This is a genomic window from Xanthobacter sp. AM11 (assembly GCF_047444035.1).
Classification (GTDB): Bacteria; Pseudomonadota; Alphaproteobacteria; order Rhizobiales; family Xanthobacteraceae; genus Xanthobacter.
Genome location: NZ_JBLAOA010000001.1, coordinates 501,461 through 611,605 on the forward strand (window position 1 = coordinate 501,461; position 110,145 = coordinate 611,605).

A 110,145-nucleotide genomic window follows, 5' to 3' on the forward strand; every position below is an offset into this window, starting at 1 on the left:
CACCCCCTCGCCCATGAAGGGGGACACCTGCTGGTAGTTCACCGCGAACAGGATGCCGGCCAGAGCCGCCAAAAGGGCCGAAGCCACGAACAGCTGCGGCACCAGGCGGGAAATGTCGATGCCCATGAGCAGGGCCGTCTCGCGGTTTTCCGCCACGGTGCGGATGCGCCGGCCGGCCGCGGTGGCGGAAAGATACCAGGAGAGGAACGCCACCAGGGCCAGGGACAGCACCAGCGAAACCAGCTGGGCGATGCCCACCACCAAGCCGCCGAGCCGCAGGTTCATATCCGGCAGGAGGGCGGGAAAGGCCTGCTGGTCCGAGCCGTACTGGATCAGCGCGAGGTTCTCCATGAGCACCAGGAAGCCGAGGGAGGAGACAAGCGGCACCTCCGGGTCGCCGCCCTGCATGGGCCGGTAGGCGAAGCGTTCCACCAGCAGGGAGATGAAGGCGGCGGCCGCCAGGGCCCCGGCGCTGGCCAGAAGGAAGGGCCAGCCCGCCTTCATCAGCCCGAAGGCCAGCATGCCGCCCACCATGAACAGGCCCGGCAAAGAGAAGTTCAGGAAATTCAGCACGCCGATGGCGAGCGTGAAGGCCACCGCCACCAGCATGTAGATGGCCCCGAGCATCAGGCCGTTGATGATCTGCTGGACGAGCATGGCGACGGAGCACTCTCCCTGGGCGGTCGGGGACACCGGCCCGCCGCCACCCGGCGCCGGGAATAGATAAGATACAAAGCTATTTTGCTTTGACGTTCAAGCTGAAATTTCAGGCGGATTTCAGTGATTGGAGCCCCTGCCGCGAGGTGGCGACCGACCGTACTTTCCTTCTGCTTTCCAAGCGGTTGCCCGGCACCTGCGCGGGCTCCCGCCGGGGCGCTTGGCGCCGGCTTGAGCGCCCGCCTGCCCAACGGGACAGCACGGCTTGGCTCCCGCCACCGGCCTCCGGGACATTACGGAGGCAGGCGGCCCCGTTCTTGCTATGGCCTCAAGGAACCCTGCCGCAACCGCCATTCGATGCCTGGGCCTGTCGCACGTCGGCCATTTTGTCGAAGCCCGGACATCGCCACCGTGAGGTCGAGATGAAGATCGTCGTCGAACGCCTGGTCGTCGAATCCCTCGTCGAAGCCTTCCCGGAACAGGCCCACCTTCTGGCCCAGCCCCGCCTTTCCACCCGCATGGAAGTGGGACTCGACGCCCTGCGGCCCGACGCCCTCGCCCATCTGCACGACCTTGTGCTGAAGTCCGGCGACGCCGCCCTGCGCGGGCAGGAGGAGCAGCTCTCCAACCTGGTGGGAGTGTTCCGCGACGACGGCCGCCGCTTCGCCCCGGAGGAGCTGGAGGACCTGGCCGGCGCCATCGCCCTCTATTTCGTGAAGGTGTGCATCCGCGGCTGGCTGTTCCGCATGAACCCCAACGGCCGGCCCGAGCCGTTCCTCATCACCCGCCTCGACTACACCCCGCCGGGGGAGGAGGAGGCCGGCCGCATCATCGTGGAGCTGAAGGCCAACAACCGCGGCAAGACCCAGGTGGAAAACCTGCTCATCCGCTCCAAGGACCTGCGCGGCCTCACCATCCCCGGCACCCTGGCGGCCAAGGGCTGGCTGATGGAGGATGCGGGGCTGCTGAAATCCTTCGACGACCAGATCAGCCGCTACTTCGACTGGCGCGGCCGCTACGGACACCAATTCTCCGGCAAGGGAACCGGCATCTTCGCCGAAGACCCCACCGCCAACCGCCGCGACACGGACTGGGCGCGCAAGTCCGTCCTCGTGCTCTCCTCCTCCGGCAGCGAGGCGCGCCTCGTCAATGACGAGGAGCTGCTGGGCGAGCGTACCCTGGGGCTGGAGACCTCCGGCTTCTTCCTCGACAAGATCGTGAAGAAGGCGGAGAAGCAGAACCTGTTCCACATGGCGGTGGACGAGGCCCTGCGCGCGGCGAAGGAAAGCGTTCCCAAGGGCGCCTTCACCGAAATGCCGGTGCATCCCCTCATCCTCATGTTCCATCTGGACCTGCACCACCATGTTTGGGTGCATGTGGACGATATCCGGCCCTATCAATACCACCCGGAACTGAAGCAGAAGCTGGTGCTGCCGCCGGAACAGACCGACCTCATCGATATCCTCACCGCCGAGATGAACACGCTGATGGACGACGTGGTGGCCGGCAAGTCCGGCGGCACCACCGTGCTCTGCGCCGGCCCGCCCGGCGTGGGCAAGACCCTGACCGCCGAAGTCTATTCCGAGATCATCCAGCGCCCGCTCTACCGGGTGCATTCCGGCCAGCTCGGGCTCGACGTCGCCCATATGGAGCAGGCGCTGAAGGACGCCCTCACCCGCGCCCAGCGCTGGGGCGCGGTGATGCTGATCGACGAGGCCGACGTCTATATCAAGCGCCGGCAGGACAACCTCACCATGAATGCGGTGGTGGGCGTGTTCCTGCGCGTGCTCGAATATTTCAACGGCCTTCTGTTCCTCACCACCAACCGGGTGGACGACATCGACGAGGCCATCATCTCGCGCTGCATCGCCCTCATCAAATACCATTCTCCCGGCCCGGACGACCGGCGCAAGATCTGGCGCGTGATGGCCGACCAGTTCGGCCTGCCCCTCTCCGACGAGATCATCGACAAGCTGGTGATGATGTTCCCGGAAACCTCCGGCCGCGACATCAAGGGCCTCGCCAAGCTGGTGGCGAAATACTGCTCGCAGAAGAACGAGCCGCCATCCATGGACGCCTTCCGCCGCTGCGCCATCTTCCGGGCGCTGGACGTGCCGCCGGCGGCGTGAACGCCTTTCTTATCCCTTTGCGCGTCCTGACCCGCCCGGTGCCTCGGGCGGGTCCTTTTTTTGCGCCGGCCCGCTGCGCGAGGCGCCGGAAGCCCGGCAGGCTAGAGCACGCGCCGATCAGCTTGCATCGCAAGCGGATCGGATAACGCGTTCTCTTTCCTTAAGTGAGAGGGCGATTCACCGATCAAATTGAGTCAATTTGATCGGATCGCGCTCTAAGGGTTTCCACGAATTGCCCCGGTGCCGGCGGGTCGCTACACCGGCCGGGCAGACGTTGGCGGCGCCATCATGCGAAGCACCTGCGCGGTGGCGCCATCCTCGCCTACGGCCGGCCTGGCAACCAGGCCCGACGCAAAGGACACAAGATGAAAGTCTCCGCGCGCAATGCCTTCACAGGCAAGATCGTAGACATCAAGAAGGGGACCACCACGGCCCATGTGGTCATCGAGGTGAACGGCCTCACCTTCACCGCATCCATCACCAACGAATCGGTGGATGATCTCGGCCTCAAGGTGGGCGGTGCCGCCAGCGCCATCATCAAATCGTCGGACGTGATCGTCGCCGTGGAATGAGGTGAGCCCCCCTCCCACCGGGAGGGGGGTTTTTTCTTCAGTTCCGGCGCGCGCCGGTGTGGACGATGGTGCCCACATGCTCGCCGCGCAGCGCGGCGGTGAGGCGGCCCGGCTGCAGGCCGTTCACCACCTGCACCCGCTCGATGTGGCGCGCGGTGGCCATCACCTCCAGCAAGGCCCGGTCGAAGGGCAGCGCGCCCTCGGTCTGGGCCAGCTCGGCAGCGCTGATCTCGGGGAGGAACTGCGCGTTCTCGCCGCCCTCGCCCTTGGGATCGCAGCTGTAGACCCCGTCCACATCCTCCACGATGGTCAGGCCGGCCGCGCCCAGCGCATCGGCCAGCAGGAAGGCGCCGGTGTCGGCCCGGTGGGACGGGATGCGCGCGCCCGGGAATTCGTGGTGGTGGTAGGGCGGATAGGCACTGCCCACCACCGCGCGGGCCGCGGTGAGGTGAATGGCCAGCTGGCTGGCGATGGTGGGGTGCTCCACATAGGAAACCCCTTCCGGCGCCAGCAGCGAGGCCAGGATGTGGCCATTCTGCCCGGCCTCGCTTGCGGCGAGCGGCGCGAGCGAGCCCACCGGCAGGCCGAGATCAAGGCCGACGCTGAAGACGTGGCGGGCGCGGATGCCGGCTCCGGTGAGGATCAGAAGGCGGTGCTCCGGCAGGATCTTGCGGATCTCCTCCACGATGGGGAGGATCGCCTCCGGCCCCCGGTCCATGATGGAGCGGCCGCCGATCTTCACCACCTGCAGCCAGGGCAGGAGGCGGATCGGCTTGACGCCGGCCACCGGGCGGGTGAGCTGGCCGTCGAGAAGGGTCTGGCTCGCGAGCGGCGAAGCCACGTGCTTGATGGTGCTGGTCTCAGGCATTGCGGTTCTTCTTCAGCTCGCGGTGATGATGGTGCCGACATGCTCGCCGGCAAGGGCGCGGGTCAGATTGCCGGGCACGAGCCCGTTCACCACTTGCACCTCGCGCACATGGCGCGCCTTCTGCAGCAGGTCGAGCATGGGGAATTCGAGGATGGAATCGTGCAGGCCGCGGGCCTTCATCTCCTCCACCGAGATCTTCGCGATGAAGGTGGCGTCCTTGGAGGTCTTCGGATTGGCGGTGTAGAGGCCGTTCTCATCCTTCACGAAGATCATCTGCCTGCAGCCGAACTGCTCGGCCAGCAGGAAGCAGCCGGCATCGGTACGGTAGGGCGGGATGACCCCCTCGGCGGCGGGGCGGGTCCACAGCGAATAGGGCGGCATGCCGGCGAAGATCACCGCATGCACCTCCGCAAGATAGAGCGGCACGGCCGAGAGCCCGGCGCCATCCACCTTGGAAATCCCGTACTTGGACAGGAGCTGGCCCAGCATCTCCGCATTCTGGTCGGCCACCGAGGCGCCGAGCTGCGAGAGCACGCCGGCCGGCAGGTTCAGCTCCGCGGCGATGGAATAAAGATGCCGCGCGCGGGTGCCGGCGCCGGTGCCGATCAAGAGCTTGTGGTCCTTGCGGACGGCGACGATCTCCTCCACCAGCGGGTAGACGGCGGCGCGGCCGCGGTCGATCACGCTCTGGCCGCCGATCTTGATCACCGTCGCGTCGGGCAGGATACGGAAGTCCGCCGCCCCTTCGGCTGCGGCCAGGAGCTGCGGATCGCTCAGCGCCCGCTGCATGAGGAGCGCTTCAAGCTCCGCCGTCGTATTGGCCATGAAGTCGCCTTTCGTCGTTGTCGGTTTCTTTCTTTTACTTTGATCAGCCTGATACCGCCCGCCGGATATCCAGGCAATATGTTGTAATTGCGTATCTTTTACGAGGCTGGGAAGGAACGACACAGAATGCAGGACCCTGCGTCAGCGCCCTGCACGGACTGCGGGTTCATCCGCGCCGGAGCCGACCGCTCAGCCGCAATTCAGGTGCACGGTGCCGAAACCCGAGACGTCATAGCCGCCGAGGTCTGCCGCGCGCGCTGCGAAGGCGGGTGCGCGGCAGAAGGCCACGAGCTTCTGGAACGGCGCATCGAAATAGGACTTGCGCCAGACCAGCAGGTCGAACCGCTCTTCCAGCAGGGGCACGAAGCACAGGTCGTGCAGGCGCGCCGCCGCGGCGATGCCCAGCCCCACGTCCGCCCGGCCGCTGGAGATGGCCAGCGCCAGGTCCGTCTCCGTCCGCTCGATGGTGTTGACTATCGTCAGGTCGGCGCGCGCCATCTTCGCAGCGGCAAGCAGCCGCTCCAGCACCAGTTCGCTGCCCGCCTCCGGCTGGCGCGCCTGGAAGCGCAGGCCCTGCACCTCCTTCAGCCCCTTCGGCGGGTTGGGAAGGCCGGGCCGGTGAATGAGCCCGCGCACCCGGCGCGCCCATTCGATCAGGACCCACGGCTCCCGGCCGAAGCGGCCTTCCACCGCACCCACGTTCCAGCCGTCCAGCTCCGGCACATGCAGCCCCACGGCGATGCATTCGCCCCGCTCGGCGCGCTCCAGCCCATCGAGGGCACCGTCGAAGAAGGCGGCGATGCCGGAGCGCGATTCGCGCAGCGCCCATTCCAGCAGCGGATCATGGCCGCCGGACAGCACCAGCGGCAGGGCGGGATGCTCGCTCGCCACGGGCGCCTCCTCCACCCCCCGCGGTTCCGCCGTTCCGCCCATCCAGCTCTCGATTTCCCTGCGGGGAAACAGAAGCTTGCCGGTGACACGGCGGACCGGAAGACGACCGGAGGCAACAAGGTCATAGACCTTGCGCTCCTTGACGCGCAGCAGCGCCGCCAACTCGCGGGTGGTGAGGAAATCCGCCATGCTCCGATGTGCCGTCACGGGGAACTCCGTAAAAAAAGCCGTCTTTCACATATGTTCGCATGGATACAGTACAGCGCAAAGGGCGGCGGGCGCCCGGCAGCGGCGGAGAGGGGGCGCCAGTCGGGCGCGGGCCTCGTTTTGAGCGCGCCCTTGCATTTGGGTGCGTGTCGCGTCAGCACAGGATGACCTGCCTCCCCCCGGAACGCTCTGCCATGGCCCCTGCACGCATCGGCATCCTCACCATCTCAGACCGCGCCAGCGCGGGCACCTATGAGGACCTCAGCGGTCCGGCCATCGAGGCCTGGCTGAGACATGCCATCACCTCGGCCTGGACCGCCGACTACCGCATCATTCCCGACGGCTTCGAAAGCGTGCGCGACACGCTGGTGACCCTGTGCGACACGGAACAGCTCGACCTCGTGCTGACCACCGGCGGCACCGGCCCTTCCCCCCGCGACCTGACCCCGGAAGCCATGGCGGCGGTGATCGAAAAGCCCTTGCCCGGCTTCGGCGAGCAGATGCGGCGCATCAGCCTCAACGAGGTGCCCACCGCCATCCTGTCGCGGCAGGAAGCCGGCGTGCGCGGGCGCACCCTTGTGGTGAACCTGCCAGGCAAGCCGGCGTCCATCGCCGTATGCCTCGCCGCGGTCTTCCCGGCCGTTCCTTATTGCCTCGACCTCATCGGCGCCGCCCGGATCGAAACCGACCCGGCGGTGGTCACCGCATTCCGCCCCAAGGGCGCCTGAGCCTCACAGCACGACGACGCCGGAGTGCTTGGCCTCGCCCTCGGGCTCCACATGGATGGTGATGACCGTATCGTCCATGTCCTGCTCGAAGGCGTGCTCGATGCGGTCGCAGATGTCGTGGGCGGCCGCCACCGTCATGCTGCCGGGCACCACCAGGTGGAATTCCACGAAGGTCATGCGCCCCGCATGGCGGGTGCGCAGGTCATGCGCCTCCAGCGCGCCGGCCGCATGGATCGACACCAGCTCGCGGATGCGCGCCACCACGTCCGGCGAGGCCGCCTCGTCCATGAGGCCGCTCACGGATTCCTTCATCAGCCCCCAGCCTGTCCACAGAACGTTGAGGGCCACGAGGCCGGCGATCAGCGGGTCCAGCTGGGGCCAGCCGGTGACGGGAACCAGAATGAAGCCCGCCAGCACGCCCACGGAGGTGACCACATCGGTCAGCACATGCTTGCCGTCCGCCACCAGAGCGGGGGAGCGGTAGGCCTTGCCGACCCGCAGCAGCAGCACGCACCACACGGCATTGATCACCGTCGCCGCGCCGTTCAGAAGCATGCCCTTGACCGGCTGGTCCGGCAGTTGGGGATCGAGCAGGCCGCTATAGGCCTCCCTCATGATGGTAAAGGCCGCGACCACCACCAGGACGCCTTCCAGGACCGCCGAGAGATACTCGGCCTTGTGGTGGCCGTACTGGTGGTTGGAATCGGCCGGGCGGGCCGACACGTTCAAAGCGATCAGGGCGGCCGCGGAGGCGGCCACGTTGATGATGCTCTCCAGCGCGTCGGACAACAGGGCGACCGATCCCGTCACCCACCAGGCCAGAGTCTTGAGACCGAGGACGAGCATGCCGATGAGCACGCTCGCCGCCGCCACCCAGAGGGCCTTGCGGCTCATTCCCGCCTCCCCGATTGCCACAGGCTTCGCTACCGGCCGCCCATGTGGTGGCCGACCCCGGCGCCCCGGCGGACAACCCGCGTCCCGCCCGATGAGGCAGGCTCTAGCGGGTCGCAGGATGCAGCGCAACCGCGCAGGACGGGCAGCAGGCCCGCAGCCGCTGCCGGGGCCGCAACGTCTTGCGCCCTACATTTCCATGTGCTGCAGGGCATTCTGCATGGCATCGGGCGCCACGACGATGATACCGCTGAACGGCGAGCTCATCTCCAGGATCAGGAAGATCGCCCCGGCGAGCGAAAGGCAGCACAGGGGGAACACCACCAGCGAGACCGCATTGATGGGTGCGAACAGGCCGAAGCTGACGAAGATGAGGATCAGCCAGACGACGAGCACGACGGTGAAGACCGTCGGGATCTGCGTGGCGCTTTCCGCGATCAGGGTCCAGCGCAGCGTCGTCAGCGACTGGTATCGGCTGATGGCCTCCGCGCGCAGCTCGGTCTGCGCGGGCGTCTGCGGATTGAGCCCGCGCAATTGCCGGCCCACATCCGAAAGCTGCCGGCCCGAGGCGATGCTGTTCACCAGGGGCGCCGCATCGCCGCCCGCCGGCCACGTCTCGGCGATGGCCGAGCGCGTGTAGACCAGGAGGGCCTTGCGGGCCGCGGCAGCGTCCGGCCCATAGTCCCGCAGCACGGAATCCAGCGTCACCAGATAGGTGGCGTATTGCTGCACGTCCTTGCTGGTGGAATCGAAATTCCCCTTCACCGAAGCGGTCATGAGGCCGAGGATCAGCGACGCCATGGCGGCCACCATGCCCACGCCGAGCTTCACCGCCTCCTGGGTTTCTTTGGAAAGGTGGTGCTGCTTGAGCCGGCGCGCGCCCAGCATGGCGCCGATGGCGCCGCCGAACAGGCCGACAAAGACCAGCGTAGAAACCAGCAGCGCCTGCATCCCCCGCGCCCCCCGCCCGATGAAACTCGACCCGCAGTGCCCCCGGCGCATGATCCAGAAGGATTTATCGGCTGCCCGGTGACCCGCCCTCGAACCGCAAAAAAGGATGGGGAGCTTAGAGCGCGATCCGATCAAATTGAATCAATTTGATCGGTGAATCGCCCTCTCACTTAAGGATAGAGACCGCATTATCCGACCAGCTTGCGGTGCAAGCTGGTCGGCGCGTGCTCTAGCCCCGCGCTGCGGTAATGAGCGCGCGCTTGCGGGCAAGGTCCAGATCGCCGGTCCAGAGGTTGGCGCCGATGACGTAAGCGGGCGGCTCGATGAGCCGCAGCGCCGACCCGAGCTCCACCGAGCGGTTGAGGCTGTCGGTCACGTCGGGCTGGTTGGAGGCGCGGAAAATCTTGAAATGGTCGAGCCCCTCGGCCCGCACCACGTTCAGCGCCTTCACCCCGTCGATCTGCCCCTCGGTCCGGGACAGGGCCTCGTAGAAGGCCTGAAACCGGCCGGGATGAAGCGCCAGCACGGCAAGGGCGATGCGCGCGGCCTCCACCGACTGCACATCGCGCCGGGGCATCTGCACCACGGCATAGGCCAGGCGGGGATCACCGAAAAGCAGCTGGCGCATGTCGTCGGCGGAGTGCCGCCAGCCCGGCGCGTTGAAATCCACGAACTCGGTCACCAGCGGCGCCGCCTTCGCGCCCATGATCACCTTGCCGGGCAGGCTGGCCAGAAGCCGGAGGGCGGTCGCATCCACCGGACCGCGATCCACCGGGGCCGCCGGAGCCTCCTGGGCGCGCACGACCGTCGCGGGGAGGAGCACGGCCGCCGCGCCGCCGAGCAGCAGGCGCCGGGACAGGACGGCCCGGCGCTCCCCGCCGGCGGAGCGGCTCCGGGACACCGCCACTATTCGGCGGCCTTTGCCGACGCCTCGGCGGCGAGCTTGGCCTCGGCGTCCTCCTGGGCCTTGAGCACCTCGGGGTGCGGCATGGAGATGATGTTGTAGCCGGAATCCACGAAATGGACCTCGCCCGTCACCCCCGCCGAAAGGCCGGACAGCAGGTAGAGGGCGGAGCCGCCCACCTCCTCGATGGTGACGGTGCGCCGCAGCGGCGCATGGCGCTTCTGGTAGTTGAACATGAGGCGCGCATCGGCGATGCCGGCGCCGGCCAGGGTGCGCACGGGGCCGGCGGACAAGGCGTTCACCCGGATTCCCGCCGGGCCGTAATCGGCCGCCAGATAGCGCACGGAGGCTTCCAGCGCCGCCTTGGCCACGCCCATCACATTGTAATTGGGCATGACGCGGGTGGAGCCGCCATAGGTGAGGGTGATGAGGGAACCGCCGTGGGGCATCAGCGCCGCCGCCCGCTTGGCCACCTCCGTGAAGGAGAAGCAGGAGATGACCATGGTGCGGGAGAAGTTCTCGCGGCTGGTGTCCGCATAGCGCCCCTTCAGCTCCGACTTGTCGGAGAAGGCCACCGCATGCACCAGGAAGTCGATGCTGCCCCAGGCCGCCTGCAGCGCCGCGAACACCGCGTCAACGCTGGCGAGGTCCTCCACGTCGCAGGGCAGCAGGATGGAGGAGCCGAGGCTCTCGGCCAAAGGCTTCACCCGCTTGGCCACCTGGTCGCCCTGATAGGTGAAGGCGAGCTCGGCACCCTGCGCGGCGAGGGTCTTGGCGATCCCCCAGGCGATGGAGTGATCGTTAGCGACCCCCATCACGAGGCCGCGCTTGCCTTTCATCAGGTCCTGCATCATCCACCCTCTCGCGCCTGAAACGCCGATAGCAGACCGTACCCGGCAAAGCCATGGCGCCGGGCTTCACCCTTCATGACAGAACCTGACCGCGCCGGGGCGCAGGCCTCAGGCATCCACATGCTTGATGACGAGGCTTGCGTTGGTGCCGCCGAAACCGAAGCCGTTGGACAGCACATGGCCGAGCGCCACATTGTCCACCCGCTGGCGCACGATGGGCATGTCGGCGAAGGCCGGGTCGATCTCCTCGATGTTGGCGCTCTCGCAGATGAAGCCGTTCTGCATCATCAAGATGGAATAGATGGCCTCGTGCACGCCGGTGGCGCCCTGGGAATGGCCGGTCAGCGACTTGGTGGCGGAAATCGGCGGGCAGGCGCTGCCGAATACGGCGCGGATGGCCTCGATCTCCTTCAGGTCGCCGATGGGCGTGGAGGTAGCGTGGGGGTTGATATAGTCGATGGGCGCCTTGACCGACGAGAGGGCGAGCTTCATCGCCCGCTCCGCGCCCTCCCCGGAAGGCGCCACCATGTCCACCCCGTCGGAGGTGGCGCCGTAGCCGGCGATCTCCGCATAGATGCGGGCGCCGCGGGCCTTGGCGTGCTCCAGTTCCTCCAGCACCAGCACCCCGGCGCCGCCGGAGATGACGAAGCCGTCGCGGTTCCTGTCATAGGCCCGGGAGGCCACCGCCGGGCGGTCGTTGAAATTGGAGGACATGGCGCCCATGCCGTCGAACAGCACGGAAAGGGTCCAGTGCAGGTCCTCGCAGCCGCCGGCGAAGATGATGTCCTGCTTGCCGTACTGGATCAGCTCGTAGGCGTTGCCGATGCAGATGTTGGTGGTGGCGCAGGCGGCCGAGATGGAATAGCTCAGCCCCTTGATCTTGAACCAGGTGGAGAGCGTCGCCGAGGCGGTGGAGCCCATGGCCTTGGGCACCGCGAACGGGCCGACGCGCTTGGGACCCTTGTCGCGGGCGATGTCCGCCGAATCGACGATGGTCTTGGTGGAGCTGCCGCCGGAGCCCATGATCAGGCCGGTGCGCGCGCTGGACACCTCGTGCGGCTCAAGGCCGGCATCGCGGATCGCCTGATCCATGGCCACGTGGTTCCACGCCGTGCCGCCGCCGTGGAAGCGCATGGCGCGCCGGTCCACCACCTCCTCGGCGTTCAGCGTCGGAGCGCCGTGCACCTGGGAGCGGAAGCCGAGCCGGGCGTAATCATCCGCGAAGGAGATTCCGCTCTTGGCCTCGCGCAGGCTGGCAAGCACTTCCTGCGTGGTGTTGCCGATGGACGAGACGATGCCCATCCCGGTGACGACGACGCGCCGCATGTCTAATCCCCATTGGAAAGCACAATCCCCGATCGGATCGTGGCGGGTCCTTGTCAGGCGCCCGCCGGACCCGGCGCAGGCTGTGCCGTCTCGGCCTGGAACAGGCCCACCTTCAGGTCCTTGGCGCGATAGATGACCGTGCCGTCCGCGGCGAGCCACCCGTCGGCGATACCGAGCACGAGCTTGGAGCGCATGACGCGCTTCAGCTCGACCCCATACACCACCTTCTTGACGTCCGGCAGGACCTGGCCGGAAAACTTGAGCTCGCCGAGCCCCAGCGCACGGCCCCGCCCCGGGGAGCCGAGCCAGCCGAGGAAGAAGCCCACCATCTGCCACAGAGCGTCGAGGCCGAGGCAGCCCGGCATCACCGGGTCGCCCTTGAAGTGACAGCCGAAGAACCAGAGGTCCGGGTTCACGTCGAGTTCGGCGCGCACCATGCCCTTGCCGAACTCACCGCCGGTTTCGGAAATCTCGGCGATGCGATCGAACATCAGCATGGGCGGCAGCGGCAATTGCGCGTTTCCGGCCCCGAACAGCTCGCCACGTCCACACGCGAGAAGATCCTCGTACCCGAAGCTGGTCTGCCGGTCCGCCATTCTTGGTTGTGTCGCCATTCTGCCCACGAGGGTCGTTTGCGATGAGCCGGGAGCCGCCGTTCGCAGCCCCGGGCCCGCCCCCGTGACCGGCGGCGGGGCACTCCCTAACATAGGCAAGGGCGCACTCAAAGTCATGAAAGCGTCACGGGGGTAGCAAGATCGGCGATGCCGGCCGGAAACCGCCGGTGCGGGGCCCGCGTTCGCACCCATGCCGGCCGGGCCGGGGCGCGAGGAGAGCAGCATGGCCATTCTGAAGGAGTTCCAGGAGTTCGCGGTCAAGGGCAATGTGGTGGACCTTGCCATCGGCGTCATCATCGGCGCCGCCTTCGGCAACATCGTTGCCTCGCTGGTGGGCGACGTGTTCATGCCGGTCATCGGCGCGATCACCGGCGGGCTCGACTTCTCCAACTATTTCATACCCTTGTCGTCCACCGTCACGGCCGAGAACCTGGCGGACGCGAAAAAGCAGGGCGCGGTTCTGGCCTATGGCGCCTTCATCACCATCGCCATCAATTTCGTCATCGTCGCGGCAGTGCTGTTCCTGGTGGTGCGCGCCATCAACGCCCTGCGCCGCGCCGAGGCGGGCAAGGCGCCGCCGGCCCCCAGCCGCAGCGAGGTGCTGCTGGCGGAGATCCGCGACCTGCTGGCCGGGCGCACCGGCCAGCCCCGCCCCTGATCCCCCCGCCCCGGATCAATCCGCGTCCACGCCCACCGCGTCGGCAACGCTGGCAAAGCCGTCCGCCTTCAGGCGGGCGGCAAGATCCGACTTGATGCGCCCGACAAGGCCCGGGCCGTGGAACACCAAAGCGGAATAAAGCTGCACCAGGCTCGCGCCGGCGCGGATCTTGGCATAGGCGTCGGCGCCGCAGGAGACGCCACCGGCCCCCACCAGCGGCATCCGGGTGCCCACCATGCGCCGCAGCGCCGCCAGCCGCTCGGTGGAGGGGACCATCAGCGGCCGGCCGGAAAGGCCGCCGGCCTCGCCGCGGTGCGGGCTCTTCAGCTCTGCCGGGCGCGCGAGGGTGGTATTCCCCATGATGATGCCGTCCACCCCGCTGCCGATGGCCACCTGCGCCACCGAGGCCAGGGCCGAATCATCCAGGTCGGGGGCCACCTTCACCAGCAGCGGCGGCCGGCTGAGCGGATCGGGAATGGACGCGTTGCGCACATGGAGCACATGGGCGAGCAGCGCCTCCATCTCCGCGCTCGCCTGCAGGGCGCGCAACCCGGGCGTGTTGGGCGAGGAGATGTTGCACACGATGTAATCGGCAAGGCGGCAGGTGGCGGCGACGCCCGCGGCATAGTCCTCCAGCGCGTCCTCGCTCTCCTTGTTCTTCCCCACGTTGGCGCCGACGATGCCGGTCGCCCCCGCCCCCCGGCGCTTGCCGAGACGGTAGACGAACGGGGCGAGGCCCTCGCTGTTGAAGCCGAAGCGGTTGATCACCGCCTCGTCCTCGTCCAGCCGGAACAGGCGGGGCATGGGATTGCCCGGCTGCGGGCGGGGGGTGACGGTACCCGCCTCGACGAAGCCGAAGCCCAGGCGCAGCACCGCGTCCGCCACCTCGCAATGCTTGTCGAAGCCCGCCGCCAGCCCGATGGGGTTGGGAAAGGGAATGCCCCACACCCGCGTGGCGAGCACCGGGTCATCCTCCCCCGCCAGGTCGGGAACCATCCCGCTGCGCATGGCGCGGATGACCAGCGCGTGCGCCCGCTCTGGCGAGACGAAGCGGAAGAGGGGCCGGACGAGGGCGTAGAGGTCCATCCGGTTCACTCGCCGGTGGTGGCGGTGCCGCCATGCGCCTTGGACCAGCTGTGCGGATCGTGCAGGAACGCCTCGATCTGGGCGATCTGCGCCGATTCGAAGCGGTTCATGGACTTCACCGCCGCCAGCACGTCCCACCAGGTGGCGAGGCGGTGCAGGCTGAGGCCGGCCGAATCGAGGACGCCCGAGGCTTCCGAGAAGATGTCGTAATAGAAGAAGACGAAGCAGTGGGAGCACTCGGCGCCGGCATCACGCAGCGCGTTCACGAAGGTGACCTTGCTGCGCCCGTCGGTGGTGAGGTCCTCCACCAGCAGCACGCGCTGGCCGGGGGCCAGATGCCCCTCGATCTGGGCATTGCGGCCGAAGCCCTTGGGCTTCTTGCGCACATATTGCATGGGCAGCATCAGCCGGTCCGCCACCCAGGCCGCGAACGGGATGCCCGCGGTCTCGCCGCCGGCCACCGTGTCGAACTGCTCGTAGCCGATCTCGCGGAAGATGGTGGAGATGCCGAAATCCACCAGCGTCTGGCGCACCCGCGGGAAGGAGATGAGGCGGCGGCAGTCGATATAGACCGGGCTCGCCCACCCGGAGGTGAAGATGAACGGCTCGCCGGAGGAAAAGCGCACGGCCTCCACCTCCAGCAGCATCCGCGCGGTCTGCTCGGCGATGGTGGCCTTGTCCGGAAAAGCAGTGACGTTCGCCATGGGAGATGGGCCTCGGTCGCAGAAGTGTGACGCGCATATATCAGAGCGGTGCCGCAATGCGACACCCCCCGGGGCCGGGGAACCGCCCTCAGGCCACGCGGGCGAGGGTCCGGGCGTGGTCGAGGGCCATTTCCAGCCGGTCATTGCCCCAGAACAGCTCGCCGTCGGCGGTGACGAAGCTCGGCGCGCCGAACACGCCCCGCGCCTTCGCCTCCTCGGTGCGGGCGCGCAGCCGGTCCTTGTTCTGCTGCTGCTCGGCCTCGTCGATCACCGCGTCGCAGAAATGGCCCAGCCCCGCCAGCACCTGCCGGATGGTCTCGCGGTCGGCAATGTCGCGCCCCTGCGCGAACTCGGCGCGAAACAGCGCCCGGGTGAAGGCGGGCCGGCAGGCATCATTGAGCAGGATGGCCACGCGGGCGGCAAGAAGACCGTTGGCGGGGAACGGGTCGGGCCTGGTGATGGCCGGCAGGCGGGTGGCCGCGGCCAGCCGGTCCAGGTCCCGCCACATATGCGCGCCCTTGAGGGGGTAGACGTTGAAGGGTGACGTATCGTAACCCTGTGCCGAGAAGATGGGGCCGAGCAGGAACGGCTTCCATGCCACCTCCACCCCGGCAAGCTCGGCCAAGGCGGCGATGCGGCCGGCGGCGAGATAGGAATAGGGTGAGGCGAACTCGTAATAGAAATCGAGGGTGGCGCTGGCCATGGGCGGGTCCTGCCTGTACATCGCGCCGGGAACTGTGCTTCCGCGCGGGGCTCGCGCGCAAGGTGATGAATCAAGTCTGCGGCCGGATCGGGTGACGCATTGAAGTGGGTGGTGTTCTTCGCGCTGGTGACGGGGGCGGCGGTGGCCATTTTGTTCACCGTCTTCCCGCAATGGGACATAGCCATCTCCGGCCTGTTCTGGGACGCGTCGCGGCGCGGCTTCGCCCTCGGCGCCCAGCCGTGGGCGAAGACGGCCCGCTCCCTCGCCAATTACATCCCCTGGGCCATCGCCGCCCCGGCGTTCGCCGCCATCGTGCTGAAGCTGATGTTCCCGTGGGGGAAAATGTTCATGCCCGCGCGGGCGGCGGTGCTGCTGGCCCTCACCATGGCGCTGGGCCCCGGCCTGCTCGTCAACGGCATCCTGAAGGAGCATTGGGGGCGGCCCCGCCCGGTGCATGTGGATACCTTCGGCGGCAGGGACAATTTCCGCTCCTGGTACCAGACGGACGGCACCTGCCCCGGCAATTGCTCCTTCGTCTCCGGCGAGGGAGCCCTGGGTTTCTGGCTCACTGCTCCTGCCAGCCTCGTGCCCGGCCCGCTGGGCGCGGTGGCCATGGTGGCGGCGGTGACCTTCGCCAGCGTCGCCGGCGGCCTGCGCATCGCCTTCGGCGGCCACTTCTTCACGGATGTGGTGTTCTCCGGCGTGCTGGTGGTGCTCATCGTGGTGTTCGTGCGCCTGTGGCTGTACGACCGCGCCCGGCCGCCCTCCGACGGCGAGGTGGAGCGCGCCATCGGCCGCGCCGGATTTGGCCTTCATGCCCTGGTACGCGGCCTGTGGCAGGCGGCGGCCATGGCGACGGCAACGGCGGGGCACGGCCTCGGACGCCTGATCCGGCGCTACTTGCCACGGCGCCGGGCCGGCCTATAGTCCGCGCCGATTTCTCCCTCGCAACTTCCGAGAAACCTGATGGCGCGTGACGTGAAGAAGGTGGTGCTGGCCTATTCCGGCGGGCTCGACACCTCGGTGATCCTGAAATGGCTCCAGACCACCTACAAGTGCGAGGTGATCACCTTTACCGCCGATCTCGGGCAGGGCGAGGAGCTGGAGCCGGCGCGCAAGAAGGCGCAGCTGCTCGGCATCAAGGACGAGAACATCTTCATCGAGGACGTGCGCGAGGAGTTCGTCGCCGAATATGTGTTCCCCATGTTCCGCGCCAATGCCCTCTATGAGGGGCTCTACCTGCTCGGCACCTCCATTGCCCGCCCGCTGATCGCCAAGAAGCAGATCGAGATCGCGCGGCTGATGGGGGCGGACGCGGTGTCCCACGGCGCCACCGGCAAGGGCAACGACCAGGTGCGCTTCGAGCTGGCCTATTACGCGCTGGAGCCGGACATCACCGTCATCGCCCCCTGGCGCGAGTGGGACCTGACCTCCCGCACCCGCCTGCTGGAGTTCGCGGAAGCCCACCAGATCCCCATCGCCAAGGACAAGCGCGGCGAAGCGCCGTTCTCGGTGGACGCGAACCTTTTGCACTCCTCGTCCGAAGGCAAGGTGCTGGAAGACCCGGCCGAGGACGCGCCGGAATATGTCTACCAGCGCACCATTTCCCCCGAGGCGGCGCCGGACGAGCCCACCCTCATCACCATCGCCTTCGACAAGGGCGACGCGGTGGCCATCAATGGCGAGGCGCTGACCCCCGCCGCCCTGCTCACCCGCCTCAACGAGCTGGGCAAGGCCAACGGCATCGGCCGGCTCGACCTGGTGGAGAACCGCTTCGTGGGCATGAAGAGCCGCGGCGTCTACGAGACCCCCGGCGGCACCATCCTGCTTGCCGCCCATCGCGGCATGGAGAGCATCACGCTCGATCGCGGCGCGGCGCACCTGAAGGACGAACTGATGCCCCGCTATGCGGAGCTCATCTACAACGGCTTCTGGTTCTCCCCCGAGCGGGAGATGCTGCAGGCCGCCATCGATCACTCGCAGGCCTATGTGACCGGCGAGGTGACGGTGAAGCTCTACAAGGGCAACACCACCGTCATCGGCCGCAAGAGTCCCTATTCGCTCTATAATCAGGAGCTTGTGACGTTCGAGGAAGGCGCGGTCGCCTACGACCACCGCGACGCGGCGGGCTTCATCAAGCTCAACGCCTTGCGCCTGCGCACCCTCGGCAGCCGGGCCCGCAAGATCTCCGAGTAGAAGCCGCGCACCCCTCGGGGGCAACGTGCATTTTTGCGCTTTGCCCCCGTCCCCGCCTCAGACACACTGCAGGTGGTCTTGGGGGGAGAACCATGGATCGACGCGACCTTCTGAAGGGCGCCGCCGGACCCACATTGCTCGCGGCCATGGCCGGGCTTCAGGCGCAGGAGGCCGCCGGCGGGGTTCCGCGACGATCGGGGCCGGATCAAGCGCCAGGCCATCCGCTTCCGCATCTATGCCTACAGCCGCACAGCATGGCCCACCGGCGAGAGCACCGAGGTGAAGCTCGGCTCGATGCTCGACGGCAAGCGCGTTGCCGACGGCAAGCTGATGCCCATCCGCCGCCCGCAGGACGGCCCCCTCGACAGCCCCGACCGCTTCAGGCGCCGCTTCGTCGATCCCGGCCCGCGCGCCCTTTCGGCGCAGGCGCGGCGGCGGGCATCTCGGACGATGGCAAGGTACCCTTCGTCGCGCACCACCTTCTATGCCGCCGAGGCGCAATGGCCCGACGCGCCCTTCTGGCGCCGCCGGCAGTTTCGCGACCCGGCGGTGGCGTGAACCTCAGCCGTCGCCCTCCCCGCGCCCCGGCACCAGCACCCGCAAGGCATTGAGGATCACCACCACGTCGATGGCCTCCTGCAGCAGCGCGCCCTCAACCGGCTGCAGATAGCCCAGCGCCGCGGCGATCATGCCCGCCACCGACAGGCCCATGCCCCAGAACACGCTCTGCCGCGTAATGGCGAGGGCCCGCCGGGCAATGGCCATGGCCTCGGCGAGGCGGTCCAGCCGGTCCACCAGCAGCACCACGTCCGCCACCTCCGCCGAGGCCGCGGCGCCGCGCGCGCCCAGCGCCACGCCCACGTCGGCGGCGGCGAGGGCGGGGGCGTCGTTCACCCCGTCGCCCACCATCATTACCGTGCCCCCGGGAGCCGGGCCGTGGGCGGCAAGAAGATGCGCCTGCTGCACCCGCTCCACCTTGCCCGCCGCGGAGAGATCGCCGGCCCAGTCGTCCACCGGGAGCCGGCGGCACAGGGCCTCCACTGCTTCGGAGCGGTCGCCGGAGGCGATGGCCACGTGGGCGACGCCCCCGGCCCGCAGCGCGGCCAGCATCTTGGCGGCGTCCTCGCGCACCCCGTCGGCCAGCACCACTAGGCCGGCGAGGCTGCCGTCCACGGCCACCGCCACCACGGCGCTGGCCGGCTCCAGCCCGTGCCGCAGCGATGCGGGATCGCCGGCGCAGCGGGCCGCGATGTAGCCGGTGCCGCCCACCGCCACCTGATGGCCCGCCACCCGGCCGGAGATGCCCACACCGCCGGTCTCGCTCACCTCGGCCGGCGGGGAAAGGGCGAGGCCCTGCGCCCGCGCCGCCGACACGAGGGCCGCCGCAACCACATGGTTCGACGCCTGGTCGAGGGAGGCGGCAAGGCGCAGCACCATGTCCGCGGTGAAGCCGGGCGCCGCGCGCACCTCCGCAAGGCCCGCCACGCCGTGGGTCAGGGTCCCGGTCTTGTCGATGACCAGGGCGCGGACCTGGGCCAGCTTTTCCAGCGCGCCGCCGCTCTTCACCAGCACGCCGCGCTTTGCCGCCCGCGACAGGCCGGCCATGATGGCCACCGGCACCGCGAGGATGAGCGGGCACGGCGTCGCCACCACCAGCACCGCCAAGGCGCGGCGCGGATCGCCCGCAGCCAGCGCGGCACCGACCGCCAGCGCGAGGGAGAAGGCGAGGAAGCCCAGGGCATAGCGGTCCGCGAGGCGCACCATGGGGGCCCGGCTCGCAGCCGCAGCCTCCACCAGGCGCACGATGGCCGCATAGGTGCTTTCGCCGGCGGGCCGCAGCGCCACCAGATCGAAGGCGGCTCCCGCGTTCACCGCGCCGGAGGGGGCTTCCGCGCCCGCTTCCAGGCGCACGGGGCGGACCTCCCCGGTGAGGGAGGACTGGTCCAGCACCGCCGGCGCCTCCAGCACCCGCCCATCCACGGGCACAGTGTCACCATGCCGCACCAGGATGAGGTCGCCAGGGACGATGGCGTTTATGGGCACCTCGTCGAGCCGCTCGCCGTTCCGGCGCACCGCCGTGCGCGGCGCGCGGGCCGCCAGCGCGCTCATCTCCCGCCGCGCCCGCCCTTCGGCGAAACGCTCCAGCTGCTGCCCGCCCGCATACATCAGGGCAACCACATTCCCCGCCAGGGGCTCGCCGAAGGCCAGCGCCGTGGTCATGGACAAAGCAGCGAGAATATCGAGCCCGAACCGGCCCTGCCGGATGGCGCGGGCCACGTCGAACAGCAAGGCGGCCAGCACCGGCAGCGTGCCGAGGGCGAAGGCCATGTCTCCCGCGGCAGGCACCCCGGCGGCGAGGAGGCCGAGGCCGGCGACAAGAGGCACCACCGCCGCGCCGAGCAGCACGAAACGGCGAGGCCCACCGGCACCGTCACCGCCGGCGGCAGGCTTCGGGGCGGGCATGGCTCGACTCCCGGGGGGGCGCGGCAATACCGTCGCATTGCCTTCGCGTTCAACTGACCTACATATCGTTAGAATAATTCTAATTCGGAGTCATCCCGGATGATGTCCCTGTTTTCCGGCCGCCGCCGCTTCTCGGACCTCTCGGAAAAGGAGATCCTCGCCCTCGCCGTGTCCTCGGAGGAGGACGACGCGCGGATCTATGCGGATTATGCCGAGGCCCTGCGTCCCACCTTCCCCGACACGGCGAAGATCTTCGAGGCCATGTCGGCCCAGGAGACGGGCCACAAGCGCGCCCTCACCGCGGAGTTCGAGCGCCGCTACGGCGCGCATGTGCCGCTCATCCGCCGGGAATCCATCGCCGGCTACTACAATCGCCGGCCGCCCTGGTACGTCACCAATCTCGGCATCGAGCGCATCCGCGAGGAAGTGGGGCGGATGGAGGACGAAAGCGCCAATTTCTACCTCCAGGCGCAGAAGAAGGCGACCGACCCGGGCACCCTCAAGCTGCTGGAAAGCCTCTACCGCACCGAGCTGCAGCATGAGGAGATCGCCAGCAACCTTGCCGAGCGCTACCTGCCGGTGGACAAGAAGAAGGAGGAGGACGACAAGGCCCGGCGCCAGTTCGTGCTCACCTGGGTGCAGCCGGGACTGGCGGGCCTCATGGACGGCTCGGTGTCCACCCTCGCCCCCATCTTCGCCACCGCCTTCGCCACGCAGAATTCCCACACCACGCTCCTGGTCGGCCTCGCGGCGGCGGTGGGCGCGGGCATCTCCATGGGCTTCACCGAGGCGGTGCACGACGACGGTGTCATCTCGGGCCGCGGCTCGCCGCTGAAGCGCGGCATCGCCTCCGGCGTGATGACGGCGGTGGGCGGGCTGGGCCACGCTTTGCCCTATCTCATCCCGGAATTCTGGACCGCCACCGTCATCGCCATCATCGTCGTGTTCGTGGAATTGTGGGCCATCGCCTTCATCCAGAACCACTATATGGAGACGCCGTTCTGGCGCTCGGTGTTCCAGGTGGTGCTGGGCGGCGCGCTGGTGCTTGCCGCGGGCATCTTCATCGGGGGAAGCTGACGGCGGGCGCCGGCACCGCCGGCCCATGACGCGGGGAGCGCCGCATGTATGCCATGGTCCTCAAGCGCCCGGGTGAGCTTCTGGTGGGCGAGGAACGGCCCGACCCCGTGGCCGGTCCCGGCGAGGTGGTGATCAAGGTCACCGCCTGCGGCGTGTGCCGCACCGACCTTCACGTGGTGGACGGGGAACTGCCGCAGACGCGCCTGCCCGTCGTGCCCGGGCACGAGATCGTCGGCCGGGTGGCGGCCCTCGGCGCGGGCGTGTCCCACCTGGCGGTCGGGGAGCGGGTGGGCGTGGGCTGGCTCGGCCATGCCTGCGGCACCTGCCCCTATTGCGCGGCGCACGAGGAGAACCTCTGCGACACGCCGGTGTTCACCGGCTGCACCCGGGACGGCGGCTTCGCCAGCCATGCCGTGGCGGATGCAGCCTTCACCTATCCCCTGGGCGAGGCGGGGGACGACATCGCGCTGGCGCCCCTGCTGTGTGCCGGCCTCATCGGCTGGCGCACCCTGAAGATGGCGGGCGAGGGCCGGCGCATCGGCCTCTACGGCTTCGGCGCGGCGGCCCACATCATCGCCCAGGTGGCCAGATACCAGGGGCGAGAGATCTACGCCTTCACCCGGCCGGGCGATACACAGGCGCAGGATTTCGCCCGCAGCCTCGGCGCCGTCCATGCCGGCCCCTCCGACGCCCCCGCCCCGGTGCCGCTGGACGCGGCGCTCATCTTCGCCCCGGCCGGGGAGCTGGTGCCGCAGGCCCTGCGCGCGGTGCGCAAGGGCGGGCGCGTGGTGTGCGGCGGCATCCACATGAGCGACATTCCCGCCTTCCCCTATCGCTGGCTGTGGGAGGAGCGGAAGATCCTCTCGGTGGCCAACCTTACCCGGGAGGATGCCCGCGAATTCCTCGCCCTCGCCCCCAGGGCCGGCGTCACCACCCATGTGACGCCCTACCCGCTGGCCGATGCCAACCGCGCCCTGGACGACCTGCGCACCGGCCGCCTGAGCGGCGCGGCGGTGCTGGTGCCGTAGGGCGCGATCCGCCCAGGGGGAGCGGCGGGGCAGGCCGCCCCTACCGCTGCATCACATAGCTGCCCGGTGCCGGCTCCAGCACCGGATAGCCCGGCCCGCCGATCTTCGGCAGAGTGGTGCGGCCGGAGGAGCGGGCGGTGAGCCAGGCCTCCCAGGCCGGCCACCATGAGCCGTCGGCCGGCGGGTTCGCCTCCATCCATTCGTCGGGGCCGAGGTGCAGTTCCCCGAGCTTCGTCTCGTGCACCCGGTAATGCCGGTGCTTGTGGCCGGGCTCGCTGACGATGCCCGCATTATGCCCGCCCGAGGCGAGGACGAAGGTGACGTCGGTGTCGGTGAGCTGGTGGATCTTGTAGACCGAGCGCCAGGGCGCCACATGGTCGCGCTCCGTCCCCACCACGAACAGGGGCACCCGCAGGTTGAGCAGCGACACCGGCCGGCCGTCCACGTCATAGCGGCCGGCGGCCAGGTCGTTCTCAAGGAACAGGCGGCGCAGATATTCCGAATGCATCTTGTAGGGCATGCGGGTGGCGTCGGCGTTCCAGGCCATGAGGTCGTTCATGGGCGCGCGCTCGCCCATGAGATATTCCCGCACCATGCGCGACCATACCAGATCGTTGGAGCGCAGCATCTCGAAGGCCCCCGCCATCTGCCCGGCGGAAAGGCAGCCCTGGTCCCACATCATGCTTTCCAGCATGTAGAGCTCGCCGGGGTCGATGAAGAGCTGGAGCTCGCCCGCCTCGGAGAAATCGGTCTGCGCCGCGAACAGGGTGACGGAGGCGAGCCGCTCGTCCCCCGCCCGCGCCATGGCGGCGGCGGCGATGGAAAGCAGCGTGCCCCCCAGGCAATAGCCGGCCGCATGCACCTTGCGCCCCGGCACCACCGCATTCACCGCATCCAGCGCCGCCATGATGCCGAGCTTGCGGTATTCATCGAAGCCGAGGGCGCGGTCCTCGGCCGTCACGTTGCGCCAGGAGATGCAGAAGACCGTGTGGCCCTTCGACACCAGATAGCGCACCAGCGAATTCTGGGGCGACAGATCGAGGATGTAGTATTTCATGATCCAGGCCGGCACGATGAGTATCGGCTCGGCCGCCACATCCTGCGTGGTGGCGCGATACTGGATCAGCTCCATGAGGTGGTTGCGGAAGATCACCTCGCCCGGCGTCACCGCCACGTCGCGGCCGGGCTGGAAGGCCTCCGCGCCCGCCGGCGGCTGGCCGGTGGCCTTGCGGGCCATGTCGTCCAGCGCGTTGCGCCCGCCCTTCACGAAGTTCATGCCGGCGGTTTCCCGCGCCCGGCGGATCACCTCGGGATTGGTGAAGGGCGAATTGGAGGGCGATGCCATGTCCAGCAGCTGGCGCGCGGCGAAGGCCACCACCTTCTCATTGTGCGGCGAGATGCCGGGCACGCCATGGGTGGCGTTGTGCCACCATTGCTGTCCCAGAAGGAAACCCTGGTACCAGAAGCGATAGGGCCAGTCCTGCCAGGCCAGGGCGCTGAAGCGCTCGTCCCCCGGCAGCGGGGTGATGCAGGGCGGGAAGGTGCGGTCCAGCGACGAGGCGATCACATAGGCCCAGAAGCGCGACGCCTTCCGCCCCGCCTTCAGCACCAGTTCCGCCTGCTTGCCCGGGGCGGCGGCCAGATGCATCCACCAGTCGAGATAGGCAAGGGTGAGGGCGGCCGGCGACAGGCCCTGGGTGGTGCGCGCCACCAGCGCGGCGGCGGCCCGGTCCACGGCCCGGAGCGCCTCGGGGCCGGAGCCCTTGTCGAAATCCTCGTCGTCATGGCAGGCCAGGCGCGCAAACAGGTCCGCCATCAGGCGGCCGGCGTTCGGCAGCTGCGACATGCCCACCTGCGGCTGCCATGCCGACGCGGCGGGCGGGGTGGCGGGAGCGGAGCCGGGGGCGCCGGCGGGCGAAACGCGGGATTCGAGGGGCATCGGCCTGTCTCTTCAGCAATCTCGGGTCGGCAACGCACACGGTGCGCCGCCGGAACCGCCCATGGCACGGCGGCACGCGGCACCACAGGGTGGTGGCCCTTTCTCCGGGCGCTTTCAAGGCCGTAGTGGCCCGACCTTTCGAAACGGATAGGGACCACGGCACGGAAGGTGCCGCCGCGCCATGGCCCGCGTCAATCCGCGCGGCCGCCGGATCAGAGAATATCGCGGTACTTGCGCAGGAACGCCCCGGCGCGGCGACGGTACAGCGCGGCATGGGCGCTCGCCGCCCGCTTCTTCAGCCGCTTCTGCTCGCGGGCCATGGCCACCTCCAGGCGCTCCAGCGTGCCCGTGCCGAGGGGCGGAACGGCCGCGCGCAGCATGGGGCGCAGGATTTCCATGTCCTGGTAGGCGCCGAGGAGATCGCGCAGCTTCTGCGCCCGCACCGCCCGCTTGCGGGCCCGGCCGGCGAAGGCCTCGGCGAGAAGGCTCATCTGGTAGCGGTGGATGACCACCTGCTTGCGGCCCTCGTGCATGTCCGGCGGCGCATCCAGCACCGCTTGGCGCCCCTTCCGGTAGGCCCGGGCGATGCCCCGGCCCACGTCGGCGGCCTCCGCCTGCGCCGCCAGCCCCGTCTCCAGCGCCATGCGGGCACGGGCAAGAAAGGCGAGAAGCGCCTCCCGATGGCCCTGCGCGTCCGCATCCTCCGGCGCATCGCTGCCGATGGCGGCGACGGCATCGGCGAAGTCGCAGGCGAGGAGCAGGCCCTCCTCCTCCAGGATCTGGATCGCCTCCCGCGCCGCCGCCCTGTCGCGGGAGCCGGAGAGCTCGCGCGCCACCGCGGCGGTGTCCTGCCGCGCCGCCCGCGCCGCCGCGCCGGGCACGAGGCGCAGCAGGGCGCGATATTGCTTCATGGCCTTGCGGGCATCATGGACCATCTCGACCGCATCGGCATCGCCCGCCGCCTGCTCCACCGCATCGAGGGTGGCCCACAGGGCGCGCGCCAGCGCCTGCCCCGCCGCATCGCGGGCCGGCGGTAGGTCCCCGCCCGCGGGCGGGGCGGAGGAGGAGGCAGCATCCATCTGTTTGCCGGATAATGACATGATCACGGGCAACTCTGCCATGTTCCGGGCGCCCCGTCTCCCCCATGCGCGAGGGCGAGGGCGCTGGCGATGCCGCCGGCCCCGGCGATGGCGACGAGGGCGCGCCCGCCGCCGGCCTGCACCCGGAAGAAGGCGCGCACCGCCAGCACCGCTCCCGACGCGCCGATGGGATGGCCGCGGGCCAGGGCGCCGCCCTGCGCATTCACCCGCCGCGGGTCGAGGCCGAGCCGCCCGATGCCGGCGAGGGCCTGCGCGGCATAGGCCTCCATCAGCTCCACATGCTCGAAATCCTGCGCCGCCAGGGCGAGGCGGGTGCACAGGGCCTGGACCGCCGGCACCGGCGCCAGCGCCGGCATCAGCGGGTCGGCGCCGCGCGCCACGGCGCCCAGCAGCCGCACCGGCGCGTCTTGCGCCGGCCCCAGCAACACCAGCGCCGCCGCATCCGCCTCCACCGCCATGGTGGCGGCGGTGATGCCATGGATGCCGTCTCCCGCCAGCACCGGCAGCCGCGCCAGCAGCCCCGGGACGAGGGCGCGGGCGAAGGGATCGGCGGTAACGCCGGCCACCGGCACCAGCTCCGGCGGCCCGGCGGGACAGGCCAGGGCGCGGCGATGGCTCTCGGCCGCGAACGCCTCCTGCATGGCGCGGGTGAGGCCATCCGCGCCGGCAAGCCGGGCCGCCGCCTCCGCAAGGTCCGGCTCAAGCGCGGGCCAGGGGGTGAAGGCGGGCTGGCGATAGAAGTCCGGCGCCGCGTCCTTCACCCGCGGCCGGTGGGCGCGCAGCGGCGCGCGGCTGAAGCTCTCCACCCCGCCGGCGAGCACGTGGCGCGCCTCCCCTGCGGCGATGCGGGCAGCCCCGAGGCGGATGGCATCGAGCCCGGAGCAGCATTGGGTATCGAGGGTGAGGGCCGGCACCTCCTGCGGCAGGCCCGCCGCCAGCGCCGCCACCCGGGCCACATTGCCCCCGCCGGACAGGGCATTGCCCAATATCACCTCGTCCACCGCCTCCGGTGCGACGCCGGCCGCCGCCAGCACCGGCGCCACCAGCGCAGCCACGAGGGCGAAGGCCTCCACCTCGCGGAAGGCGCCGCCGCGCGGCACCACCGCCGTGCGCCGGGCGGCAAGCAGGCCCACCGCGCTCATGCCAGATCCTCGCCGCCCGACGGGCCCAGCCGCGCCAGCGCGGCGAAATCCGTCTTGCCCGAGGCGGTGAGCGGCCAGGCCGCCACCCGCGCATAGCGGCGCGGCACCTTGAAGGCGGGCAGCAGGGGCTTCAGGAAGGCCATCAGCTCCGCCCGCGTCACCGCCGCGCCGGCCTCAACGGCGAGGAGCGCATGCAGCCGCTCGCCGCGCAGGCCGTCGGCAAGCCCCAGCACCGCCGCCGCCCGCACCGCGGGATGGCGCTCCAGCAGGCGCTCCACCTCCTCGGGGTAGAGATTCTTGCCGCTGGTCACGATCATCCGCTTCGCCCGGCCGACGAGATGGAGGAAGCCGGCGGCGTCGAGAAAGCCCATGTCGCCCACGCTCAGGGCCGCGCCGTGGCGCACCAGGTCGGCGCTCTCGCCGGTGGCATAGCCGGAGAAGACGAAGGGGCTCTCCACGCACACCAGCCCAGTGCGCCCAGGCGGCAGGCGCCGGCCGGCGCGGTCGCGGATGGTGAGGGTGACGCCGGCAAAGGCCCGGCCCACGGAGGCCTCCGGCACATCCTCGTCGGCCCGCGCCACGGTGACGTAGGACAGTTCCGAAGCGCCGTAGAATTCGGCAAAGCGCGCGCCGGGCATGAGGCGATCGAGCCGCGCGCGCTGCCCCACCGGCCATTTGGCACCGGAGGAGAGAACGAGGCGCATCCCCTCAAGGGGCTCGCCCTCCAGCGCGTCCAGCAGCAGGGCAAGCTGGGTCGGCACCCCATAGAGCACGCTGGCGCCATGCCGGCGGGCCAGCTCCGCCACCGCACGGGGACGGAAGCGGCGGCACAGCACCACATGGGCGCCGGCATCGAGGCCGCGGGCCAGGGCATAAAGGAACAGCGAGTGGGTGAGCACGCCGGGCGCCAGCACCACGTCGCCGGGACCGATGCCGAATTCGCGCGCATCGGCATCGAAGCTGGCGGTCCACGACCCGTGGGTGCGGCGATAGCCCTTGGGCAGGCCGGTGGAGCCGGAGGTGAAGCCCACATAAAAGGGCCGGTCGGCGGCCGGCTCCGGCGGCGCCGCCGCCTCGGGCGCGCCCATGGCCGCCGCGAGACGGGACAGGGGCAGGTCCGGCGGCAGGCGGATGGCGGCCGCCGGATCGCCGCTCACCAGGAGGCCCGGCGCCAGCCGCTCCAGCACCGCGGCGCGCAGGGGCGCCGGCCAGGCCGGATCAAGCACCTGCCCTTCCCGCCCGCCGCGGGCGGCGGCGAGGAGCAGCACGCCCAGCACCGCGCCATTGGGCAGGTCCAGCGCGATACCCCCTGCGGGCGCAGCGGCAAGGCGGGCGGCGCAGCGGGCCACAAGGGCATCCAGCACCGCATAGGTGAGGCTCTCGCCCTCGCAGGTCAGCGCCGGGGCGCCGGGGCGCGCGGCCGCATGGCGGGCGAGGTTGCGGGTGATGCTCACGGCCGCGGGCGGACGGCGACGGACCAGTTGCGCAGAACGGTGGTGGCGAGCAGCGCCGCGCCCACCGCCTTGATGAGGTCGCCCGGCAGGAACACCGCCGAACCGATGATCGCCTTCTGCAGGCTGATGCCCGCCACCAGGGCCAGCACCGGCACGCCGAACAGGTAGACCACGCCGATGCCCCCCGCCAAAGCGGCGATGAAGGCCGCCCCGAAGGCCGGCAGCCGCAGGCGCGCCGCCAGCAGGCCGGTGACATAGGCGCCGGGAATGAAGCCGATGAAGAAGCCCGCCGAGGGCGAAGCCAGCACCGCCAGTCCGCCGCGTCCGCCGGAGAGCAGCGGCACGCCCAGCACCACCACCAGGGCGAACAGCGCTGTCGCCGCCGCCCCGCCCCGCGCGCCCAGAAGCAGGCCGGCCAGCATCACCCCGAGGCTCTGGGCGCTCACCGGGACGCCGGCGGCGATGGGCATGTAGAGGGGCGGCACGAAGCCCAGCGCCCCGATGAGCGCGGCAACCAGGGCGATGCGCACGAGGGTGCGGGTGTCGGTCATGGGGCCTCGGCCTTTTCGGATGGAGGATGGGGCGTGGAGAAGCCGCGGGCGTCGAGGGCTTCGGCCACCTGGTCGGCGGTGGCGAGGGCGCCGGTGAAGAAGGCACCCACCAGCGCCAGCCCGGGCCGGCGCGGGCTGCGGGCCCGCCAGGCCTCCTCGCGGCCGCGCCAGCTTTCCAGAAGCACCGGCACGAAGCGCAGCACCAGCGCCACCGCCAGCGAAAGGCGCTGCGGATCGACGCCGAAGCGCGCCAGCGGCCGCAGCGGCACCACCAAGGCGTCCATCATGTCCTGCAGGCGGGTGGTGAGGGTGACGAGATCGGCCAGCAGCACCATCACCGCGATGCGCAGCACGCTGACCGCCGCCACCTCCAGCGAGGCGGCCCACGCCTGCAGCGCAGCGATGAGCACCAGCAGCGGCACGAGGCTCCGCCACTGGCCGATGCGCCGCAGGCCCCGCCGGCCGAACCCGGCATAGGCCATCAGCACCACCGCGAGGGCCATGGCGAGGAGAACCGGGTCCTTTAGCGGCAGGATGAGCAGGGAGAGCACGGCGAGAGCCGCCAGCTTCACCGCGGCGGGGGTGCGGTGGAGCAGGCTGGTGCCGGAAAGGTAGCCGGCGATCATGCGGGCGCGGGCCCCGTGCCGCGGGGCGATCCCGCCGCCCCATGGTCCATCCCGCTGTCTTGGTGCGCGGCGGCACGGGCGCGCGCATCGGCCTCATAGAGCGGAAGGACGGTGGCGGGGGGACCGTCGGCGGCGATGGTGCCGGACTTCAGCCACAGCACCCGGTCGAAGCCGTCGAACAGGTGCAGATCGTGGCTTGCCATCACCACCTGGAGGTCCAGCGCCGCCAGCCGGGCCGCGAAGGCGAGGCGGGTGGCCAGATCGAGGCTGGAGAAGGGTTCGTCGAGCAGCAGGATGCGCGGCCCGGCGGCCAGCGCCGAAAGGATGCAGACGAGCTGCTTCTGCCCCTCGGAGAGATCGGACACCGCCCGCTCGCCCCAGCCGGCGCAGCCGTGGCGGGCCAGCAGGCGCTCGGCCGCCGCATTGGCCTGCGCCTTGGCCATGCCCTGGGAGAGCGGGCCGAACGCCACTTCCTCGCGCACCGTGGGAAAGATGATCTGGTGGTCCACGTTCTGGAACACGAAGCCCACATGGGCCGGCAGGCGGCGGCGATCGGCCCGGGTGTCGAGGCCGGCCACCGTGACCCGTCCCGCATCCGGCAGGATGAGGCCGTTGACGAGGCGCAGCAGCGTGGACTTGCCGGAGCCATTGTCGCCCACAAGCCCGATGCGGCGCTCCGAGAGGGTGAGGGAGAGGCCGGAAAACACCGTGCGCGTCCCCCGCGTCACCTCCACGCCTGCGAACTGCACACCGTCAGGCTGCACGCCATCACGCCGGGCGGGCCCGGCATCGGCGCGCGCACGCGCGGGTGTGGAACGGAAGAAGGTCATCATGCGCCTCGTTGCCCCTTCCGATTAGCCGGTTCGCGCCGGCAGGCAAAGGGCGCAGGCCCGGCGGCGGGCCGGCCCGCACGCCCCTGCCGCCTTGAGCGGGACTGTGGGAGGACGTGACCCCACGGTTCGGAAACCTTCCAATCCCGATTGATTTCCGCCGCGCCACGGCGCATAAATCCCGCCGATCAAAACGATTAAATTCCGGCGCAACGGTCCGCCGGAGGACGGATGAAGCCACGGAGGCGCGTATGTCCGGTCAAGGCGAGCAGCCCGAGAAGCACGGGCTCAAGCTCAGGTCCCAGCTCTGGTTCGACAACCCCGACAATCCCGGAATGACGGCGCTCTATCTTGAGCGCTACCTCAATTTCGGCCTGACGCGGGAAGAGCTGCAGTCCGGCAAGCCCATCATCGGCATCGCCCAGACCGGTTCCGACCTCTCGCCCTGCAACCGCCACCACCTCGACCTCGCCCACCGCGTGCGCGCCGGCATCGAGGCCATGGGCGGCGTGCCGTTCGAATTTCCGGTCCATCCCATCCAGGAGACCGGCAAGCGCCCCACCGCGGCGCTGGACCGCAACCTCGCCTATCTCGGCCTCGTGGAAATCCTCTACGGCTATCCGCTCGACGGCGTGGTTCTGACCACCGGCTGCGACAAGACCACCCCCGCCTGCATCATGGCGGCCGCCACCGTGAACATCCCCGCCATCGTGCTCTCCGGCGGGCCCATGCTGAACGGCTGGTGGAAGGGCGAGCGCACCGGCTCCGGCACGGTGGTGTGGAAGAACCGCGAGCGCTTCGCCGCCGGCGAGATCGGTTATGACGAGTTCATGGACGTGGTGGCCTCCTCGGCCCCCTCGGTGGGCCATTGCAACACCATGGGCACCGCCTCCACCATGAATGCGCTGGCGGAAGCCCTGGGCATGTCCCTGCCCGGCTGCGCCGCCATCCCTGCGCCCTATCGCGAGCGCGGCCAGATCGCCTACGACACCGGAAAGCGCATCGTGGACATGGTGTGGGAGGACCTGAAACCCTCCGACATCCTCACCCGCGAGGCGTTCGAGAACGCCATCCGCGTGAATTCCGCCATCGGCGGCTCCACCAACGCCCCTATCCACTTGAACGCCATCGCCCGCCACGTGGGCGTGCCCCTTTCCGTGGATGACTGGCAGGCCGTGGGCCACAAGATCCCGCTTCTGGTGAACCTCCAGCCCGCCGGCGAATATCTGGGCGAGGAATTCCACCGCGCCGGCGGCGTGCCGGCGGTGGTGGCCGAGCTGATCGAGCAGGGCAAGATCCACGAGGGCGCCCTCACCGTGAACGGCCGCAGCATGGGCGAGAACTGCAAGGGCAAGCTCTCCTGGGACCGCGAGGTCATCAAGGCCTATGACGCACCCATGAAGGAGGATGCCGGCTTCATCGTGCTGCACGGCAACCTGTTCGACAATGCGGTGATGAAGACCTCGGTGATCTCGCAGGAGTTCCGCGCGCGCTTCCTTTCCAACCCCGACGATCCCGAGGCGTTCGAGGGCCGCGCCGTGGTGTTCGAGGGGCCGGAGGACTACCACCACCGCATCGACGACCCCGCCCTCGGCATCGACGAATACACTTTGCTGTTCATCCGCGGCACCGGCCCCTTGGGTTATCCCGGCGGTGCCGAGGTGGTGAACATGCAGCCCCCGGCGGCGCTGATCAAAAAGGGCATCCATGCCCTGCCCTGCATCGGCGACGGGCGGCAGTCCGGCACCTCGGGGTCGCCCTCCATCCTCAACGCCTCGCCGGAAGCGGCGGCGGGCGGCGGGTTGGCCCTGCTGAAGACCGGCGACCGGGTGCGCATCGACCTCAACACATGCACCGCCGACATCCTCATCTCCCCGGAGGAACTCGCCCAGCGCCGCGCCGACCTTCAGGGCCATGGCGGCTTCCCCATGCCGCAGAGCCAGACGCCCTGGCAGGAGATCCAGCGCTCCATGGTGGCCCAGTTCGACGAAGGCATGGTGCTGAAGCCGGCCGTGAAGTACCAGCGCGTCGCCCAGACCATGGGCGTTCCCCGCGACAATCACTGAGACGAGCCCATCATGAACGAAATGGCAGCGCCGGCACCCCCGCTCGGCGCGCCGGTGGAGAGCGGCCCGGCCCGGCGGCCGGCGCCCGTCACGCTGGAAGGGCGCCACGTCCATCTCGTGCCGTTCGATGCCGCGCGCCATGCCGCCAGCCTTTATGCCCTCTCCCACGGGGAGGGGAAGGAAGCGCTCTGGGCCTATCTCTCCCCCGCCCCGTTCCCCGACGCGGCGGCCTTCGCCCGCTATTATGCGGAGGCGGCGGCCAAGGCCGACCCGCTGCTGTTCGCCATCACCGCGGCGGCGGACGGGCGGGCGGTGGGGCACGCCAGCTTCATGCGCATCGAGCCCGGCCACCGGGTGATCGAGGTGGGCAACATCCTCTACACGCCGGCCCTCCAGCGCACGCCGGGGGCCACGGAAGCCATGTATCTCATGGCGCGCCACGTGTTCGAGGATCTGGGCTACCGCCGCTACGAATGGAAATGCAACGCCCTGAACGCCCCCTCCCGCCGTGCGGCGGAGCGGCTCGGCTTCAGCTTCGAGGGCGTGTTCCGCCAGCACATGATCGTGAAGGAGCGCAACCGGGACACCGCCTGGTTCTCCCTGCTCGACCATGAATGGCCGGCGGCCAGGGCCGCGTTCGAGGCGTGGCTCGACCCCGAAAATCTGGACGCCGAAGGCCGCCAGCGCCGCCGGCTGGAGGACATCCGCGCCCAGGTGTGAGCGCGGAACCGCAGGGATTCCCAAACCAAGAGGAAACGCCATGGGTGGACGACTTCAAGGCAAGACCGCGCTGGTGACGGCGGCGGGACAGGGCATCGGCCGGGCCATCGCCGAGGCCTTCGTTCGCGAGGGCGCGCGCGTCATCGCCACCGATCTCGACGCCGGCAAGCTCGCCGGGATCGAGGGCGCGCAGGCGCGGGGGCTGAACGTGCTCGCCACCGATGCGGTCAACGCGCTGGCGGCGGAGGTGGGCCCGGTGGACGTGCTGGCCAATTGCGCCGGCTATGTGCACCAGGGCACCATCTTCGAGACCTCGGAGAAGGACTGGGACTTCTCCTTCGACCTCAATGTGAAGTCCATGCACCGCACCATCTCCGCCTTCCTGCCGGGGATGCTGGAGACGGGGCGCGGCTCCATCATCAACATCGCCTCGGCCGCCTCCTCCATCCGCGGCGTGCCGAACCGCTATGCCTATGGCACCACCAAGGCGGCGGTGATCGGCCTGACCAAGGCGGTGGCGGCGGACTTCATCCTCAAGGGCGTGCGCGCCAACGCCATCTGCCCCGGCACCATCCAGTCGCCCTCGCTTGACGAGCGCATCGCCGCCGTCTCGGCCCAGACCGGCAAGTCGCTGGAGCAGGTGCGCATGGATTTCGTCGGCCGCCAGCCCATGGGGCGCCTGGGCACGCCGGAGGAAATCGCGGCCCTCGCGCTCTATCTCGCCTCCGACGAAAGTGCCTTCACCACCGGCCAGATCCACGTCATCGATGGCGGCTGGGCGCTCTGAGCACCGGGAGACACACGACATGCATATCCTGGTCATCGGCGGCGCCGGAATGGTGGGCCGCAAGCTCATCGAGCGCCTCGCCCGCGACGGCCGCCTCGGCGGCCGGCCCATCACCCGGCTCACCGCCCACGATGTGGTGACGCCCCGGCCGCCGGAAGCGCCCTTTCCCATCGACACCCGCGTGTCCGACCTCTCCCTCCCCGGCGAGGCGGCGGCGCTGGTGACGGACAGGCCCGACGTGATCTTCCACCTGGCCGCCATCGTCTCCGGCGAGGCGGAAGCGGACTTCGAGAAGGGCTACCGCATCAATCTCGACGGCACGCGCCATCTGTTCGATGCGGTGCGCGAGGTGGAGGGCTATGCGCCGCGCCTGGTGTTCACCTCGTCCATCGCCGTGTTCGGCGCGCCGTTCCCGGACGCCATCCCGGACGACTATTTCCACACGCCGCTCACCTCCTACGGCACGCAGAAGGCCATGGGCGAACTGCTGCTGGCGGACTATACGCGGCGCGGCTTCTTCGACGGCATCGGCATTCGCCTGCCCACCATCTGCGTGCGCCCGGGAGCGCCCAACAAGGCGGCGTCCGGCTTCTTCTCCGGCATCATCCGCGAGCCCCTTGCGGGCCAGGAGGCGGTGCTGCCGGTGTCGGAAGATGTGATGCACTGGCACGCCTCGCCCCGCGCGGCGGTGGGCTTCCTCATCCATGCCGCCGGCCTCGATGGCGCGGTGGTGGGGATGCGGCGCAACCTCACCATGCCGGGCCTGGCGGTGACCGTGGGCGAGCAGATCGAGGCCCTGCGCAAGGTGGCGGGCGACAAGGCGGTGGCGCGGATCAAGCGCGTGCCCGACCCGGTGATCGAGAAGATCGTGTCCGGCTGGCCCCGCAGGTTCGATCCGCAATGGGCCACCGCCCTCGGCTTCGTCGCGGAAGGCTCCTTCGAGGAGATCATCCGCATCCATATCGAGGATGAGCTCGGCGGCCGGATCGCCGATTGATCAGCGGCGGGCCGCAGCCGGCCCCGCCCCGGGGAAAGCGCCCGGGGCGGGGCCCCCGGGGCCGGTGAAGTCGTTATCTGCAGCAGGATCGCGGGCGCACCGACCCATCAGGCGGCGGCGCCCGCATCCCTCAGGATGAAGCGCTCCTCCAGCCGGCCGATGGCCGCGGCGAGCTGGGGCAGAAGGGTCCGGTAGCCGGCGCGGCGCGTGTGCGGGTCCGTGCTGCGGGGCAGTTCGGGCAACAGCCAGGTTTCGAGCCGCAGGAAGCCGGTCCAGGGCTGGCGCCGCAGCGCGCGGCCTGCATCGGCGCCCAGCGCCACCACCAGATCGAGCCGCGGCGCGCCGGACAGGCCGAACACGCCCGCCGGCTTGGCCGACAGGCCGTCCGCCGGAATACGCGCGGCATCCAGACACGCGATGAGCGCGCCATCCACCGCGCCGGGCGTGCCGGCGGCGCCGCTGAAGGGTCGCAGATCCTTGTAGGCGTGAAGCGCCAGCGCTTCCGCCAGAAGGCTCACGCCGGCATTGTCGGGGCAGACGAAGAGAACGGTGGGCCGTCCGGTCATCGACTTGCGCTTTCTTTCATGCGTCGCCGACGCAATGCTTCGGGACAAGCCATCGGGCTTCCGTTGCAGGGCGGCGGACCCTACCGCCCCGGGCCGACGCTGGTGTGACAGCCCGCATCACCACCGAAGCGGGAACCTGGTACGGCATTTTCCGCAGATCTGGGCCAGGGAAGACTGCGTTAACCATTCCGCAAATCTAAGCGCCGATGCATCGGATGCTGGCGCGCGTGGTGATTCGACCAATGATTCTTCGCCGCCGGCGCGACGAATCGGAGGTGTGATATGGCAAAGAAGCCCGAAGTGACCAGCGAGGACGCGAGCCGGATCGCGGCGAAGGCCGTGAAGGCTCCCGGCAGCCTCAGCCATGATGAGATTCTCGCGATGGCAAAAGCCATCCTGACGGTGACGCCTGCGGCCAAGGCGCCGGTGACGGCTTCGGGCAAGACGGCTGGCAAAACAACCGGCAAGGCTTCCGCGATCGCGCCGGAGCCCGCCAAATCGGAGCCCGCCCCCGTCCCTCCCAAGGCTGTCGCTCCCAAGGCCACCGCAGCCCGGGGCACCGCCCCGAAGGCGGCGGCTGCAGCCAAGGCGGTGAAGGCCGCGGCCGCGCCGAAGGCGGCGCCGGAGAAGCCCGCTGCCAAGCCCGCTGCCAAGCCCGCAGCCAAGCCCGCAGCCAAGGCGGCTGCGCCCAAGGCCGCTACTTCCAAGGCCACCACGTCCAAGCCTTCCACCGCCAAGGTCACCGCGAAGGCGGACGAGGCCAAGCCCGCTGCCCCGGCCGCTGCGAAGCCGCCGCGTGCCAAGGCTGCGTCGAAGGTCGCCAAGGCCCCCGCCAGCGCGCCCGAGGCGCCCGCCGCTGAGCCGGCGGCCAAGACCGTGACGAAGGTGGCGAGCAAGCCGCAAGCCAAGACCCCCGCCGCCAAGCCTGTGACCACGAAGCCTGTGACCGCCAAGGACACGCCCACCAAGACCGCGCCGGCCAAGCCTGCCGGCGCCAAGCCCGCTGCCGCCAAGCCGGCGGTGAAGGCTCCCGCCGCCAAGATGCCGGCGGCCAAGCCTGCGGCAGCGAAGGCCGAGGTGAAGAAGGCCCCCGTCGCCCCGATCACCGCCAAGCCTGCGCGCAAGGCCCCCCGGAAGGCCTGACCAGGGATCAATCAGGAACGGGGCCGCAGCCCGCGTTCCGTGAACCGCCATGTGGTCTGGCGAAAACATTCCCACCGCCGCAGGCCGTGCCTGCGGCGGTGATCGCCGGCCGGGGCGGCCGGCGATGCCCCTATTGCGGCGCCAGGGCGCCCGCCCGGCCCACGTTGAAGATCTGCACGCGACGGTTGATGGCGGCGTCGGGATTCTTCGTATCCTGCAGCGCCTCCTGGCCGAGGCCCACCGATTCCAGCCGGCGCGGGTCCACCCGGAAGGTGGTGGAGAGCGCCGAGACCACGGCGTCGGAACGCTCCTGGCTGAGCTTCATGTTGTATTCGCGGGTGCCGGTGGCGTCGGTGTTGCCCACCACCAGGAACTTGTAGCCGAGCAGCACCGGATTATGCATGGCATCTGCAATGGAGCCGAGCGTCCGGTAGGATGCAGGCTTGATCATCGCGGAATTGAGGTCGAACTCGATTTCCACATTGATCTGCGCCAGCTGGTTCAGCTGCAGCGCCAGCGGCGGGCGGCTCTGCGGCGGGCCGGAATACTGCATGTGGGCCAGAGCGAGGCCCCGCAGTGCCTCGGCGGAGACGTTCGGCACGTTGTCGAGAGTTCCCTGCAACCCCTGCACGATCTGGTTGTCGGGCGTGAACACCTGGGCGGCGGCGGGCAGGGTGCCGAGGGCCGGCACGGCGGCGGCCAGCCACAGCGCGGCGGCGAGGGGCGCGCGGGTCTTGCGGACGTTTGTCATCTGCTCGGTTCCCTTCACTGCTGCGCGTAGCCGGCATTGACGATGGCGGCGGTGCAGGTCGCGCTCACCACCTTGGATGCCTGCAGGAGGCAGGAGACGATATTGCCGTCGCCGGGCACGAGGCCGGGGCAATATTCGGCCGCGTCACGATCGCAGACCTTGTGGACGGCGCGCTGCGCGGCGGCCCGGGCCTCGGTCATCTGGCGGATCGATTCGTGGTTGGCGGCGCAGGCCGCGGAGAGCTTCCCGGCATTCTGCGCCAGGCAGGCGGCGATGGCGCCGTTGCCGAGGTTTATGCCGCGGCAATGCTGCATGATGTCGTTGCCGCAATGCTGCGCCAGCAGCCCGGCGGCCTCGGCGTAGCTCACCGTCTGGGCGCGCGCTTCGCCCGCCGCCAGCGCCAGCAGCGCAGACAGAACCAATCCTGCAAATCTCATGTGGTCAACCCCCATCCACCCGTCCCTGCGGGCGGCAGCGCATTCACCACCACACGTCGCCCTAGGTCAACCGGATGGACGCGCCCTCAGGGGGCGCGGCGGCGGGTGTCGAGGGTCCCGGCCTCGATCTCGTCGCCCGCCGCGCCGATCACCCCGAGGGGGTCGGCGGCGAGTTCGAGGTCGGTGGCATCCACCGGGCCGCCGCCGGCCGTCGGCTCGGGCGCGCGACGCGGGGCGAGCAGCAGGTGGCTCGCCACCGCGACCACGGCAAAGAGTGGCAGCAGGAGGGTGAGCGCCACGAGCGGCGACGGGAACAGCGCCGAAAGGGAGGTGCCGGCAAAGCCGCTGCCGATCTGCAGGAAGCCCATGAGGGCGGAGGCCGCGCCGGCGATGGGCGCGACGCCCGAGAGCGCGGCGGTGGTGGTGCCCGGCAGAATCAGGGCGACGCCACAGGCCCAAAGGGAAATGGGCAGCATGACGCTGGCGGTGGTGAGCGCCAGCACATGCGGGCCGACGCCGAGGCCCACCGCCCCGGAAAGCACCAGCGCGAGGCCGGGCAGGATGAGCCGCTGGGCATTGAAGCGCCGCAGCAGCGGACCGGCGATGAGCGTTCCGCTCATGAACGCCCCTGTCTGCAGCAGCATGGCAAGGCCGAACTGGGTCGGCGACAGGCCGATGCGGTCGATGAGGATGAAGGGCAGAAGGGCGGACAGGGTGTAGATGCCGCCGAGGGCGCAGCCGGCGGTGAGGGCGGCGCGCATGAAGACGCGGTTGCCCACCAGCTGCCCATAGCTGGCCGCCACCCCGCGCGGCGAGGCCAGGGCCCGGTCCGGCGACCGGTTGGTTTCCGGCACGAACAGGGCCAGCACGGCCACCAGGAGGAGGCCATAGACCGTCATCGCCGCGAAGATGGCATGCCAGCTGGCGACACCGAGAATGAGCCCCCCCAGGGTGGGCGCCGCGGCGGGGCCGATGGCCAGCATGGTGCCGATGAGGTTCATGACCCGGGCCGAGGCCTGGCCGGTATATTGGTCGCGCACCAGCGCACGTGAAAGGGCGATGCCCGCGGCGCAGCCCACGCCCTGCAGGGCGCGCCCGGCGATGAGCCAGGCCACCGTCGGGGCCAGCATGGCGACGAGGCTTCCCGCCAGATAGATGCCGAAGAAGCCGAGCGCCACCGGCCGCCGGCCATAGGCGTCGGACAGGGGTCCGCAGACCAGCTGGGAGACGGCGAAGCCGAGGAAGAAGACGGTGAGCGTCAGCTTCACGGTGGCAATGGACGTGCCGAACGCCGCCACCATGGCCGGCATGGCCGGCGTGTACATGACAAGGCTCACCGGCCCCAGCGTCACCATCAGGCCGCCGATGACGGCCAGCCGGGTTTCGGACATCAGCGGCACGGGCTGCGGCGGGGCGGCCGTCTCTGCGCCGGCGCGGTCACGGGGCTTCATCTCGGGTCCTTGCAGCGGTGGTCCCGGGCGAGGTTGGCGCGCACCCTCACCAGCAGGTCTCTCAATTGGGTACGCTCGGCGTCGGAAAAATCCTCGGTGGCATGGGCGCGGGCGCTCCCGGCCGCGATCGAGATGCGTTCGAGATAGGGCGCTGCGGCGTCCGCGAGCCGGACGATCTTGGCCCGGCGGTCCCGCGGATCGACCTCCCGCAGCACCAGCCCCGCGGCCTCCAGCCGGTCGAGGAAGCCGACGAGGGTCATGGGCTCGACGCTCATCTTCTCCGCCAGGGCGGACTGCCTCAGGTCCGGGTGGAATCGCACATAGGCCAGCGTGCGGGCCTCGCCGGCGGTGAGGCCGAGGCCCGCATCTTCGAACGCGCGGTCGATCCGCGCGCGGTAGAGGCGCGCGGTGTCCACGATGAGGAAGCCGAGGGGTGTCTCTTCCATGATAAGGGATGTGTATAGTATGTCTACCTTATCATCAAGCCGGGCAGCGGCATTGCGCCGTCACCGCGGCGCGCTATGACAAGGCGACACCCTTCGGGAGAGCACGCATGCCCTGGTCCCTGACCATCGGCCGTCTCGGCGGCACCGCCATCCGCATCCACGTCACCTTCCTCTTGTTTCTGGTGTGGATCTGGGCCGCCTATTACCGCTCCGGCGGGGCGCAGGCGGCGTGGGAGGGCGTGCTGTTCGTGGCGCTGCTGTTCCTGTGCGTGCTGCTGCACGAGCTGGGGCACGTCTTCGCGGCGCGGCGCTACGGGGTGAAGACCCCCGACATCACCCTGTGGCCCTTCGGCGGGATCGCCAATCTGGAGCGCATCCCCGAAAAGCCCTCCGAAGAGCTGGTGGTGGCCGTGGCCGGGCCGCTGGTGAACGTGGTGATCGCGATCGTGCTCCTGCTGGCGCTGGGAGCGAGCCTGAACGGTGCCGCCCTCGACGCCGAGGACCTCGCCAAGATCGAGGACCCCGGCACCTCCATGCTGGTCAAGCTGGCGGGCGCCAACATCTTCCTCGTGGTGTTCAACCTCATTCCCGCCTTTCCCATGGACGGCGGGCGGGTGCTGCGGGCGGTACTGGCCATGAACATGGGCTATGGGCGCGCCACCGCCCTCGCCGCCTCCATCGGCCAGGCCATCGCCATCGGCCTCGGCCTTTTGGGCATCTTCACCAACCCCATGCTGATGATCATCGGCGTGTTCGTCTTCCTCGCCGCCTCGGGAGAAGCCGGGCAGGTGCAGCTGAAGGAGGCCTCCCGCGGGCACATCGTGGCCGATGCCATGATCACCCATTTCGAGACGCTGGGGCCTCAATCCACCGTGGACGATGCCGCCGACGCGCTCATCCGTTCCACCCAGAAGGAATTCCCGGTGGTGGACGGCGCCGGGCGGCTGCGCGGCGTGCTCACCCGCGACGCCATGATCCGCGCCCTAAAGGACCAGGGGCCGCAGACGCCGGTGGTCGAGGTGATGCAGGCGGACATCCCCACCGTCGAGGCCCGCTCGAAGCTGGATGCGGCGCTGAAGCTCATCACCAGCGCCCGGGTGCCCGCCGTGGGCGCGGTGGATTCCACCGGCAAGCTCGTGGGCCTGCTGACGCCGGAGAATGTGGGCGAGCTGATGATGATCCATGTGGCACGGGGCGAGCGGCCGGCCGCCGGCCTCAGGGACCCCGCCTGACCGGTCCCGCGTTGCCCCCCGGCATCTTCGAGGCCAGGTGCGGCGGCGGCACGGCCTCCGCCGGACGGTGAAAGGGCAGCGTGGGCGCCTCAGGCGCCCACCGCTTCGGGGCTCGGGGCGCCCGCCGAGGACGTCTCGATCTGGCGCACCTTGTCCATCACCGCCTTCTGCACCTTCTCGAAGGCGCGCACCTCGATCTGGCGCACCCGCTCGCGGGAGACGCCGAACTCGGAGGCCAGGTCCTCCAGCGTCATGGGGTCCTCGGACAGGCGGCGGGCCTCGAAAATGCGGCGCTCGCGCTCATTGAGCACCGAGAGGGCGCCGGACAGGGCGGAGCGGCGGTTGTCCAGCTCCTCGCTCTCGGCCAGTTGCTCTTCCTGGTCGAGGCGCTCGTCCACCAGCCAGTCCTGCCACTCGCCGCCGTCCGCTTCCTCGCGGATGGGGGCATTGAGGGAGGCGTCGCCGGACAGGCGGCGGTTCATGTCCACCACATCCTGCTCGGTGACGCCGAGCTTGGTGGCGATCTGCTTCACCTGGTCGGGCCGCAGGTCGCCTTCCTCCAGCGCGGAAATCTGGCTCTTGGCCTTGCGCAGGTTGAAGAACAGCTTCTTCTGCGCCGCCGTGGTGCCCATCTTCACGAGGCTCCACGAGCGCAGGATATATTCCTGGATGGAGGCGCGGATCCACCACATGGCGTAGGTGGCGAGCCGGAAGCCCTTTTCGGGCTCGAACCGCTTCACCGCCTGCATGAGGCCCACATTGCCCTCGGAGATCACCTCCGATATGGGCAGGCCATAGCCGCGGTACCCCATGGCGATCTTCGCCACGAGGCGCAGGTGGCTCGTCACCAGCTTGTGAGCAGCGTCGCGGTCTCCGTGCTCGCGCCAGCTCTTCGCAAGCATATATTCTTCCTGCGGCTCCAGCATGGGAAACCGCCGGATCTCCTCCAGATACCGCGAAAGTCCGCCTTCGGCTGAAGGAATGGACATGGACTTCGGCTGGGCCATCGCTAGGCCTCCTTCTCCTGCAGCCCCCATCCGGGCAGCCGCACGTGCGACCGCATAGGCGCCGGCCGCAGCGATTCATCATATAGATACGTATGTGACGCGAATAGGTTTCATCGTCTCACGTCGGCGCGAGAGAAATTTGCGCGAATGCATGCCCGCCAAGGGCGGCATGCAGGCCTGCGAGGTCTTCCGGCAATGGGCTCTCGAAGCTCAGCGTCTTGCCGGTGACCGGATGGGCAAAGCCGAGCCGGGCCGCATGCAGGGCCTGGCGGCCGAGCCCGGACAGGCGCTCCCTGGCCGCGTCCGGCAGCAGCGAAAGCTTGGTGCGGAACCCCTGGCCGTAGAGTTCGTCGCCCAGCAGCGGATGGCCCGCATGGGCCATATGGACGCGGATCTGATGGGTGCGGCCGGTTTCCAGCCGGCATTCGAGCAGGCTCGCCACCCCCGCCTTGTCACGGCCGGCATAGGCTTCCAACACCTGCCAGTGGGTGATGGCGTGGCGCCCGCTGGCGCGCACCGCCATCTTCTGGCGGTGGGTGGCGTGCCGGTCGATGGACGCTTCCACGGTCCCGCGCGCCTCCGGCACGCCCCAGGCGAAGGCGAGGTAGGCGCGCTCCAGCGGGCCGGTGCGGCCATGGTCGGCGAACTGGGCGGCAAGGCCCTTGTGGGCCACGTCGGACTTGGCCACCACCAGAAGGCCGGACGTATCCTTGTCGATGCGATGGACGATGCCCGGCCGGCGCACCCCGCCAATGCCGGAAAGGCTGTCGCCGCAATGGTGAAGCAGCGCATTCACCAGGGTGCCCGTGGCATGCCCGGGGGCCGGATGCACCACCATGCCCGCCGGCTTGTCGATGACGATGAGGTGGGCGTCCTCATAGGCGATGTGGAGGGGCAGGTTCTCCGCCACCGGCTCCGCCGGCTCGGGCGGGGACAGCAGCAGGGTGTAGACATCGCCGGCATTGACCCGGCCGGCAGCGTCCCCTACGACACGCCCGCCGAGTTGCACCCGCCCTTCGGCCACGAGGCGCTGGATGCGGGTGCGGCTCAATTCAGGCGCCGTGAGCGCAAGCTGGCGCGCCAGAACGCGGTCGAGCCTCTCGCCCGCGTCCGTCGCGGCGGCGGCAACGGTGAAGGAGAGCCCCTCGTCTTCCGGTTCATCGAAGGCGTCCTGGTCGGCCCCGGCATTCATCGTGTCGTCCATTCCGAAAAGTTCGCGAGCAAAGGCCCGTCCATGTTCCACCGCCCACCACCCACCGAGGCCGCCGACGAGGCGCTGACGCCGGAGCAGGAGCGCGTCATCGCCAAGTTCCGCCGTTTCTCCTCCGTCTCCATGCTGGTCATGGTCATCGGCGTGGCGGCGGTGTTCGGCGTCATCGGCTACCGGATGCTCCGCGCCAAGCCGCTTGCAACCGGGGAAGTGACCGCCTTGCTGCCCAAGGGCGCGAAGATCGTCGGCACGGCGGTGACCGCGGACGTGGTGGCAGTAACCCTTGATATAGGCGGTGTGACGGAAATACGCACCTTCGATGCGCGCACCCTCGCCCCGGCGGGCCGCCTGCGCTTCGCCGTGGAGCCGTGAGGCGCCGGACCGGCAGAGCCGTGAGGCGCCGGACCGGCGCTTGGCCACTCAGGCCGGCGCCGGCCTGAAATCATCCGTGCGGAAGGCCGGCCCGCGCCGGAGCGGACCCGCCCGGCATCGGACGAAGGCCCGGCGCCGCCGGTGCTATTGCAGAGACCCCTCGCCGTCGCCGGGCATGCGGGCCAGCATCATCTGGGTGATGGCCACCAGCATGTCGGCCCGCGCCTTCAGGTTCTGCGCCTCCAGCAGCGCCTGCTTCTCCAGCGCGCCATAGGGCGACATGACGGACAGGGCGTTCACCAGCGTCTCGGTTCCGGCCTGGCGGATGCCCTCCCAGTCGGCTTCCAGCTTGTTGGCGTCGAGGAAGGCCGCCAGCGCGGCCAGCACCGCCTCGCGGTCCACCTCGGCCTCGCCGGCGGAGGCCTCGAAATCACCGGTGAACGCGCTCGCATCCACCCGGAACTGGCGGTACGGCGTCGTTGCCGCCATCTCTTCCACGATCCTGAAGCGGCAGATGCCGCTCAGCGTGATGAGATAGCGCCCGTCTCCGGTCTCGCTGAACTGGGTGAGCCGGCCGAGGCAGCCCACCTGATAGACCGCCGGGCCGCGCGCCGTTTCGGGCTTCCCTTCGTCGGGCTGCACCATGCCGATCAGCCGGCCGCCGCCGATGGCGTCGTCCACCATGGCGAGATAGCGCGGCTCGAAGATGTTCAGCGGCAGCTCTGCACGGGGCAGGAGCAGCGCCCCCGAAAGCGGGAACACCGGGATCACCGGCGGGATTTCCGCCGGGGACAGATACGTGCGGTTGGCAGCCAAGACGAAAAATCCTCAAATATTCCCTCAGGCGAACATGATCGCCGACAATTTCTTACGGCCGGAAAGGGTGAGCGGATCGGTTGCGCCCCAGGCCTCGAAAAGCTGCACGATCTGCTTGCGCGCGGCGTCCTCGTTCCAGGCGCGGTCACGCTTCACGATGTCCAGCAGATGGATGAGCGCCTGCTCCCGCCGCCCCCTGGCGTTGAGAGCCAGCGCCAGATCGAAGCGGGCCTGGTGGTCCGAGGGGTCGAGGTCCACCTTGGCTTCCAGGGTGGCGAGATCGCCCAGCGCCGCGGCCTGCTCGGCCACCTCCAGCGCCGCGCGCGCCGCGCTCACCAGGGAATCGGCCTGCTTCTCGGCCGGCACCATGGCCAGCGTCGCCTTGGCCTGGTCCAGCGCCCCGGCGGCCACCTGGGTGCGCACCAGGCCGGTGAGGGCCTTCAGATTGTCCGGCTCCTCGCCCAGCACGCCGGCGAAGATTTCCGCGGCGGCGGCCAGGTCGCCCTGGGACAGCGCGTTTTCGGCCACGGCGAGGGCTTCATCCATGCCGGCCTCGGCGGGGCCGGTGAGGCGGTCGATGAAGGCCTTCACCTGCCCTTCGGGCAGCGCACCCATGAAGCCGTCCACCGGCTGGCCGTTGACGAAGGCATAGACCGTGGGCACCGACTGGATGCCGAGCTTTCCCGGGATCACCGGATGGTCGTCGATGTTCAGCTTGGCCAGCCGCACCTTGCCCTTGGCGGCCTTCACCACCTTTTCCAAGGTCGGACCCAGCGTCTTGCAGGGACCGCACCAGGGCGCCCAGAAGTCCACCAGCACCGGACGGCGCTTGGACTCCTCCATCACGTCCGCCAGGAAGGTCTGGGTGGTGGTGTCGATGATGTCCGCCGCACCGGCCGCGGCCTTGTCGGCTCCCGTGGCGCCTGCCTGATTCAACAGCATGTGTCGCAATCCCCGATGTCCCGGCCCGCCGTGGCACGCGGCGGCTCAGCCCATAGATGGGCGCTTGCCCCGCGTGCGCAATCTGCATCGCTGCCTTCTATCGCTTTCGACCGCCAAAGGTAAGCCGCCGGTGCGCCCAAAGCGGCCCGGACGCGACGGGTGCAATCTGCAGATGCGCTGCAGCCGTTGCACGCCCCGCCCCTGTGGATCGTTGCCGGCGCTGGAATTGCGCGGCCTTGCGCGACGGGGGCGCGGGATGCAGGCTTGACGCGCACGCAACCCGCAGGACCGGCACACCGCGCACGAATGACCCGCGATCCCCCATCGACCCCCAGCCAGACCCGGCCGGCATGAAGTTCGACCGCCTGCGGCTCGTGGGCTTCAAGACCTTCGTCGAGCCCACCGACCTCCTGATCGAGCCCGGACTGACCGGCGTCGTGGGGCCGAACGGGTGCGGCAAGTCCAACCTCGTCGAGGCGCTGCGCTGGGTGATGGGAGAAAACTCCCACAAGGCCATGCGCGCCCAGGACATGGACGACGTCATCTTCTCCGGCACCACCGGCCGCCCGGCGCGCAATTCCGCGGAGGTGGTGCTGCACCTCGACAACACCGACCGCACCGCCCCCGCCGCCTTCAACGAATGGGAGCAGCTGGAGGTGGTCCGCCGCATCGAGCGCGGGTCGGGATCGAGCTATCGCGTCAACGGCCGGGACGTGCGCGCCCGCGACGTCAATCTGCTGTTTGCCGACGCCTCCACTGGCGCCCGCTCCCCCGCTCTGGTGCGGCAGGGGCAGATCGGCGAGATCGTCGGCGCCAAGCCCAATGCCCGCCGCCGCATCCTGGAGGAGGCGGCGGGCGTCGCCGGCCTCCATGCCCGCCGCCACGAGGCCGAGATGCGCCTCAAGGCCGCCGAGCAGAACCTGCTGCGGCTGGAGGATGTCATCACCCAGCTGGGCGCGCAGGTGGAGAGCCTGCGCCGCCAGTCCCGCCAGACTGTGCGCTACAAGGCGCTGGCGGCCGAGATCCGGCAGTGCGAGGCCACTTTGCTCTGGCTGCGCTGGGGGGAGGTGACGCGCGCCCTGGCCGATGCGGAACGGGCGGTGGAAGGGGCGGTGCGCGACGGCTCGGAGCACACCCGCATCCAGGCCGAGGCCGCCCGCCTTCAGGCCCTCGCCGCCCACGCCCTGCCCGCGCTCCGGCAGACCGAGGCCGAAGCGGCGGCGGTGCTGCAGCGGCTCACCCATGCCCGCGGCGAGCTTGACGCCGAGGAGGCCCGCCTCGACGCCCGCCGGCAGGAACTGGAGCGCCGGCTGGCCCAGCTGGTCCAGGACACCGAGCGCGAGACCGCCCTTTCCGCCGATGCCGAGGGCGTGCTGGAGCGCCTGCGCGCCGAAGCCGAAACCCTTGGCGCCGAGCACGAGGAGGCGGCCGAGGCGGAGGCCATCGCCGCCGAGCGCCTGGAGGAGGCGAGCGCCCATCTGGAGGACGCCGAGGGCATCCTGCAGGAGAAGACCACCCAGTTCGCCGATCTGGGCGCCCGCCGCACGACGCTGGAGCAGGCCGCGCGCGAGATGCGCGACCGGCTGGTGCGCAATGGCGCCGAGCGCGCCTCGGTGGAGGCGGAGGAGGCGCGCCTGCGGCGCGAGGCCGGCACCGAGGCGCTGGACGCCGCCCGCATGGAGGCGGAGCTGGCGCGCGAGGCCCTGGCCGAGGCCGAGGAGGCCAGCGCCGAGGCGGAGGCCGCCCACGGGGCCGCCCGCCGCGCCATGGAGGAGCTTCGCCCCGCCCTGGCGGAGGCGCAGGGGCGATTCGGCCGCCTCGACACCGAGGCGCGCACCCTCGCGAAGCTGCTGCAATCCTCCGACAAGCGCTTTCCTCCGGTGGCCGATCTCGTTACCGTGGCCAAGGGCTACGAGACCGCGCTGGGGGCCGCCCTGGGCGATGACCTCGACCTGCCGGTGGACGCCGCAGCCCCGGCGCGCTGGGCCGGCGCCGCAGCCGATGCCGCCGATCCCACCCTGCCCGGCGGCGCGGAACCCCTTGCCCGCCATGTCTCCGGCGCCCCGGCCCTCGCCCGCCGCCTCGCCCAGGTGGGCATTGTTTCGCAAGCCGAGGGGGCGCGTCTCGCCCCGGCGCTGAAGGCGGGCCAGCGCCTCGTTTCGCCGCAGGGCGACCTGTGGCGCTGGGACGGGGTGGTGGCCGCCGCCGATGCCCCCACCGCCGCCGCCCGCCGCCTGGCCGAGCGCAACCGCCTCGCCGACATCGAGGCCGAGGCGGCCGTGGCTGCGGCGCATCTGGACGAGATTCGCGCTGCGCTGGCCGGGCGCGAGGCCGATTTGCGCGCCGCCGCCGAGGCCGAGACCCAGGCCCGGGAGGCCCGCCGCGCCGCCCAGCGCGCCGCCGAGGCGAGCCGCACCGCCCTCGATGCCGCCGAACGCCGCGCCGCCCAGCATATCGCCCGCCTTTCGGCGCTGGCGGAAGCCCGCATGCGGCTCGCCGCCATGCGCGAGGAAACCGAGGCGGGGCTGGCGGAGACCCAGGGCCAGCTCCTCGCCCTCGACACCCCGCAGATCCTGGAGGCCGAGCTGGCCCGCGCCCGCGCCGATGCCGGCGAGCGGCGCGCCGCGCTGGCCGAGGCGCGGGCCGGCCTCGATGCCCTGCGCCGCGACCGGGCCACCCGCCAGCGCCGGCTGGAAGCCATAGCCGGCGAGGAGCGTTCCTGGCGCCAGCGCGCCGGCGGAGCCGGCGACCGCCTCGCCGCGGTGGCCGCCCGCGAGGCGGAGGCGAAGGCCGAGCTGGAGGCCATCGAGGATGCGCCGTCCGAATTCATCCGCCGCCGGCGGGCGCTCATGACCGCGCTGGAGGCGGCCGAGGCCGCCCGCCGCGCGGCCGCCGACCGCCTGGCCGAGGGCGAGGCCGCCCTTGCCGCCGCCGACCGCGCCGCCCGCGAGGCGCTGGAGGCCATGTCCGGCGCCCGGGCCGAGGCGGCGCGGGCGGAGGCGCGGCTGGAGGCCGCCCGCCAGCGCCGCGACGATGTGCTGCGCGAGATCACCGACAGCCTCGAAGGCCCGCCGGAAATCGCCCGCGAGCAGGCCGGCCTTGCCGCCGACGGCCCCCTGCCCGACCCCGCCGCCATCGAGGCGACGCTGGAGCGCGCCCGGCGCGACCGCGACCGGCTGGGCGCGGTGAACCTGCGCGCCGACGTGGAGCTGGAGGAGACCGAGGGGCAGCACGGCAAGCTGGTGGGCGAGCGCGACGACCTCATCGAGGCCATCCGGCGCCTGCGCTCGGCCATCCAGAGCCTCAACCGGGAGGCGCGCGAGCGGCTTCAGGCCTCGTTCGTGGTGGTGGATGCGCATTTCCGCAAGCTGTTCGACACCCTGTTCGGCGGCGGCGAGGCGCAGCTCGTGCTCACCGAAGCGGACGACCCGCTGGAAGCCGGCCTCGACATCATCGCCAAGCCGCCGGGCAAGAAGCCCCAGACCCTGTCGCTGCTCTCCGGCGGCGAGCAGGCGCTGACCGCCATGGCGCTGATCTTCGCCGTATTCCTCACCAATCCGGCGCCCATCTGCGTGCTCGACGAGGTGGATGCGCCCCTCGATGACGCCAATGTGGAGCGATTCTGCACCCTGCTGGAGGAAATGACGCGCCTGACCGACACGCGTTTCCTCACCATCACCCACAATCCCATCACCATGGCGCACATGAATCGCCTGTTCGGCGTCACCATGGCCGAGCGCGGCATTTCCCGGCTGGTTTCCGTGGACCTTCAGGGCGCAGAACGGTTACGGGAAGCTGTTTGAGCCGCGCGGGCTCCCTCGCGGCAGCCAATTGCGGCACGCAGCTTCGAACCACGATGTCGCAGCCACAATTTTCGCTTTTTATTACAATACTTTATTCCATACCCTCGGCGCCTTGACACTCAATTTTGACGCAACTATGGTGCGCCGCGGTTTCGAGGGGGAGGGCTCCCGCCCTTCACCGGAGCCGGGGTCTCTTGCCATGTCGGAACCTGATGAATCCTCCACCGGAGGGCACCGAGGGGAAGGCGGGGGGGAGGGCTCCCGGCCCCACGATGCCGAGCTTTCCGCAAGGCTCGAGCGGCTCAACTCCAAGCTGGGCCATGTGCGTGCGAAGGCCGAGGCGCCTGGCCCGAAGGGCGGGCGGGACACCTCGTCCGCATCGGGCACGGCTCTGGCCTTCCGGCTGGGCGCAGAATTCGTGTCGGGCGTCCTGGTGGGTTCGCTCATCGGCTACGGCATCGACTGGTACTTCTCGATCACGCCTTTCGGGCTGATCGTCGGAACGCTGGTGGGGTTTGCCGCCGGCGTCATGAATATGCTGCGGGCCTCCGGCGAAGGCCGGAACCGCAGCGGAACGGGGACCTGACGGGCGCCTCCTCGGGCGCGGCGGGTGCCGGTATTGGATACGGGCGGGAGATCCGCCGGTTGTTTTCGCGGTGGATGCTGTGCAAGCAGCATGAAGCCGATCCAGATTTCACGCGGCAGGCGCCGCATGGCAGGGGGCGTTCGGATGACCGTCGATCCGATCCACCAGTTCGAGATCAAGCGCTACGTGGACCTGCTGAATCTCAGCAGCGTGCAGTTCTCGTTCACCAATGCCGCCGTGTTCATGTTCGGCATCGTGGCGATCATCTTCTTCTTCCTCACCTTCGCCACCCGCGGCCGCACCCTGGTGCCGGGCCGGGCGCAATCGGTGGCGGAGATGAGCTACGAATTCATCGCCAAGATGGTGCGCGATTCGGCCGGCAGCGAAGGCATGGTCTTCTTCCCGCTGGTATTCTCGCTGTTCACCTTCGTGCTGGTGGCGAACGTGGTGGGCCTCATCCCCTACACCTTCACGGTCACCGCCCACCTCATCGTCACCGCGGCGCTGGCGCTGCTGGTGATCGGAACGGTCATCGTCTACGGCTTCTTCCGCCACGGCACCCATTTCCTGCACCTGTTCGTGCCGTCGGGCGTGCCGGCCTTCCTTCTGCCCTTCCTCGTGGTGATCGAGGTGGTGTCGTTCCTGTCGCGGCCCATCAGCCTCTCGCTGCGTCTGTTCGCCAACATGCTGGCGGGCCACATCGCCCTGAAGGTGTTCGCCTTCTTCGTGGTGGGCCTGGCCTCGGCCGGCGTGGTCGGCTGGTTCGGCGCCACCCTGCCCTTCTTCATGATCGTGGCGCTCACCGCGCTGGAGCTGCTGGTGGCGGTGCTGCAGGCCTATGTGTTCGCGGTGCTCACCTCGATCTACCTCAACGACGCGATCCACCCCGGCCACTGAGGCCGGGGCTGCGGCGCGGTCCCCCCTTTCACCAGTCACCTCAATCACAACGGGTTCTCAAGGAGCAGTCCAATGGAAGCGGAAGCTGGAAAGTTCATCGGTGCCGGCCTCGCCTGCCTCGGTATGGGTCTCGCCGGCGTCGGCGTCGGTAACATCTTCGGTAACTTCCTGTCCGGCGCCCTGCGCAACCCGTCGGCGGCCGACGGCCAGTTCGCCCGCGCCTTCATCGGCGCGGCGCTCGCCGAAGGTCTCGGCATCTTCTCGCTCGTCGTCGCCCTCGTCCTCCTGTTCGTGGCCTGATCGGTCACCTTCTGGAAAGTCCCGGGCCGGTCGCGCAGCGTTCCCGCTGCGCGCCCAGATGGCCGGGGGCTTGGGGATCAAGTCAAAGTCAGGCGGGCGAGCCATGATGAAAACATGGAAGTTGACTGTCGCGCTGGCGCTTGCAGGCACGGCCATTCTGGCCGCGCCACTGGCCATGCCCGTCGCCGCCGCGAGCGACAAGGCCGCACCTGCGGCGGTCGCGCAGGCGGCCACGCCGGTTCAGCCCGCCGGACAGGGCACGCACGAGGCCCCCAAGGCCGGCGCCGCGAGCCATGGCGAAGCGGGGCACGGTGAGGCAGGAGAGGCTCACAAGAGCCACTTCCCGCCCTTCGACGCCACCACCTTCGCATCCCAGCTCCTCTGGCTCGTCCTGAGCTTCGGGCTGCTCTACATCCTGATGAGCCGCGTGGCCCTGCCGCGCATCGGGCGCATTCTGGAAGAGCGGCACGACCGCATCGCGGACGACCTTGAGGAAGCCTCCAAGCACAAGGCCGAGAGCGAAGCCGCCCAGGCCGCCTATGAAAAGGCGCTTGCCGAGGCCCGCTCCAAGGCGAACACCATCGCCGGCGAGACCCGGAACCGGCTGACCGCCGATTCCGACGCCAACCGCAAGGCCCTGGAAGCCCAGCTGGCCGACAAGCTGGCGACCGCCGAGGCGCGCATCGCCAGCACCAAGACCGAGGCCCTCACCCATGTGAAGGGCATTGCCGTGGACGCCACCCACGCTATCGTCTCCACCCTCATCGGCACCGCACCTGCGCCCGCCGATGTGGAAAAGGCGGTGGACGGCGTGATGGCGCGCAAGGACGCGGCCTGAGCCGACAGGCTCGGGCACCGCCAGGCAGGACCGGACCGCGGCATCCGCCGCGCTCCCGCAACGCCGGCTACGGCATCCGCCGTCGCCGGACCGGCCGGCAGGGGCGCGTGCCCCGGACCGTGATGCATGATTGGGGCCCAGGCCCCGGCGCTTGATTGCAAAGAGGGGCATGCGCCCCGCCACACATTGCACAGAAGGGGCGCACGCCCCGACACGAACGCCCGCGGGCGAGGACGGATCTGGGGACCCTGCCATGAACGAGATGACTCTTGCCGAGATCTGGGTCGCCGTCGCCTTCCTGGTCTTTGTCGGCATCCTGATCTATGCGGGCGCCCACAAGTCCATCGCTTCCGCCCTCGATTCCCGCGGCTCGCGGATCGCCGCCGAGCTTGAGGAGGCCCGCCGCCTCAAGGAAGAGGCCCAGAAGCTGGTGGCCGAGTTCAAGCGCAAGCAGCGCGAGGCCGAGGCCGAGGCCGAATCCATCGTCACCGCCGCCAAGGCGGAAGCCGAGCGTCTCGCCGCCGAGGCCAAGGCGAAGCTTGAGGATTTCGTCGCCCGCCGCACCAAGATGGCGGAAGACAAGATCGCCCTGGCCGAGCACCAGGCCGTGGCCGACGTGAAGGCCATCGCCGCCGAGGCCGCCGCCAAGGCCGCCGAGACCCTGCTCGCAACCGCCGCCACCGGCGCAATTGCCGAACGCCTCATCACCGGCGCCATCTCTGAAGTGAAGTCCAAGCTCAACTGAGCGATCCGGCCCGGCTGGCGGCCGGCGTCCAGGCTGCCGCATCAGAGGCAAGAGGCCGCCAGCGGCGCGCCGGCTGGCCTCTCGTTTCTCTCCCGCCAGCCTCCCTGCCTTGCGGGTCCATGTCGCCGGAGCTCCCGCACCTGCCGGACCTGGTGGCACAAAGCGGCGCCTGAGCCCGCCCCGCTTCGGTCCGCCGCGGACGGACAGGCGCCGACCTGCTCCAGCCCGCAATCTCCAGCCCGGAACCGCGCCGTTTTCCCGCCCGGGCCACCCGCCGCGCCCGGCGCGCGTCACCAGCCTTGAAACCGCCGCCGCGCTGGTCCATTGCTTGCGTATGTGGCGCAAGCACCCATCGAGCCCGCAGCGGCGCATCGCCTTCCCCATGCCGGCGGACCGGCCGTCGCGGGCCGGCATCTGCCGCCGGCTTGCCGTTCTTCTCGTCGCCCTGTGTGCCGCCGGCCTGGCCCTGCTTGCCGACGCCCACCGCCCTGCCCGCGCACAGAACGACTTCTTCTTCTTCCTGCGGCCTCCAGCCGATGTGGGCCGCCCGGCGCGCCCACCCCGGCCGAACCAGAATTCCGGCTGGTGGCCCTTCCAGCCCCCTGAGGCGCACCAGCCGAGCCCACCTCCCGCCCGGCGCCAGCCGCCGCCCGAGCCGGAGGGCGTCGTCTACAATTCCGCCGATGCCGCCACCCAGGGCAAGCGCCAGCCGCCCAGCCAGTTCGTGCTGGTCATCGGCGACCGGCTGGCAAGCCAGCTCGCCCAGGGCCTGGCCGACAGCTACGTGCCCGAGCGTGCCCGCCTCGCCATCGTCGAAAACACCGTGGATGAAAGCGGCTACCTGCCGGCACCGGTGGATTGGATCGCCCGCGCCCCCGAGGCCATCGCCGCCGCCCGCCCGGCGGTGACGGTGGTGGCGCTCGGCTCCGACGACCTCCAGCCCATCAAGGACGGCGAAACCATCGCCCAGCCCCTCACCGAGCGCTGGCTGGAACTCTACAGCCGGCGGGTGGACGAGGTGCTTGCCTTCCTGCGCGAGAAGACCGGCCGGGTGATCGTGGTGGGGCTTGCCCCGGTGGCCAACACCAGCCTGTCGGAAGATTATGCACGCCTCAACGAGGTGCTGCGCGCCCGCGCCGCCCGCGCCGGCTTCCCCTTCGCCAATGTGTGGGACGGCTTCGTGGACGAGGACGGGAAATACCTCGCCAACGGCCCGGCGGTAGACGGCCAGCGCCGCCGCCTGCGCTTCAACGACGGCGTTCGCTTCACCCGCGCCGGCGCGCGCAAGCTCGCCTTCTTCGTGCAGAAGGACATCAACCGGATGCTGGAGGAGCCCGGCAAGGTGCAGGCGGCGCCCGACGCCGCCGCAGGCGACCGCGCCATCTCCCTTGCCGGCCCGCCGGCTTCGCCGAAGGCCCCCGAAGCCGTCCCGGTCTCTGCCAGCGCCCGGTCCGCCGCCCGCGCCCTGCGCGATGGCGTCGCCCCGGACCCCGTGCGCGGCCGCGCCGACGACTTCACCTGGCCGCCCCCCGGCGCCGTCCCCCCCGCCGCGCCGGAAAGCCCGGCCCGCTAGTGGTTCGACCGCGACAGATGGAACCCATCTGTCGCAAGCAGGCCGAACCACAACTCTTTGATCTGCTGGATCAACTTTTCGAAACGGATGGGAACCATCCGTTTCGGTTGATCCACCAGGGCGCGATCCGTTCATATGGCGCCGCAGCGCAGCAAGGCCCTTTTCAAAGCCAGGCCGGCGCTTTACCGATCAAGGTGACCTCATGCGGGCGCGCCGCCCGCCACACCTTCCGGGGGAAGCACATGACCATCCGTCCGCGCCGCAGCGTCCTCTACATGCCCGGCTCCAACGCCCGCGCCCTGGAAAAGGCCCGCACCCTGCCGGCGGACGGCGTCATCCTCGACCTGGAGGATGCGGTGGCGCCCGACGCCAAGGTGGAGGCCCGCGGCCGCATCGTGGAAACGGTGAAGGCCGGCGGCTTCGGCCCGCGCGAGGTGGTCATCCGCATCAACGGCCTGGACACCCCCTGGGGCTCCGACGACCTGGAGGCCGCGGCCGGCGCCGGGCCCGATGCCATCCTCATCCCCAAGGTCCAGGAGGTGGAGCAGCTCGTCACCGTCGGCCGCCGGCTGGAGGCCCTCGGCGTGCCGGCCACCACGCGGGTCTGGGCCATGATCGAGACGCCCCTCGCCATCCTCGACATCAAGGCCATCGCCGGCGCCGCGCGGGACCCGCTCACCCGCCTCTCGGTGTTCGTGCTCGGCACCAACGACATCGCCAAGGAAACCCGCGCCGCCTTGGTGCCCGGCCGCGCCCCCATGGTGGGCTGGCTGGCCCTGGTGGTGGCCGCCGCCCGCGTCTACGGCATCGACGTGCTGGACGGGGTGTGGAACCAGTTCCAGGACCTCGACGGCTTCAAGGCCGAATGCCTCCAGGGCGTGGAGATGGGCATGGACGGCAAGACGCTGATCCATCCCAGCCAGATCGAGCCGTGCAACACCGCCTTCTCGCCCCCCGAGGCGGAGGTGGCCCGCGCCCGCGCCATCATTGAAGCGTTCGCGCTGCCGGAGAATGCCGGCAAGGGCGTCATCACGCTCGACGGCCGCATGGTGGAGCTGCTGCACGCGGAAATGGCCAAGCGCACGGTGGCCCTGGCGGACGCCATCGCCGCCCGCGTCTGACGCGGCATGCTTCCTCCCTTCCACATCGTCATGCTGGCCTATCCCGGCATGACCCAGCTCGATCTCACCGGGCCGTTCGAGGTGTTCGCCCGCCTGCCCGGCGCCAAGGTGGACATCGTCTGGAAGACCCGGCGCAATCCCGTGGTGGATGCGCTGGGCCTCGCCATCCTGCCCACCTCGGGCTTCAGCGAGGTCGCCGGCTGCCACCTGCTGTTCGTGCCCGGCGGGCCGGGCCAGCTCGACCTCATGGAGGATGGGCCGACCCTGGATTTCCTGCGGCGCATGGCGGTGGAGGCCAGCTACATCACCTCCGTGTCCACCGGCTCCCTGCTGCTCGGGGCCGCGGGGCTGCTCACCGGCTATCGCGCCACCTGCCACTGGCTGTCCCTGCCGCAACTCTCCCATCTCGGCGCCGTGCCGGTGGAGGAACGGGTGGTGGTGGACCGCAACCGCTTCACCGGCGCCGGAACCTCTTCCGGCATCGACCTCGCCTTGCGGCTTGCCGCCGAGATTGCGGGGGAGGAGGAGGCGCGGCGCATCGCCCTCGCCATCGAATACCAGCCGGAGCCCGCCTTCCCGCCGCGCGCGGGGGAGGACCCCGGCCTCGTCGCCGAGGTGCGGGGCAAGACCGCCGCCTTCCAGGAGAAGCGCGAGGCCGCCGCCCGCAGGGCCGGCGCGCGCCTGCCCCCGGCCTGAACCTTTTCCCTTGCCGCAGGACCTGCCATGAAGCTCTACCGCTACCTCACCGGCCCCGACGACGCGGCCTTCTGCAAGCGCGTCTCCGCCGCCCTGAACAAGGGCTGGCAGCTCCACGGCGCCCCCACCCTCACCTTCGATTCGGCCCGGGGCCGCGTCATCTGCGGGCAGGCCATCGTGAAGGACGTGCCGGGCGAGTGGTCCGACGACGTGGTGCTCTCGGAGCACTGACGCCGCCGCCCGCCGCGCAGGCGGGCGCCAAAACCAGATTGGAAAAACCAGCGCCCGCGCCGGACGCCTCAGGCCGGCGCGCGGGGCGGCGCGATCAGGCGGGCGTGTCCACCGCCGCCGGCGGCAGGGTGCCGGGCAGCAGCACCACCGCCACTTCCACCTCGTCCCCCGCCTGGCGGAATTCGCGTTTCACCGCCTCGGTGAGCTTTGCCACCACGGTGCGGGTGTGCGCCACGGTCCAGTCCGGCTCGAAGCCAAGGTGCAGCTCCACGAACATCTTGCCGCCGAACTGGCGGGTACGGATGTCGCCCAGCTCGTCGAAATCGTCGAAATGGGTGGTCAGCACCCGCAGGATGCGCAGCTGTCCCGCCTCGTCGATCGCCTGGTCGAGCAGCGACGCCACCGAATTCGAGAGCATGGCGAAGATGTTGTAGACCATGAAGCCGATGACGACGAAGGAGGCCATCGGGTCGAGGTAGAACATCCAGTACACGTCGTTGAAGATGGACAGCACCACGGTGACGATGAACACCGAGCCCGAGGAGATGGCCGAGACCAGATGCACCCGCGCCTGCGCCGCCAGCACCGGCGAGCGGGTTTCGTGGGCGAGGCGGGTGGCCTTGCGGTTCAATATGACATTGCCGATGACGGCCGCGGCGGTGACGAACAGGCCCAGCTCCGCGCCGCTCACCCCTTCGGGATGGATGATGCGCAGGATGGCCCGCGACCCGGCAATGAGCACCAGCAGGGTCTGCAGCACGGCGATCATCAGCTCGGCCAGATTCTCCAGCTTGCCGAGGCCGTAGGCATATTTTCCCGCATGGGCCCCGTGGGCGAGGCGCAGCACCAGCCAGCAGGCGGTGAGCGCCGTCAGGTCGAACGAGGTGGCCAGGAGGTCGGTGAGAATGGCGGCGGAGTTGGTCAGCGTCGCCGCAAGAATGTAGAAGGGAAACAGGCAGGCCGTGAAGATCATGGCCTGAAACGACAATTTCTGGCTCGCCGAACCCGACACCCCTGCCCCTCCTGTTCCTGCCGGGCGCCCCCGCGCCGCCGCGGCACCCATGAGGACCATGGACAGGGGGGTCGTCAAGCATCCGTGGATGCCGCCGCAGCGATCATGGCACGCCACCCGGGTGCTCCGCCGCGCGCGGGGCCCCCGGGCGGCGGAGCACCTCCATCCTGCCGGGGAGCGATGGGCGGGGCGCTGTTGCGCGGGGGCCGCGCCGCCCGGCTCCGCCGCCGGCGCCGGCCACGCGCCTGTTGCGTCGCCCCCGGCCGGTCTGCAACATGCGCCGACCATTGGGGGAGAGCGATGAGCAAGACCAACCGGGGCAATTTCTTCGAGGATTTCACCGTCGGCCAGGTGATCCGCCACGCCACGCCGCGCACGGTCACCGTCGGCGACGCCAGCCTCTACAGCGCCCTCTACGGCACGCGCTTCGCCGTCCAGTCCGCGGACAGCTTCGCCCAGGGCATCGGCTATCCCCGCGCCCCGGTGGACGACCTCCTGGTGTTCCATGTGGTGTTCGGCAAGACCGTGCCGGACATCTCGCTGAACGCGGTGGCGAACCTCGGCTATGCGGGCGGGCGCTTCCTCGCCCCGGTCTATCCCGGCGACACGCTGACCGCCGTGTCCGAGGTCATCGGCCTTAGGGAAAATTCCAACGGCCAGAGCGGGGTGGTCTATGTGCGCTCCACCGGCTTCAATCAGGACGGCGTGGAAGTGCTGGACTATGTGCGCTGGGTGATGGTGCGCAAGGCCGACACCTCCCTTCCCGCGCCGCAGCCGGTGGTGCCCACCCTGCCCGCCGCCCTCGCCCCCGACGCCCTCGGCGGCGCCGTGCCGCTGCTCGACATCGACGGCTGGCGCGACGAATTGTCCGGCAGCCGCGCCCGCTTCGGCGATTACGAGGTGGGCGAGCGCATCGACCATGTGGACGGCATGACGGTGGAGGAGGCGGAGCACATGATCGCCACCCGCCTCTACCAAAACACCGCCAAGGTGCATTTCAACCAGTTCACCGAGGGCCAGGGGCGCTTCGGCCGCCGGCTCATCTATGGCGGGCACGTCATTTCCATCGCCCGCGCCCTCTCGTTCAACGGGCTGGGCAACGCCTTCCATGTGGCGGCCATCAATGGCGGCCGGCACGTGGCGCCGCTGTTCGCCGGCCTCACGGTGCACGCCTGGAGCGAGATCCTGGATGCCCAGCCCCTCCCCGGGCGCGAGGACGTGGGCGCCCTGCGGGTGCGCACCATCGCCACCAAGGACCGCCCCACCGTCGATTTCCCCCTGAAGGCCGGCGAGGATTACGACCCGAGCGTCATTCTCGACCTCGACTATTGGGTGCTGATCCCGCTCTGATCCGCGGTGGGCGGACGGGCATCCCCCGTCCGCCGGCCCCTCAGGGGCGAGGGCGGCGGCAGCGGCACGGCGCCGCGCGCGGCCCTGCCGGGCTCGGCGACGCGGCCCACCGCAGCCCCGCCGAAGGCCGAGGCGAAGCGCCAGATTTCCTCGCCGGAATCAATGTCGCGGCTGCGCAGGCCCAGGAACGGGGTGGCGAGATCCGGCTGCGTCTCCACCCGCGCTGGGGACTGGTGTCCCCCCCGGGTGATGGAGACCAGTTCCACCACCGCGCCGTCGCGGCAGTCCGCCCAGCGGCGGACGCTCGCCTCGGTGCCGTCCGCAGCATCGAGGTCCGGCAGTTCGCTGTCCTCGGCGCGGCCGCATTCGTTGAGCCGGGCATAGAGGCGGGCGCTGTCCGGGGCGGAGAGGGTGGCCCCCACCGGGGTCCAGAAGCCGCCATAGCCGATCACCGAATCGGCGGTGCCATGGATGAACTGGATGGGCACCGGCCGGGCGGGGTGGCATTCCTCCCGGTAATTGGCCGGCGCGGTGGCCATGATGGAGACATAGGCGGCAAACAGCTCCGCATGCTCGCACGCCATGCGCTGCACCATGAAGCCGCCGTTGGAGATGCCCGCCAGGTAGATCCGCGCCGGGTCCGCCACCCCTTCGGCCACGAGGCGGCGGGCGAGGGCCACCAGGAAGGTGACGTCATCGCCCGGCTGCAGCACCATCTTCAGCCGCATGGCGGCCGGCCGGCCATCATTCCACACCCGCCCCTCCCCCTGGGGATAGACGGCGACGAAGCCATGGTCCCGCGCCGCGGGATCAAGGCCGAAATAGGCGCGGAAGCTCTCCGGCGTCTGCGCGGCGCCATGCAGGGCGATCACCACCGGCCGCGGCCCGGCGATGCCGTCCGGCGTCATCACCAGATAGCGCCGGGCCTCGCCATTCAGCGTCATCCGCTCCTCGCGCAGCGATTCCGCATGGGCCGAAATCCCTGCGGGGCTCAAAAGGGCCGCCAAAACGGCAAGAACAGGCAGGGCGGACTGCGCCAGCAGGAGACGCAATTGGCGCACGACCAAAGTCGCAAAGACGCCCGGCTGACAGCGCGACAGGGCGGGCGGACGGCGCAGCATATGTGGCTAAGTCCTTTGAAAACCGAAACATCAGGTGTGGCGCGCGGCCCGTGCCCGCCCCTGCAGGCTTGCCTGCCAAATGCGGCAGCGCAACGGCACGGATGTGGCGACGAAGACACACCTTCCCCACACCTGCCGGAATTTTGACATGGATCAAACTCCAAAGGTTGTCCCGGCGCGACACCTCGTTTCAATTACTCCGAGAAAACGGGAGCGGGGCATGATGAAGTTCGGTCTGGGTCTGATTGTTGCGGCGGGCTTCGGCGCGCTGGTGGCGGGCGGCGCGAGCGCCGCCGATTTGTCCACTCCTGCCTACAAGGCGCCGGTTGAGGCTCCCCTCAGCCCCTGGCAGATCCGCGTGCGCGCCCTGTACGTGATGCCCGAGGACGGCGGCAGCGTGAACGGCCTGTGGGGCTCCGACCTCACCTATTCCGATTCCGTGGTGCCCGAGCTGGACATCACCTATTACTTCACCAAGAACATCGCGGCCGAACTCATCCTCGGCGTCACCCCCCACGACATCAATGGCGCGGGCACCATCACCGGCCTCGGCCAGGTCGGCAAGGTGTGGCTGCTGCCCCCCACCCTGACCCTGCAGTACCACTTCACCGACCTCGGCCCGTTCAAGCCCTATATCGGCGCCGGCGTGAACTACACGGTGTTCTTCAGCCAGGAGACCACCAACCCGGCCTTCGCCAGCATCGACGTGCACGACAGCTGGGGCCTCGCCCTGCAGGCCGGCTTCGACTGGATGATCGACCGCCACTGGGGCTTCAACATCGACGTGAAGAAGATCTTCCTGCAGCCCGATTACAGCCTGCAGACCGTGGGCGGCGTGACCCTCACCGGCGGTGCCGACCTCAATCCCTGGATCTTCGGCGCGGGCGTGACCTATCGCTTCTGATCGCCGATCGTCTTCATGCCCCTCTGAAACAGCGCCGGAATTCCGGCGCTGTTTTTTTATGCCCGGGTGGATGTTTCGAAAAGCGTTGGCAGTGCAGCATTCGCAGCGTCCCCGCGCCGGGAACGCGCGCGCATGCAACGATCAGCCAATTGCGGCGGCCCGCCCGACTCGATTTAAAGCCGTCCAAGGTGCTTTGGAATCGTTGCGAACTGACGACGATTGAGATACCTGATCGGTCGATTTTCAGGAGGAGGCCCCATGGCCGACAGCCCTCAGCGCATTGATCGCCCCCTTTCGCCCCACCTACAGATCTACCGTCCCCTGTTCACGATGATGATGTCCATTGTGCATCGCATCACCGGCGTGGGGCTGTATTTCGGCACGGCGATCCTCGTCTGGTGGCTCCTCGCCACCGCCACCTCTCCCTCGGCCTTCGAGACCTTCAGCGCGGTGGCGGGCTCGCCCCTCGGCATGCTGGTGCTGTTCGGCTTCACCTGGGCCCTGCTGCACCACGCCTTTGGCGGCGTGCGCCACTTCATCTGGGACTTCATCCACGGCTTCGGCGCCAAGGAGCGCGAGCTCCTCGCCAAGGCCTCCCTCGCCGGCTCCGTGGCCTGCACGGTGATCCTCTGGATCATCGGCCTTGCGCTGAAGGGCTGAGGAGACAGGTCATGAGCAGCACTCCCTCCCACGGCCACTCGCCCATGCGCACCCCCCTGGGGCGCGTGCGCGGCCTCGGCGCCGCCAAGTCCGGCACCGAGCATTTCTTCAAGCAGCGCGTTACCGGCCTTGCCAACCTGATCCTGATGGTCGCCTTCATCGGCATCGTCATTCATCTTGCCGGGGCGAGCTATGCGGAAGCCCGCGCCACCCTCGGCCATCCGGTCGTGGCGGTGCTCATCCTCCTGACGCTTCTGTCCGTAACCACCCACATGCGCATCGGCATGCAGGTGGTGATCGAGGATTACGTGCATTCGGAAGGCCTCAAGGTGCTGCTCATCGTGGCCAACACCTTCTTCACGATTGCCATTGCCCTCGCCGGCGCCTTCGCCGTGCTCAAGATCAGCCTGGGAGGCTGAGATGGCCGATACCGCAACGAACGGGGCCTCCGCGCCCGGCATCAACGGCGCCGCTTATCCCATCGAGGACCACACCTACGACGTGCTCGTGGTCGGCGCCGGCGGCGCGGGCCTGCGCGCCGTGGTGGGCTGCTCGGAAGCCGGCCTGCGCACCGCCTGCATCACCAAGGTGTTCCCCACCCGTTCCCACACGGTGGCGGCCCAGGGCGGCGTCGCCGCCTCCCTCGCCAACATGGGCGAGGACAAGTGGGAATGGCACATGTACGACACCGTCAAGGGGTCGGACTGGCTGGGTGACCAGGACGCCATTGAATACATGGTGCGCAACGCCCCGGCGGCGGTCTACGAGCTGGAGCACTGGGGCGTGCCCTTCTCCCGCACCGAGGACGGCAAGATCTACCAGCGCCCGTTCGGCGGCATGACCACCCATTTCGGCAAGGGCACCGCCCAGCGCACCTGCGCCGCGGCGGACCGCACCGGCCACGCCATGCTGCACACGCTCTATGGCGCGGCGCTGAAGCACCAGGCCGAATTCTTCATCGAATATTTCGCCATCGACCTCATCATGGACGAGGACGGCCGCTGCCGCGGCGTCATCGCCCTGAAGCTCGATGACGGCACCCTGCACCGCTTCCGCGCGCACCTCACCGTGCTGGCCACCGGCGGCTACGGGCGGGCCTATTTCTCCGCCACCTCGGCCCATACCTGCACCGGCGACGGCGGCGGCATGGTGCTGCGCGCCGGCCTGCCTTTGCAGGACATGGAATTCGTGCAGTTCCACCCCACCGGCATCTATGGCTCGGGCTGCCTCATCACCGAGGGCTCGCGCGGCGAGGGCGGCTATCTCACCAATTCCGAGGGCGAGCGCTTCATGGAGCGCTACGCCCCCTCCGCCAAGGACCTCGCCTCCCGCGACGTGGTGTCCCGCTCCATGACCATGGAGATCCGCGAGGGCCGCGGCGTGGGCAAGGCCAAGGACCACATCTTCCTGCACCTGGACCACCTCGACCCCGCCATCCTCCACGAGCGCCTGCCGGGCATCTCGGAGAGCGCGAAGATCTTCGCCGGCGTGGACGTGACGCGCGAGCCGATCCCGGTGATCCCGACCGTGCACTACAACATGGGCGGCATCCCCACGAACTATTACGGCGAGGTGCTGGACAAGCGCAAAGGCGACCCGGACACCGTGGTGCCCGGCCTGATGGCCATCGGCGAGGCCGCCTGCGTCTCCGTGCACGGCGCCAACCGCCTCGGCTCCAACTCGCTCATCGACCTCGTGGTGTTCGGCCGCGCCGCCGGCCTTCGGGCCGCGGAGCTGGTGAAGCCCGGCGAAAAGCACCGCGAGCTGCCCGCCGGCAGCGCCGATCTCGCCATCGGCCGCCTGGATGCGAACCGCTATGCCTCGGGCGGTACCCCCACCGCCGAGCTGCGCCTCGCCATGCAGAAGGTGATGCAGAGCAACTGCGCCGTCTTCCGCACCGGCGATGTGCTGGAGGAAGGGTGCAAGCTCATCCATGACGTGTTCAAGGGCGCGAGCGACATCGGCGTCACCGACCGCTCGCTGGTGTGGAACTCCGATCTCGTCGAGACGCTGGAGTTCGACAACCTCATCGCCCAGGCCATCGTCACCATGGAGGGCGCCAACGCCCGCCAGGAAAGCCGCGGCGGCCACGCCCGCGAGGACTTCCCCGAGCGCGACGACGTGAACTGGATGAAGCACACCCTCGCCTATTTCGACTCCAAGGCGGGAACGGTGCGGCTCGACGACCGCCCGGTTCATACCTACACCCTGTCCAACGACATCCAGTACATCGAGCCGAAGAAGCGCGTGTACTGAGCCTCACTCGACCGCGCGCGGCCATGGCGACAAAGCCAACCGCGCGCGGCCATGGCCAGAATCCCTGCGGGCGGTCACCGCTCCAGCGACCCAGGACGTCCCATGGTTGAGCTCACTCTCCCGAAGAACTCCCAGATCACGCCCGGCAAGGTCTGGCCGAAGCCGGCGAGCGCGAAGAAGCTGACCGAGTTCCGCATCTATCGCTGGAACCCGGACGACGGCCGCAACCCGCGCATCGACACCTATTATGTGGACCGCGAGGATTGCGGCCCCATGGTGCTGGACGGCCTCATCTGGATCAAGAACAAGGTCGATCCCACCCTCACCTTCCGCCGCTCCTGCCGCGAGGGCGTGTGCGGCTCCTGCGCCATGAACATCGGCGGCACCAACACGCTCGCCTGCACCAAGGGCATGGACGAGGTGCTGGTGAAGGGCGTGGTCAATGTCTATCCGCTGCCGCACATGCCGGTGGTGAAGGACCTCGTGCCCGACCTCACCCGCTTCTATGCGCAGCACGCCTCCATCGAGCCCTGGCTGCAGACGGACACCGCCGCCCCCGAGAAGGAATGGCGCCAGTCCAAGGACGATCGCGAGAAGCTGGACGGCCTCTACGAGTGCATCCTGTGCGCCTGCTGCTCCACCTCCTGCCCCAGCTATTGGTGGAACGGCGACCGTTACCTCGGCCCCGCGGCCCTGCTCCAGGCCACCCGCTGGCTGAAGGACAGCCGCGACGAGCGCACCGGCTCGCGCCTCGACAATCTGGAAGATCCCTTCCGGCTCTATCGCTGCCACACCATCATGAACTGCGCCCAGGCGTGCCCCAAGAGCCTCAATCCGGCCAAGGCCATCGCCGAAGTGAAGAAGATGATGGTGGAACGCCAGATCTGATCTTTCGCCGCCCGCACCGGCCCATGAACGACCGCCCCGCTCTCCGGCCGGGCGGTCGTTTTCGTTGACAGCCGCCGCCAGCCCGGAAGTGCGCTTGCCGGCCGCGAAGCGTTCAGGCGCCGCCCTTTTCAACGTGCGGTTCTGCGTGGTAAGGTGAAAGAGATCCATTCTTTCTTGGGGAGGGCGAAATGCTCGTCATCCGCGTTTTGCTCCGGGCCGGCATCGCCACCGCCCTCCTGCTCTCCGTCGTGCTTTACCCGGAAGAGGCCTTCCAGGTGTTCGGCAGCGCGATCGCTGCGCTCAGCACCGCCGGAAGCATCACCTTCTTCGTCTTCGTCGCCATCGCCGCCGTGGCCGGTCTGGAGCGCACCACCGGTCGCCATCTGGCTCCGGCAGCTGCGGTGCCGGTGAACCGCTCCGTCGGCGGTGACGTCTAGAGCACGTTCCGCTCAGCTTGCATCGCAAGCTGAGCGGTAAAACGTTCTCTATCAATAATTTAGAGCCTGATTCACCGATCAGGTTGAGTCAACCTGATCGGATCAGGCTCTAAAGCACACGCCACATGGCGTTCCGCGCGAATTTGCATGTTCGCGCGGCGTCGGACCTGAGACGAAAAGGCGGCGCCCCACCGGTGAGGCAGGGGGCCGGGGCATTGTTTAACCAAGCCCATATGCCGTCGCGCGGGCCAGCCGCACGCCCGCCCCACGCCTGATCCTTCCGCAATCACCGCCGCCAGCCGGGCTCCACCGCATAAGCGACAAGGCGTTTCGGCGCTCGGATGGCTTCGCCCTGAGCGGCTCGCGCTTCAGCCCGTGGGCCGCCGGCAGACGGCGCTCGACCAATTGACCTGATGGAAGAAGGGCCGCATCTCGATGCGCCGAATCCCATTGCGCCACAGGCTGCTGCCCGCATCCGGGCAATACCGCATCACCGCCGAGGTGGGATTGCCCTTCCAGCCGGCCGGCACATAGATGCGCACCCAATAGCCGCCGCCTTCCGAAACCGGCGGGCCCGCCCACCAGCCCGTGGGCAAGACCTGCCGGAAATAATGCACCAGGGCGAAGAAGGGATCGAAGGGGTAGGGATCGATATTGGGGTTCAGGCGCTCCTGCCCCGGCAGGTCAGGCATCATCTGGCTTTGCGTCTGGGCCTGCGCCGTGCCGCCGAGAAATGCGGCGGCGCAGACCACGCCGGCCGCAACCCGCCACAGCGGGCCGCGCGCGCCCTTGCGCGCAGGCCGTTTCACGCTCCCCTGTGCGCTTAGAGCCGTCACGTCCGCCCCTCCCCCTTGGGCCTCCCCCTTGGGCCTCCCCTTGGCCCGCCGCTTGTCGCATGGGGCAGGGGAGCGGGCAATCACCCCGCCCGCCGCCACCCGCCCACGGACGCCGATGGCGTTTCACCGCACATGCGCGCGGCCTGCGGCGCAATTTGCCTTGCTGTCCTGCCGCCGTTGCGCTGTGTGAACACCGGGAGCCGCGAAACAGAATCGGGCGGAGTTTCCAACGAGGGGGCAGGCGTGCGCAGAGCCGATCAAGGATGGCGGACCGGTTTGCGGAACGGCGGCCGGCACGGGTGCAACGGGGCATGGGCGCGGACATGAAGCCGCTCATGTCCGGGGCCGCGCTCCTTTCTCTGGTGAAGACCTACGGCAACTTCGCCGGCGCCATGATGGCGCGCGGGCTGGAAGTGGTGGGCAAGCTGGGCCTCTACATGCTCGGCGCCCGCGCACTCGGCCTGCATGATGCCGGCAACTTCTTCCTCTGCCTCACCTGGGTGGGCGTCGTCGCCACCATCTCGCGGGCCGGCTTCGAGAAGGCGGTCATCCGCCACCTGGCGGCGGAGCTGGCGGTTGGGCGCGGGCGGGAGGCGCGCAAGGCGCTGCTCGCCAGTTCCGCCTTCGTCACCTTCGGCGCCACCCTCGCCACCCTCGCCACCATCCTATTGGCACCCGCCCTGGCCACCTATGCCTTCAGCGACCCGGAGCTGACACGACCGCTGATCATTTCGGCCTTTGCCATCCTGCCCCAGGCTTTGTGCATCTACATGGGCCACGCTTTGGTGGGCTTCAACCAGGGCGCGCTGGGGCAGCTGGTGCAGAACGGCCTGTGGCCGGCCTTGACGCTCGCCGCGCTCCTGGCCGGCGTCACGAGCCTCGACGGGCTCTTGTATGCCCTCGCCGCCGTCAATCTCACCGCGGCCCTGCTGGGGCTCGGGCTTCTGCTGCGCGAGCGCCACCGCCTGCACGACCGGCAGGCCGCCGGCGAAGCCGTTGCGGCCATGCCGGCCCTCTGGCGCACCGCCATGCCCCTGAGCGTGGTGGAAGTGGTGCAGATCGTCCTCGCCTCGCTGCCCGTGCTGTTGCTGGCGGTGTTCGGCCTGCCGTCGGCGGTGGGCGCGTTCTCGGTGGCGAACCGCATCTCCATGCTCATCTGGGTGGTCTCCACCTCCATCGGCGTGGTAGCGGCGCCCTCCTTCGCCGCCTCCCACCGACGGGAGGACTGGACCGCGCTGCGCGGCCTCAACCGCAAGGTCCGCCTGGCGGTGGCCGTGTTCGGCGCGCCCATCGTCGCGGCCATGCTGCTGTTTCCCTCGGCCCTTCTCAATCTGGTGGGGCCCGGCTTCGAGATCGCGGCGCCGGCGCTGATGGTCATGGGGCTGGGGCAGCTCATCAACTGCGCGTTGCCATGCCAGGACATCATGCTGTCCATGACCGGCCACGGCGGCCTGCTGCGCTGGCTGAACACGGCGCAGCTGGTGGTATGCTGCGCGATCTGCCTCCTGCTCATCCCGCCGTTCGGCATGATGGGGGCAGCGGTGGCCACCGCGGTGTTTGCGGCGCAGGGCGCCATCGGCACCACCATTGCCGTCCGTAGATACCTCCCAAAGGCCTTCTGAACAATGCCGCGCCCGGCCGGAGTAACCCGCCATTAATGCTGACCTGCGAATCTCACATCGGCCAATTCGCCATGCATGGCCAAGCATCCGCGCGTGTGAACGCGCGGGCTTGCGTGGACCGGCGCCTGGAGCCGGCCCGGTGATGCGCCAGGGGCGGGAATGTGGGCCGCGGTTGGCGCTGCTGCGCAAGGGGGACGTATGTTGATGCCGCAGGCGACGCACGCGGAAGAGGGCGAAAACTCGACCCCGGTGCCTGTGCCTCCGCAGAACATGGTCTCCAGCTTCACGCTGCGCGACGTCCTCATCACCGCCTTCTTCCACCTGCGCACGGTGCTCGTGGCGGCGGTGCTGCCGTTGGCCATCGCCATCACGGCCGCCTTCTCCATGCGCACGGAATACACCGCCACGAGCCTTCTGCTGGTGATCGTGAGCCGCGAGGTCTCCAACGCCCAGAACGTGACCGATTCCGGCCCGCCGGTGATGACCATCGAGGGGCTGAAGCAGGTGCAGTCCGAGGTGCAGATGCTCGAAAGCACCGACGTGATGCGCGCCACCATCGAGCAGATCGGCATCGACCGCCTTTATCCGCGCGGGCGTCTGGCCGCCCTGATGGACATCTTCGGCAGCGATCCGAACCGCATGGACGGCGCGGTGGCGCGTTTCCGCAAGAGCCTGAAGGCGGAGGTGGTCGAAGATTCCAACGTGGTGGAGGTCTCCTTCACCAATCCCGACCGTTCCCTTGCCATCGAGACCACCGACGCGCTGGTGCGCAACTATCTCGCAAGCCGCCGCAAGGCGCTGGAGAACCCCACCGCCAAGATCCTCCAGCTTGAAGTGGCGCGCTTCCAGCGCGACCTCTCGACGGTGGACAACGAGATCGAGCGGCTCAAGAACAAGGTGGGCATCATCGACTTCAGCCAGGACGCGGTGCTCGCCTCCAACCAGGTGGATTCCATCCTCCAGCGCCGCCGGCAGGTGGCGGAGCGCGAGGCGGCGGTGAGCGGGCAGATCCTCGAAGCAGAGCGCCAGCTGGCCGCGACCCCCGAATCGGTCTTCGACTTCTCGGAGAAGACCGATGCGGTCGCCGGCGACGACGACGCCAACACCCTCACCCGGCTGCTGGTGCAGCGCGACCGCGTGGTGGCGCAATATGCCCCGGGCAGCGCCCTGCTGCGGGAGCTGGACAAGCAGATCGCCACCGTGCGCGCCCGCATCAAGTCGCGGGCGGACCGGCGCTATTTTACCGACCGCGCAGTGCGCAACCCGCAGCTCAACTACCTGCAGAACATGGTGGTTTCCCTCAAGGTGGAGCAGGATTCCCTGGCCCGCCAGAAGAATGAGCTGGTGGAGCAGCAGCGCATCGCCGAGGAGCGCCTGTCGCTGCTGCGCAGCGCGGAAACGCCGCTCATCGAGCTCAATCGCAAGCGCGACGCCTTGAGCGACGGCTTCCGCGAGTACCAGCGCCGTGCAGTCGCCGCCAGCATCGAGGAAACCGCGGCCCAGTCGCGGCAATCGGCGGTGCGGGTGGTGCAGGAAGCCGGCGCCGCGGTCACCAGCCGCTCGCTGACCCTGCCGGTGCTGGCCGGCGGCGTGTTTGCCGGCCTGCTGTTCGGTGCCGCGGCCGGCGCCATCGCCTCCGCTTTGCGCACCACCTTCATCGCCCCGGGCGAGGCCGAGCGTGCCCTCGGCCTGCCGGCCATCGCCACCATGGACGACGACGACGAGGACGCCGACCTCGCCATGGACAGCGCCGTTGGCAGCTTCGTGACCACGCTCCTGGATGCGCGTATCGACGACGAGCCCATCAAGGCCGTGCATTTCCTGTCGGCCGATACGGACGACACCCTTTCCCGCTTCACCCTGCGCGTTGCCGAGGAATTCGCGATCCGCCGGCAGAAGCGGACCCTGTTCATCGAGCTGGGCGCGAATGCCCCGGCGCCGCTGGCCCTCGATGGGCAGGAAATCAAGGGTGGCATGGCCATCACCGGCACGCCGCTGCCCCTCCTGTGGACGGCATCGGAAACGCAGAACGCGCCGCTGATGGATATCCGCCTGCCCGTGGCGGACGCGGAGATGATGATGGCCGAGCTGCGCGATGCGTTCGACTTCATCCTGATCTGCTCGAACCGCCAGGGCGCTTCGCTGGTTACCCAGCGCTTCTGCCAGCTGGTGGACGGCAACATCATGTCGCTGGAAGCGGAGAAGACCCGCAAGGCCGTCGCCATCCACCTGCGGGACATGGTGGTGGAAAGCCGCGGCCTGCTGCTCGGCTTCGTTCTTCTCGGCCGGCGCTACTACCTGCCCAGCTGGCTCTACGAGCGCATCTGAGAACGGACCGGGCCGCCCGCGGTCGGCGGCCCCTCGCCGCACCGGGCCCAGGGGCCCGCGGTCGGGCCAAAACGCGCCCGCTCCCTTCCCTCCACGTTCCCGTCCCTCCGCTTCCCTCCCGTCCCATTCGCCGCCCCCGCGAGCCGCCGCGGCACCGCGCCACAGGCATCGTGCAGAGCGAACCGCGCGCCACTGCGGGCAGGTCCTCTGCCTGACTGAGGGCGGCGCGATCGCAGCCCCCTGCGCTGCGTTCCGGACGGTTCATCCACAGGCGGGAACGCGGTGGCAACCGGATAGGTAAGGGAACATTAACTACGAAGTTTTAAGTTCAATTTACCACGAAAGAACGCACCAGCGGCGTTTCCTCACCAAGATTCAGGCGAGACACGCAGCATATCGCGGCCTGTCGGCGCGAATATTCAATGGTCCTCAACGGGGGTCGGCAGATGGTTTTGCCCGGGAGTCAGGAGGTCCGCAGCCAAGCGATCTCTGAACGCAGGGCCCCCACGCGCCTGGCGCTTGTCCTCCTGTGCTTCGCGCTCAATGGCTGCGCCGCCATCGCCACCTCCCAGAACACCGGCACGCCGGCCTTCACCACCGGCCACGAGCTGCGATTCACCGAGACGAATGTCGAGCGCTTCAAGCCCTGGACCGATCAGTTGCCGAGCTACCACCTCGGCCCCGGCGACAAGATCAAGGTCAAGTATTTCATTACCCGCGAAATGGATGAAGAGCTCACCGTCAGCCCCGACGGCTCCATCGCCCCGCGTGCCATCGGGCAGATCCGGGTGGATGGCAGCACCCTCAACGGCCTGCAGGACTACATCCGCCGCGAATCCCGCAAGGAGCTGGTGGACCAGAAGGTGGTCGTTTCGCTGGAGGAAGCCGTCTCTGCCCGGGTCTATGTGGGCGGCATGGTGCAGAGCCCGGGGGCCTTCAGGCTGACCGACCTGGGCACCAGCGTGCTCCAGGCCATCCTTCTGGCCGGCGGCTTCAACGAGAATTCCCGCACCGGGCAGGTGGCGCTCATCCGCCGCGGGCCCAACAACGAGCCCATGCTGCGGCTCATCAATGTGCGTGACGTGATCCAGAACGGCTTCGACGTGGCCGACGTGCCGCTGGTGGCGGGCGACATCATCTATGTGCCGCGCAGCTCCATCGCCGAGGTTAATCTCTGGATCGACCAGTTCATCACCAAGGTGGTGCCGTTCAACCGCCAGTTCAGCTACACGATGGGCACATATACAACATCGGGCGGAACCTCGGGCCTCCTCCAATAGAGCGCGATCCGGCCACAGGGAACCACATGGTCGGCTCCATCGGAACGGTGAAGCGCCCTCTGGCGTGAAGATTGAGAACGCGTGCCGTGGGGCTTGATCTGCCCCATGGGAATCGCAGCGCGGTTCCATAGGATCGGAACGCGCGCGGTGGATCGGAGCCGGGATGGATGTCCCCATCCGGCTGGGAAAAATGAGCCGCCCAAGCCATAAGTCATGGTCCGGCTGCGTCGGAGCCTGCGCCCGCAAGCGGGACGGAACCGACGCAGCGAGGCCGGGCGGACCGGAAGCGATCGCGGTTCCCGCCCCGTGCGCGGGAAAGTAAACGGGACTTGGACCACAGATGCTTACGGATCCCGAAACAGGCGCGTCCATCCGTACGGAAACCTTCCTGAAGGTGCCATTCGCATGCCTTGACGTGGCTGCGACGGCACGCGTCATCGGCGCCCGGCCCCCCGGCGCGCCGTTCAGCTATGTGATCACCTCCAACGCCTCCCACCTGGTGCGGCTCCACGAGCTGAAGGATGCCCGCTTCGCGGCGACCCTGGCCGATGCCGGCCTGCACACCCTGGATGGCTCGGTGCCGCACTTCCTGGCGACCCGCCTGTTCGGGCTTCACATCCCTTTGTGCCCCGGCAGCGACCTGACGGCGGAACTGTTCGCCCATGTGATCAAGCCGCAGGATGCGATCACCATCATCGGCGGCAATGAAGAGATCAGGAGCCGGCTGGCGCAGCGCTACGGGCTGGAAACCATCCACCTGCACGTTCCGCCCATGGGCTTCATCAAAGATCCGGCGGCGGTGGAGGCGGCCATCGACTTCGTGGTCGCGCATCCGGCCCGCTATGTCTTCCTGGTGACCGGGGCGCCGCGCTCGGAATATCTCGCCCACATGATCTTCCAGCGCGGCACCGCGGTGGGAACCGGCCTGTGCGTGGGCAGTTCGCTGAACTTCCTCACCGGCCTGACGCCGCGCGCGCACCCTGCCTTCCGGCGGCTCGGGCTCGAATGGCTCTACCGGCTGATCCAGACGCCCGAAACCCACATCCGCCGGGTGTTCGTCGAATCCCTTCCCATCTTCCGGGTCGCCGCCAGGGCGAAGTGCAACCCTGCCGCCTATGGCATGGGCAACCCGCCGGCCGGCCAGCCATGATCAACGCTTCCCGGCCGCGCCGCGTCTACCTGCCCCTGCGCCGCACGGCGGTGGGCGGCGTGCGGGCGGGCGACCCGTCGGCCACCGGGGACCCGAGCCACGGCCTGCTCGGCAAGCTGGTGCTGGCCGGCGCCCTGCCCATGTTTGCGCAGGTGTTTCACTACCTCAACGAGCTGCCGCCCACCTATTTCCTCTCCAAGGGCTGGCCGTTCCTGACCATGCCCCTTGCCTTCTACGGCATGGCGCAGCTCCGGCTCCCGGTGCGCGGCGTGTTCTTCCTCGTGCTGGCCTATACGCTGAGCTTCACCCCCTTCGTCTCCATCCTGCAGTTGGGAAACGCCTTCCTGGATGCCTTGACCACCACCATCAAGGTCTGGCCCATCACCTATTATTTCAGCGCCTCGGTGGTGCTGGCGCTGCTGGCCGTCCCCCTCCAGGATGTGCGCAAGCTGGTGATCGCCTACGGCATCACCACCTTCAGCGTGATGGTGCTGCTCTTCCTGTTCGCGCCCGTCTCCTGGTATTCAACCAAGGCCGGTACCGGCAAGCTGATGCTTTACGAGATGGAGCGCGGCTTTCGAATCTACATGCCCATGTTCTTCGGCATGATTCTCATCTTTTTCCTGGCACGCTCGTCGGTCATGCGGCGCAAGGCAATACTGGGCGTGTTCGCCCTCATGTGCTTCCTGCCGCTGATCTTCATCTACAAGCAACGCATCGCCATCGCGGCGGCATTCCTGGTGGCCGCATTCGGCGTGGTGTCGTCGCTGCCGGCGCAGTTGCGGCGCGTCGCCTATGGGCTCGCCCTGGTGGCGGCGGTGGTCGGCCTTGTGGTGCTGGGACAGAAGGCCGGCCTGTTCGGCGAGGACAGCGGCGCGATCAAGGAATCCCTCGGCGGCTCGCTCACCGTGCGGCAGAACTCCCTTGCCCTGGCCTTCGGCTTCCTTGGCGAGGACCCGTTACGCTGGGCTTTCGGCGTCGGCGCCACCACGCGCTTCAGCACGGTGACGCTCAACGATATCTTCGGCAACCGCCAGTTCTTCATCTCCGACCTCGGATGGGTGGGAATCATCTTCGAATATGGCCTGGTCGGCGCCGCTTTGCTGGCCCTGCTCTATGGCTCCTGCCTCGTGTATCTGCACCGGGTGGCGCGCGCCTCGGGCGATCCGCTCAGCTTCGCCCTTGCGGATTTCGTGCTCTACGTGCTCCTGACCTCCACCGTCTATTCGGTGGTGTTCACGCCCGGAGAACTCGGCGTCGCCATGGCGCTCGGGGTCTATATGGACCGCTGCCGCAAGGCCGCCACCACGCCCGCGCCGCTGGCGGTGCCGGCGAGCTTCGACATTCGTCAATCGAGGGGAAAGAGCCATGTGTCGCTGGGGCGCATCACCATTCCACGGCGCGGCGGATGATTTCCGCCGCACCGGCGCCGGGACCTTCAGGATGTGCCGGCGCGCGGAGGTGACCCATGCTTGAGTCCCTGCAATATCTGCGCGCCATCGCCAGCCTTGCCGTGGTCTTCGTGCACCTCCAGCCGCCGCTGGAGCGCCTGGGGCTGACCGCGCGGTGGCTGCAGACCGGCGCCTTCGGCGTGGACATCTTCTTCGTCCTCAGCGGCTTTCTGATCTTCATCACCACCTACAACAAGGGTGGCGACTTCCTCGGCTCGTTCTACCGCAAGCGCTGGCTGCGCATCGTGCCGCTCTACTGGATGATCACCACCTTCGTGCTGCTGCTCCTGCTCGGCCTGCCGCAACTGGTGAAGTCCGGGGAGCCGGACATCTGGCACATCGTCGCCTCCTATTTGTTCCTGCCGGCGGCGCATCCCACCCTGGGGAGCCTGGAGCCGCTGTTCGTGCCCGGCTGGACCATGAATTACGAGGTGTTCTACTTTCTCCTGTGGGGGCTCGTGCTGTTCCTGCCGCGGCGGACGCGGGCGCCGGTCTACGGCGGCATCATGCTCACCCTGGTGGTCATCGGCCTGCTGGCGCAGAGCAAGCAGCCGTTCGTCGCCTTCTACACCTCGCCGATCATGCTGGAATTCGTGTTCGGCGTCGTGCTGGGCGTGTGGTACCGGGAGGCGCCGCCGGCGCCGCGCTGGTGCGGCTGGGCGCTGCTGTGCATCGGCTTCTTCGCCTTGTTCTTCCCGCCGGAATATACCAACCACGGCCAGCGGCTGATCCAGCGCGGCATTCCCGCCTTCATGGTGCTGGCCGGCGCCGTGGTGCTCGAACGCACCCGCCCGGTGCCGCGCTTCGGCGTCTTCGCCCTGCTGGGCGATGCCTCCTATTCCACCTACCTCACCCACAGCATCATCCTCTCGGCGGTGGGCCAGGTGTTCGTGAAGCTGGCCATGCCCGCCACCGTCACCACCGGCGTCCTCTACGGGGTGGCGGGTGTCGCGGCGTCCATTGCCGGCTCCATCATCTTCCACAAGCTGGTGGAGAAGCGCGTCCTGCAGATGATGCGCGACACGCCGGTTCCGGCCCCGAAGCCGGTGGCGCAGAGTGGCAAATGACGCAGCTTAGCCCTGCGGGAAGCGCCCGGCCCACCCGGCGGCGGGCTTGGGCCCGCCTCACGGCACCGGCTGTGCGCAATCCCCCAGGGAGAGGCCGAGGCAGATGGCCTGCGTGAGCATGATGTCGTCGGGATTGTCCGGTCCCGGCGGTCCCGGCGGCTTGAGGCCGATGGCATAGATCATGGCGCCGCCGAGGGGGTCTTCCCGCACCCCCGCCAGCAGCTGGAGCACCCGGTCCAGCCCGGGGCGGCGCGTTCCATTCTGCGGCGGCAGCACCTGGAAGCCCATGGCCAGGGGGCCGGACCAGAGCGCGCGATAGGCCCGGAAGGCCTCCTCCGGCCGGTATTTGGGGATGGTGTCGTAGGACATGATGGAGATGAGATCAATGCCGGCCGCGGCCGGGGAGCGCAGCAGCGCCAGCATCATGCCCACATAGGGCCCATAGCGCGGCTCGGAGGCGGCGAACGCCCCTTCCCCATAGGCGCCCACGCTCCAGCCGGCCACCGACACCTCATAGGGGCGCGGAAAGGTGCGGCGCAGGTCTTCGAACACGGCGATGAAGCGCGCGTCGTCGGTGCAGGAGACACGCCCGTCGGGTCCACGGGCGCAGCCGGAACCTGGCGTTTCGTAATCGAGATCAACCCCGTCCGCGCCCAGGTCCTTCACCAGGCGGGCGAGGGCGCCGAAATTGCGGTTGTCCCAGTTGAACTGGTTCCAGCCGCCCACCGCGAGCATGATCCGCATGTGCGGATGGCGCCGCCGCAGCTCGTCGATCGCCCCCTTCAGAACCCGCCCGGAAAAGGGGAAGCGCCAGCCGGTGCCCGAAATGTCGAGGTTGCCGGCATAGGTGAGGTCCGGCCTGGCGATGCCCACCATCACATGGGTGATGTAGCCGGGCAGGCGCGCCAGCCGCGTCTTCGCTGGGTCGTCGGTCTTCACCTCGGTCCATGAGGTGAGATAGGCGACGAAGGGCCGCCGGCCCTCCGCCGCTACGCCGGATGGCCCGGCCAGCAGGGCCAGCAGCACGGCGGCACACAGGATGAGGGCGCGGCACGCCAGGGTTGCGGCGGCGCTGCGTCCCGGGCGTGCAGGAAGCGTGTGATGCCGAACCATCCGGGTCCCCTCCTGCGCCCGAAGCAGCGGGCGGCCTGATCAGCCGCGCCAGGCCTTCAGCGCCGCGACGACGGCCGGGCGCGCCGCAAAGAAGAAATTGTTAACGTAGACCCGCCCCTCCAGCACCCGCGCGCCATCGGCGCTCAGGGAGGAAACATCCTGGTGGCGCTCGCGATCGAAGGCGGAAATGCCGACCAGCCGGTCGCCGTCGCGGAAGAAGCCCGCATAGCCCAGGGGCTCCAGCAGCGCCCGCAGGGAGGCGACGGCGCCGGGACGATGGCGCTCCTCCGCCTCCACCAGAATGGAGGGATGCGAGGAGGACAGCACCCGGCTTGCCCCCTCCAGCACCTTCAGTTCATGGCCTTCCACGTCGAGCTTGATGAAGGCGATGTCGCCGGACACCTGGTCATCCAGGCGGGCCAGGGGAACCGTCACCTCGTCCATGGGCTTGCCGGCCTCGGCGGCAAGACCGCCGTCGATGGTGGCGAGCGGCGAAAAGCCCTTGGGAATATGCAGCGTGGCCTCGCCCGTCCCGTCGCTGAGCGCGGCGCCGGACAGGGTGAGCGCGCCCGATCGCAGCGCAGCGGCAAAGCGCAGGCGCAGGATGCGCACCATGTGCGGGTTGGGCTCGAAGGCCTTCACCTTCACCCCGGCCTTGAGCATCCAGTAGGTGAACAGGCCGCGATTGGCGCCGATATCGCAGGCGGTGTCGCCGGCCTTCACCAGAAGCGGAAGGAAATTCACCTCCGCATGGGGATTGCGCGCCACCAGGCGGTCGAAGATTGGACAGGCAAGGGCAAAGGCCCGCGGCAGCTGCGATTCGCCGACCGCCTTCAGTGTCTCGAACACGCGTCTCTCCTGCGCACCGCACGGCCGGAGCAGGCCCCCTGCGCCCCCGTGCCCCCCACGGGGCAAGACATAACAGACACCCTCCGCAACACAAGACGACGCACCGCCTCAGGGTTAGCAGCTCGTTCCCCGGCGCGGCGGGGGCTGGCCGATGGAGCCCGGACCGGCTTATGAACAGCCCGGGGGGCGGCAGGCGGGGAGAGGCGGGCGTGGCCGAGCAATGCGTGATCGTGATGGAGGAGCCGGCGCCACGGCAGGGCGCCGCCGCCGACGGCGCGCCCGAATGGCTGCCGAGGGTCGGCGAGGCGCCCTTCGTTGAAATTCTGGTATCGGAGGCCCGGCGCCGGGGCTTCTCCCGCTTCCTGCTCCTCGCCGGATCGCAGGCCGGGGCGCTGCGGCGCCATGTGGCCGACACCGATATGGCGGGCCGCTTCGGTGCCCGCATCGAGATCGCGCAAACGCAGGCCCCTGCCGGGCCGATGGGCGCGCTTGCCGACGCCCTGCCCCTGCTGGACGACGCCTTCCTGCTTCTGAACGCCGACAGCTGGTTCGACTTCAACTGGCTGGACCTGGTGGCCGCCACCCGGCGCGATGCCGCCGCCCTCGGCATGGCGCTGCGCTGCGGCAACCCGCCCGGGGATGCTGCAATCGTGACGCTCGAAGGCACCCGCGTGCGCGCCATCGCCGGGCCGGCAGCCGGCGGGCAGGCCGCGCTGGCGGAGGGCGGCGTCTATTATGTGCGCCGCGATTGCCTGGAAGGGCTCGACAGGCCCGGCGCCCGCTCCGGCGACCTGCTGGCGCGGCTGGTGGCGGAGGGGCGCGTTGCCGGCTTCGCCTATGACGGCGCCTTCATCGACCTGGCGCGTCCCGGGGCTTTATGCGCGGCCCAGGCCGCGGTGCCCGCCCGCCTCCGGCGTCCGGCCGTCTTCCTCGACCGGGACGGCGTGCTGAACGTGGATACGGGCTATGTGCACAAAAGCGCGGACTTCCGCTGGATCGCCGGCGCGCGGGAGGCCATCAAATACTTCAATGACAAGGGCTATTATGTCTTCGTGGTGACCAACCAGGCCGGCATCGCCCGCGGCTTCTACGGGGAGGCGCAGGTCCACGCCCTGCATGCCTTCATCCAGGCGGAGCTGCGCGCCATGGGCGCCGGGCTCGACGACTGGCGCTATTGCCCGTTCCACCCGGAAGGGGTGGTGGAGCGCTATCGGCGCGCCCACGACTGGCGCAAGCCGGCGCCCGGCATGATCCTGGACCTGATGCAGCACTGGCCGGTGGAACAGGCCCGCAGCTTCCTGATCGGCGACAAGGCCAGCGACATGGAAGCCGCGGCGGCCGCCGGCATTGCCGGCCATCTGTTCGAGGGGGGCGATCTCCTCGCCTTCGCCAGGACCTTGGGCGCCGACACCTGATCCCGGCCCCGCAGCGGCGCGGTGAGCGGGGCCCGCCGTCAGAACACCGACGGCCCGGCCATGCCCTTGGTGATGGTGAGCAGCATGATGCGGATATCGAACCAGATGGACCAGTGCTCGATATAGAAGAGATCGAGCTCCACGCCCCGCTCCGCCTTCTCCAGCGTGTTGATGCCGCCGCGCATGCCGTTGATCTGGGCCCAGCCGGTGATGCCCGGCTTCATGCGATAGCGCGCCACATACTGGCGGATCGCCTCGTAGCGCACATTGGTGGCCACCCGCATGTTGGGCACATGCGGCCGCGGACCCACCACGGACATTTCGCCCTTCAGCACATTGATGAGCTGGGGCAGCTCGTCGATGGAGGTGGAGCGCAGGAAGGCGCCCACCTTGGTGATGCGCGGGTCGTGCTTGGCGGTTCCCTTGGAGCCGTCATCGGCCGGGTCCACCCGCATGGTCCGCAGCTTGTAGCACTGGAAGACCTTGTTGTTCAGGCCCACCCGTGGCTGGCGGAACAGCACCGGCCCGGGGGAATCCAGCTTGATGGCGATGGCGGCGAGCAGAAGGATGGGCGAGACCAGGATCAGGCCGACGGTGGCCACCACATAGTCTTCCACCCCCTTCAGCAGGCCGAGGGAGCCCTTCAGCGGCTGCTGCTGCACCAGGAGGGCCGGTTCGCCGGCGATGCGGGTGAGGTTGGCGTAGTTGAGCATGAACCGCTCCGGGTCCATCTCGACGATCACGTCGGCCGCGATCCGGTACATCTGGTTGGCGATGGAGCTGATGGCGGCGGGATTGTCCCAGCTCTTGGTCACCACCACGATGTCCACCGGCGTATGCTTGACGTATTCGAGCAGCTCCGGCAGGCCGCCGATCACCGGCAGGTCCTGCTCCTGCGCGCCGTTCTCTGCCGGTGCCGCCGCCGGCCGGGGCGCTGAGCCGGCGTCGGCGCGATCCTCGAACAGGGCGACGAAGGAGAGGAGCCCGCCCTCGCCCTCCTCCTCGCGGTAGCGGCGCACGAGATCCCGGGCACGGTCGAGGTCGCCGATGATCACTGCATTCCGGCGCAGCACCTCCTGGCTCTGCACCAGGACCATGCCCAGACGCACCAGCACGAGGCGGCCGAAAACGAGGGCCAGGGTCGTCACCACCCCCCAGCCGAGCAGAGCGGAGAGGTTGGTGTCGCCGATGGGAATGATGGCATAGTAGCAGATGGCCACCAGCGCCGCCGCCGGGACGCCCGCCACCAGGAGATGCCCGATCTGCCGCAGCGGACGGACATAATGCTCAACGCGATAGCCGCGGCCGAGCTGAAGGATCTGGATGAAGGTGACGGCGCCGATGGCCCACAGGATGGTCATCTGGCTCCAGGACATCAGGTCCCAGCGCAGATGCGCCACAATGGCGGCGATGGCCGCCATCGCAACATCGCACAGCAGGACAAGGCGGTTGATCAGGCCATGGGTCCAACGCGTCATCGCCCCCAATCCCCGAAAGCCGTGCGCGCGAATCCCGAAACGTCACGCCCCCTGCTTCTGCGGAAGAAGCGGTAGTCCGTCAAGGGCGGGAGTTCCCGTCCGGTGACATCGGGACAATGCGCCGCCCCGCCCGTGCCGGGCGGCGCATGGGAGGAAGGCACCAGCCCCCGCGCGCTGCGGCGGGGGCGGCCGGTGGGTCAGTGGCCGAACGCCTTGACGATTTCCTCGGTGACCTTCTTGGCGTCGCCGAAGAGCATCATGGTATTGTCCTTGAAGAACAGCTCGTTCTCCACGCCGGCATAGCCGGCGGCCATGCCGCGCTTGATGAAGAGGACGGTCTTGGCCTTCTCCACGTCGAGGATGGGCATGCCGTAGATCGGCGACTGCGGATCGGTCTTGGCCGCCGGGTTGGTCACGTCGTTGGCGCCGATGACGAAGGCCACGTCCGCCTGGGCGAACTCGGAGTTGATGTCCTCCAGCTCGAACACCTCGTCATAGGGGACCTGCGCCTCGGCCAAGAGCACGTTCATGTGCCCCGGCATGCGGCCCGCCACCGGATGGATGGCGTACTTGACCTCGACGCCCTCCTCCTTGAGCAGGTCCGCCATCTCGCGCAGGGCATGCTGGGCCTGGGCCACCGCCATGCCGTAGCCGGGCACGATGATGACCTTCTCGGCGTTCTTCATGATGTAGGCGGCATCGTCCGCCGAGCCCTGCTTCACCGGGCGGGCTTCCGTCTGGCCACCGCCGCCGGCCGCGGCGGCATCGCCGCCGAAACCGCCGAGGATGACGGAGATGAAGGACCGGTTCATGCCCTTGCACATGATGTAGGACAGGATGGCACCCGAGGAGCCCACCAGCGCGCCGGTGATGATGAGCGCGGTGTTGCCCAGCGTGAAGCCGATGCCCGCCGCCGCCCAGCCCGAGTAGGAGTTCAGCATCGACACCACGACGGGCATGTCCGCGCCGCCGATGGGGATGATGAGCAGCCCGCCGAGCACCAGCGCCAGCGCGGTGATGATCCAGAACAGGGTGATGGAGCCGGTGAGCACGAAGGCCACCACCAGCACCAGCAGCAGCAGGGCGAGGCCGGCATTGATGAGGTGCCGCCCGGGCAGCATGATGGGCTTGCCCGACATGTTGCCGTTGAGCTTGGCGAAGGCGATGATCGACCCGGTGAAGGTGATGGCGCCGATGGCCACGCCCAGCGACATTTCAATCAGGCTGGAGACGTGCAGGTGCCCGGGATCGCCGATGCCGAAGGCGCGCGGCGCATAGAGCGCCGCGGCCGCCACCAGCACGGCGGCAAGGCCCACCAGCGAGTGGAAGGCGGCGACCAGCTGCGGCATCGCCGTCATGGCGATCCGCTTGGCCACCACCGCGCCGATGCCGCCGCCGATGGCGATGCCGGCGAGCACCAGCACCCAGCCGAACAGGTCGGATGGCGGCGACAGGGCGAGGGTGGTGAGGATGGCGATGCCCATGCCCACCATGCCGAACAGGTTGCCCTGCCGCGAGGTGGTGGGATGGGAGAGGCCGCGCAGCGCCAGGATGAACAGGATGCCGGCGACGAGGTAGAGAAGGGCGGCGAGGTTCGCGTTCATGGTCCCCGCCTCACTTCTTCTTGGAGTACATGGCGAGCATCCGGCTGGTCACCATGAACCCGCCGAAGATGTTCACCGAGGCGAAGATGAGCGCGATGAAGCCGAAGATGCGCGCGCCCCAGGCGTGGCTGGAATCGCCGACCGTGGTGACCCCCACCGCCAGCAGCGCGCCCACCACGATCACCGAGGAGATGGCGTTGGTCACGCTCATCAGCGGCGTGTGCAGCGCCGGGGTGACCGACCACACCACGTAATAGCCCACGAACACCGCGAGCACGAAGATGGAGAGGCGGAACACGAAGGGGTCGATGGCCCCGCCGGTGGCCGCATGGGCGGCGGCGCCGAGGGCGGTGGCCGCCTGGTCGGCATACATCTGGGCGGCCAGGGCCGCCTCCCGGGCGATCTCGGCAGCCACGCGGGCTTGGCTCGCGGCATCCGCCGCGGTCTGTGCAGAGGCGGGATTCATCAGGCCGCTCCCTCATTCTTGGGTGCGAAATTCGGATGCACGACGGCGCCGTCGCGGGTGAGGAGGGTGGCCTTGACCAGATCGTCGTCCCACTTCACGGCGAGCGCCTTGGTGGACTTGTCCACCATGGTCTCGAAGAAGTTGAAGAGGTTCTTGGCATAGAGCGGCGAGGTGGAGGCGGCGATGCGGCCGGGCACGTTGAGGTGGCCGACGATCTTCACGCCACCGATCTCCGCCACCTGGCCGGGCACCGCCCCTTCCACGTTGCCGCCGCGCTCCACCGCGAGGTCGACGATGACCGAACCCGGTTTCATGGAGGCCACCATCGCCGCCGAGATCAGGCGCGGCGCGGGCCGGCCGGGGATCAAGGCGGTGGTGATCACGATGTCCTGCTTCTTCACGTGCTCGGCGACGAGGGCGGCCTGCTTGGCCTGGTATTCCGCCGACATGGGCTTGGCGTAGCCGGCCGCGGTCTCGGCCTGCTTGAACTCCTCGTCCTCCACCGCGATGAACTTGGCGCCCAGCGAGGCCACCTGCTCCTTGGCGGCGGGGCGCACGTCGGTTGCGGTCACGATGGCGCCGAGGCGGCGCGCGGTGGCGATGGCCTGCAGGCCCGCCACGCCCGCGCCCATGATGAAGACGCGCGCGGCCGGAACAGTGCCGGCGGCGGTCATCATCTGCGGCAGGGCGCGGTTGAATTCCGCGGCGGCATCGATGACCGCGCGATAGCCGGCAAGGTTGGCCTGGGAGGACAGCACGTCCATCACCTGGGCGCGGGTGATGCGGGGCATCAGCTCCATGGCGAAGGCCGAGACCCCGAAGCGGGCAAGGTCCGCCAGGGCCGCGTCGTTGCCGTAGGGGTCCATGATGGCGAGCACCAGCGCGCCGGGCTTGTACAACGAAAGTTCGGCTTCCGTCGGACGGCGAACCTTGAGTACCACTTCAGCGCCGTAGAGCGCATCCGCCGCGTCGGGCGAAATGGTGGCGCCGGCAGCGACATAGTCGGCATCGAGGATGCCGGACTTCACGCCCGCACCCGTCTCGACCGCCACCGTGGCGCCGAGAGCGAGCAGACGCTTCACCGTATCCGGAGTCGCAGCGACCCGCGGCTCGCCGAGATCTACCTCGGCGGGGACAGCGATTTTCATCAGAGATGTCTCCGTTACTCTGGCCCGTCCGGGCTCAGAGGAGGAAGATCCACATGAGGACGAGCAAGGCCGCGGCACCGATCGTGCCCCATTTGGCCAGGCTGGTGAAAAGGGCGTAGGTGCGCTCGTGCTCGGCGTAATCGTTGCCGTCGGCAATGGCGTATTCGATCGTGGCGTGTTCAGCCATCTTTTCCCCCTTCGCTCAGCGTCGCCCTTGGCGTTTACCGGAGATGCAAATATCTGGCAACTGCCCTTTGGCGTACAATATTCCAGATGATCTGCAGCGGCCGGGGACAAGGAATAAACCGGGAACGATGTTCTTGTTTTGTTTCTTTTGCGGTGGTAGTTTTCGGGCATGAACCTGCGCCTCGATTCTCCCTCACCGCCCCCGCGCCCGCCCGCTGCGCGCCGTGAGCCGGCAGCTGCCGGCGAGATGCCGCGCGCCAAGCGGCCGGCCCGGACCGAGACGCCGGACGCAACCCCCGACCGCCACGCACCAAAACGCACTGCCCGCGCCAAGCGGGTGCCGGACCTCGCCGCCGACCGGGTGGCCGTGCCGGCCCCCCACATCGCCCCCGGGTCCGGGGCGGACGAAGGCGAGACCCGCGTGGATGCGGCGCGACGTCGCGGCCGCGGCGCGCTCTCCAACACCTCCGGCCGGTTCGAGCCGGCGGCGCGGCTGGTGTTCGACGACGGCTGGCAGAGCCTGGAGGACCTGCCCCCCTTCCGCACCGAGGTGACGGAGGAGCGCGCGCGCACGGTCATCACCCGCAACCAGTCCCCCGACGTCGCCTTCGACCGGTCCATCAATGCCTACCGGGGGTGCGAGCACGGCTGCGTCTATTGTTTCGCCCGACCCACCCACGCCTATCACGGCCTTTCCGCCGGGCTTGATTTCGAGACGCGGCTGTTCGTGAAGCCCGACGCGCCGGAATTGCTGGCGCGCGAATTGTCGCACCCCTCCTATCGGCCCCGCGTCATCGCCATGGGCACCAATACGGACCCCTACCAGCCCATCGAGCGGCGCTACGAGGTGACCCGCCGCATCCTGGAGGTGCTGGCGGATTTCGGGCACCCGGTGGGCATCGTCACCAAATCGGGCCTGATCGCCCGCGACATCGACATCCTCGGTCCCATGGCGGAGCGCGGCCTCGTCAAGGTGGCCATCTCGGTCACCACGCTGGACCCGCATTTGGCGCGGATGATGGAGCCCCGCGCCGCCAGCCCCCATGTGCGGCTGGGCACCATCCGCCGCCTTGCCGATGCCGGCATTCCCACGGCGGTGCTCACCGCGCCGCTGGTTCCGGCCCTGAACGACATGGAGCTGGAGCGCATCCTCGACGCCGCAAAGGCCGCTGGCGCCAGCGAGGCCGGCTATGTCATGCTGCGCCTGCCGCTGGAGATCGCCGACCTGTTCCGCGAATGGCTGGTGGCCCATTTTCCCGACAAGGCGCGGCATGTGCTGGGGCTGATCCGCCAGATGCACGGCGGGAAGGATTATGATTCAACCTTCGGCAAGCGCCAGCGGGGCGAGGGGCCCTATGCCTGGACGGTGGGACGCCGCTTCGAGATCGCGGCCCGCCGGCTCGGCCTCGGCGGACGCGCCCTGAAGCTGACGACCGAGCATTTCCGCCACCCCAGGCCGGCAGCCGCGCAGCTCAGCCTGTTCGATTGACGCCGCGCCCCGCGCGGTACCGCCAGGCCACCAAGGCCGAGAAAGGAAGCACCATGCCCGCAGCCACCGCCCCTGCCTTCGGCCTTCACCTGGTGACCCTCGGCGTCGGCGACCTGGTGCGGGCCTGTGCCTTCTATGCCGCCATGGGGCTGGAGCGGCGCGACGCCTCGGCCGAAAGCGTCGCCTTCTTCGTCGCCGGAAACGTGCTGCTGAGCCTCTATCCCCGCCATCTCCTCGCCGAGGACGCGACAATCCCGGACGCCGGCGCGCCCGGCGGGTTCTCCGGCATCACCCTTGCGTGCAATGTCGCGCAGGCGGCGGACGTGGCCGCCGTCATCGCCCGCGCCGCAGCCGCAGGCGGGCGGATGGTGAAGCCGGCGCAGGCCGTGTTCTGGGGCGGAACCAGCGGCTATTTCGCCGATCCCGACGGGCATATGTGGGAAGTGGCCCACAATCCATTCTTCCCGTTCGACCCGCAGGGGCGGCTTACCGTGCCGGACGCCCCCGGCACGTGAGCGCCCAGAGGGTGGCGGCCAGCCGCGCTGCATTGCGCTGCGGCTGGCGGTCCGTGCGGGCACCGTAGGCCCGCATGAAGACCCGCACAGCCCCCTTCACGGAGCGTTCCACCGCTGCCGGATCGAGCGCGTCGCTGGAGCCGATGAGGACAGGGGTCGTCACCCCGTCCTTGCACAGGGTGAGGAACTGGCTCGCCGCCTGCTCCACGTCCTCGATCTCCAGCACGCCCTGCTGCACCTTGGCGGCGAGATAGACCGACAGGCGCTTGATGCCCTCGCACGGCCCCGCCTGGAAGAAGCGCCGGCCGATATTCGGAAACTTACTGGAAATGGCGATGACGGTGCGCAGCAAGGCAATGTTGCTGGGGCGCAGTACCGCCTGGATGAAGGAAAAGCCGAGCTTTGTCAGGACGGCTTCCACATCCTCCCCGGCAAGATCAAGCACGAACATGCGTTCTGCTGTCTCGCTGCATTCGCTGTCCACCAACGCCGAAAACAGATCTTCCTTGTTCTCGAAATAGACGTAGAGGGTACCCTTGGAGACCCCGGCGGCGCGGGCAATATCGCCCATGCTGGCGGCATCGAAGCCGCGCTCGAAGAACACTTCCCGCGCCCCGGCCAGGATCTGGCTGCGCTTTTCGGGGTCCTGCCCGGCCCCGTGCCCGGCATCGCGGCCGTCCGCCAACCGTCCGGCAATGCCGGCGTCACAGCTCACGTCATTCATCTTCAACCGTCTCTTCCCCCCACCTTCGTTCTTGGGCGATGGCGGGGACCCGGCGCAAGCTGCGATGACGTTCGCCCCCTCATGGGACGCCGCCGTTGCATGCCAGCCACACATTGCACCACAGAAAATTGACCGAACCGTTCGGTACGCTCTTGCAATGCCCGAAGTCCTGCGCTAAATCAATGTTCATCGAACCGAACCGTTCGGTCAATCGCTTGGAACCGCAACCCAAGCGCTGATCGGACCTGAGGGAGGAGAGCAACGCCCCCGCTCTCCTCCCTTTTTCGTTTCCACCGCCTGGGCCCCTTCCGCAACGCGCCCCTATCGCTCCCTCGGCGCATCTGCGACATTCCGCCACAACCGCCTTGGCGGCGCCGGGACACCCCTTACCTTACCGGAACCGATCCGGGCCCCTCTGGCGCCGCTCCCGCTGCGCGATGTCGGATCACCGCGTGCTCAGCACTCTCCGGGATAGAGGCCCTCCATGATCGCATGTCCGGCTGCATGACCGCACCGCCTTTCCCCCGACGCCGCGCCCTTTTCCTCGCCAACCCCGGTGCCCGAAACGGCACCGCGCCGCTGGAGCGCGTGCGCGCGCTCTTGGCCGAACGGCTTGAGCTTGTGGACACGCCCTGGCCCGGTGCCCCCGGCCTCTCCAACCTCATCCGCGCCCGCGCCGGCGATGTGGACCTCGCCATCATCGGCGGCGGCGACGGAACGCTGAACGCCGCCGCCGCCGGCCTTTCCGACACCCGGCTGCCCCTCGGCATCCTGCCCCTGGGCACGGCCAACGATTTTGCCCGTACCCTCGCCATCCCCCTCGATCCGCTGGCTGCGGCGCGGCTGATCGTGACCGGCGCGCACCAGCCCATCGATCTGGGCGAGGTGAACGGGCATCCCTTCCTCAATGTGGCGAGCATCGGCTTTTCCGCCGATCTCGCCCGCGCCCTCACGCAGGAGGCCAAGCGCCGCTTCGGCGTGCTCGGCTACGCCCTCGTCGCCGCCCGCCTGCTGGTCCAGTCCCGCCTGTTCACCGCCTTCATCGAGCATGACGGAACGGTGGAAAAGGTGCGCACCCTGCAGGTCACCGTCGGCAACGGACGCCACTATGGCGGCGGCATGACGGTGGCCGACACCGCCACGGCAGACGACGGACGGCTGGATTTCTACAGCCTGGAGGTGGACCACTGGTGGCGCCTCCTCGCGCTCTTGCCCAGCCTGCGCCGCGGCACGCAGGGCCAGTGGAACGACGTGCGCGCCTTCCGCACCACGCAGGTGGTGGTGCGCACCAGCCGCCCCCGGGAGGTGAACACCGACGGCGAGCTCGTCACCTTCACCCCCGCCCATTTCACCGTGCGCCCCGCGGCAATCCGGGTCTACGCCCCGCCGCCGGACGCCGCCGCCTCCTCCACCAACCGCCCCACCAAAGGTGCCTCGTGATGGATTACCTCCTGCAACTCGCCGCAGACCCCGCCGCCTGGGTGGCCCTGGTGACGCTGGTGGCCATGGAAGTGGTGCTCGGCATCGACAACCTGATCTTCATCTCCATCCTCACCAACAAGCTGCCCCCCCAGCACCGCACCAAGGCCCGGCGCATCGGCATCGGCCTTGCGCTCATCCTGCGCCTCGCCCTGCTGGGCACCATCGCCATCATCGTCAAGCTGACGACGCCCATCTTCTCCGTGCTCGGGCAGGGCTTCTCCTGGCGCGATCTCATTCTCATCGCCGGCGGCCTGTTCCTGGTGTGGAAGGCCACCACGGAAATCCACCACAACGTGGACCCGCGCACCCACAGCGAGGATGTGCGCGAGGCCAAGGTCACCATCGGCTTTGCCGCCGCCATCGTGCAGATCCTGATGCTCGACCTCGTCTTCTCCATCGACAGCATCATCACCGCCGTGGGCATGACGGAGCACATCCCCATCATGATCATCGCCGTGGTTGCGGCGGTCACCTGCATGCTGCTCGCCGCCGATCCGCTGGCGAAGTTCATCGAGGCCAATCCCACGGTGGTGATGCTCGCCCTCGGCTTCCTCATCATGATCGGCATGACGCTGATCGCGGAAGGCTTCGGCGCCCATGTGCCCAAGGGCTATGTCTATGCCGCCATGGGCTTCTCGACCGCCGTCGAAGCCCTCAACATGATGGCGCGCAGGCGCCGGAGCGCGCAGCCCCACGGCTGATGCCGCACCGGGGGCCGGCGCCGCATGGCGGGCGGGGCCGGTCCCCATTATGCTTGCCGCGGCGCCGGCATCCCGGCGCGCCTGTCACCACCAGCCCGAGGTGGGCCATGCCCTCTTTGCCTGTCGTCCGTTCCCTCCTCCTCGCCCTCGCGCCGCTGCTCGCGCTCCTTTCGGCGCCGGCGGCCATGGCCGCGTGCCTCGAACAGATCGTCACGGTTCAGGAAGCGCTGAAGAAGCGCCAGCCGCCGCCGCAGAAGCCGCCGTCGCAGGAACAGAGCATCGCCGCGCAGGTGGATCGCCAGCCCACCCCCGGCTCCCTGGCCGCCGCCGGCCTCTCGGGGCCGGAGACCGGCGCCTGGGGCGCGCTCAACCAGGCCATCAACCTGCAGGCCGCAGGCGACGAGGCCGGCTGCCTCAAGATGCTGGGCGAGGCGCGCCGGCTCGGCGGCATCGACTGAAACCAACGGCCCGTGCGCATGGCTCACGGGCCGTTGCTCAAGCCCGCGCAGCGGTTGAGCGAACCCACCAGGCGCCGGTGAAAGGCCAAGACCGATGGCATGAGCCGGCGCCGGCCCGCCTCACAGGCGATCGCGCAGGGCGTAATAGCTGAGGCCGGCCACCAGGAGCGGATAACGCACCAGCGTTCCCCCCGGGAAGGCCGGAACCGGCAGGCGCTGCAACAGGTCGAACCGCTCGATCCGGCCGCGCACCGCCTCCGCCAGGATCTTGCCGAACAGGGGGGCGAGGGCGACGCCCTGCCCGCAATAGCCCGCCGACACCAGCACATGGTCCGACAGGCGCCGCACGAACGGCAGGCGCGGCAGGGTGATGCCGAGCACGCCGCCCCATCCGTAGTCGATGCGCACGTCCGCAAGCTGCGGGAAGATCTTCAGCATATAGGGCCGCACGAAGCCCGGCACGTCCGCCCTGAGGCTGCGCCGGTAGCTCTCGCCCCCGCCGAACAGCAGCCGGCCGTCGCCGCTGAGACGGAAGTAGTTGACCACGAAGCGGCTGTCGGCCACCGCCGCATCGCTGGCGATGATCTGCCGGGCCACCTCGCCCAAGGGCTCGGTGGCGACCACATAATTGCAGATGGGCATGACGTGGGAATCCACCCGCCGGTCCAGCCCGTCCATCAGGCCGTTGCCGCATTCCAAGAGGAAGCCGGCACTCACCGTGCCCCCCGCATCGGTGGTCACGCGCACGCCGGCGCCTTCCTCCACCTTCACCACCCGCGTTCCCTCGTGGATCACCGCGCCGGCCGCCTGCGCCGCCTTGGCGAGGCCGAGGGCGAAATTGAGCGGGTGGAGGTGGCCCGCCCCCTTGTCCAGCACACCGCCGAAATAAGCGGACGAGCCCACCAATGCGCGCATCTGCTCGCGCGAGAGGGGCTCGATCTCGCCATAACCGTAGGTGTCGGCAAGGTGGCGGGCATAAGCGTGGCTGTGCGCCACGAAGTGCGGCTTGTGATCGGCGAGGATGAGGCCGTCCCGCAGGTCGCAGGCGATGGCATGGCGCTGGACCAGATCGCGCACCAGCGCCTTGGCTTCCTCCGCGAGGGACCAGAGCTTCCGCGCATCCTGCCGGCCTACGGCCTTCTCCAGGAATTCCTGGTCCCGCCGCTGGCCGGAATGGATCTGCCCGCCGTTGCGGCCGGAGGCGCCGGAGCCCACCCGGGCAGCCTCCAGCAGCACCACACTGAAGCCGGCCTCCGCCAGATGGAGGGCGGCGGACAGGCCGGTGTAGCCGCCGCCCAGCACACACACATCCGCCCGCACCTCCCCGAGCAGGGGCGGAAACGAGGGGCAGGGCACGGCCGTGGCCGCATACCAGGAACTGGCGTGTCCGGCGGGGTTCAAGGGCGCAGCGGTGCGCTGCATGGCATCCCCCTTCTTGTTGACGGGGCGCGGCGATCACCGTCGCGCCGTGCGCTCGCGAGGGGCAGAAGGACCCGCGCGGGTCAAGGGCGGCCGCCGGGCATTGGGGCCGGGACCGCCCCCGGCCCTACACGTTGAGCAGCAGGTATTCCCGCTCCCATGGGGAGATGACCCGCATGAAGGTTTCGAATTCCGCCTGCTTGACCGCGGCATAGGTGGCGACGAAGCGCCGGCCCAGCACCTCGGCGAGGGGCTCGCTGCTCTCGAAGGCGGCCACCGCCTCCAGCAAGCCGCGGGGCAGGTCGAAGTCGAGGTCCTTGGCGTCGCCCTCCAGCGGGTCGGTGGCGCGCAGGTTCTCGACGATGCCGAGATAGCCGCAGGCCAGCGAAGCGGCGATGACGAGGTAGGGGTTGGCGTCGGAGGACGGCACCCGGTTTTCCAGCCGCCGGGCCTCCGGCACGGAGGGCGGCACGCGCAGGCCGGCGGTGCGGTTGTCGTAGCCCCACTGGAGATTGATGGGCGCCATGGAATCGCGGGTGAGCCGCCGGTAGGAATTCACGTAAGGCGCCAGGATGCACATCACCGACGGCAGGTATTTCTGGTGCCCGGCGATGAAGGAGAAGAATTCCGGCGTCGGGTCCCCGTCCTCGTCCGAGAAGATGTTGCGCCCGGTCTCGGCGGAGACGACCGACTGGTGGATGTGCATGGCGCTGCCCGGCTCGTTGGCGATGGGCTTGGCCATGAAGGTGGCGTAGATCTTGTGGCCGAGGGCCGCTTCCCGGATGGTGCGCTTGAACAGGAAGACCTGATCCGCCAGCGTCAGCGGGTCGCCGTGGCGCAGGTTGATCTCCATCTGCGCGGCGCCGTCCTCATGGATCAGCGTGTCGATCTCCAGGCCCTGGGCCTCGGAATAATCGTAGATATCCTCGAACAGGGCGTCGAATTCATTCACCGCCTGGATGGAATAGGACTGGCGGCCGATCTCCGGCCGGCCCGAGCGGCCCACCGGGGGCTTCAGCGGATAATCGGGATCGGTGTTGGGCTCCACCAGGTAGAATTCGATCTCCGGCGCCACCACCGGCTTCCAGCCGCGGTTGGCATAGAGGCCGAGCACGTGCTTCAGCACCTGGCGGGGGGAGACCTCCACCGGGCGGCCGTCCCGGTGAAAGGCGTCATGGATCACCTGCGCGGTGGGGTCCTGCGCCCACGGCACGCTGCACAAGGTGGACAGGTCCGGCTCCAGCACCAGGTCGCTGTCCGCCACCACCGAATCCACCAGCCCCTCATAGGAAGGATATTCGCCGGAGATGGTCTGGAAGAAGACCGAGAGCGGAAGGTTCATCACCGGCGAGGAGAAGAATTTCGAGGCGGGCATGATCTTGCCCCGGGCGACGCCCGCCAGATCGGGCACCGTGCATTCGATCTCCGTGATGCCCCGGCCCGCCATCCACGCTTTCGCTTCGCTCAGCGAAGAGACGCCGCGTGGCGCCGTGATGTCACTCTTCTGCACACCCTTGCTGCGTTTCGCCATGATGTCCTCGGGCGTGAACCGCTCACGCCCCCTCAGGGAACACCTGCGTCATGGCGGGTGTCAACGCGGGACACTACGCACACCCTCCGGCCCGGCGCCGGCATCCGTTCCGGCCGCGCCGGAAAGGCGGAACAGGCGCCGAACGAATCACGATCGAATCGCCGCAAGCGAATGTTCCCGCTTCTCCCCCTACGACATGTGGGGGACAGGCGGCGGCAGGAGCGGATTCCCGCACCCGCCCCAGTGTCGCCTCAGGGGCGCGGCGCGCTGATGGGGACGGTGCTGCTCCTGGCCTCGGTATCGAAGGCCTCGGCCTGAAGGACCGCGGTGCCGATGAGCGTGGCGACGGACACCTTGAACGGCGCCATCAGCCGCGTGCCGGCGACCGGCACCATCCACACAAACATATCCTTGTTTTCCATCAGATATTTGATGGTGTAGCGGCTGGGCCGGTGGCCGGCCACCGGGGCGTAGCGCACGGCGCACACCACCGCCGGGCCGGCATAGCCCTGCGCCTTCACCTTCTCCGTGCGCAGGTAGGAGAGCGTGAGGTCGTAGCGCTGGCGCCCGTCGAACACGGGAATCGCGCGCTCGCAGGCCGCCGGCGACAGCAGGTCGGCGGTGCCCGGCACATAGATGAAGGCGCCGCTCATGGGGTCGATGATGTTCTGGAGCACGCCGGGCGTCACCGGCACGCGGTCCGGCAGCGGCTTGAGGGCGGGCTCCACGTCCATTTCCTTGACGCTGCCGCCGGCCATGGCGACTCGGGCGCTCTCCTCCTTGCCGTCGGCCTCGGCGTTCATGGCATAGACGCGCGGCACCATCTTGCCGCCGCTCAGCGCGCCGCGGGCCGCCGCCACCCCCTTGCCCGAGGACACAGCGCGCAGCACGCCGGTGACCCGGGCGGAGCCGGAAATCTCATAGGCGTTTTCGCCGGCCTCCACGACAATGGAGCCGCGCCCCAGTTCCACCCCACCGACGGTGAGGGTGTATTTGGCATTCAGCCGGCCATCGGCCAGCGCCGGCAGCGCCGAAAAGCCCAGTGCTACGGTGGCGAAAGCGAGGCGCGCGAACATCGCGGCGCAATGAGGCTCAATCATGCGATGCGTCCCTGTCCGGCGGGGCGGCGCGGCCTGCCGAGCGTGCGAAGCAGACCCGATGCGCTTCACATGCGCAAGGAAGGCGGCTGAACTGTGGCCCGCCGGGGCGCGCCGGCCCCGCGGCCCGGGCGCGCGGAGTGCTTGCGAATCCTGATGGGTCATTGACTTTACGTCCGTTTGTCACGATCTTTCCAGCCTACCCCAGACGACGGGTCGCGATGACGACGGCAAGGACCGGCGCCGCGTGCCGCGCGCTCCCGGGGTTCGTGTCAATCACTGAGGAGACTGAAGCCATTCGCCGCCCCATGAGACCCGTCGCGCCGGAGAAGGATGGACCGCGCGTCAATGAGGAAATCCGCATCCGCGAAGTCCAGCTGATCGACCAGGACGGGCAGAACCGCGGTGTCCTGGCCATTCGCGATGCCCTCGCCCTCGCGCAGGAGGCCGGCCTCGACCTCGTGGAGATATCCCCGAACTCCGCGCCCCCCGTCTGCAAGATCCTCGACTACGGCCGCTTCAAGTATCAGAACCAGAAGAAGGCGAGCGAGGCCCGCAAGAAGCAGAAGGTGGTGGAGGTCAAGGAGATCAAGCTCCGGCCCGGCATCGACATCCACGATTACGAGGTGAAGATGAAGGCCATGCAGCGCTTCTTCGAGGAAGGCGACAAGGTGAAGGTCACCCTGCGCTTCCGCGGGCGCGAGATGGCCCATCAGGACATCGGCTTCAAGCTGCTTCAGAAGCTGAAGGAAGACGTGGCCACCATCGCCAAGGTCGAGGCCGAGCCCATGCTAGAGGGCCGGCAGATGATCATGATCCTCGCCCCGCGCTGAAGCGGCGCCGGCGGTCGCAGCCCCCCTCAGGAACATGAAAGGCCCGGCGCGCCATGGCGCGCCGGGCCTTTTTCATGCTGTACGCAGCGCCTGCGCCGCGGCCCGCTTCACGCCGGCCGCGGCAGGCTGTCATGGGCAGGGATGCTGGAACCCGTCATAGCCCGTATAGGTGCCGGTGGCCGGATTGTAGGAGCGGAAGCGCGCCATGCAGTAGGCCACCGCATCGTCATAGGCCGGCTCGCTCGCAGCCACCGCCGCGCCGACGGCAACGGCACTGGCCACGCCCAGCGCGATCCAGGCACCGGTATTGTTGTAGTAGCCCCAGCCCCAGCCGGGACGGTACCAGCCCCAGCCCGGACGCCACGGTCCCGGACCCCAGGCCCCCGGAGGCGGACGCCAGCCGGGACGGCCCCAGCCCGGAGGCGGCGGACGCCAGCCGGGGCGATTCCAGCCCGGGCGGTTCCAGCCGGGCCGGTTCCAGCCGGGGCCAGCCGCCACCACGCGGCGCGGTCCGACTGCGCGGGCCCCTACGAAGCGCGCCCCGCCGGCACGATAGCCTGCGGCGCGGAAGCCGCCGGCGCGATACCCGCCGGCACGGAAGCCACCGGCGCGAAAGCCGCCCGCCCGCATGCCGCCGGCGCGGAAGCCACCGCCGCGGCCGCCGCCGCGGCCGCCGCCGCGAAATGCCGCCTCATCCACCGCCGCAGCCGTATTCAGGCCACCGGGCGCCACGAGGCCAAGGCGCAGCGCCTGGGCTCCCACCGGCGCCGCAGCGAAAGCAAGGACGCCGCTGGCCGCCATTGCGGCTGCAAGCAGGACCACCCTTCTTGTTCCGAACATGATGTCCACTCCCCTAACGCTACCTACCTTCGAACGCGTTTGTGTCGTTTGTTTCGCTCGAACGATGGCAAGTTACGGCGACAACGCGGCAAAGGTGTTGCCGGGCCACTTATAGCCGGCCGCGGCGTTCAAACCTGCGTGACGCAGGGGCAAACGCCCCTGCGGAAGCGCCAAACTATCGCGGCTTGCGCACCGGCGCAGCCTGGGGACGATGCGGAGGCCGCCGCCATGGCGGGGCCGCGGCGCCGGCCTAGGGTCCCGGCGCTTGCGTTTCCCCCCGCTCTCCTGTAACGACTGCCGCCTTCGAGCCGGCCGGCGAACAAGGGCTGCCGCGCTGGCTCATATCGCTCAACAGCAACAAGAGGCTGAGCGTTCCCCGCCGCAAGGCGCGGTGAAGCCATGCCACGGAGAGCAAAATGCCCAAGATGAAGACCAAGTCGGGAGCGAAGAAGCGCTTCCGTCTGACGGGTACGGGAAAAGTGATCGCGGCCCAGGCCGGCAAGCGCCATGGCATGATTAAGCGGACCAACAACCAGATCCGCAATCAGCGCGGCACCACCATCCTCGCCGAGTGCGACGGGCGTGTGATCCGCAAGTCGTTCCTGCCGAACGGCTGACGCCGCACCGCGATCTGAAGGAGTTTTTCCATGGCCCGCGTGAAACGTGGCGTTACTTCCCACGCCAAGCACAAGAAGGTCTTCAAAGCCGCCAAGGGCTTTTACGGCCGTCGCAAGAATACCATCCGCGCTGCCAAGTCGGCCGTCGAACGGTCGATGCAGTATGCTTACCGCGATCGCAAGGTGAAGAAGCGCAACTTCCGCGCGCTCTGGATCCAGCGCATCAATGCCGGTGTGCGCGCGCTTGATCTCGACCTCACCTATTCCCGATTTATCGATGGTCTCGGCCGGGCCGGGATCGAGGTGGATCGCAAGGTGCTCTCGGATATCGCCATCCACGAGCCCGAGGCGTTCAAGGTCCTGGTGGAGCAGGCCAAGGCCGCTCTGGCCTGACCGCTCCGCTCCCGTCCGTTCCGAGACCTTCAAAAGCCCCGTGCGGTCATCCGTCCGGGGCTTTTCCGTTTGGGCGCGCCGCGTCTATAAGCGGGCGCGCCGGCCCCGCACGGACTTCCAGAACTCCAAGGACTTCCACATGTCCGACTTCGTCCTGACCGACCACCCGGCCCTCGACGCTTTGGAGCGGGACATCGCCACCGCCATCCTCGGGGCGCAGGACGAGGCCACCCTCGACGAGGTGCGCGTCGCCGCCCTCGGCAAGAAGGGCTCGGTCTCCGACCTCCTGAAATCGCTGGGCGCCATGAGCCCGGACGAGCGCAAGGTGATGGGTCCCGTCATCAACGGCCTGCGCGACCGGCTGCAGGGCCTCATCGCCGCCCGCAAGGGGGCGCTGAAGGCCGCCGCGCTGGAAGCCCGCCTCGCCACCGAGACGGTGGACGTCACCCTGCCCGTGCGCGAGGCCGCCGCCGAGGCCGGGCGGGTGCACCCCATCGCCCAGGTGATGGAGGAACTCACCGCCATCTTCGCCGACATGGGCTTTTCGGTGGCGGAAGGGCCGGACATCGAGGACGATTTCCACAATTTCACGGCGTTGAACTTTCCCGCCGGCCACCCGGCGCGGGAAATGCACGACACCTTCTTCCTGCCCCCCGGCCCGGACGGGGACCGCAAGGTGCTGCGCACCCACACGTCCCCGGTGCAGGTGCGCACCATGCAGGCATCGAGGCCGCCCATCCGCGTCATCTGCCCCGGCCGCACCTATCGCTGCGATTCGGACCAGACCCATACCCCCATGTTCCACCAGGTGGAGGGGCTGGTGATCGACAGGCAAGCCCACCTCGGCCACCTGAAGTGGATTCTGGAAGAATTCTGTAAGTCCTTCTTCGAGGTTGAGGGGGTGAAGATGCGCTTCCGCCCCTCCTTCTTCCCCTTCACCGAGCCCTCCATGGAAGTGGACATCCAGTGCGACCGCTCCCGCCCCGGCGAGATCCGCTTCGGCGAGGGCTCCGACTGGCTGGAAATCCTCGGCTGCGGCATGGTGCACCCCAATGTGCTCAGGAATTGCGGCATCGACCCGGATGAATACCAGGGCTTTGCCTGGGGCATGGGGATCGACCGCATCGCCATGCTGAAATACGGCATGAGCGACCTGCGCGCCTTCTTCGAAGCGGACGTGCGCTGGCTCTCCCACTACGGCTTCCGCCCTCTGGACTTTCCCACCCTGGCCGGCGGCCTGAGCGCGTAGGGACGCATGATGCTCCCGGTCCTGCCCCCTCCCCCACCCTCCCCCGCAGGCGGGAGAGGGGGTTCGGCCGGTGACAGGCGGAAAAGCCCTCTCCCGCCTGCGGGGGAGGGTTGGGAGGGGGCAAACGCCCGTTGCGGGAACAGGACCATGGACGAGGAGCAAGGCCCGAACTGGCGTGTCTCACGTGGACTGAGGGTCCGCGCCCGGAGCCTCCGCGGCACCCAGACCGATGCCGAGCAGCGTCTCTGGACCGAGCTTCGCGGCCATCGCCTCACCGGAATGAGCTTCCGCCGCCAACATCCCCTCGGTCCCTACGTGGTTGATTTCATCTGCCTGCCGGCAAGGCTCGTCATCGAAGTGGACGGTGGACAACACTATACGCCCGAGGGACTGGCGCGGGATCGACGCCGCGAGTGCTTCCTCGCGGACAGGGGGCTGACCGTGCTGCGGTTTTCCAACCTTGATGTGCTGAACAACATGAGCGGCGTGCTCGAAACCATAAGCACCTTCGCAACCGGCGGGGCGCCCCCTCCCCCACCCTCCCCCGCAAGCGGGAGAGGGGGTTCGGCCGGTGACAGGCGGAAAAGCCCTCTCCCGCCTGCGGGGGAGGGTTGGGAGGGGGCAAACCCCGGCGATGCGGAACAGGTGGATCAGGAACAGGACCTCACACCATGAAATTCACCTTCTCCTGGCTCCAGGACCACCTTGAGCCCACCGCCTCGTTCGACCAGATCGTCGAGCGCCTGTCCCTCATCGGCCTGGAGGTCGAGGGGGTGGAGGACAAGGCGAAGCAGCTCGCGCCCTTCGTGGTGGGCGAGGTGCTCACGGCCGAGAAGCACCCGAACGCGGACAAGCTGAAGGTCTGCACCGTCTCCATCGGGGCCGGCGCGCCCATCCAGGTGGTGTGCGGCGCGCCCAATGCCCGCGCCGGGCTGAAGACCGTGTTCGCGGCACCGGGCACGGTCATTCCCGCCACCGGCACTGCGCTCAAGGTGGGCAAGATCCGCGACGTGGAAAGCCGCGGCATGCTCTGCTCGGCCCGCGAGATGGGCCTTTCGGAAGAGCATGAGGGCATCATGGAGCTGCCGGAAGACGCCCCCGTGGGCGCGCCCTTCGCGCAGGTGCTGGGCCTGAACGACCCGGTGGTGGAAATCGCCGTCACCCCCAACCGGGCCGATTGCCTGGGTGTCGCCGGCGTGGCGCGCGACCTTGCCGCCGCCGGCCTCGGCGAACTGATGGCGCCGCGGGTGATGCCGGTGGAGGGCAGCTTCCCCGCCCCGCTCTCCGTCACGCTGGATTTCGCCGGCACCGCCCCCCTCTGCCCCGCCTTCGCGCTGCGGGTGGTGAAGGGCGTGACCAACGGCCCCTCTCCCCAGTGGATGCAGGAGCGCCTCGCCGCCATCGGCCTGCGCCCCATCAACGCGCTGGTGGACATCACCAATTTCATGACCTTCGACCGCAACCGCCCGCTCCATGTGTTCGACCTGAAGAAGGTGGCGGGCAATCTGGTGGTGCGCCGGGCGAAGGCGGGCGAGACCCTGCTGGCGCTGGACGGCAGGACCTACACCCTGGACGAGGGCATGTGCGTCATCGCCGACGACACCGGCGTGGAGAGCCTGGCCGGCATCATGGGCGGCGAGGCCACCGGCTGCGACGAGAGCACCACCGACGTGGTGATCGAATCGGCCCTGTGGGACCCCATCAACATCGCCCACACCGGCCGCAGGCTCGGCATCAATTCCGATGCCCGCTTCCGCTTCGAGCGCGGCATCGACCCCGCCTTCACCTTGCCGGGGCTGGATCTGGCCACCCATCTGGTGCAGGAGATCTGCGGCGGCGAGGCCTCGCAGGTGGTGCTGGCGGGCGCCGTTCCCGACACCACCCGCACCATCGCCTTCCCCCTCGGCGAGGTGAAGCGCCTGACCGGGCTCGACGCCAGCGAGGCGGAAATCCGCGGCGTGCTGGAAAAGCTCGGCTTCGCCGTCGCCGGCAGCGCGCCGGTGCTGGATGTGGTGCCGCCCTCCTGGCGCGGCGACATCGAGGGCAAGGCGGACCTGGTGGAAGAAGTGGTGCGCATCCTCGGCCTGGAGCGCGTGCCCGCCACCGAGCTGCCCCGCGGCGCGGATGCCCGCAAGGCGGTGCTCACGCCGCTGCAGCTGCGCAGCCGCAAGGCCCGCCGCGCGCTGGCGGCCCGTGGCATGGTTGAGGCCGTCACCTGGTCCTTCGTCAGCCGGGAGGCCGCGCGCCTGTTCGGCGGCGGGGCGCCGGAACTGGCGCTGGCCAATCCCATTGCCGCCGAGCTGTCGGACATGCGCCCCAGCCTCCTGCCCGGCCTCATCGCCGCGGCGGGGACCAATGCGGCCCGCGGCTTTGCCGACGTGGCCCTGTTCGAGGTGGGGCAGGTGTTCCTGGACGACACCCCCACCGGCCAGCGGCAGGCCGCCTCCGGCATCCGCCGCGGCACCGCCCGGCCCACCGGCGCCGGCCGCCACTGGTCCGGCACCGCCGGCGCGGTGGACGTGTTCGACGCCAAGGCCGATGCGCTGGCGGCGCTTGCCGCCTGCGGCGCCCCGGCGGGCAACCTCCAGGTCACCGCCGATGCGCCCGGCTGGTACCATCCCGGCCGCTCGGGCACCTTGCGGCTCGGCTCCAACGCCATGGCCCATTTCGGCGAGATCCACCCCGCCGTGCTGGAGGCCCTCGACGTGGCCGGCCCGCTGGTGGCGTTCGAGATCGTCCTCGACAAGATCCCCGAGCCCAAGGCCAAGGCCACCCGGGTGAAGCCGGCGCTGGACATTTCCGCCTTCCAGCCGGTGAAGCGCGACTTCGCCTTCGTGGTGGGGCGCGCCGTGGCGGCGGCCGACATCCTCAAGGCGGCCCAGGGGGTGGACCGCAAGCTCGTCACCGGCGTCAATGTCTTCGACATCTACGAGGGCAAGGGCATCGACCCCGACAGCAAGTCGGTGGCGGTGGAGGTCACCCTCCAGCCGCGCGAGCGCACCTTGACCGACAAGGAGATCGAGGAGGTGGCCGGCAAGATCGTGGCCGAGGTGGCGAAGAAGACCGGCGCCACCCTGCGGGCCTGACGCCGCTTCAGGCCCGCTGCGCGGGTTGCGAAAACCTTGGTGCCCGGCCGCGCGCCGGGCACATCTATTATAATACCTCCCGATAAATCCAGCCGATCAGGTCAGCTTTTGCCGGCGCAAGGGCGTTCGTTCGGTCACGATTTCATGCTATCTCGCACCTGCGAAATTCCCGCCGCCGAGGAGCGCCCCTGATGTTTCCGACGCCGAAGCCGGTCCTCACCCCCAACACCTATGCCTATGAATCCGAGCCCATGGTGAAGCCGACCGGCTTCCGGGAATATGATGCCCGCTGGCTCTTCCAGAAAGAGATCAACCTCATGGGCGTGCAGGCGCTGGGCATGGGCCTGGGCACGCTGATGCACGAGATGGGCGTGAAGCCGCAGATCGTCACCGGCCACGACTTCCGCTCCTATTCCGCCTCCATCAAGCTGGCGCTGGTGTCCGGCCTCATGGCCGCGGGCATCAAGGTGCACGACATCGGCCTTGCCATGTCGCCCATGGCCTATTTCGCCCAGTTCGCCCTCGACGTGCCGGCGGTGGCCATGGTGACCGCCTCCCACAACGACAACGGCTGGACCGGCGTGAAGATGGGCGTCAACCGCCCCCTCACCTTCGGGCCGGACGAGATGACCCGCCTGAAGGAGATCGTGCTGGGCGCGAAATTCGACCTGAAGGGTGGCGGCGCCTATGTGTTCGTGGAGAATTTCCCCGAAATCTATTTCAAGGATCTCACCGACCGGCCGAAGCTGAAGCACCCCATCAAGGTGATCGCCGCCTGCGGCAACGGCACCGCCGGCGCCTTCGCCCCGCGCATCCTCGAGGCGCTGGGCGCGCAAGTGATCCCGCTGGACTGCGACCTCGACCACACCTTCCCCAAATACAACCCCAACCCGGAAGACATGGAGATGCTCCATGCCATGCGGGACGCGGTGCTGGAGCACAAGGCGGACCTCGCGCTGGGCTTCGACGGCGACGGCGACCGCTGCGGCGTGGTGGACGACCTGGGCGAGGAGATCTTCGCCGACAAGATGGGCGTGCTGCTGGCCCGCGACCTCGCCAAGCTCCACCCCGGCGCCACCTTCGTGGTGGACGTGAAGTCCACCGGCCTGTTCGCCACCGACCCCGAGCTGATCAAGCTCGGCGTGAAGGCGGACTATTGGAAGACCGGCCATTCCTACATGAAGCGCCGGGTGAACGAGAGCGGCGCCCTGGTGGGCTTCGAGAAGAGCGGCCACTATTTCTTCAACAAGCCCATCGGACGCGGCTATGACGACGGCCTCGTCTCCGCCATCGCCGTGCTGGACATGATGGACCGCAACCCGGGCAAGAAGCTCTCGCAATTGCGCGAGGCCCTGCCCAAGACCTGGTCCTCCCCCACCATGTCGCCCCATTGCGCCGACGAGGCCAAGTACGGCATCGTCGCCCAGGTGGTGAAATATTATGAAGAGCAGGCCGCCAAGGGCGCCCTCGTCACCGGCCAGAAGATCCGCGACCTCGTGACCGTGAACGGCGTGCGCATCACCTGCGAGGACGGCTCGTGGGGTCTGGTGCGCGCCTCCTCCAACAAGCCGGAGCTGGTGGTGGTGGTGGAAAGCCCGGTCTCGGAGGCCCGCATGCGCGAAATGTTCAAGGAAGTGGACAGCGTGCTGCGCACCCACCCGGAAGTGGGCGAATACAACCAGACCATCTGACGCTAGAGCGCGATCCGATCAAATTGAACCAATTTGAGCGGTGAATCGCCCTCTAACTTACTGGATAGAGCCGCATTCCGTATCTTTTGCAGCCCTCCCCCGTCCCGCGGGGGAGGGCTTTCGTTTTCGCCCGGGAACCGCAAGAGTGGGCGGCGCCCCGACTTGGTGCCCGACTTGGCGCCCGACTTGGCGCCCACCTTGGCACCCCCTCGGCCGCGGACGAATGCCGCCGCCGACGAGAATTTGAGGATCCGGACCCAGCTTGACCCCTTCTTCCCCCTTCATCGCCATCGTCGGCGCCGGCCCGGCCGGCCTTTCCGCCGCGGAGGTGCTCGCCGCCGCCGGAGCACGGGTGGCGGTCTACGACCGCATGCCCTCGGTCGCCCGCAAATTCCTCATGGCCGGGCGCGGCGGGCTCAACCTCACCCATTCCGAGCCGCTGCCCCGTTTCCTCACCCGCTACGGCGCGGCGGCGGAGCGGCTCGCCCCGGCGCTGGAGGCATTTTCGCCCGAGGCCCTGCGCCATTGGGCGGCGGAGTTGGGCGAGGAAACCTTCGTGGGCTCCAGCGGGCGGGTGTTCCCCCTCAGCTTCAAGGCCTCGCCCCTGCTGCGCGCCTGGCTCGCCCGGCTGCGGGAGGCCGGCGTCACCTTCCACCTGCGCCACGATTTTTGCGGCTGGACCGACGCCGGCGCCCTCGCCTTCCGCACGCCCGCGGGCGCGCAGGCGGTGGCGGCCGACGCGGTGATCCTGGCACTGGGCGGCGCCTCCTGGCCGCGCCTCGGCGCCAACGGGGGATGGGTGGAGGTGCTGCGGGCGGCGGGGGTGGCGGTGAACGCGCTGGCGCCGGCCAACATGGGCGTGACCATCGCCTGGTCGGAGCATTTCCGCAGCCGCTTCGCCGGCACGCCGCTGAAGCGCATCGCCGTGCATTTCGGCAAGACCGTGGTGCGCGGCGAGGCGGTGGTGACGGCGGCGGGGCTGGAGGGCGGCGCCATCTATGCCCTGTCCACCGACCTGCGGCGGGCGCTGGGCCACCGCTCCATCACCCTCAACCTGGACCTGCGCCCGGACGTGGACGAGAAGGCCCTTGCCGGCCGCCTCGCCGCCGCCCGGCCGAAGGAGTCCTACGCCACTTTGCTGGCCAAGGCCGGTGGCCTCGCGCCAGTGGCGGCGAACCTGGTGCGCGAGGTCACCGGCCCGGCGCGGCCGGATGCCGCCGCCCTGGCCGCCCTCATCAAGGCGCTGCCGCTGACGGTGACGGGCCATGCCGGGCTGGAGCGGGCCATCTCCAGCGCCGGCGGCATCGCCTGGAAGAACATCGCGCCTGATTACGCGCTTATGGGCCTGCCGCCTTATGTCCCGCCGGTGTTCGCCGCCGGCGAGATGCTGGATTGGGAGGCCCCCACCGGCGGCTATCTGCTGCAGGCCTGCTGCGCCACCGGCCGCGCCGCCGCGCAGGGGGTGAAGGCGCGCTTCAGCCTGTGAAGCCGCCGGCGTCCAGCCACGCCTGCTCTTCCGCCGTCATGGCACGGCCGAGGATGGGGTTGCGGTGGGGAAAGCGGCCGAAGCGGGTGATGGCCTCCTGGTGCGCCAGGGCATAGGCGAGGCCTTCCGCCTGCCCCAGCGCGCGATACATCTCCACGCAGCGCGCCTGGGCCGCCGCATCCTCCGCATGCATGAAGGGCAGGAAGAAGAAGGCGCGCAAGGCGGGGGGAATTTCCGCCGCCTGGTCGAAGCCGCGGGCCAGCGCCGCCTCGGCCGCCGCCAGGGCTGCGGCGTCGCTGGCAAAGGCGCGGGGCGTGCCGCGGAAGACGTTGCGCGGCACCTGGTCCAGCACGATGATGCGGGCCAGCGCGCCCGAAGGCGCCTGCGCCCAGTCATCCAGCGCGCCGGCCACGGCGGCTTCGTGGACCGGCAGCAGCGCCGCGCGCACCTGCCCATCGAAGGCCGCCCCGCCGCCGAACCATTTTTCCCGCCCGGCGGCATGCCAGAAGTCCAGCACCCCCTGCGCCGTCATCGCGACAGAACTCATCGCGGCAATCCCGGCGGGGCGAGGGGATTGGCGGTGAGCGCCGCGCTGTCGGGGGCATCCACCTCCGGCACGCCGAGGAAGGCGTTGAACAGGCGGGTGATGACCTTGGGATCGAGGTCACGCACGATCATCACCAGCCGGGTGCGGTGGTCGTCGTCGGGCCATTCCGGCAGGCGCACGGGCGGATGCAGCACATGCTGCACCCCGTGGAGCACGATGGGCGCGCCCGGGTCCTCCGCCACCTTCACGATGGCCTTGAGCCGCAGCAGGTTGGCGCCATGGGTGGCGCGCAGCAACTCCAGGAACAGGTCCAGCGTGCCCGCCGGGATGGCCGCGTCGGTGGCGAGGGTGAAGGCGCGGATGCGGTCGTCGTGGCGGTTGGGATCAAGGCCCTGCGCCCCTTGCGTGACCGCCTGCTGGCTCCCTTGCGCCGCCTCCTGCGCCGCCAGCACCTGCTCCGCCGCCAGCCAGCGGGCCACGTCCGGCGTCCGGGTGGCGGGGTCGTAGAGGCCGGCATTCAGCAGGGCGTCGGCGGTGGCCTCCCCCGCCGCGGCATCCAGCTGGCGGGCGGCGGGCGCGAGGCGCTTCAGCCGCGCCTTCAGGGCCGCGAGGCCGGCGGCCCCTTCCGGCGTGGCGAGAAGATCGGTCTTGGTCAGCACCAGCCGGTCGGCCATGGCCGCCTGCTTCACCGCTTCCTCGTGGGCGTCGAGGGTGGCCGCACCGTTCACCGCATCCACCACGCACACCACCCCGTCGAGGCGGTAGCGCATGGACAGGTAGGGGTGCGTCATCAGGGTGTGCAGCACCGGGGCGGGATCGGCCAGGCCGGTGGTCTCGATCATCACCCGGGAGAAGGGCGGCAAACGGTCGTTGTCGCGGCCCCGCAGCAGGTCCTCCAGCGCCGCCACCAAATCGCCCCGCACGGTGCAGCACAGGCAGCCGGAAGCGAGCATGACGATGCCCTCCTCCACCGGCCGCACGAACAGATGGTCCAGCCCCACCTCGCCGAACTCATTGATGAGCACGGCGGTGTCGGCCAGCGCCGGATCGGCCAGCAGGGCATTGAGCAGGGTGGTCTTGCCGGCGCCGAGAAAGCCGGTGAGCACGGTGACCGGAAGGGGGGGCGGCGGCCCGCGGCGGGGGGCGGGCTCGGTGGGAACGGGTGCTTCACCCGGCATGGCTGGACCCCCTGGGTGGGAACGGCGAAGATTCTTCCCACCTGCCTCCACGAGACGCAGGCCCCGGTCAAGCCAGCCGGAGGGAAAACCGGCGTGGCGGGCGGCACGCAGAGAGGCCGGCGCGCGCTCATGCCAGGATGGTGAAGGCGTGCCCCATTCTATCGAGAGACCGGCCGCGCCGGGAATCGCCCTGCGGCGCGCGGCTCGGGATCGTCCTGGGCGAACCGGGAGGGCACGTGCCGCAAGCTGCGGGGCAACCCGCCTGCCCGGCCGGCGACGCCGGCGAAGCGAACTGCCGGGCCAGCGCCGGCGCATGTGAGGGCAGGCTGGGGCTCGCCAAGCCGGCCTGCAATTCCGCGGGCGCGTGCGCTTAGGTCGCCGGCTTGGCGGCGGCGGTGGTTCCGGCCTCGGGCGGCTTGGCGGCGGGCGTCGCTGCCGGGGCCGCCGCCGGCTTGGGCTTGGGCTTCGGCGCGGGCACCGAGCCGGCGGTGACCGGCGCGGCCGGCTGCACCTGCTTCTTGGCCGGCGCGGCGGAGGCGCTCCCGGAGGCGGCATCGGGCTTCGGCTTCGCCGCGGCGGTGGCGGAACCGGACGAAGCCGGCTTGGGCTTTGCCGCCTGCTTCTTGGCCGGCGCGCCTTCGCCGGTGCTTGCCGTGGCCGTGCCGCCATCCGCGTCCGCGGGCTTGGAGGCGGGGCTGGAGGCCGGCTTGGCAGCGGTCTGCTTCTTCTTCGGCTTCTCCTCCTGCGCATAGGCGGTGGAGAGATCCTGCGGCGCGCTGCGCGTGCCCACATACACCTGCACCGGCGGCATGGAGGGCGGCAGGGTCTGAAGCAGCTCGGCGCCGGACTTGGGCAAGGTGGGGGTGGCGAAGGCGAAGCCGGCGCTGGCGTTGGGGTCGGGCTCGTCGTCCGCCTCGGAGGCCACGCGCCGCCCGCCGCACACTTCGGCCTTCATGTCCCCGGGCGCCCCGCCCTGGTTCTGCAGGCCCGACAGCAAGGGCGAGGCGGAGCCGAACACCGTCCAGGAGGATTGGAAGCCCTTCTCGAACAGCAGCGCCGTCTGCTCGGTGCGGGCGACGCCCGAGCGGGCGCCGAGCACCACGGCGATGAGCCGCTTGTTGCCGCGGGTGGCGGTGGCCACCAGATTGTAGCCCGAGCTACAGATGAAGCCGGTCTTCATGCCGTCGGCGCCGGGATAGCGGTCGATCAGGCGGTTGTAGTTGCGCAGCACCGCCTTGCCGATACGGATGGCGGGGATGCGGAACAGCATCTCATGCTCGGGAAAATGATAGATGATGGCGCGGGCGAGGATGGCGAGGTCCCGGGCTGTGGTCACCTGGTCCGGGTCCGGCAGGCCGTTGGGATTCTCGAAATGGGTGCCGGTCATGCCCAGATGCGCGGCGACGGCGTTCATCTCCGCCACGAAGGCGGGCAGCGAGCCGCCCACGCCTTCCGCCACCACCACCGCCATGTCGTTGGCGGACTTCACCATCACCATCTTGATGGCATTGTCGAGGGTGACCACGGTGCCGGGCTTGAAGCCCATCTTCGACGGCTGCTGGGAGGCGGCGACCGCGGAGACGGTGAGGGGCGTGTCCATGGTGACGCGCCCGGCCTTCACCGCATTCAGCGCCACATAGACGGTCATCAGCTTGGTGACGGAAGCCGGATACCACGGCCGGCCGGCATCCTTCTGCTCCAGCACCCGGCCGCTGTCCGCCTCCACCAGAAGCACGGGCCCGGCCTGCGCCGGCAGGGCCAGAAGCAGGGCCGGGAGAAGGCCCAGCAGCGCCGCGGCAAGCGGAAGCCAGGTCACGCCGGCGAGGCGGCTGGATTTCGTGCGCACCAACCGTTCCACTCCCGTATGGACGAAGGGCTATCAGGCGATAAGACCTCTCCTTACCCGGTTTCGCAACCGCGGAAAAGCCGAAATGCACAAAGGAAAAGCCGGGGACTGCGCAAGAAGGGGGCGGGTGGCGCGGGCATTCTGCCTGCCACAATCTTGCCGAATTCACGCCGGCCACGCTTTCCGGGAAAGCCAAACCTTCGGCTTGGCTTTCCTGCCGGCCCGAAGCCCAGGTTTTTCTGCCTGCCGCACGGTCACCCTCTGCGGGCGGCCCCGGGCATCAAGTCTCGGCGATGGGCCGGTCCGCCGCGCCGGCCATGAACTGGGCCCGGGCCAGCGCGGCGAAGCGCCCGCCCAGCTGCACCAGTTCGTCGAAGGTGCCGGCCTCCACCACGCGCCCGTTCTCGAACACCAGGATGCGGTCGGCATCGCGCACGGTGGCGAGGCGGTGGGCGATGACGAAGGTGGTGCGGTCCTTCATCACCTCGTCCAGCGCCGCCTGCACCTTGGCTTCCGTGGCCGCATCCAGCGCGCTGGTGGCCTCGTCCAGAATGAGGATGGGCGGGTTCTTCAACAGGGCGCGGGCGATGGACAGGCGCTGGCGCTCGCCGCCGGAGAGGGCGCGGCCGCGCTCGCCCACCACTGCGTTCAGCCCCATGGGGTTGCGCTCCACCAGCTCCAGCGCCTGCGCCCGCTTGAGCGCCTCGCGCATTTCCGCCTCGGTGGCGTCGGGCTTGCCCACCCGCAGATTGTCGGCGATGGAGCGGTTGAACAGAAGCGGCTCCTGGAACACCACGCCGATGGCATGGCGCAGGGAGGCGAGGGTGACGTCGCGAATGTCGGTGCCGTCGATGCGGATGGCGCCGGACTGCGGGTCGAACACCCGGTGCAGGAGGGCCAGCGCGGTGGACTTTCCGGCCCCCGTGGTGCCCACGAAGGCGAAGGTGCGCCCGGGCGCGGCATGGAAGGAGACGTCGCCCACCGCGGTGCGCTTGCCGTCGTAGGAGAAGGACACGTCGTCGAACACCACGTCGCCGGTCACCGCGCCCAGCTTGCGCGCGCCCGGCTTCTCGCGCACCGCGCCCACCGTGTCGAGCACGTCGAAGAACTGGGCGAGGCGCGGGGCGGACAGAAGCAGACGGTTGAAGAAGCTCACCGTATGGTCGAGCCGGCCGATCAGCATGGTGGCGAAGGCCACATAGGTGACGATATCGCCGATGGCGGCCAGGCCCTGCACATGCAGCCAGGTGCCGATGAGCAGGATGGCGAGGATGGTGAGCGTGGTGGCCGCCTTGGTGGCCATGGACACCATGGCCCACCAGGACAGCACCGGAATCTGCACCGCCAGCACCCGGTTCACCGTGTCCCTCAGGCCGGACACCTCGGCCTCGATGCGGGTGTAGCTCTGGATCACCGCCACATTGCCCAGGGCGTCGGAGGTCTGCTCGGCGAGGTCGGAATTGTGCGCCTCCACCTCCCGCTGCATGGCCTCGGTGCGGCGGATGACATAGCCGGTGACCAGGCCGAACACCGCCATCAGCACGATCAGCACCAGGCCCAGACGCCAGTTGATCCAGATGCCCACGGGCACCAGCACCACCAGGGAGATGATGGCGGCGCAATCCTCGCGGAAGAAGGAGAGCCACAGGCCCCACAGGGCATCCACCCCCTCCAGCATCACCTTCAGCAGCCGGCCGGAATGGGTGGTGCCGTGGAAGCTGAGGGGCAGCTGCAGCACATGCTCGAAATACTGGGCCAGCACCCCCAGCCGGCGGCGGTGGGAGAGGCGGTCGGCGTGGAGCGAAATGAGCACGCCGGCGACGATGTTGAACAGGCCGAAGCCCACCCAGGCGCCGAGCAGCGGGGTGAGGTCGTGGAAGGTGGCCGCGCGCGCCGCCGCCTGCGCCGAGGCCAGGGTGTCGATGATGCGGCCGAACAGGATCGGCTCGGCGAACTGGGCGATGGCCAGCAGCAGGTTGGAGAAGACCAGCAGCGCGCCCAGCCGCGCCTGCGGCCCGAGCAGGGAGATGGTCCGGGCGTAGATGCGCAGCAGGCTCATGGTCGCGGTGTCCCCGTGCCGGTGGGCCGCCAGAAAAGCGGAGCCCTGGCCGCCGCGCAAGGCCGCCGTTGGGCGTGGGCAAGCGGCGCACGGCGCCCGCATTCAAGGAGAGTGAACGGCGCACCGCGCCGCATCCTGCGAGGAACAAGCGGCGCACGGCGCCGCAGCTGCGGGGAAGTCCGCACCGCGCGGCGCGGGGGCGGGGGACGATGTTCACGGTGCGGATTGACGCGCGCCTCCGCCACCCCTATAAGCCGAGCCCGAACTCAGGCGGCTGCGGCGGCCGGAGCCCAGCCTTCTTTTCTCGTACCGATCTCGAAACCCGGGCCGAGCGAGCAGGCACCGGCGAACCTTCGCCGTGGCAGTGCTGCTTCTGCAGTGCGCTGCTGGGACCCGCCCCCTCGCGACCGCCACAGGAAATCCGGAGACAAGACCCGTGAAGCGCACCTATCAACCGAGCAAGCTCGTGCGCAAGCGCCGCCACGGCTTCCGTGCGCGCATGGCCACCCGCAACGGCCGCAAGATCATCGCCGCGCGCCGCAACCACGGCCGCCAGCGCCTGTCCGCCTGAGGGGTGGACATTCGCGGAGCAGCCCATCGTGGATCGCCTCCGCAAGCGCCGTGACTTTCTAGCCGCCGCCAGGGCCGAGCGCGCCGGCGTCGCCGCTTTCCTCATGCAGGGGCGCGACCGGGGCGACCAGGGCGCGGTGCGCATCGGGCTGACGGTGACCAAGAAGACCGGCAATGCCGTGGTGCGCAACCGCATCCGGCGTCGCCTGCGGGAGGCGGTGCGCCGCGTTCTGCCGCAGGACGGGAGGCCGGGCTACGATTATGTGCTGGTGGCACGCGAGGCGGCGCTCCACATGCCCTTCGACGGGCTGGTGGATGACTTGGCCCGCGCCGTCCGCAAGCTGCATGCGCCGCAAAAGCCGCGTGGGCCCAGGCGCGCACCGTCACAACAGTCACACGACGTCTCGTCAAAAGACAATCACGCGCACAGTTCCGACCCCCAGGCGAAGCCCGCCGACGGAGGCCATCCGGCATGAGTGACAACCGCAACATGTTTATCGCCATCGGCTTGTCCATGGCGATCCTCATCGGCTGGCAATATTTCTTCGGCATTCCACAGGCGGAGCGCCAGCGACAGGCCGCCGAGCAGCAGCGCATTACCCAGCAGGCCCAGCAGCCGGCCCCCGGCGGTTCCGCCACTCCCACGCCCGGCACCACCCCCGCCCCCGGCGGCGTGCCCCAGGCCGGGGCCCCGGCCGCGCTCTCGCGCCCCCTCACCCGCGCCGAGGCCGTCGCCGCCACCCCGCGCGCCGCCATCGACACCCAGCGCCTGAAGGGCTCCATCTCCCTGCGCGGCGCGCGGGTGGATGATCTCTCCTTATTGGAATACCACGAGACGGTGGACCCCAAGAGCCCGAACATCGTGCTCCTGTCCCCCTCCGGCGCGCCCCACCCCTTCTATGCGGAATTCGGCTGGACCTCCGCCGCCGGCGCCAGCGTGAAGGTGCCCGGCCCCGACACCCTGTGGACCTCCACCGGCGGCAGCCTGACCGAGAAGACCCCCCTCGTCCTCACCTACGACAACGGAGCGGGGCTCATCTTCCGGCGCACCTTCACCATCGACGACCATTACATGTTCGCGGTGAAGGACGAGGTGGAGAACAAGACCGGCGCGGCGGTGACCCTTTATCCCTACGCTTTGGTCTCCCGCCACGGCATGCCCAAGGTGGAGGGCTTCTACATCCTGCACGAGGGCCTGATCGGCATCCTCGGCGACAGCGGGCTGCAGGAGGTCACCTATTCCCACATGGACAAGGAGAAGCCGCTCACCTTCTCCGCCACCGGCGGCTGGCTCGGCATCACCGACAAATACTGGGCCGCCACCGTCATTCCCGACCAGAACGTGAAGGTGGATGCCAAGTTCTCCACCGGCACCTTTGCCGGCGTGCAGACCTTCCAGACCGATTATCTCGCCGCCCCGCTCACGGCGGAGCCCGGCGCCAGCGTCACCTCCTCCGGCCAGCTGTTCGCCGGCGCCAAGGTGGTGAGCGTGGTGGACGGCTATGCCACGGACTACAAGATCGACCGCTTCGACCGCCTCATCGACTGGGGCTGGTTCTATTTCATCACCAAGCCGCTGTTCCTGGCCATCGACTGGATCTACCGGCTGGTGGGCAATTTCGGCGTCGCCATCCTGCTGGTCACGGTGGCCCTGAAGGGCATCTTCTTCCCGCTCGCCAACAAGTCCTACGCCTCCATGGCGAAGATGAAGGCGGTGCAGCCGGAGATGACCTCCATCCGCGAGCGCTACGCCGACGACAAGGTGAAGCAGCAGCAGGCGCTGATGGAGCTGTACAAGAAGGAGAAGATCAATCCGGTGGCGGGGTGCCTGCCCATCCTGATCCAGATTCCGGTGTTCTTCGCCCTCTACAAGGTGCTGTTCGTGACCATCGAGATGCGGCACGCGCCCTTCTTCGGCTGGATCCGCGACCTCTCGGCGCCCGACCCCACCACCATCTTCAACCTGTTCGGCCTCATCCCCTGGGACCCGTCCTCGGTGCCCGTGTTCG

The 110,145-nt window shown here is 69.3% G+C and carries 105 protein-coding genes and 1 pseudogene (2 of these 106 only partly in view); 57 read left to right on the forward strand and 49 right to left on the reverse strand.

Annotated features, from left to right (window positions below; translation table 11 throughout):
* Window positions 1-657, reverse strand: partial view of a branched-chain amino acid ABC transporter permease gene (locus ACI7BZ_RS02395; protein ID WP_414115605.1) — the 5' portion only. The gene continues 216 nt to the left of window position 1, outside the view; only the first 657 of its 873 coding nucleotides appear in the window; its start codon is at window positions 655-657; its stop codon lies off the left edge, out of view.
* 422 nt (window positions 658-1,079) lie between these two features.
* Between ACI7BZ_RS02395 and ACI7BZ_RS02400 the strand changes: the two genes are divergently transcribed.
* Both ACI7BZ_RS02400 and ACI7BZ_RS02405 read left to right on the forward strand, forming a co-directional pair.
* A complete protein-coding gene (locus ACI7BZ_RS02400; RefSeq protein WP_414115606.1) occupies window positions 1,080-2,786 on the forward strand; it encodes an AAA family ATPase in 1,707 nt (568 codons plus the stop codon).
* A 365-nt stretch (window positions 2,787-3,151) separates the two neighbouring features.
* Complete coding sequence (locus ACI7BZ_RS02405) at window positions 3,152-3,358, forward strand: TOBE domain-containing protein (RefSeq protein ID WP_414115607.1); 207 nt, start codon at window positions 3,152-3,154, stop codon at window positions 3,356-3,358.
* Between the two features lie 37 nt (window positions 3,359-3,395).
* Here ACI7BZ_RS02405 and ACI7BZ_RS02410 read toward each other — a convergent pair whose 3' ends face one another.
* The 3 genes from ACI7BZ_RS02410 to ACI7BZ_RS02420 all read right to left on the reverse strand — a co-directional run bounded on the left by ACI7BZ_RS02410 (window position 3,396) and on the right by ACI7BZ_RS02420 (window position 6,131).
* The gene (locus ACI7BZ_RS02410; RefSeq protein ID WP_414115608.1) at window positions 3,396-4,226 is read right to left on the reverse strand and encodes an amino acid kinase family protein; all 831 of its coding nucleotides are present in this window, start codon (window positions 4,224-4,226) and stop codon (window positions 3,396-3,398) included.
* A gap of 12 nt (window positions 4,227-4,238) precedes the next feature.
* Complete coding sequence (locus ACI7BZ_RS02415) at window positions 4,239-5,051, reverse strand: amino acid kinase family protein (RefSeq protein WP_414115609.1); 813 nt, start codon at window positions 5,049-5,051, stop codon at window positions 4,239-4,241.
* Between the two features lie 189 nt (window positions 5,052-5,240).
* Window positions 5,241-6,131, reverse strand: a complete 891-nt coding sequence (locus tag ACI7BZ_RS02420; RefSeq protein ID WP_414119071.1) for a substrate-binding domain-containing protein — start codon at window positions 6,129-6,131, stop codon at window positions 5,241-5,243.
* 212 nt (window positions 6,132-6,343) lie between these two features.
* On the opposite strand from ACI7BZ_RS02420, the gene mog reads away from it, so the two are divergent.
* Window positions 6,344-6,877 (forward strand): molybdopterin adenylyltransferase, encoded by a 534-nt coding sequence (gene mog, locus ACI7BZ_RS02425; RefSeq protein WP_414115610.1) that lies wholly within the window; start codon window positions 6,344-6,346, stop codon window positions 6,875-6,877.
* A 3-nt stretch (window positions 6,878-6,880) separates the two neighbouring features.
* Here the strand turns inward: mog and ACI7BZ_RS02430 are convergent, their stop codons facing one another.
* From ACI7BZ_RS02430 to fabA, 6 genes are all read right to left on the reverse strand, one after another.
* The gene (locus ACI7BZ_RS02430; RefSeq protein ID WP_414115611.1) at window positions 6,881-7,771 is read right to left on the reverse strand and encodes a cation diffusion facilitator family transporter; all 891 of its coding nucleotides are present in this window, start codon (window positions 7,769-7,771) and stop codon (window positions 6,881-6,883) included.
* A gap of 186 nt (window positions 7,772-7,957) precedes the next feature.
* Window positions 7,958-8,719, reverse strand: a complete 762-nt coding sequence (locus ACI7BZ_RS02435; protein ID WP_414115612.1) for a bestrophin-like domain — start codon at window positions 8,717-8,719, stop codon at window positions 7,958-7,960.
* A gap of 229 nt (window positions 8,720-8,948) precedes the next feature.
* Complete coding sequence (locus tag ACI7BZ_RS02440; protein ID WP_414115613.1) at window positions 8,949-9,620, reverse strand: thioredoxin domain-containing protein; 672 nt, start codon at window positions 9,618-9,620, stop codon at window positions 8,949-8,951.
* Window positions 9,621-9,625: 5 nt separating this feature from the next.
* On the reverse strand, window positions 9,626-10,474 hold the full coding sequence (gene fabI, locus ACI7BZ_RS02445) for an enoyl-ACP reductase FabI (RefSeq protein ID WP_414119072.1): 849 nt from the start codon (window positions 10,472-10,474) through the stop codon (window positions 9,626-9,628).
* A 108-nt stretch (window positions 10,475-10,582) separates the two neighbouring features.
* Window positions 10,583-11,800 (reverse strand): beta-ketoacyl-ACP synthase I, encoded by a 1,218-nt coding sequence (fabB, locus tag ACI7BZ_RS02450; RefSeq protein ID WP_414115614.1) that lies wholly within the window; start codon window positions 11,798-11,800, stop codon window positions 10,583-10,585.
* Between the two features lie 53 nt (window positions 11,801-11,853).
* A complete protein-coding gene (gene fabA, locus ACI7BZ_RS02455; RefSeq protein ID WP_414115615.1) occupies window positions 11,854-12,396 on the reverse strand; it encodes a 3-hydroxyacyl-[acyl-carrier-protein] dehydratase FabA in 543 nt (180 codons plus the stop codon).
* A 247-nt stretch (window positions 12,397-12,643) separates the two neighbouring features.
* Here fabA and mscL point away from each other — a divergent pair, with 247 nt between their 5' ends.
* The gene (gene mscL / locus ACI7BZ_RS02460) at window positions 12,644-13,072 is read left to right on the forward strand and encodes a large conductance mechanosensitive channel protein MscL (protein ID WP_414119073.1); all 429 of its coding nucleotides are present in this window, start codon (window positions 12,644-12,646) and stop codon (window positions 13,070-13,072) included.
* Window positions 13,073-13,087: 15 nt separating this feature from the next.
* On the opposite strand, the gene ACI7BZ_RS02465 is transcribed toward mscL, so the two are convergent.
* The 3 genes from ACI7BZ_RS02465 to ACI7BZ_RS02475 all read right to left on the reverse strand — a co-directional run bounded on the left by ACI7BZ_RS02465 (window position 13,088) and on the right by ACI7BZ_RS02475 (window position 15,565).
* Window positions 13,088-14,158 (reverse strand): quinone-dependent dihydroorotate dehydrogenase, encoded by a 1,071-nt coding sequence (locus ACI7BZ_RS02465; RefSeq protein ID WP_414115616.1) that lies wholly within the window; start codon window positions 14,156-14,158, stop codon window positions 13,088-13,090.
* 5 nt (window positions 14,159-14,163) lie between these two features.
* Window positions 14,164-14,862: an orotate phosphoribosyltransferase gene (locus tag ACI7BZ_RS02470; protein ID WP_414115617.1), complete on the reverse strand. Its 699-nt coding sequence runs from the start codon at window positions 14,860-14,862 to the stop codon at window positions 14,164-14,166.
* An 88-nt stretch (window positions 14,863-14,950) separates the two neighbouring features.
* On the reverse strand, window positions 14,951-15,565 hold the full coding sequence (locus tag ACI7BZ_RS02475) for a 2-hydroxychromene-2-carboxylate isomerase (protein ID WP_414115618.1): 615 nt from the start codon (window positions 15,563-15,565) through the stop codon (window positions 14,951-14,953).
* A gap of 108 nt (window positions 15,566-15,673) precedes the next feature.
* On the opposite strand from ACI7BZ_RS02475, the gene ACI7BZ_RS02480 reads away from it, so the two are divergent.
* The 4 genes and pseudogenes from ACI7BZ_RS02480 (at window position 15,674) to ACI7BZ_RS02495 (ending at window position 18,319) form a co-directional block, all read left to right on the forward strand.
* On the forward strand, window positions 15,674-16,492 hold the full coding sequence (locus ACI7BZ_RS02480) for a phosphatase PAP2 family protein (protein WP_414119074.1): 819 nt from the start codon (window positions 15,674-15,676) through the stop codon (window positions 16,490-16,492).
* Between the two features lie 39 nt (window positions 16,493-16,531).
* On the forward strand, window positions 16,532-17,761 hold the full coding sequence (locus tag ACI7BZ_RS02485; protein WP_414115619.1) for an argininosuccinate synthase: 1,230 nt from the start codon (window positions 16,532-16,534) through the stop codon (window positions 17,759-17,761).
* 180 nt (window positions 17,762-17,941) lie between these two features.
* A pseudogene (locus tag ACI7BZ_RS02490) lies at window positions 17,942-18,019 on the forward strand (LodA/GoxA family CTQ-dependent oxidase); the annotation flags it as partial.
* Between the two features lie 21 nt (window positions 18,020-18,040).
* Entirely contained in the window at window positions 18,041-18,319 is a 279-nt protein-coding gene (locus tag ACI7BZ_RS02495) for a hypothetical protein (protein ID WP_414115620.1), read from the forward strand.
* Window positions 18,320-18,322: 3 nt separating this feature from the next.
* On the opposite strand, the gene ACI7BZ_RS02500 is transcribed toward ACI7BZ_RS02495, so the two are convergent.
* Window positions 18,323-20,224: a heavy metal translocating P-type ATPase gene (locus ACI7BZ_RS02500; RefSeq protein WP_414115621.1), complete on the reverse strand. Its 1,902-nt coding sequence runs from the start codon at window positions 20,222-20,224 to the stop codon at window positions 18,323-18,325.
* A 99-nt stretch (window positions 20,225-20,323) separates the two neighbouring features.
* Between ACI7BZ_RS02500 and mbfA the strand changes: the two genes are divergently transcribed.
* Both mbfA and ACI7BZ_RS02510 read left to right on the forward strand, forming a co-directional pair.
* Window positions 20,324-21,301: an iron exporter MbfA gene (gene mbfA, locus ACI7BZ_RS02505; protein WP_414115622.1), complete on the forward strand. Its 978-nt coding sequence runs from the start codon at window positions 20,324-20,326 to the stop codon at window positions 21,299-21,301.
* 44 nt (window positions 21,302-21,345) lie between these two features.
* Window positions 21,346-22,329 (forward strand): zinc-dependent alcohol dehydrogenase family protein, encoded by a 984-nt coding sequence (locus tag ACI7BZ_RS02510; RefSeq protein WP_414115623.1) that lies wholly within the window; start codon window positions 21,346-21,348, stop codon window positions 22,327-22,329.
* 40 nt (window positions 22,330-22,369) lie between these two features.
* Here ACI7BZ_RS02510 and ACI7BZ_RS02515 read toward each other — a convergent pair whose 3' ends face one another.
* The 7 genes from ACI7BZ_RS02515 to ACI7BZ_RS02545 all read right to left on the reverse strand — a co-directional run bounded on the left by ACI7BZ_RS02515 (window position 22,370) and on the right by ACI7BZ_RS02545 (window position 29,905).
* Window positions 22,370-24,145 (reverse strand): PHA/PHB synthase family protein, encoded by a 1,776-nt coding sequence (locus tag ACI7BZ_RS02515; RefSeq protein WP_414119075.1) that lies wholly within the window; start codon window positions 24,143-24,145, stop codon window positions 22,370-22,372.
* Between the two features lie 335 nt (window positions 24,146-24,480).
* Entirely contained in the window at window positions 24,481-25,347 is an 867-nt protein-coding gene (locus ACI7BZ_RS02520) for a CHAD domain-containing protein (protein ID WP_414115624.1), read from the reverse strand.
* Between the two features lie 23 nt (window positions 25,348-25,370).
* Complete coding sequence (locus tag ACI7BZ_RS02525) at window positions 25,371-26,510, reverse strand: thiolase family protein (protein ID WP_414115625.1); 1,140 nt, start codon at window positions 26,508-26,510, stop codon at window positions 25,371-25,373.
* Entirely contained in the window at window positions 26,507-27,964 is a 1,458-nt protein-coding gene (locus ACI7BZ_RS02530) for an AMP-binding protein (protein WP_414115626.1), read from the reverse strand. The genes ACI7BZ_RS02525 and ACI7BZ_RS02530 overlap by 4 nt, the downstream gene beginning before the upstream one ends.
* Window positions 27,961-28,515 carry a biotin transporter BioY gene (locus ACI7BZ_RS02535; protein WP_414115627.1) on the reverse strand — a complete coding sequence of 185 codons (555 nt, stop codon included), beginning with the start codon at window positions 28,513-28,515 and terminating at the stop codon, window positions 27,961-27,963. Before ACI7BZ_RS02535 ends, ACI7BZ_RS02530 begins: the two co-directional genes overlap by 4 nt.
* Window positions 28,512-29,141: an energy-coupling factor transporter transmembrane component T family protein gene (locus tag ACI7BZ_RS02540; RefSeq protein WP_414115628.1), complete on the reverse strand. Its 630-nt coding sequence runs from the start codon at window positions 29,139-29,141 to the stop codon at window positions 28,512-28,514. Before ACI7BZ_RS02540 ends, ACI7BZ_RS02535 begins: the two co-directional genes overlap by 4 nt.
* Window positions 29,138-29,905 (reverse strand): energy-coupling factor ABC transporter ATP-binding protein, encoded by a 768-nt coding sequence (locus ACI7BZ_RS02545; protein ID WP_414115629.1) that lies wholly within the window; start codon window positions 29,903-29,905, stop codon window positions 29,138-29,140. Before ACI7BZ_RS02545 ends, ACI7BZ_RS02540 begins: the two co-directional genes overlap by 4 nt.
* A 317-nt stretch (window positions 29,906-30,222) precedes the next feature.
* Between ACI7BZ_RS02545 and ACI7BZ_RS02550 the strand changes: the two genes are divergently transcribed.
* From ACI7BZ_RS02550 to denD, 4 genes are read left to right on the forward strand one after another with little or no spacing between them, the layout of a single operon-like run.
* Window positions 30,223-32,037, forward strand: a complete 1,815-nt coding sequence (locus ACI7BZ_RS02550; protein WP_414115630.1) for an IlvD/Edd family dehydratase — start codon at window positions 30,223-30,225, stop codon at window positions 32,035-32,037.
* Between the two features lie 12 nt (window positions 32,038-32,049).
* Window positions 32,050-32,757: a GNAT family N-acetyltransferase gene (locus ACI7BZ_RS02555; protein WP_414115631.1), complete on the forward strand. Its 708-nt coding sequence runs from the start codon at window positions 32,050-32,052 to the stop codon at window positions 32,755-32,757.
* A gap of 40 nt (window positions 32,758-32,797) precedes the next feature.
* Window positions 32,798-33,544 carry an SDR family oxidoreductase gene (locus tag ACI7BZ_RS02560; protein ID WP_414115632.1) on the forward strand — a complete coding sequence of 249 codons (747 nt, stop codon included), beginning with the start codon at window positions 32,798-32,800 and terminating at the stop codon, window positions 33,542-33,544.
* Window positions 33,545-33,563: 19 nt separating this feature from the next.
* Window positions 33,564-34,541 carry a D-erythronate dehydrogenase gene (gene denD, locus ACI7BZ_RS02565; protein ID WP_414115633.1) on the forward strand — a complete coding sequence of 326 codons (978 nt, stop codon included), beginning with the start codon at window positions 33,564-33,566 and terminating at the stop codon, window positions 34,539-34,541.
* A gap of 107 nt (window positions 34,542-34,648) precedes the next feature.
* Here the strand turns inward: denD and ACI7BZ_RS02570 are convergent, their stop codons facing one another.
* A complete protein-coding gene (locus ACI7BZ_RS02570) occupies window positions 34,649-35,107 on the reverse strand; it encodes a hypothetical protein (protein WP_414115634.1) in 459 nt (152 codons plus the stop codon).
* Window positions 35,108-35,389: 282 nt separating this feature from the next.
* On the opposite strand from ACI7BZ_RS02570, the gene ACI7BZ_RS02575 reads away from it, so the two are divergent.
* Window positions 35,390-36,250, forward strand: coding sequence for a hypothetical protein (locus ACI7BZ_RS02575; RefSeq protein ID WP_414115635.1), 861 nt, complete (start codon window positions 35,390-35,392; stop codon window positions 36,248-36,250).
* A gap of 130 nt (window positions 36,251-36,380) precedes the next feature.
* Here ACI7BZ_RS02575 and ACI7BZ_RS02580 read toward each other — a convergent pair whose 3' ends face one another.
* The 4 genes from ACI7BZ_RS02580 to ACI7BZ_RS02595 form a co-directional block, all read right to left on the reverse strand.
* Window positions 36,381-37,001 carry an OmpA family protein gene (locus ACI7BZ_RS02580; protein WP_414115636.1) on the reverse strand — a complete coding sequence of 207 codons (621 nt, stop codon included), beginning with the start codon at window positions 36,999-37,001 and terminating at the stop codon, window positions 36,381-36,383.
* A gap of 14 nt (window positions 37,002-37,015) precedes the next feature.
* Window positions 37,016-37,423, reverse strand: coding sequence for a hypothetical protein (locus ACI7BZ_RS02585; RefSeq protein ID WP_414115637.1), 408 nt, complete (start codon window positions 37,421-37,423; stop codon window positions 37,016-37,018).
* 101 nt (window positions 37,424-37,524) lie between these two features.
* Window positions 37,525-38,889 (reverse strand): multidrug effflux MFS transporter, encoded by a 1,365-nt coding sequence (locus tag ACI7BZ_RS02590; RefSeq protein WP_414115638.1) that lies wholly within the window; start codon window positions 38,887-38,889, stop codon window positions 37,525-37,527.
* Window positions 38,886-39,335, reverse strand: coding sequence for a MarR family winged helix-turn-helix transcriptional regulator (locus ACI7BZ_RS02595; protein WP_414115639.1), 450 nt, complete (start codon window positions 39,333-39,335; stop codon window positions 38,886-38,888). Before ACI7BZ_RS02595 ends, ACI7BZ_RS02590 begins: the two co-directional genes overlap by 4 nt.
* 107 nt (window positions 39,336-39,442) lie before the next feature.
* Here ACI7BZ_RS02595 and ACI7BZ_RS02600 point away from each other — a divergent pair, with 107 nt between their 5' ends.
* A complete protein-coding gene (locus ACI7BZ_RS02600; protein WP_414115640.1) occupies window positions 39,443-40,567 on the forward strand; it encodes a site-2 protease family protein in 1,125 nt (374 codons plus the stop codon).
* Between the two features lie 89 nt (window positions 40,568-40,656).
* On the opposite strand, the gene rpoH is transcribed toward ACI7BZ_RS02600, so the two are convergent.
* Window positions 40,657-41,574 carry an RNA polymerase sigma factor RpoH gene (rpoH, locus tag ACI7BZ_RS02605; RefSeq protein ID WP_414115641.1) on the reverse strand — a complete coding sequence of 306 codons (918 nt, stop codon included), beginning with the start codon at window positions 41,572-41,574 and terminating at the stop codon, window positions 40,657-40,659.
* A gap of 118 nt (window positions 41,575-41,692) precedes the next feature.
* Window positions 41,693-42,778: an RluA family pseudouridine synthase gene (locus tag ACI7BZ_RS02610; RefSeq protein ID WP_414115642.1), complete on the reverse strand. Its 1,086-nt coding sequence runs from the start codon at window positions 42,776-42,778 to the stop codon at window positions 41,693-41,695.
* A gap of 30 nt (window positions 42,779-42,808) precedes the next feature.
* On the opposite strand from ACI7BZ_RS02610, the gene ACI7BZ_RS02615 reads away from it, so the two are divergent.
* On the forward strand, window positions 42,809-43,156 hold the full coding sequence (locus tag ACI7BZ_RS02615; protein ID WP_414115643.1) for a hypothetical protein: 348 nt from the start codon (window positions 42,809-42,811) through the stop codon (window positions 43,154-43,156).
* Between the two features lie 144 nt (window positions 43,157-43,300).
* On the opposite strand, the gene ACI7BZ_RS02620 is transcribed toward ACI7BZ_RS02615, so the two are convergent.
* Window positions 43,301-43,972, reverse strand: coding sequence for an LON peptidase substrate-binding domain-containing protein (locus ACI7BZ_RS02620; RefSeq protein ID WP_414115644.1), 672 nt, complete (start codon window positions 43,970-43,972; stop codon window positions 43,301-43,303).
* A 24-nt stretch (window positions 43,973-43,996) separates the two neighbouring features.
* The gene (trxA, locus tag ACI7BZ_RS02625; RefSeq protein WP_414115645.1) at window positions 43,997-44,914 is read right to left on the reverse strand and encodes a thioredoxin; all 918 of its coding nucleotides are present in this window, start codon (window positions 44,912-44,914) and stop codon (window positions 43,997-43,999) included.
* A 350-nt stretch (window positions 44,915-45,264) separates the two neighbouring features.
* Here trxA and smc point away from each other — a divergent pair, with 350 nt between their 5' ends.
* The 10 genes from smc (at window position 45,265) to ACI7BZ_RS02675 (ending at window position 55,704) form a co-directional block, all read left to right on the forward strand.
* Window positions 45,265-48,717 carry a chromosome segregation protein SMC gene (smc, locus tag ACI7BZ_RS02630; protein WP_414115646.1) on the forward strand — a complete coding sequence of 1,151 codons (3,453 nt, stop codon included), beginning with the start codon at window positions 45,265-45,267 and terminating at the stop codon, window positions 48,715-48,717.
* Between the two features lie 199 nt (window positions 48,718-48,916).
* Window positions 48,917-49,303, forward strand: a complete 387-nt coding sequence (locus ACI7BZ_RS02635; RefSeq protein ID WP_414115647.1) for an AtpZ/AtpI family protein — start codon at window positions 48,917-48,919, stop codon at window positions 49,301-49,303.
* A 144-nt stretch (window positions 49,304-49,447) separates the two neighbouring features.
* Window positions 49,448-50,200, forward strand: a complete 753-nt coding sequence (locus ACI7BZ_RS02640; RefSeq protein WP_414115648.1) for a F0F1 ATP synthase subunit A — start codon at window positions 49,448-49,450, stop codon at window positions 50,198-50,200.
* A gap of 72 nt (window positions 50,201-50,272) precedes the next feature.
* Window positions 50,273-50,500 (forward strand): F0F1 ATP synthase subunit C, encoded by a 228-nt coding sequence (locus tag ACI7BZ_RS02645; protein WP_238119836.1) that lies wholly within the window; start codon window positions 50,273-50,275, stop codon window positions 50,498-50,500.
* Window positions 50,501-50,675: 175 nt separating this feature from the next.
* The gene (locus tag ACI7BZ_RS02650; RefSeq protein ID WP_414119076.1) at window positions 50,676-51,338 is read left to right on the forward strand and encodes a F0F1 ATP synthase subunit B; all 663 of its coding nucleotides are present in this window, start codon (window positions 50,676-50,678) and stop codon (window positions 51,336-51,338) included.
* Window positions 51,339-51,591: 253 nt separating this feature from the next.
* Complete coding sequence (locus tag ACI7BZ_RS02655; protein ID WP_414115649.1) at window positions 51,592-52,083, forward strand: F0F1 ATP synthase subunit B family protein; 492 nt, start codon at window positions 51,592-51,594, stop codon at window positions 52,081-52,083.
* A 334-nt stretch (window positions 52,084-52,417) separates the two neighbouring features.
* Window positions 52,418-53,656, forward strand: a complete 1,239-nt coding sequence (locus ACI7BZ_RS02660) for an SGNH/GDSL hydrolase family protein (protein ID WP_414115650.1) — start codon at window positions 52,418-52,420, stop codon at window positions 53,654-53,656.
* 242 nt (window positions 53,657-53,898) lie between these two features.
* Complete coding sequence (locus tag ACI7BZ_RS02665) at window positions 53,899-54,777, forward strand: HpcH/HpaI aldolase/citrate lyase family protein (protein ID WP_414115651.1); 879 nt, start codon at window positions 53,899-53,901, stop codon at window positions 54,775-54,777.
* A gap of 6 nt (window positions 54,778-54,783) precedes the next feature.
* Window positions 54,784-55,473 (forward strand): DJ-1/PfpI family protein, encoded by a 690-nt coding sequence (locus ACI7BZ_RS02670; protein ID WP_414115652.1) that lies wholly within the window; start codon window positions 54,784-54,786, stop codon window positions 55,471-55,473.
* A 27-nt stretch (window positions 55,474-55,500) separates the two neighbouring features.
* Window positions 55,501-55,704, forward strand: coding sequence for a DUF1737 domain-containing protein (locus ACI7BZ_RS02675; protein ID WP_414115653.1), 204 nt, complete (start codon window positions 55,501-55,503; stop codon window positions 55,702-55,704).
* 94 nt (window positions 55,705-55,798) lie between these two features.
* On the opposite strand, the gene ACI7BZ_RS02680 is transcribed toward ACI7BZ_RS02675, so the two are convergent.
* On the reverse strand, window positions 55,799-56,716 hold the full coding sequence (locus ACI7BZ_RS02680) for a cation diffusion facilitator family transporter (RefSeq protein WP_414115654.1): 918 nt from the start codon (window positions 56,714-56,716) through the stop codon (window positions 55,799-55,801).
* Between the two features lie 300 nt (window positions 56,717-57,016).
* Here ACI7BZ_RS02680 and ACI7BZ_RS02685 point away from each other — a divergent pair, with 300 nt between their 5' ends.
* Complete coding sequence (locus ACI7BZ_RS02685; protein ID WP_414115655.1) at window positions 57,017-58,066, forward strand: MaoC family dehydratase; 1,050 nt, start codon at window positions 57,017-57,019, stop codon at window positions 58,064-58,066.
* Here ACI7BZ_RS02685 and ACI7BZ_RS02690 read toward each other — a convergent pair.
* Window positions 58,042-59,010 carry a CE1 family esterase gene (locus ACI7BZ_RS02690; RefSeq protein ID WP_414115656.1) on the reverse strand — a complete coding sequence of 323 codons (969 nt, stop codon included), beginning with the start codon at window positions 59,008-59,010 and terminating at the stop codon, window positions 58,042-58,044. The two genes, ACI7BZ_RS02685 and ACI7BZ_RS02690, sit on opposite strands and share 25 nt — an antisense overlap.
* Before the next feature lie 397 nt (window positions 59,011-59,407).
* On the opposite strand from ACI7BZ_RS02690, the gene ACI7BZ_RS02695 reads away from it, so the two are divergent.
* The 6 genes from ACI7BZ_RS02695 to ACI7BZ_RS02720 all read left to right on the forward strand — a co-directional run bounded on the left by ACI7BZ_RS02695 (window position 59,408) and on the right by ACI7BZ_RS02720 (window position 64,332).
* Window positions 59,408-60,091, forward strand: coding sequence for an OmpW/AlkL family protein (locus ACI7BZ_RS02695; protein WP_414115657.1), 684 nt, complete (start codon window positions 59,408-59,410; stop codon window positions 60,089-60,091).
* Between the two features lie 258 nt (window positions 60,092-60,349).
* Complete coding sequence (gene sdhC, locus ACI7BZ_RS02700; protein WP_414115658.1) at window positions 60,350-60,751, forward strand: succinate dehydrogenase, cytochrome b556 subunit; 402 nt, start codon at window positions 60,350-60,352, stop codon at window positions 60,749-60,751.
* Between the two features lie 11 nt (window positions 60,752-60,762).
* A complete protein-coding gene (gene sdhD, locus ACI7BZ_RS02705) occupies window positions 60,763-61,170 on the forward strand; it encodes a succinate dehydrogenase, hydrophobic membrane anchor protein (RefSeq protein WP_414115659.1) in 408 nt (135 codons plus the stop codon).
* A gap of 1 nt (window position 61,171) precedes the next feature.
* Window positions 61,172-63,007: a succinate dehydrogenase flavoprotein subunit gene (gene sdhA / locus ACI7BZ_RS02710; RefSeq protein WP_414115660.1), complete on the forward strand. Its 1,836-nt coding sequence runs from the start codon at window positions 61,172-61,174 to the stop codon at window positions 63,005-63,007.
* Between the two features lie 102 nt (window positions 63,008-63,109).
* Entirely contained in the window at window positions 63,110-63,895 is a 786-nt protein-coding gene (locus tag ACI7BZ_RS02715; RefSeq protein WP_414115661.1) for a succinate dehydrogenase iron-sulfur subunit, read from the forward strand.
* Window positions 63,896-64,083: 188 nt separating this feature from the next.
* Window positions 64,084-64,332 (forward strand): hypothetical protein, encoded by a 249-nt coding sequence (locus ACI7BZ_RS02720; protein WP_414115662.1) that lies wholly within the window; start codon window positions 64,084-64,086, stop codon window positions 64,330-64,332.
* A 368-nt stretch (window positions 64,333-64,700) separates the two neighbouring features.
* Here the strand turns inward: ACI7BZ_RS02720 and ACI7BZ_RS02725 are convergent, their stop codons facing one another.
* Window positions 64,701-65,141 carry a hypothetical protein gene (locus ACI7BZ_RS02725; protein WP_414115663.1) on the reverse strand — a complete coding sequence of 147 codons (441 nt, stop codon included), beginning with the start codon at window positions 65,139-65,141 and terminating at the stop codon, window positions 64,701-64,703.
* Window positions 65,142-65,491: 350 nt separating this feature from the next.
* Between ACI7BZ_RS02725 and ACI7BZ_RS02730 the strand changes: the two genes are divergently transcribed.
* The 6 genes from ACI7BZ_RS02730 (at window position 65,492) to ACI7BZ_RS02755 (ending at window position 74,066) form a co-directional block, all read left to right on the forward strand.
* On the forward strand, window positions 65,492-66,790 hold the full coding sequence (locus ACI7BZ_RS02730; protein ID WP_414115664.1) for a lipopolysaccharide biosynthesis protein: 1,299 nt from the start codon (window positions 65,492-65,494) through the stop codon (window positions 66,788-66,790).
* A 204-nt stretch (window positions 66,791-66,994) separates the two neighbouring features.
* The gene (locus tag ACI7BZ_RS02735; RefSeq protein ID WP_414115665.1) at window positions 66,995-69,118 is read left to right on the forward strand and encodes a GumC family protein; all 2,124 of its coding nucleotides are present in this window, start codon (window positions 66,995-66,997) and stop codon (window positions 69,116-69,118) included.
* 446 nt (window positions 69,119-69,564) lie between these two features.
* Window positions 69,565-70,398, forward strand: coding sequence for a polysaccharide biosynthesis/export family protein (locus tag ACI7BZ_RS02740; RefSeq protein WP_414115666.1), 834 nt, complete (start codon window positions 69,565-69,567; stop codon window positions 70,396-70,398).
* Between the two features lie 340 nt (window positions 70,399-70,738).
* Window positions 70,739-71,548: a WecB/TagA/CpsF family glycosyltransferase gene (locus tag ACI7BZ_RS02745; RefSeq protein WP_510802956.1), complete on the forward strand. Its 810-nt coding sequence runs from the start codon at window positions 70,739-70,741 to the stop codon at window positions 71,546-71,548.
* Window positions 71,545-72,960, forward strand: coding sequence for a hypothetical protein (locus tag ACI7BZ_RS02750; protein WP_414115668.1), 1,416 nt, complete (start codon window positions 71,545-71,547; stop codon window positions 72,958-72,960). Before ACI7BZ_RS02745 ends, ACI7BZ_RS02750 begins: the two co-directional genes overlap by 4 nt.
* Window positions 72,961-73,016: 56 nt before the next feature.
* Window positions 73,017-74,066 carry an acyltransferase family protein gene (locus ACI7BZ_RS02755; RefSeq protein WP_414115669.1) on the forward strand — a complete coding sequence of 350 codons (1,050 nt, stop codon included), beginning with the start codon at window positions 73,017-73,019 and terminating at the stop codon, window positions 74,064-74,066.
* 57 nt (window positions 74,067-74,123) lie between these two features.
* Here ACI7BZ_RS02755 and ACI7BZ_RS02760 read toward each other — a convergent pair whose 3' ends face one another.
* Window positions 74,124-75,179: a glycosyl hydrolase family 18 protein gene (locus tag ACI7BZ_RS02760; protein ID WP_414115670.1), complete on the reverse strand. Its 1,056-nt coding sequence runs from the start codon at window positions 75,177-75,179 to the stop codon at window positions 74,124-74,126.
* A 39-nt stretch (window positions 75,180-75,218) separates the two neighbouring features.
* Window positions 75,219-76,028 (reverse strand): FkbM family methyltransferase, encoded by an 810-nt coding sequence (locus ACI7BZ_RS02765; protein ID WP_414115671.1) that lies wholly within the window; start codon window positions 76,026-76,028, stop codon window positions 75,219-75,221.
* Between the two features lie 209 nt (window positions 76,029-76,237).
* Between ACI7BZ_RS02765 and ACI7BZ_RS02770 the strand changes: the two genes are divergently transcribed.
* A complete protein-coding gene (locus ACI7BZ_RS02770; protein ID WP_414115672.1) occupies window positions 76,238-77,443 on the forward strand; it encodes an HAD-IIIA family hydrolase in 1,206 nt (401 codons plus the stop codon).
* Between the two features lie 38 nt (window positions 77,444-77,481).
* On the opposite strand, the gene ACI7BZ_RS02775 is transcribed toward ACI7BZ_RS02770, so the two are convergent.
* The 5 genes from ACI7BZ_RS02775 to ACI7BZ_RS02795 form a co-directional block, all read right to left on the reverse strand.
* Window positions 77,482-78,921: an exopolysaccharide biosynthesis polyprenyl glycosylphosphotransferase gene (locus tag ACI7BZ_RS02775; RefSeq protein WP_414115673.1), complete on the reverse strand. Its 1,440-nt coding sequence runs from the start codon at window positions 78,919-78,921 to the stop codon at window positions 77,482-77,484.
* Between the two features lie 197 nt (window positions 78,922-79,118).
* Entirely contained in the window at window positions 79,119-80,525 is a 1,407-nt protein-coding gene (locus ACI7BZ_RS02780) for an NAD(P)(+) transhydrogenase (Re/Si-specific) subunit beta (protein WP_414115674.1), read from the reverse strand.
* Window positions 80,526-80,535: 10 nt separating this feature from the next.
* On the reverse strand, window positions 80,536-80,991 hold the full coding sequence (locus tag ACI7BZ_RS02785) for a proton-translocating transhydrogenase family protein (protein ID WP_414115675.1): 456 nt from the start codon (window positions 80,989-80,991) through the stop codon (window positions 80,536-80,538).
* On the reverse strand, window positions 80,991-82,139 hold the full coding sequence (locus tag ACI7BZ_RS02790) for a Re/Si-specific NAD(P)(+) transhydrogenase subunit alpha (RefSeq protein ID WP_414115676.1): 1,149 nt from the start codon (window positions 82,137-82,139) through the stop codon (window positions 80,991-80,993). The genes ACI7BZ_RS02785 and ACI7BZ_RS02790 overlap by 1 nt, the downstream gene beginning before the upstream one ends.
* Before the next feature lie 34 nt (window positions 82,140-82,173).
* Entirely contained in the window at window positions 82,174-82,326 is a 153-nt protein-coding gene (locus tag ACI7BZ_RS02795) for an aa3-type cytochrome c oxidase subunit IV (RefSeq protein ID WP_414115677.1), read from the reverse strand.
* 246 nt (window positions 82,327-82,572) lie between these two features.
* On the opposite strand from ACI7BZ_RS02795, the gene ACI7BZ_RS02800 reads away from it, so the two are divergent.
* A complete protein-coding gene (locus tag ACI7BZ_RS02800; protein WP_414115678.1) occupies window positions 82,573-83,814 on the forward strand; it encodes a PA0069 family radical SAM protein in 1,242 nt (413 codons plus the stop codon).
* A gap of 53 nt (window positions 83,815-83,867) precedes the next feature.
* The gene (locus ACI7BZ_RS02805) at window positions 83,868-84,329 is read left to right on the forward strand and encodes a VOC family protein (protein ID WP_414115679.1); all 462 of its coding nucleotides are present in this window, start codon (window positions 83,868-83,870) and stop codon (window positions 84,327-84,329) included.
* On the opposite strand, the gene ACI7BZ_RS02810 is transcribed toward ACI7BZ_RS02805, so the two are convergent.
* Window positions 84,301-85,044 carry a TetR/AcrR family transcriptional regulator gene (locus ACI7BZ_RS02810; RefSeq protein WP_414115680.1) on the reverse strand — a complete coding sequence of 248 codons (744 nt, stop codon included), beginning with the start codon at window positions 85,042-85,044 and terminating at the stop codon, window positions 84,301-84,303. The two genes, ACI7BZ_RS02805 and ACI7BZ_RS02810, sit on opposite strands and share 29 nt — an antisense overlap.
* A 513-nt stretch (window positions 85,045-85,557) precedes the next feature.
* Between ACI7BZ_RS02810 and ACI7BZ_RS02815 the strand changes: the two genes are divergently transcribed.
* The 3 genes from ACI7BZ_RS02815 (at window position 85,558) to ACI7BZ_RS02825 (ending at window position 87,694) form a co-directional block, all read left to right on the forward strand.
* Window positions 85,558-86,493 (forward strand): lipid kinase, encoded by a 936-nt coding sequence (locus ACI7BZ_RS02815; RefSeq protein ID WP_414115681.1) that lies wholly within the window; start codon window positions 85,558-85,560, stop codon window positions 86,491-86,493.
* The gene (locus ACI7BZ_RS02820; RefSeq protein ID WP_414115682.1) at window positions 86,493-87,236 is read left to right on the forward strand and encodes a TerC family protein; all 744 of its coding nucleotides are present in this window, start codon (window positions 86,493-86,495) and stop codon (window positions 87,234-87,236) included. The genes ACI7BZ_RS02815 and ACI7BZ_RS02820 overlap by 1 nt, the downstream gene beginning before the upstream one ends.
* A gap of 107 nt (window positions 87,237-87,343) precedes the next feature.
* Window positions 87,344-87,694 (forward strand): hypothetical protein, encoded by a 351-nt coding sequence (locus ACI7BZ_RS02825; RefSeq protein ID WP_414115683.1) that lies wholly within the window; start codon window positions 87,344-87,346, stop codon window positions 87,692-87,694.
* 120 nt (window positions 87,695-87,814) lie between these two features.
* On the opposite strand, the gene ACI7BZ_RS02830 is transcribed toward ACI7BZ_RS02825, so the two are convergent.
* From ACI7BZ_RS02830 to ACI7BZ_RS02840, 3 genes are all read right to left on the reverse strand, one after another.
* Window positions 87,815-89,116 (reverse strand): NAD(P)/FAD-dependent oxidoreductase, encoded by a 1,302-nt coding sequence (locus ACI7BZ_RS02830; RefSeq protein ID WP_414115684.1) that lies wholly within the window; start codon window positions 89,114-89,116, stop codon window positions 87,815-87,817.
* Window positions 89,117-89,240: 124 nt separating this feature from the next.
* Window positions 89,241-90,644 (reverse strand): glutamine synthetase family protein, encoded by a 1,404-nt coding sequence (locus ACI7BZ_RS02835; RefSeq protein ID WP_414115685.1) that lies wholly within the window; start codon window positions 90,642-90,644, stop codon window positions 89,241-89,243.
* Window positions 90,645-90,895: 251 nt separating this feature from the next.
* On the reverse strand, window positions 90,896-91,744 hold the full coding sequence (locus ACI7BZ_RS02840; protein WP_414115686.1) for a DUF3108 domain-containing protein: 849 nt from the start codon (window positions 91,742-91,744) through the stop codon (window positions 90,896-90,898).
* 305 nt (window positions 91,745-92,049) lie between these two features.
* On the opposite strand from ACI7BZ_RS02840, the gene infC reads away from it, so the two are divergent.
* The gene (infC, locus tag ACI7BZ_RS02845) at window positions 92,050-92,574 is read left to right on the forward strand and encodes a translation initiation factor IF-3 (protein WP_414115687.1); all 525 of its coding nucleotides are present in this window, start codon (window positions 92,050-92,052) and stop codon (window positions 92,572-92,574) included.
* 129 nt (window positions 92,575-92,703) lie between these two features.
* Here the strand turns inward: infC and ACI7BZ_RS02850 are convergent, their stop codons facing one another.
* Entirely contained in the window at window positions 92,704-93,396 is a 693-nt protein-coding gene (locus ACI7BZ_RS02850; protein ID WP_414115688.1) for a BA14K family protein, read from the reverse strand.
* 434 nt (window positions 93,397-93,830) lie between these two features.
* Here ACI7BZ_RS02850 and rpmI point away from each other — a divergent pair, with 434 nt between their 5' ends.
* The 7 genes from rpmI (at window position 93,831) to ACI7BZ_RS02885 (ending at window position 101,936) form a co-directional block, all read left to right on the forward strand.
* Window positions 93,831-94,031, forward strand: coding sequence for a 50S ribosomal protein L35 (rpmI, locus tag ACI7BZ_RS02855; RefSeq protein ID WP_348833942.1), 201 nt, complete (start codon window positions 93,831-93,833; stop codon window positions 94,029-94,031).
* 30 nt (window positions 94,032-94,061) lie between these two features.
* Window positions 94,062-94,424 (forward strand): 50S ribosomal protein L20, encoded by a 363-nt coding sequence (rplT, locus tag ACI7BZ_RS02860; RefSeq protein WP_414115689.1) that lies wholly within the window; start codon window positions 94,062-94,064, stop codon window positions 94,422-94,424.
* Window positions 94,425-94,563: 139 nt separating this feature from the next.
* Complete coding sequence (gene pheS, locus ACI7BZ_RS02865) at window positions 94,564-95,673, forward strand: phenylalanine--tRNA ligase subunit alpha (protein ID WP_414115690.1); 1,110 nt, start codon at window positions 94,564-94,566, stop codon at window positions 95,671-95,673.
* 147 nt (window positions 95,674-95,820) lie between these two features.
* Complete coding sequence (locus tag ACI7BZ_RS02870) at window positions 95,821-96,348, forward strand: endonuclease domain-containing protein (RefSeq protein WP_414115691.1); 528 nt, start codon at window positions 95,821-95,823, stop codon at window positions 96,346-96,348.
* Entirely contained in the window at window positions 96,345-98,759 is a 2,415-nt protein-coding gene (gene pheT / locus ACI7BZ_RS02875; RefSeq protein WP_414115692.1) for a phenylalanine--tRNA ligase subunit beta, read from the forward strand. Before ACI7BZ_RS02870 ends, pheT begins: the two co-directional genes overlap by 4 nt.
* A gap of 191 nt (window positions 98,760-98,950) precedes the next feature.
* A complete protein-coding gene (locus ACI7BZ_RS02880; RefSeq protein WP_414115693.1) occupies window positions 98,951-100,450 on the forward strand; it encodes a phosphomannomutase/phosphoglucomutase in 1,500 nt (499 codons plus the stop codon).
* Window positions 100,451-100,712: 262 nt separating this feature from the next.
* Entirely contained in the window at window positions 100,713-101,936 is a 1,224-nt protein-coding gene (locus tag ACI7BZ_RS02885; RefSeq protein WP_414115694.1) for a TIGR03862 family flavoprotein, read from the forward strand.
* Here the strand turns inward: ACI7BZ_RS02885 and ACI7BZ_RS02890 are convergent.
* The 4 genes from ACI7BZ_RS02890 to ACI7BZ_RS02905 all read right to left on the reverse strand — a co-directional run bounded on the left by ACI7BZ_RS02890 (window position 101,926) and on the right by ACI7BZ_RS02905 (window position 107,566).
* Window positions 101,926-102,483, reverse strand: coding sequence for a DUF924 family protein (locus ACI7BZ_RS02890; RefSeq protein ID WP_414115695.1), 558 nt, complete (start codon window positions 102,481-102,483; stop codon window positions 101,926-101,928). The two genes, ACI7BZ_RS02885 and ACI7BZ_RS02890, sit on opposite strands and share 11 nt — an antisense overlap.
* On the reverse strand, window positions 102,480-103,661 hold the full coding sequence (locus ACI7BZ_RS02895; RefSeq protein ID WP_414115696.1) for a CobW family GTP-binding protein: 1,182 nt from the start codon (window positions 103,659-103,661) through the stop codon (window positions 102,480-102,482). Before ACI7BZ_RS02895 ends, ACI7BZ_RS02890 begins: the two co-directional genes overlap by 4 nt.
* A gap of 370 nt (window positions 103,662-104,031) precedes the next feature.
* Window positions 104,032-105,507, reverse strand: coding sequence for a D-alanyl-D-alanine carboxypeptidase family protein (locus ACI7BZ_RS02900; RefSeq protein ID WP_414115697.1), 1,476 nt, complete (start codon window positions 105,505-105,507; stop codon window positions 104,032-104,034).
* Between the two features lie 280 nt (window positions 105,508-105,787).
* Entirely contained in the window at window positions 105,788-107,566 is a 1,779-nt protein-coding gene (locus tag ACI7BZ_RS02905) for a glucan ABC transporter ATP-binding protein/ permease (protein WP_414115698.1), read from the reverse strand.
* A gap of 436 nt (window positions 107,567-108,002) precedes the next feature.
* On the opposite strand from ACI7BZ_RS02905, the gene rpmH reads away from it, so the two are divergent.
* The 3 genes in view from rpmH to yidC are tightly spaced (at most 28 nt apart) and all read left to right on the forward strand, a layout consistent with a single transcriptional unit that may run on beyond the window.
* The gene (rpmH, locus tag ACI7BZ_RS02910) at window positions 108,003-108,137 is read left to right on the forward strand and encodes a 50S ribosomal protein L34 (protein ID WP_012113946.1); all 135 of its coding nucleotides are present in this window, start codon (window positions 108,003-108,005) and stop codon (window positions 108,135-108,137) included.
* A 28-nt stretch (window positions 108,138-108,165) separates the two neighbouring features.
* Window positions 108,166-108,612 carry a ribonuclease P protein component gene (gene rnpA / locus ACI7BZ_RS02915; protein WP_414115699.1) on the forward strand — a complete coding sequence of 149 codons (447 nt, stop codon included), beginning with the start codon at window positions 108,166-108,168 and terminating at the stop codon, window positions 108,610-108,612.
* Window positions 108,609-110,145 carry the 5' portion of a membrane protein insertase YidC gene (gene yidC, locus ACI7BZ_RS02920; RefSeq protein ID WP_414115700.1) on the forward strand. The gene runs 296 nt beyond the window's last position, so only the first 1,537 of its 1,833 coding nucleotides appear in the window; its start codon is at window positions 108,609-108,611; its stop codon lies beyond the right edge, outside the window. The genes rnpA and yidC overlap by 4 nt, the downstream gene beginning before the upstream one ends.

What these genes read in the sequence shown, in the direction of transcription:
- ACI7BZ_RS02500 (WP_414115621.1), bottom strand. Translation starts at nt 20,224, where the DNA reads ATGCCCGCCCCGAAGCCTGCCGCCGGCGGTGACGGTGCCGGTGGGCCT.
- ACI7BZ_RS02600 (WP_414115640.1), top strand. Translation starts at nt 39,443, where the DNA reads ATGCCCTGGTCCCTGACCATCGGCCGTCTCGGCGGCACCGCCATCCGC.
- ACI7BZ_RS02840 (WP_414115686.1), bottom strand. Translation starts at nt 91,744, where the DNA reads ATGATTGAGCCTCATTGCGCCGCGATGTTCGCGCGCCTCGCTTTCGCC.
- ACI7BZ_RS02785 (WP_414115675.1), bottom strand. Translation starts at nt 80,991, where the DNA reads ATGAATCCCGCCTCTGCACAGACCGCGGCGGATGCCGCGAGCCAAGCC.
- ACI7BZ_RS02755 (WP_414115669.1), top strand. Translation starts at nt 73,017, where the DNA reads ATGCTTGAGTCCCTGCAATATCTGCGCGCCATCGCCAGCCTTGCCGTG.
- ACI7BZ_RS02750 (WP_414115668.1), top strand. Translation starts at nt 71,545, where the DNA reads ATGATCAACGCTTCCCGGCCGCGCCGCGTCTACCTGCCCCTGCGCCGC.
- ACI7BZ_RS02890 (WP_414115695.1), bottom strand. Translation starts at nt 102,483, where the DNA reads ATGAGTTCTGTCGCGATGACGGCGCAGGGGGTGCTGGACTTCTGGCAT.
- ACI7BZ_RS02880 (WP_414115693.1), top strand. Translation starts at nt 98,951, where the DNA reads ATGTTTCCGACGCCGAAGCCGGTCCTCACCCCCAACACCTATGCCTAT.
- ACI7BZ_RS02895 (WP_414115696.1), bottom strand. Translation starts at nt 103,661, where the DNA reads ATGCCGGGTGAAGCACCCGTTCCCACCGAGCCCGCCCCCCGCCGCGGG.
- ACI7BZ_RS02870 (WP_414115691.1), top strand. Translation starts at nt 95,821, where the DNA reads ATGGACGAGGAGCAAGGCCCGAACTGGCGTGTCTCACGTGGACTGAGG.
- ACI7BZ_RS02475 (WP_414115618.1), bottom strand. Translation starts at nt 15,565, where the DNA reads ATGGCCAGCGCCACCCTCGATTTCTATTACGAGTTCGCCTCACCCTAT.
- ACI7BZ_RS02775 (WP_414115673.1), bottom strand. Translation starts at nt 78,921, where the DNA reads ATGACGCGTTGGACCCATGGCCTGATCAACCGCCTTGTCCTGCTGTGC.
- ACI7BZ_RS02835 (WP_414115685.1), bottom strand. Translation starts at nt 90,644, where the DNA reads ATGGCGAAACGCAGCAAGGGTGTGCAGAAGAGTGACATCACGGCGCCA.
- ACI7BZ_RS02535 (WP_414115627.1), bottom strand. Translation starts at nt 28,515, where the DNA reads ATGACCGACACCCGCACCCTCGTGCGCATCGCCCTGGTTGCCGCGCTC.
- ACI7BZ_RS02805 (WP_414115679.1), top strand. Translation starts at nt 83,868, where the DNA reads ATGCCCGCAGCCACCGCCCCTGCCTTCGGCCTTCACCTGGTGACCCTC.
- ACI7BZ_RS02580 (WP_414115636.1), bottom strand. Translation starts at nt 37,001, where the DNA reads ATGACAAACGTCCGCAAGACCCGCGCGCCCCTCGCCGCCGCGCTGTGG.
- denD (WP_414115633.1), top strand. Translation starts at nt 33,564, where the DNA reads ATGCATATCCTGGTCATCGGCGGCGCCGGAATGGTGGGCCGCAAGCTC.
- rpmI (WP_348833942.1), top strand. Translation starts at nt 93,831, where the DNA reads ATGCCCAAGATGAAGACCAAGTCGGGAGCGAAGAAGCGCTTCCGTCTG.
- ACI7BZ_RS02525 (WP_414115625.1), bottom strand. Translation starts at nt 26,510, where the DNA reads ATGAGCGCGGTGGGCCTGCTTGCCGCCCGGCGCACGGCGGTGGTGCCG.
- fabI (WP_414119072.1), bottom strand. Translation starts at nt 10,474, where the DNA reads ATGCAGGACCTGATGAAAGGCAAGCGCGGCCTCGTGATGGGGGTCGCT.
- ACI7BZ_RS02795 (WP_414115677.1), bottom strand. Translation starts at nt 82,326, where the DNA reads ATGGCTGAACACGCCACGATCGAATACGCCATTGCCGACGGCAACGAT.
- ACI7BZ_RS02575 (WP_414115635.1), top strand. Translation starts at nt 35,390, where the DNA reads ATGGCAAAGAAGCCCGAAGTGACCAGCGAGGACGCGAGCCGGATCGCG.
- mbfA (WP_414115622.1), top strand. Translation starts at nt 20,324, where the DNA reads ATGATGTCCCTGTTTTCCGGCCGCCGCCGCTTCTCGGACCTCTCGGAA.
- ACI7BZ_RS02550 (WP_414115630.1), top strand. Translation starts at nt 30,223, where the DNA reads ATGTCCGGTCAAGGCGAGCAGCCCGAGAAGCACGGGCTCAAGCTCAGG.
- ACI7BZ_RS02555 (WP_414115631.1), top strand. Translation starts at nt 32,050, where the DNA reads ATGAACGAAATGGCAGCGCCGGCACCCCCGCTCGGCGCGCCGGTGGAG.
- ACI7BZ_RS02635 (WP_414115647.1), top strand. Translation starts at nt 48,917, where the DNA reads ATGTCGGAACCTGATGAATCCTCCACCGGAGGGCACCGAGGGGAAGGC.
- ACI7BZ_RS02560 (WP_414115632.1), top strand. Translation starts at nt 32,798, where the DNA reads ATGGGTGGACGACTTCAAGGCAAGACCGCGCTGGTGACGGCGGCGGGA.
- ACI7BZ_RS02520 (WP_414115624.1), bottom strand. Translation starts at nt 25,347, where the DNA reads ATGGATGCTGCCTCCTCCTCCGCCCCGCCCGCGGGCGGGGACCTACCG.
- rpoH (WP_414115641.1), bottom strand. Translation starts at nt 41,574, where the DNA reads ATGGCCCAGCCGAAGTCCATGTCCATTCCTTCAGCCGAAGGCGGACTT.
- ACI7BZ_RS02400 (WP_414115606.1), top strand. Translation starts at nt 1,080, where the DNA reads ATGAAGATCGTCGTCGAACGCCTGGTCGTCGAATCCCTCGTCGAAGCC.
- ACI7BZ_RS02745 (WP_510802956.1), top strand. Translation starts at nt 70,739, where the DNA reads ATGCTTACGGATCCCGAAACAGGCGCGTCCATCCGTACGGAAACCTTC.
- ACI7BZ_RS02905 (WP_414115698.1), bottom strand. Translation starts at nt 107,566, where the DNA reads ATGAGCCTGCTGCGCATCTACGCCCGGACCATCTCCCTGCTCGGGCCG.
- ACI7BZ_RS02405 (WP_414115607.1), top strand. Translation starts at nt 3,152, where the DNA reads ATGAAAGTCTCCGCGCGCAATGCCTTCACAGGCAAGATCGTAGACATC.
- ACI7BZ_RS02665 (WP_414115651.1), top strand. Translation starts at nt 53,899, where the DNA reads ATGACCATCCGTCCGCGCCGCAGCGTCCTCTACATGCCCGGCTCCAAC.
- ACI7BZ_RS02430 (WP_414115611.1), bottom strand. Translation starts at nt 7,771, where the DNA reads ATGAGCCGCAAGGCCCTCTGGGTGGCGGCGGCGAGCGTGCTCATCGGC.
- trxA (WP_414115645.1), bottom strand. Translation starts at nt 44,914, where the DNA reads ATGCTGTTGAATCAGGCAGGCGCCACGGGAGCCGACAAGGCCGCGGCC.
- pheT (WP_414115692.1), top strand. Translation starts at nt 96,345, where the DNA reads ATGAAATTCACCTTCTCCTGGCTCCAGGACCACCTTGAGCCCACCGCC.
- ACI7BZ_RS02435 (WP_414115612.1), bottom strand. Translation starts at nt 8,719, where the DNA reads ATGCAGGCGCTGCTGGTTTCTACGCTGGTCTTTGTCGGCCTGTTCGGC.
- ACI7BZ_RS02590 (WP_414115638.1), bottom strand. Translation starts at nt 38,889, where the DNA reads ATGAAGCCCCGTGACCGCGCCGGCGCAGAGACGGCCGCCCCGCCGCAG.
- sdhC (WP_414115658.1), top strand. Translation starts at nt 60,350, where the DNA reads ATGGCCGACAGCCCTCAGCGCATTGATCGCCCCCTTTCGCCCCACCTA.
- ACI7BZ_RS02815 (WP_414115681.1), top strand. Translation starts at nt 85,558, where the DNA reads ATGACCGCACCGCCTTTCCCCCGACGCCGCGCCCTTTTCCTCGCCAAC.
- pheS (WP_414115690.1), top strand. Translation starts at nt 94,564, where the DNA reads ATGTCCGACTTCGTCCTGACCGACCACCCGGCCCTCGACGCTTTGGAG.
- ACI7BZ_RS02650 (WP_414119076.1), top strand. Translation starts at nt 50,676, where the DNA reads ATGCCCGTCGCCGCCGCGAGCGACAAGGCCGCACCTGCGGCGGTCGCG.
- ACI7BZ_RS02640 (WP_414115648.1), top strand. Translation starts at nt 49,448, where the DNA reads ATGACCGTCGATCCGATCCACCAGTTCGAGATCAAGCGCTACGTGGAC.
- rplT (WP_414115689.1), top strand. Translation starts at nt 94,062, where the DNA reads ATGGCCCGCGTGAAACGTGGCGTTACTTCCCACGCCAAGCACAAGAAG.
- ACI7BZ_RS02540 (WP_414115628.1), bottom strand. Translation starts at nt 29,141, where the DNA reads ATGATCGCCGGCTACCTTTCCGGCACCAGCCTGCTCCACCGCACCCCC.
- ACI7BZ_RS02695 (WP_414115657.1), top strand. Translation starts at nt 59,408, where the DNA reads ATGATGAAGTTCGGTCTGGGTCTGATTGTTGCGGCGGGCTTCGGCGCG.
- ACI7BZ_RS02825 (WP_414115683.1), top strand. Translation starts at nt 87,344, where the DNA reads ATGCCCTCTTTGCCTGTCGTCCGTTCCCTCCTCCTCGCCCTCGCGCCG.
- ACI7BZ_RS02820 (WP_414115682.1), top strand. Translation starts at nt 86,493, where the DNA reads ATGGATTACCTCCTGCAACTCGCCGCAGACCCCGCCGCCTGGGTGGCC.
- sdhA (WP_414115660.1), top strand. Translation starts at nt 61,172, where the DNA reads ATGGCCGATACCGCAACGAACGGGGCCTCCGCGCCCGGCATCAACGGC.
- ACI7BZ_RS02720 (WP_414115662.1), top strand. Translation starts at nt 64,084, where the DNA reads ATGCTCGTCATCCGCGTTTTGCTCCGGGCCGGCATCGCCACCGCCCTC.
- ACI7BZ_RS02420 (WP_414119071.1), bottom strand. Translation starts at nt 6,131, where the DNA reads ATGGCGGATTTCCTCACCACCCGCGAGTTGGCGGCGCTGCTGCGCGTC.
- ACI7BZ_RS02780 (WP_414115674.1), bottom strand. Translation starts at nt 80,525, where the DNA reads ATGAACGCGAACCTCGCCGCCCTTCTCTACCTCGTCGCCGGCATCCTG.
- ACI7BZ_RS02740 (WP_414115666.1), top strand. Translation starts at nt 69,565, where the DNA reads ATGGTTTTGCCCGGGAGTCAGGAGGTCCGCAGCCAAGCGATCTCTGAA.
- ACI7BZ_RS02790 (WP_414115676.1), bottom strand. Translation starts at nt 82,139, where the DNA reads ATGAAAATCGCTGTCCCCGCCGAGGTAGATCTCGGCGAGCCGCGGGTC.
- sdhD (WP_414115659.1), top strand. Translation starts at nt 60,763, where the DNA reads ATGAGCAGCACTCCCTCCCACGGCCACTCGCCCATGCGCACCCCCCTG.
- ACI7BZ_RS02510 (WP_414115623.1), top strand. Translation starts at nt 21,346, where the DNA reads ATGTATGCCATGGTCCTCAAGCGCCCGGGTGAGCTTCTGGTGGGCGAG.
- ACI7BZ_RS02830 (WP_414115684.1), bottom strand. Translation starts at nt 89,116, where the DNA reads ATGCAGCGCACCGCTGCGCCCTTGAACCCCGCCGGACACGCCAGTTCC.
- smc (WP_414115646.1), top strand. Translation starts at nt 45,265, where the DNA reads ATGAAGTTCGACCGCCTGCGGCTCGTGGGCTTCAAGACCTTCGTCGAG.
- mog (WP_414115610.1), top strand. Translation starts at nt 6,344, where the DNA reads ATGGCCCCTGCACGCATCGGCATCCTCACCATCTCAGACCGCGCCAGC.
- ACI7BZ_RS02690 (WP_414115656.1), bottom strand. Translation starts at nt 59,010, where the DNA reads ATGACGCTGAATGGCGAGGCCCGGCGCTATCTGGTGATGACGCCGGAC.
- ACI7BZ_RS02615 (WP_414115643.1), top strand. Translation starts at nt 42,809, where the DNA reads ATGTTCCACCGCCCACCACCCACCGAGGCCGCCGACGAGGCGCTGACG.
- ACI7BZ_RS02655 (WP_414115649.1), top strand. Translation starts at nt 51,592, where the DNA reads ATGAACGAGATGACTCTTGCCGAGATCTGGGTCGCCGTCGCCTTCCTG.
- ACI7BZ_RS02675 (WP_414115653.1), top strand. Translation starts at nt 55,501, where the DNA reads ATGAAGCTCTACCGCTACCTCACCGGCCCCGACGACGCGGCCTTCTGC.
- ACI7BZ_RS02670 (WP_414115652.1), top strand. Translation starts at nt 54,784, where the DNA reads ATGCTTCCTCCCTTCCACATCGTCATGCTGGCCTATCCCGGCATGACC.
- ACI7BZ_RS02415 (WP_414115609.1), bottom strand. Translation starts at nt 5,051, where the DNA reads ATGGCCAATACGACGGCGGAGCTTGAAGCGCTCCTCATGCAGCGGGCG.
- ACI7BZ_RS02595 (WP_414115639.1), bottom strand. Translation starts at nt 39,335, where the DNA reads ATGGAAGAGACACCCCTCGGCTTCCTCATCGTGGACACCGCGCGCCTC.
- ACI7BZ_RS02735 (WP_414115665.1), top strand. Translation starts at nt 66,995, where the DNA reads ATGCCGCAGGCGACGCACGCGGAAGAGGGCGAAAACTCGACCCCGGTG.
- ACI7BZ_RS02660 (WP_414115650.1), top strand. Translation starts at nt 52,418, where the DNA reads ATGTGGCGCAAGCACCCATCGAGCCCGCAGCGGCGCATCGCCTTCCCC.
- ACI7BZ_RS02610 (WP_414115642.1), bottom strand. Translation starts at nt 42,778, where the DNA reads ATGGACGACACGATGAATGCCGGGGCCGACCAGGACGCCTTCGATGAA.
- fabB (WP_414115614.1), bottom strand. Translation starts at nt 11,800, where the DNA reads ATGCGGCGCGTCGTCGTCACCGGGATGGGCATCGTCTCGTCCATCGGC.
- ACI7BZ_RS02685 (WP_414115655.1), top strand. Translation starts at nt 57,017, where the DNA reads ATGAGCAAGACCAACCGGGGCAATTTCTTCGAGGATTTCACCGTCGGC.
- ACI7BZ_RS02715 (WP_414115661.1), top strand. Translation starts at nt 63,110, where the DNA reads ATGGTTGAGCTCACTCTCCCGAAGAACTCCCAGATCACGCCCGGCAAG.
- ACI7BZ_RS02485 (WP_414115619.1), top strand. Translation starts at nt 16,532, where the DNA reads ATGGCGCGTGACGTGAAGAAGGTGGTGCTGGCCTATTCCGGCGGGCTC.
- ACI7BZ_RS02515 (WP_414119075.1), bottom strand. Translation starts at nt 24,145, where the DNA reads ATGGCGGACCTGTTTGCGCGCCTGGCCTGCCATGACGACGAGGATTTC.
- ACI7BZ_RS02570 (WP_414115634.1), bottom strand. Translation starts at nt 35,107, where the DNA reads ATGACCGGACGGCCCACCGTTCTCTTCGTCTGCCCCGACAATGCCGGC.
- ACI7BZ_RS02800 (WP_414115678.1), top strand. Translation starts at nt 82,573, where the DNA reads ATGCCGCGCGCCAAGCGGCCGGCCCGGACCGAGACGCCGGACGCAACC.
- ACI7BZ_RS02645 (WP_238119836.1), top strand. Translation starts at nt 50,273, where the DNA reads ATGGAAGCGGAAGCTGGAAAGTTCATCGGTGCCGGCCTCGCCTGCCTC.
- ACI7BZ_RS02465 (WP_414115616.1), bottom strand. Translation starts at nt 14,158, where the DNA reads ATGGACCTCTACGCCCTCGTCCGGCCCCTCTTCCGCTTCGTCTCGCCA.
- ACI7BZ_RS02470 (WP_414115617.1), bottom strand. Translation starts at nt 14,862, where the DNA reads ATGGCGAACGTCACTGCTTTTCCGGACAAGGCCACCATCGCCGAGCAG.
- ACI7BZ_RS02760 (WP_414115670.1), bottom strand. Translation starts at nt 75,179, where the DNA reads ATGGTTCGGCATCACACGCTTCCTGCACGCCCGGGACGCAGCGCCGCC.
- infC (WP_414115687.1), top strand. Translation starts at nt 92,050, where the DNA reads ATGAGACCCGTCGCGCCGGAGAAGGATGGACCGCGCGTCAATGAGGAA.
- ACI7BZ_RS02730 (WP_414115664.1), top strand. Translation starts at nt 65,492, where the DNA reads ATGAAGCCGCTCATGTCCGGGGCCGCGCTCCTTTCTCTGGTGAAGACC.
- ACI7BZ_RS02410 (WP_414115608.1), bottom strand. Translation starts at nt 4,226, where the DNA reads ATGCCTGAGACCAGCACCATCAAGCACGTGGCTTCGCCGCTCGCGAGC.
- fabA (WP_414115615.1), bottom strand. Translation starts at nt 12,396, where the DNA reads ATGGCGGACCGGCAGACCAGCTTCGGGTACGAGGATCTTCTCGCGTGT.